Source organism: Rhizobium sp. BK619, from assembly GCF_014195245.1.
GTDB lineage: Bacteria > Pseudomonadota > Alphaproteobacteria > Rhizobiales > Rhizobiaceae > Rhizobium > Rhizobium acidisoli.
In genome coordinates, this window is sequence record NZ_JACIBH010000019.1 from 1 (window position 1) to 112,522 (window position 112,522).

A 112,522-nucleotide genomic window follows, 5' to 3' on the forward strand; every position below is an offset into this window, starting at 1 on the left:
GACGAGGCGGTGCTGAACTATATCGTCTCGCGCTACGGCGAATTCGTGCTGCTGAAGCCGCGGTTCAGCATGAAGACCGGCCTGCTCTGGGGCGCCCCGGCACTGCTGGTGCTCGCCGGCGGGCTCTCACTGCTGGTCTTTGCCCGCAGGCGCTCAGGCAAGCCGACGGGCAGCAAGCTGACGGCGGATGAGGGTGATAAACTCGCCCGACTTCTCGAATGAGCCCGTGCTGTTTGATGGAGATCAACGCGGAAGCCTCGACCTGACGCTATCTTCATCGGAATACACCCCGATGCGAGGCAGCGCCATGCAGGCAAAAGACATAATGACCACCAGCGTGGTTTCGATCCGCCCCACGGTCAGCGTGCGCCACGCGGTTTCCGTCATGATGCAGGCCAATGTCAGCGGACTTCCGGTCGTCGATGACGGTGGCCGCGTCTGCGGCATGCTCACGGAAGGCGACCTGTTATTGCGCAGGGAAATCCGCGCCACCACTCGGTCGTCTCGGGCAGGCGAGATCATTTCCGAGATCGACCTCGAGCGCTACATTTGCACCAATGGCTGGTCGGTCGCCGATGTCATGTCCCCGGACGTTATTGTGGCGACCCCTGACAGCGAGGTTTCCGACATCGCAGAAAGTCTCCAGGCGCACCGTATCAAGCGGTTGCCAATCGTCGAGGACGGGCGTCTAGTGGGAATTGTTAGTCGCAGGGACATTCTGGGCATCATCCTGGATGCGCCGACGACCGCGCTCCCGCGAGAAGACGAATCCGTCCGGATGGCCGTTCGTACGCGTCTGCGATCCGACCTGGGGCTGACGCCGCAGAAGGTCCAGGTCTCCGTCAAGGATGGACAGGTGACGCTGGATGGGCAGGTGGAATCGGAACTGAAGCGCAAAGCAATCCGGATCCTGGTGGAAAGCCTCGGGGCCGGTGGCTACCGAGATCGGTTGCGAGTGACCCCGCTCCCCAACACTGACTTAGGTTAGGGATCGAGCCTGGCGGACCTGCGGGTATCGAAGGACCACTTTGCAACGCCAGCGCATTGCCTGCAAATCTTATCGATTGCCGTAGCGGCACCTAAGGTTTCCGGCCGCCGGTCACCGTGGCTTGATTTTCGGCGCTTCGTGCATCTCGTCCCCAAACTGACCGTGCCACGACCACATGAATATCTCCTGCCGCTCGCGACAACAGAGGCGTGCGCCACAGGGATAGCTCACGGTGATTAGCTGTTCGGTGTCGCCGAGAGGTTGATCGTTGATGAGGCAGTGGGGGGCGGCCGGTTCAAAGGCAAGCGCTAAAGCAATGCCGGAGCGGGAGTAATCGACGAAGAACATCTTTCTGGCTTGCAGAAGCAGCCGACATACGCTGGCCTCCTGTCAGCGAGGAGGCTTGCCCGGCGTCGCGCCCTCGTGCCGGGCAAGCCTCTGCCAAGTCCCTCGCTTGACACGGGACACCCCCGACTCGCCAGAGGATCTTAGGGGAAGCCGTAGTTCGTCTCTTTGACCGGCGTCAAACACTTCGAACGCCTGTCGCGGAACCAATCTCATTTTGAGGCCACGGCGCCGGCGATGGCCGGGGCAATCTCGTTTGCGAGACTGCTCTCGTCGAGTGGACCCACGTGCTTGGCGACGATCCGGCCGGACGGGTCGATCACGAAGGTTTCGGGAACGCCGTAGACGCCCCAGTCTATGGAGTTCCGTCCATCACGATCGGTCCCAACCGCCGCGAACGGATTTCCATTGTCACGAAGGAAGGCCAATGATTGTTGCGGGTCGTCCTTGTAGTTGACGCCTACAAGCCTGACCCGCCTGTCTTGGGCAAGCTTCATCAAGATCGGGTGTTCCTGTCGACAGGGAATGCACCAGGAGGCGAATATATTCACGACGACCACGCTTCCTGCCAGACCGGTGTCGGTGAGGCCCGGCTTCCCGAGGCCGGCGAGCGGAGGAAGATTGACGGACGGATGCCGAAGTCCGATCAGCGCCGAAGGAAGCGCCGCCGGCGAATATCCTTCCGACGCTTCCCGGTACAGGGTGTTTCCAACGGCCAAGGCCAGTCCAAGGAAGACGAAGAGAGGGACGCCGGCGAGCGCGTAGCGCCGCATCTCATTCGCCTTCGCGACGCTGCCGTCGACGGACGGCTGAGATGGCCGCGAGCTGTCGGCGATAGCCTCGACCTGCAAACAGCACCTTCAGCGCCACTATCGTCATGACCGAAAACGTCAACGCATAGGCTGCGGTCACATAATATTCATGGTTCATCCCGGTGTTCCCTGTGAACTGCGGCCCTTGCCGCGAGCCTTTGGTAGGAGATCAGCTTCCTTCGCCAGATCTCGTTTCTGATCGACGCGACATAGAGGGTCGCAAACAGTGTGCCGAAGGCAAAACCCATGACCAGGAGCGGACACAGGAATTCGATATCCAACGCGGTTCCACCCAGTCTCAACACGCTGGCGGGCTGGTGAAGCGTGTTCCACCAGTCCACGGAAAACTTGATGATGGGAATGTTGACGAACCCGACGATGATCAACACGGCCGTGACGCGGGCGGCGCGGATGGGTTCATCGATCGACCGGTTGATTGCCTGGATGCCGAGATACATGATGAACAGGATGAACATGGATGTCAGCCGCGCATCCCATACCCACCAAGTCCCCCACATGGGCTTGCCCCAGATGGCCCCAGTCACCAGGGCCACGAATGTGAAGGCCGCTCCAAGCGGCGCCGCGACCCGTGCTGAGACGTCTGCCAAAGGGTGCTTCCAGACCAGGGAGCCGATCGCATTTGCCGTCATCATTGTGTAGCAGAGCATTGCCATCCAGGCTGCGGGCACATGCACGTACATTATCCGGACGGTCTCGCCTTGTTGATAATCGACGTCGGAAGAAAAGCTGAGATACAGGCCTGCTGCGAAGCTGATTGTTGTAAGGCACAGAAGGTAGGGAAACGCTCGCTCGGCGAGTTCCAAAAATCTCGCGGGTTGCGCGAGAGTGGCAGCAGCATCGGCCAAATGTGAAAGGGGGCTCATGCGCCGTTCTTAACGTTACGTGTCCATTCGACAATTGATGCGGATCAAATAACGGCGCGATATTTCGGGCGAGGAGAGAGGTTTCGGCCCGTAGGTGGGCCCCTGCATTTGGCTGGCGGATCGATTGGCAGCTATTTGACCAACGTCAAATACGGCTTCGACGGGTCGATGTATCGATGGCGGCAAATCAGGAGCACCTGCATGGATTTCGAAGCGTTTTTCAAAAACGAGTTGGACGGGCTTCATGCCGAGGGCCGTTACCGCGTTTTTGCCGATCTCGAGCGTCACCGCGGCAATTTTCCGCGCGCGACGCGCCATACCGCCGATGGCGAAAAGGAAGTCACGGTCTGGTGCTCCAACGACTATCTCGGCATGGGCCAGAACCCGAAGGTGATCGAGGCGATGAAAAACGCCATCGACCACTGTGGCGCGGGTGCGGGAGGCACCCGGAATATTTCTGGCACCAACCACTACCACGTCATGCTCGAGCGTGAGCTTGCCGATCTGCACGCCAAGGAATCAGCCCTGATCTTCACCTCGGGCTATGTGTCCAACTGGGCAGCGCTCGGCACGCTCGGCGCCAAGATCCCCGGCCTGATCATCTTCTCCGACGCGCTGAACCATGCCTCGATGATCGAAGGCATCCGTCATGCCAAGTGCGACAAGGTGATCTGGAAGCACAATGACGTCGCCGATCTCGAAGCCAAGCTTAAGGCCGCCGATCCGAAGGCGCCGAAGCTGATCGCTTTCGAAAGCGTCTATTCGATGGACGGCGATATCGCCCCGATCAAGGAGATCTGCGACCTCGCCGACAAATACGGCGCGATGACCTATCTCGACGAAGTGCATGCGGTCGGCATGTACGGCCCGCGCGGCGGCGGCATTGCCGAGCGCGAGGGGCTGATGGACCGGCTGACCGTCATCGAGGGTACGCTCGGCAAGGCTTTCGGGGTGATGGGCGGTTATATCGCCGCGTCTTCAGCGCTTTGCGATTTCATCCGTTCCTTTGCCTCCGGCTTCATCTTCACCACGGCGCTGCCGCCGGCGCTTGCCGCCGGTGCGGTTGCCTCGATCCAGCACCTGAAGGTCAGCCAGTTCGAGCGCGCCCGCCATCAGGACCGGGTGCGCAAGCTCCGGATGCTGCTCGATCAGAGCGGCATTCCGCATGTGCCCAATCCGAGCCATATCGTGCCGGTGCTGGTCGGCGATGCCGCCAAGTGCAAGTGGATCTCCGACCTGTTGCTCGACAATTGCGGCGTCTATGTCCAGCCGATCAACTATCCCACCGTGCCGAAGAAGACCGAGCGGCTGCGCATCACGCCGACGCCGCTGCATTCCGATGCCGATATCGCCCATCTGGTCGAGGCGCTGCATTCGCTCTGGTCGCGCTGCGCGCTGGCTAGGCATGTCGCCTGATCGGGCTTATCCGATGATTGCCGAAGCGGTCTTCGCGCAAACTGAATTATACCAGCCACGTAGGGGGAGATATTCAACAGGCAGCGCTGACGCACGCGCATTGAAAAGATTGTCATCCGCCTGGGAATTCGTGACGTCGTCCGTGGCTCACCCTATCGATATCGACTTTTGGGACGGCAGGCCCTCTTCCGGGTTGATTGGACGATCTCGATTGAATCGCGCCGCTCCGTAGCCTTGGTACCTTGCCGATCGTGGAGCCCAGGTCCTTCCATTTCCCGCATTGCCGCTCGTTATTGATCGCGATCAAAGACGAAATCAGCTTTGCAAGGGAGAAGGATACCATCAGGAACCAGGAGATAACGGCATTGATGATCGCCCAGCACGACCGCCAAACCGACACCCCATCGGCGCAAACGCTCGGTATCACGAACCCGGGGGAGAAAGCTCCGCGTTCCAGAAGAGCGATCGGGCCGCTATTCCGGCTATTGCCTACGCTGCGGTCGCATCGGAGGTTGGCGGTCCTCGCTGCGATTTCTTTGACAGCCGCCGCTCTTATCTCGCTTGCACTCCCGATTGCAATGCGGCGGATGATAGACAATGGCTTCAGCCGCACGGACGGCGACTTTATCAACCGTTACTTCCTCATGCTGATGGCGCTTGCCGTCGCGTTGGCCTTGGCGAGTGCTTGCCGCTACTACTTCGTCACGATACTGGGAGAGCGCGTCGTCAGCGACCTGCGTCAGGCGGTCTTTCGCAAGATCACTCGGATGCCTGCAAGTTTCTTCGACGCCAACAGGTCCGGTGAGATCGCATCGCGGCTGAGCGCGGATGCGGCCCAGATAAAAGCGGCCGTAAGCTTGACGGCCTCCGTCGCCTTGAGGAACTCGATACTCTGCATCGGCGCGCTCGCCATGATGTTTGTAACCAGCCCCGGTCTCTCGGCTATCGCCATCGGCGCGATCCCGCTGGTTGTCGCCCCGATGATCATCTTTGGCCGATCGGTGCGAAAGAAGTCCAGAGCGGCACAGGATAGGCTGGCCGACGCCTCCGCCTTTGCGAGCGAAATGATCGCCGGTGCCCGCACGGTACAGGCATTCAATTTCGAGGACGCTGCTTGCCGCAACTACGCAACCGACGTCGAGGTGTCATATCTCTCATCCGTCGCGGCCGCCCGCGCTCGCGCAACGCTTACCGCTGTCGCGATCGCCCTCGTGTCTGCAAGCGTCGTGGGCGTGCTTTGGATTGGTGCGCACAGTCTACTATCAGGGACCATCTCAGCCGGAAGCCTGAGCCAATTTCTCATCTACTCCATAATCGCAGCCGGATCTCTGGGCTCGCTTTCTGAGGTCTGGGGCGAACTGGCGCAGGCCGCAGGCGCAGCGGAACGCCTTTTCGAGCTGCTGGACGAGAAAAGCTGCGAGCGTAGCAATAGCTCATCGATCCCACCATGCAATGCCGTCAGGGGAGCTGTTGAAATCTCCAATTTGCATTTCCGCTATCCCGGCGCACCGGAGCAGGAGGTTCTGTCGGGCCTGTCTCTGAAAGTAGAGCCCGGTGAGACGGTTGCCATCGTCGGCCCCTCCGGTTCGGGAAAAAGCACGCTCTTTTCGCTGCTTCTTGGCTTCTATGAAAACTATGGCGGCAGCATTTCGGTCGATGGCCGGGACATCAAGGTTTCGGCGCACGAGGAATTGCGGAGGGCGATCTCGATCGTGCCGCAGGATGTCATGATGTTTGCGGCGCCGGTTTCCAAAAATATCGCACTTGGGCGCCCGGATGCCGATGCGGACGACGTCGTCACAGCGGCCAGAAGAGCATGTGCGCATCAGTTCATCTCTGCTCTTCCAAACGGCTACGACACGGTGGTGGGCGAGCGCGGAATGACGCTTTCCGGAGGGCAACGTCAGAGGATCGCGATAGCCCGGGCGGTGCTGAAGGACGCGCCGATCCTTCTGCTCGACGAAGCGACTGCAGCCCTTGATGCCGAGAACGAGGCTTTGGTGCAGGAAGGCCTTGAAGGTCTGATGGGCGATCGCACGACCATTGTCGTGGCACACCGACTTGCCACGGTCTTAAAGGCTGATCGCATTCTTGTCATGGATCACGGGAGGATCGTGGAGGAGGGGACGCACGCGTCTCTCATCCGCAAGGGCGGCCTCTACGCGAGGCTCGCCGAGCTGCAGTTCGAGCCGGCCCGGCCACCGGCACAGGATGCCGCATGATGGATGCTAACGCCAGCTACCCCGACCCTATCAAGATCGGCACGCGCGGCAGCCCGCTGGCGCTTGCCCAGGCCGCGGAGGTCGCCGCCCGCTTGGCGGCATGTCACGGCCTTCCACAAGCGCAGTTCGAGATAATCCCTTTGGTCACGAAGGGCGATCGCCTGCACGAAGCTCCGCTGCCCGATGTCGGAGTGAAGGGCCTGTTCACCTTGGAGCTGGAGGAACGTCTTCTCTCGGGCGAACTGGACCTTGCGGTGCACTCGGCTAAGGATGTGGCGACGGTGTTGCCCACCGGTCTGAGTCTGAGCGCCTTCCTTCCCAGGGAGGACGTCCGCGATGTCTTCATCTCGCGGAGCGGATACAAGCTTTGGGAGTTGCCTCCGGGCGCGATTGTCGGAACCTCTTCGATCAGGCGGCAGGCGTTGGTCTCAATGCATCGGCCGGATCTCGTCGTCGTGCCTTTCAGAGGCCTTGTGGGAACGCGTCTCCATAAGCTGGAGAGCGGCATCGTCGACGCGACGCTGCTGGCCATGGCTGGCCTGAATCGGCTGGGAATGTCTCATGCCGCTACGCAGCTCCTCGATCCGCGTGAGTTCCCGCCTGCCCCCGCCCAAGGGGCGATATGCATTGAAACTGCGGTCACAAACCGCGCCATCACGGGACTTGTCTCGGCGCTTAACGACCCGGCGACCGCTGACGCCGTGACAAGCGAGCGTGCATTCCTCCGGAGGCTGGACGGTTCCTGTCGAACGCCAATAGGCGCTCATGCCGTCTGTCATGGGAGCGAAATCGTGCTGCGCGGTATCATGATAGATCCGCGGGGGACGAACCCTAAGAAAGTCGTCGTGCGAGGCCGTCGAGGCGCCGCGCAAAAAGTCGGTGAAGAAGCCGCCGGCCTTATTCTTTCGGGGGTGTTTCGTGAACCTGCATCGGCGTAGGGCGACGATTATGCGGGCCTCCTGTACGCCGGACGTAGCTCGAAGAATGCGCTTGGACAAGCGGTACACGGTGGCCTTCACATATTTACAGTTTACTCCGCCTCTTGATCTCACGTCTTGAGCGCGCGTTTGAAAGTCCTGACAGCAAACCGACAGCTCGTGACTTCTATTGATCGGAGGTCGCCCGGACGGGTGTAGTCAAAGGATGAAAACCTCATGTTTAAACTGATCGCCGCTGTCGCAATCGTCGCCGCCACACCGATATTGGCGTTGGCTAGCCCAAGTTGCACCAAGGAGCCGAAATCAAAGTGGATGTCCGAAGACGCCATGAAGACCAAGATCGATAGTCTTGGCTACAAGGTGAAGACATTCGAAATCACCGGCAATTGTTATGAAATCTACGGCAAGGACAAGGATGGCAAGCGAGCCGAGGTCTATTTCAATCCGGTATCCGGTGATATTGTCCAGAAGGGCGACTGAGGATGACGGTGATCTCACCAAGGAAGGAGGGCGCATCGCCCTCCCACGCCGCTGCGAAAAGCGTCAAGGTCTGGGATCCGGTTGTCCGGGTATTCCACTGGACCGTCGTCGTTGCCTGCACCCTCAATCTTTTCATTTTGGAAGAGGGCAAATACTGGCATCGCATGACGGGCTATGTGGTGGCCGCTGCGATCGGCATTCGACTGATATGGGGTTTTGTGGGAACGAAGCACGCGCTCTTCAGCGACTTCTTTCCGACGCCACGTAAGGTCATCGATCAAATCCGGGGCATTGTCGGTCGGAACGAGAAGCGGCATCTCGGCCACAGTCCCCTGGCCTCTGCGATGATGCTGTTGCTGATCGCCCTTCTCATGGCAACTGTCACGACTGGTTGGATGACGACGCTGGATGCCTTCTGGGGCGAAAAGTGGTTGGAGCGATTGCACGGCACAATTGCCAACAGCATCATGGTGCTTGCTTTTATCCATGGTGGCGCTGCTATTTTGGAAAGCTGGCGGCATCGAGAAAATCTCGTCTGGTCGATGGTTACAGGTCGAAAGAAGGCATGAGAGTTCTGCTCATCGAGGACAGCGCGCGGCTTCGAGACCTCCTTTGCGAGGCGATCAGGGACGAAGGCTGGAAGATCGACGCCTTCGGGACAGCGCAGGAAGGCCGGCTTGCGCTCCGTGAGGGTGAGTACGATCTCCTGCTCCTCGATCTTGGTCTGCCTGACGAAGATGGCATCGACGTCTTGAAGTCTCTTCGGGTCGCTGGCATGCATGCACCGGTCCTTCTTTTGACGGCGCGTGGTGCGATTGACGAGCGGATAGTTGGGCTTGATGCAGGCGCGGACGACTACCTGGCCAAGCCGTTCCACAATGGCGAACTTGTGGCTCGGATACGCGCACTGATGCGCCGGGCTCCCCTTATTTCAATGCCAGTGCTGGAATATGCAGCAATTCAATTCGATGTCGCTTCACGACGGGTGATTTGCGCCGGCACCGAGATCGCACTTGCCCCTTCGGAGAAAGGATTGCTCGAGCTTCTGATGCGTAATGGTGGCAAGGTGGTCGCAAAATCAAGGATTGAGCATACCTTCTCGGAATTTGGCGCTGAAAGAAGTAGCAACGCTGTCGAGCTGGCGATCTCCCGCTTGCGCAAGAAGTTGGAAGGCCATGAGACCTGCTCATCGATCGAAACAATCAGAGGGGTTGGCTATATGATGCGCGAGGTACGCGATTGAGCCGATCCCGTCCGACGCTCGGAGCCATTTTGGCGCGCCGGATTGCCTTCTTCGCGATCCTGGCCATGCTGCTGCAGCTCGCCGTTGTCTTCTCGGACTACTACTGGAATGTAGGTGAGCTTTCTCGGCTGTTCGTCGAGCAGGAAACGGAGCGGCTCGCATCTGGGATCGTGGTCGATGGAGCCAGCGTTCGGTACCGAATTCCCGAAAGTGTGCAAGAGCGTTACAGTCAGGGTGGCGCCGGCTACGTGGCCCGTGTCCGTGACGCAAGCGGCGCTCTCCTGTTCGAATCTTGTGATGCCGCCTGCGAGGACCGCTTCCTCCCGGCAGATGTCAACCCCCCGGATTTCTGGTTGCGATCCCTGACGCCCGGCAAGCCGTTGTCGCTAGTCGGCGGCAGGGCATTTTTCATTGGAAGTCAGCGTTTTCTTGTCGACATCGCAACGATCAATGATCCTTCCGATGTCATGTCCGATGTCCTTTGGAACGAGGTGATGGAACACCTGATCGTGCCGATGAGCATTCTCCTGGTCCTCGTCCTCGGTGGAACCTTGTTGTCCGTCCGGCAGGCATTGCGTCCGGTGCGGGCCGCGGCAGAAGCGGCCGATCGGATCGAGCCAATGGATTCCCGTTCGCATCTGGATTTCGACGAAATGCCGCGAGAAATCGCCCACCTCGCCGTCGCGGTCAACCGCGCCTTCAAGCGGGTCGGTGAGTTAATGAAGTCGCAAAAGATTCTCACGTCTGGCATCGCCCATGAAATCCGAACACCGCTTGCGGCTTTGAAGCTGGAACTCGGGCATATCGACCACCCTCGTGCGAGGCAGGCGGAGGCCGACGTCGACGATCTCGTCCGTTTCGTCGGCCAGCTTACAGCCCTTGCACGGCTCGACAGCGTTGACCAAAGCATGTTCGAGGAGCTCGATCTCGTCGAGTTATCGTCATCGGTCGTGACGCAACTCGCCCCATGGGTCTACGAAAACAATCATTCGCTGGAGTTCGTGTGTCAGGTCCAAGCCGCTGGGCTGCAGGGTGCCCCCGCTCTGTTGAGAGACGCGCTGCGCAATTTAATCGAGAATGCGGTCCGCCACACTCCCCATCATTCTACTATAATCGTCCGTGTCGGTGACGGCACAATCACCGTGGAGGACCGGTATCCGCAAGGAATACCACAAGATGCCGCAAACGAGAGAAGTTCCGATAGCCTCGGGATCGGACTGAAGATTGTCGGACGTATTGCTGAGATACATCAAGGGTCACTGTCGAAAACAAGATCCAGGTCGGGACACATCTTTGAACTGAACCTTCGGTGAGGTTTGCGCGAAGCATTCGCCGACTTGCTCGTCGGACGAGCTACCCTCGCTAGTAAAGCCTGTTGCGCAAGGCTACGCCCATCAAATGGCCGCGGCCAATGATGGCCGCGCGATGGTCCGAGGACACTCCAATGCATGTCGCCCTGAAATGTGCAGCGGTTCCGGGATAGCGACTGCATCAAAACAAAGAGCTAAAGCGCGTCGCATGAATCAAGTTTGATGCGATGCGCTTTAGCGGGTCGAGATCCTTTGTCGAGAACGTTGCCGCGAGCTCCAATCAATGCGACAGGAATATCGGGGTCCTACCGTCTTCGATCATGCTGCGGGTCACGCCCCCGAAAAGCGTCTGTTGCCAGCGCGGGTGGTTGTACGCGCCCATGACGATCAAGTCTGCGTTCACGTCAATCGCATGCTGTCTGATGATCGCGTCGGCACTGCCTCCGCCGCTGGCCAATCGATCCACCTGCACCTTCACCCCGTGGCGGGCCAAAAAGGCTGCGATATCGGCGCCAGGTTCCTCTCCATTCACTCGCTCCCGTGATATCGGATCGACCATTGTTACGTAAACACAGTCTGCGGCTTTCAAAAGGTCGAGCGATTGCCGGGCGGCGCGAGAGGCTTCGTCGCTCGAGTCCCACGCCAGAAGGATCGATTTCGAGACCGAAGGGAGCGGGGACGTTCCACGGTTGATGATAACCGGCGTCGGCGTCCGGAACAGCGCGCCGGCTATGATGCGTTTTTGCAGGTCCTTGTCCTTCGCGGCCTGCCGGCCTACCAGCACGACATCGGCGTAGAGCGCACGCTCAGCGACGTCCTCCTGCGCAAAGGCAAACTCCGTATAGATGTCCTGGACGTCGTAGGACAGATCGGTGCGCGCCAGATAGGTGCGGATCTCCTCTGCGCTTTTCGCGAGGCCGTCGATTTCACGTTGCCGTTCCTCAAGCCAGACCACCGAAGCTGCGCCGTACGCTCCGTCCATTGGAGCCAGGCCGATGGAAATCACTGTCGCGCTGAGATGCGCGCCCGACGCGGCGCAAAAATCCACGGCAGCCTTCAGATCCTCATGGAAGTTGGTGGAACTCAGTATGCTCAATACTGTGCGAATGGCCATGGCGGTCACCTCTCTGATTGAATGGAGGGATGATATCGATGCCGAAAACGATGTCTTTGATCTTGGTCAAGAAGGGTCATCGTCCCAGAAGTGCCTGGCATCCTTCTGTGCTTGTTTGCGCAAGATCAAAGCCGCGGTCGCCAAGCGGTGGCAGAGTTGAAATCGCACCTCGGCGCCTTGATCAGACCTGAATGGGGCGGTTGACGCAATTTCCGCTGGCCCGGAGGTGAGGCCAGCGCATCCATAAGGCGACCTGTATGGACACCACGGCAACACGGACCACCCTACTTGATTTGAAGCGCGAGCTGACACGTCGCCTTGAAGCGATCAACGCTGACCTGTCGGCAGCACTCGATGCGGACAGCGGCGAGCGGGCTATGCAGGTCGAGAACGACGAAGTCCTTTGGGGGATGCGAAACGAGGGTGCTCAGCAGATCGCTGCGATCAACGCAGCGCTGGAACGGCTCGAAGACGGAACCTATGGAAGGTGCGCCCAATGCCATCTCCCCATAGCTCATGATCGTCTCTCCGCAGTTCCCTATACGCCGTTTTGCGCAGAATGCGCCCGATCCCATTAGTCGTTGATCGAAGCGCGCGCTCACAGGAGCTACGACCATGACCTTGTCTGCAGCCTTGCGAACCAGCGAGCGACCAGGATTCGGCGGGGTCCGGCGACAATTTCGGAGCGTTGGTTGGCGTGCAGCCTTCCTCGTCGCCGCGTGCCTGCTGACAATCGCTGCAGCGAGCGGTTTCCACATTGCCGGATATGTCGTTGCTTACAAGGTCGTACTCGTGGGCAGCACAGCCGCTGTCTTGCTTTCATTGCTCGTCGAGATCGCCGGAAAGCTGACGCGGCGTGACTTCGGTCTGGACCTGATCGCTGCGCTGGCTATGGCATCTTCGTTGTGGTTCGGGGAATACCTCGCGGGTGCAGTCGTCGGACTGATGTATTCAGGTGGTCAATTCCTGGAGGCCTACGCGCATCGGCGCGCCGACGAGGGAATGTCGGCGCTCCTGGCGCAGGTCCCGCGCACGGCGTTGCGGCTGGCCGGAGGCGGCCTTGATGAGATTCCCATCGAGGAGATCGACACTGACGACGTTCTCCTGATCCGAAAGGGCGACGTGGTCCCAGCCGATGGGATGCTGGTAGGCGAAATCGCAACCATCGACCAGGCTGTCCTCACCGGCGAGCCTTTTCCTGTCAATATCAAGACGGGCGAACGTATTTCGAGCGGCGCCACCAACGCCGGCGAGGCGTTTGAAATCCGTGTCCTGAGTCGTGCCGAGGATAGTGCCTACGCCGGAATTGTCAGGCTGGTTGAAGCATCGAAGCGCTCGAAGGCGAAGCTGATGCGCCTGGCCGACCGGTTTTCGATCTGGTTTCTTTTCGCCACGATCGTAGCCGCGGGCGCGTCCGCAGCACTTTCCGGAGACATGTCGCGCATCGTAGCCGTCCTGGTCGTCGCAACGCCCTGTCCCCTGATCCTGGCTGTTCCAGTCGCCCTTGCCGCTGGGACTTCAAAGGCCGCCAAGGAGGGAATTCTGGTCAAAGGTGCAGGTCCCCTGGAAGCTCTCGCCGGTGCCTCCGTTGCGGTTTTCGACAAGACCGGGACCATTACTGCTGGGCAGCCAAAGGTCGCACGGATTGACGGCCCCGAGAATCCCGAGAAGATTCTGAGGCTGGCCGCCTCGCTTGATCAAGCCTCAGCCCATGTGATCGGTCGGGCACTCGTAGAAGAAGCCCGAAGGCGTGGCTTGATCTTGAGCAGCCCGGCGAAGGTCACGGAGATTGCCGGCTCCGGGATATCGGGAACGGTGGAAGGTGTTCGTGTCAGTGTTGGAAGCGATACCTATTTCGACGAAGTCTTACCGGCCGGCGCAGAATCTCCCGGTGCCTTACGCGCGCAGGTGCTGATCGACGGCCGGCTGGCCGGCACAATTACGTTCGAAGATCGGCTTCGCGCTGACGCCGTCCAATTGGTCGAGCAGCTTCGGCGGTCGGGGTTTTCCCGACTTGTGCTTGCTTCCGGAGACGAGCTTTCGGTTGCGACCGCAATAGCTCGCCCGCTTGGCCTGGACGATGTGAAGGCAAGGCTCAGTCCGCAAGATAAAGTCGACGTCATCGAGACGGAGCGGGTCAACGGACGGGTATTGATGCTAGGGGACGGGGTGAACGATGCGCCGGCTCTGGCAGCGGCGGACGTCGGAATCGCTGTCGGCGTGACAAACCTTGCGGCCGCTGCGGAGGCGGCGGACATCGTCCTCGTCAGGGACGATCTCACCAGAATCGTGGAGGCGATACGAATTGCGCGCCGATCTCGCGAGATCGCCCTGCAGAGCGTATATTGGGGCGTCGGCCTTTCACTCGTCGCGATGGTTTTCGCGGGCGCCGGCTATCTGCCACCGGTCGGTGGGGCTCTTCTCCAGGAGGCGATCGACGTAGCGGTCATTCTGAACGCGCTTCGCGCCCTTTCCTAATGAGAGAGTAGAACCGGCAGCTCGCATTTCGCCAGCAGTTCGCGCGTCACCCCACCGAGGACAAACTCTCGAAAGCGCGAGTGGCCATACCCACCTGCGACCAGAATGTCAGCCTTCCGTTCCAATGCCGCCGATTGAATCGCCGCAGCAGTGGTCTCTCCCGCCGCCTGAATCGGCACGTCCTCGACCTCGAATCCCGCGTACTGCAGATATGAGATCAGATGCACGCGGCTGTTCTCGTCGGTGTGCTTGTCTTCGCCTGCCGAGATGACCTGCACCTTGCTGGCGTTTTCCATGAAGAGGCGGGCACAGCAGATGGCACGGGCCGCCGTCGCGCTGCCGTCCCAGGCTATGGCGACCGTGTCGACGCGACAGCAGGTTCGGGATGCGGGAAACAGCAGGAGTGGGCGGCCGCTTGCAAAGAGCAACGTCTCGGAAAGCCCGCGAGTAAGCTCGGAAGCTTCTACGAGCGACACATCATGAGTTTTCGACATCTCCGCGAAGGCGCCCAGAACGTTTGCTTCCAGTGAATCGAAGTCATGTATCCGCACACCCACTCCGCTTTCGCCGGCAGCGTCAGAGATATGATCCTTGAGCGAAGCTCCGCAGGTCCCACTGTACCGCTCAGCCTGCGCCCGCCAGGCATCAACATCGATCGCCGTTGGAAAGGGCTGCCGAACGGGCGGTATCCGCACTTGTGGGATGCTCGCGACGAGATCCGCGCCGTGCTGACGCGCCAGATCAATGGCATTGCCGATGATGGTGAACGAGCTTGGGTCCGGATAAGTCATTAAGGGAAGATGGAACTGCGGCTTCATTCTCGCCTCCTGAAGTTAGATCTCACCTTGATCATGCCGGTCGAGCGACCATTTGCATTGCGCTTGATCAAGGCGGCACTCCAAAATGGATATCATCGTGCCTTCAATCCAAATGACGGGTCGGCGATGACCACGCGGCGGGTGGGCTGAATCCGCGAGAGTGCTTGAAGCTCGACCTTTCGCATGATCGAACAGGGTTGTCAGGACAGGAGGTGTTGGATGCACTCGGCGGCGAGGGAAAAGGCCGACCGCTTCAGTCAGCCTAAGCGACACGCTTCGAAGTCGTGCTGGAGGCGCCGCCGTCGGCCCAAAGGTCTTGCTTCGAACTTCATCGCGCTGGCCGCACCCGATCTCGAGCAACTCAGCGCCCATCTCGGCCAAGGCTCGATCGGCGTGGATGCCCTGTCCGTCGTTCAGCGGCGGTGTCTTACGGCTTCCACGAAGAGCTTGAAGGCCGGGGAAGACACCCTGCTGGGGTAGTACAGGTGATAGGCGGGCAAGGGCGGCGTCCAGCTCTGGAGAACGGCGACAAGCCGACCCTCGGCCAGGTGTTTCTCCACCTGATCAAGGGGCATGTAGGCGAGCCCGCATCCGTCGAGCGCGGCATCGAGTATCAGATCGATCGTGTTGAAGACGAGTGGGCCGTCGACACGAACCCTGACCTCGCGACCGTCCTGAAGGAAGCGCCAGGCATTGAGGACCCCGCTGGTCGGGAGGCGAAGATTGATTGCTCGATGTTCGACGAGGTCTTCCGGGGTCGCCGGAGGTGCGTGCTGCTTGAAATACGCGGGTGATCCGACGATTGCCATCGGAACGTCGTCACTGATCCGGACGGCGATCATGTCCTTGGCCACCTGCACTCCGAGCCGGACCCCGGCATCGAACCGATCAGTGACGAGATCGACCAGGCCGTAGTCGATGATTATCTCGATGACGATGTCGGGATAATCTTTCAACAGCTTCGTCACCGCTGGTCGCAGGATGGTCCTCGCAGCATGCTCGACGGTCGTAATGCGGATGGTTCCCGCGGGCTTGTCACGGAACTCGCTAAGGTCGGCGACCACTTGATCAATGTCCTGCAGCATCGGCCTGAGCGTCTGGACAAGCCGCTCCCCGGCTTCGGTTGGGGCTACGCTGCGGGTGGTTCGCGCTAGGAGACGGACGCCCAGCTTCTCTTCGAGCCGCCGGACGATCCCGCTGAGTGCGGACTGCGAGATGCCGAGCTTGTTGGCCGCGCGGGTGTAATTGCGCTCTTCGGCCACAACGACGAACGCAGTCAGGTCGGCCATCTCTTCGCGGCGCATCTATCACCTTACTGATAAGTTCAAGCAGATCTCTGCCATAGAGTGATAGCCGCAACAGGCCTATTTTTCCAGTTATCCACTGAGAAGTGGATTTGCCCATCCGCAATCAGGAGAATGGAAATGGGAAAAATCAGCTTCACCAACACGAACAATCCGACGATCACCATGTCGGCAGTCATCAATTTCCCCGAAGGGTTCGATGAGGGCCGCAAGTACCCCGTCATCGTCGTCTCGCATCCCGGCGGCGGTGTGAAAGAGCAGACGGCTGGCACCTATGCCAGGAAGCTTACCGAAGGGGGCTTTGTCACCATCGCTTACGACGCCTCCTACCAGGGTGAGAGCGGCGGCGAACCCCGTCAGCTTGAAAACCCCCATGTCCGTACCGAGGACATCAGCGCTGTCATCGACTATCTCACGACGCTTCCTTACGTCGACCGGGACCGGATCGGCGCGATGGGGATATGCGCGGGGGCGGGCTACACCGCCAACGCTGCGATTCAGGATCGCCGCATCAAGGCTGTTGGTACCGTCAGCGCCGTCAACATCGGCTCGATGTTCCGCAACGGCTGGGAGAACACGGTCAAGGACGCCGATGCAGAACCCGTCCTGGCAATGGGAAGCGCTGCTCGCACCAAAGACGCTGGTGGCGGCAGCGCCGAGATCTTCCCGCTGGCACCGATGAAGGAGTCCGACGCTCCAAACGAGGAACTGCGGCAGGCCTGGGAATACTATCACACGCCGCGCGCCCAATGCACGACCTCGCCGGGCTACATGACGGCACGCAGCCTGTCCCAGATCATCGCATACGACGCGTATCACAAGGCCGAGGCCTTCCTCATGCAGCCGCTTCAGATCATTGCGGGAAGCGTCGCCGGCAGCAAATGGATGAGCGACGACCTCCTCGCTCGCGCTGCCAGCAAGGACAAGAAGCTCTACATCGTCGAAGGCTCCAACCACATGGATCTCTACGACGGGCAGAAATACGTCGATGAAGCCGTCTCGGTTCTGGAGCCGTTCTTCAAGACAAAGCTCACAGGCGGCCATGAGGCGCAGCAGGCAGCCGAGTAACCGACCCCGATGCCGATGGGGTTTCGGCCCCATTGAGGCTATCCGAAGGAGAGAACCATGGAATCCGTGAAGATCAGAAATGCCGACATGGCCTGGGACATCGCTGCCAACATCCAGTTCCCGCCGGGGTTCAGTGAGACCTTAAAATATCCGGCCGTCGTCTGCGTCCATCCATTCGGAAGCTGCAAGGAGCAGACTGCGGGAAACGTCTATGGCAAGGCGCTCGCCGAGCACGGCTTCATCGCCATCGCCTATGACGCAAGCTTCCAAGGCGAGTCCGGTGGCCAGCCGCGCGGGATCGAGGATCCAAACCAGCGCGTCGAGGACGTAAGCCGTGTCATCGACTATCTCGTCACCCTGCCTTATGTCGACGAGCAGCGGATCGGAGTGCTGGGCGTCTGCGGTGGTGGGGGCTACGCCATCAATGCCACTCTTACCGAGAAGCGCATCAAGGCTGTCGTGAGCATCACGGGCGTCAATATCGGGCGGCTGTTTCGTGAAGGATTCAGCAACTACGATCCGCTCGGTGCGCTGGAGGCAATGGGCAAGCAGCGCACCGCGGAAGCACGCGGCGGCGAGCTTCAGGTCAACGAGCTTCTTCCGCCTAGCCCCGATGCGGCGAAGGCCAGCGGAATGACGGAACGCGATATCTTCGAGGCAACGGACTACTACAAGACGGACCGCGGCCAGGAGCCTGGTGGTGCGGCCCGCATGCTCTTTTCCCATGCCCAGAAGACTCTCGCTTGGGATGCCTTCGCGTTCGCCGAAACGCTTCTCACGCAGCCTGTCATGGTCGTGATCGGTCAGAAAGTCGGGGCATTCGGGGCGTTCCGCGACGGAATGGAAATATATGGCCGGGCAACGGCGTCCGCGGATCGGCGGCTGATTTCACTGGAAGACTGGTCGCATTACGATCTCTACGACAAGACGGAACCCACCGGGTTGGCGCTGCAAGAACTCGTACCGTTCTTTAAGAAGCACCTGCCGGAGAAGGCGCCGGCACTCGGAAAGAGGCAACCGAGTGAATTCACGGGTCCGAGCAGATCGTAAGGAGGTAAGGTAATGAAACGGGTTTTCATCTTCGGAGCGGGCGGGCAGATCGCCCGCTGGGCGATAAAGCTGCTATCGGATGAGAACACCGTTGAGATAAGCCTCTTCCTGCGATCTGCCAGTAAACTTGATCATCCGGCACGCCGGCGATCTCGACCGTGCACGCGGTGCTCGACCGCAACGGTCTGGTCCAGCCGCAAACGACGACGCAACAGGGCGCAGGGAACACCACTCTCCCAACCTCGCCCACCCAACGACCTGTGGTGCGCCGATGGGTCGATACCCGAAATTCGAGAATGCTGAACAAAATTCGGGAGCACGCCAACAAGCAGAAATCGCATGAGCTTGATCTCTACTATGGAACTTCAGCATAGCGGATGATGCTCTGATTTTGCACGTTGGCGACCAATTCATCAGAACGAGACAAAAATCGGCGGAGCAAAGGTGAGGAATTTGAATCGTTGTATCCTAAGGTGAGATCAATTGTCGGAGGCACCCCCTCAAGTGCTCTGGCAACGACATTTGGCGTCAGCATATTTTGCGCATAAAGCGGAATAAGCGTTATTCCACCTGTAGACACGACGAGCGACATTGCTGATGGCAGGCCGTCACCTTCGTATTCTGCCTTGAGTGTGATCCCAACTTCCGACGCGTAATCTTGGATCACGGATTGCAATACGGGAGAAATTCTAGCCGAACTGACGTAAGTTTCGCGGGCAAGGTCCTGCGGCCGGATCTTTTTGCGCGACGTCAAGCGATGGTCCGCCGGCAGTACGGCGATCAGTGGCTCCTTCGCTAAAAACTGGAAGGACACACCAACACTCTGCGTCTCGGGGCGAAGGAAAGCGACGTCCAGCTTGCCTCGCATCAGTGCCAGAGCAAGGTCCGGGGAAGACTGACTGGACAGTATGATTTCAACCTCCGGCGCTTCCTCACGAATAATGCGCAATGCATGGGGTAGCCACACGACCTCTTGTCCTGCGAGAAAACCGATAGTGAATGACTGCTTTTGCGGCCGTTCCGCCCGCCTGGCCCCTTCCGCAGCCGCCTCGACTTGCAATAACGCCAGCCGCGCGTGATCAAGAAACACTTTGCCGGCGGCGGTGAGCGTCACGCCGCGTGGCTGCCGTTCCAGCAGTTTGACACCGATTTCGGTTTCCAGATCGCGAATTTGCCTGCTGAGTGAGGGCTGGGAAGTGTGTAGCCGCCGCTCGGCTGCGGTAAGGAAGCTTCCTTCCTCCGCAACAGCAACAAAATAGCGTAAATGCCTCAGTTCCATCGGGTCCTCGCTATACATTCAAGGCATAGCTCGAACGTACAAGGTATTTGTCCTTGATAAAGGGGGGATTTAGTCAACGTCGCAGTTTTGGGATATGATCGAACACGCCTCACCGGAGGTATTTCGCAATCAGCTGTATCCAAAAACGAATGTTCAACAGGGCAGATGGAGCGACACGATGCCTACAATTACTACGACGGACGGCGTAAACATCTTCTACAAGGACTGGGGCTCAGGCCAGCCAATCGTATTCAGCCACGGCTGGCCGCTGTCGGCGGACGACTGGGATGCCCAGATGACCTTCTTCCTTCGCCACGGCTACCGGGTGATCGCCCACGACCGGCGCGGCCACGGCCGGTCCGACCAGCCCGGCACCGGCAACGACATGAACCACTGGGTTGCCGACCTCGCGGCCCTGACCGAGCACCTCAACCTGCGCGACGCGATCCACATCGGCCACTCCACAGGTGGCGGTGAGGTGGCTCGCTATGTCGCCCGCCACCCGGAGCGCGTCGCGAAGGCAGTACTGGTCGCTTCCCTGACGCCGAACATGTACCGGAGCGAGGAAAACCCGTCCGGTCAGCCGCCGGAGTGGTTCGAAGCGATCCGCGCGGGCGTGCAGGGCAACCGGTCGCAGTTCTTCCGGTTCGTACCTGAGAACCCGTTCTATGGTTACAACCTCGACGGGGCCGAGTCTTCGGAGGCGATCATTGCGAACTGGTGGCGCCAGGGCATGGCCGGCGGTGCCCTGGCTCACTACGCGACTGTCGACTCTTGGCTGGAAGATTATACCGAAGACCTCAAGAAGATCACCGTGCCGGTGCTCGTGATGCATGGCGAGGCCGATCAAGTCGTCCCCTTTGCAAGTTCCGTTCCGCGTGCGGTCGACCTGCTCAAGAACGGGTCGCTGAAGACCTATCCGGGCTACCCCCATGGCATGCTGACCACACATGCAGATGTCCTTAACCCCGACCTGCTGTCGTTCATCAGGTCTTGACGACATCGACCGGACCGCGGCCTTCATCCAACGTCATCAGGACGATCTGTCACCCGGCAGTGCCGGGTGACACCTGTTGGTGTTGGTACGTGGAGCGTTGGCGGAGGGTGCTTCCGACCGTGGCAATTTGCTTGGTGCGTAGGGAAAGATGCAACTTGTCGCGTTTGAATTTTTCGTTGCGGTAGCTGATTACTCTACCGGCCGAGATGGCTGGGCGTCTCGGCTTCGACATCTAGGATTTAAGAGCGGGGGGCCGTCGATTTAATGTCGGAAATACTACCAGCTTCCGAAGTGCTCATTTAGGTTCGTTTTTCGGCTTCCGGCCTTTAGGTAAGTTCAGGCTGGCGTTGCTGTCGTCTTTGAGTTTTATGGCGCTTAGCTCGATGGCAGCTTTTGGGACACTGGCCATAGTGTCTTAAAGGCTGAAATGCGGGCGCAAAGCCGCCGCCATCTCTGCGGTGACCAGAATGGGACCGTGGAAAAATTGGCGCACCCGACAGGATTCGAACCTGTGACCTTTGGAATCGGAATCCAACACTCTATCCAGCTGAGCTACGGGTGCATGCCTGAGGCGGTTTGAATCGCCTGTCCGATGGGTGGTTCTTAGCCTAGCTTGCGGCCGGCTTCAATCGCGAAATTCTCAGAAATACCGATGCTTGCGGTTTGCAGGGTGTTTTTATTGGTCAGCCTGAGGATTGAACGAAAAACTCCGCCGGCCTTGCGGGCGGCGGAGCGGTTGTCTGGGGCAGGGCGCGCCTTACAGCGGTCAGATCTGCATGGCGCCGGGGCCGGGGATGGCCTTGGGCGGCACCTTGCCGAGGATGATCATGCCCAAGACTTCGTCCTTGGTTACATCCTCGGTGCGGGCGTGGCCCACCAGCTGGCCGTTCTTCATCACCGAGACCCGGTCGGCGAGGTCGAAGACGTCGTGGATGTCGTGGCTGATGAGGAAGATGCCGATGCCTTCCTTCTTCAACTGCTTGATCAGCTCGCCCACCTGCGCCGTCTCCTGCGGGCCGAGGGCCGCCGTCGGCTCGTCCATGATCAGGATGCGGGCGTTGAAGAGGATGGCGCGGGCGATCGCCACCGATTGCCGCTGGCCGCCGGAAAGCGCCTTCACCGGCTCCTTGAAGCGCTTGAAGTTGGGGTTGAGCCGCCCCATCACCTCGCGGGCCGAAGCTTCCATCGCCACGTCGTCGAGCGTGCCCCAGCGGGTCTTCAGCTCGCGGCCGAGATAGAGGTTGGCGGCGGCGTCGACATTGTCGGCGACAGCCAGCGTCTGGTAGATCGTCTCGATGCCGTATTTCTTGGCATCGCGCGGGTTGCGGATGTCGGCCGGCTCGCCATTGATCAGGATCTCGCCCGAGTCGCGCTTATAGGCGCCGGAGAGGATCTTGATCAGCGTCGATTTGCCGGCGCCGTTATGGCCGAGAAGAGCGACCACTTCGCCGGGGTAGAGATCGACCGAGGCATTGTCCACGGCATGGATGCCGCCGAAGGAGATCGAGATGTTTTTCAGTTCCACAAGGGGAGTGCGTTGATCAGCCATGTCTAGGGCTCCTCTCACTTGGCACGGGCGCGATAGACGGTGTCGAGCCAGACCGCCACGACGAGGACAGTGCCGACGACGACGCTCTGCAGCGGCGTGTCGACATGGGCGAGAACCATGCCGGATTGCAGCGATTGCATGACGAGCGCGCCGAGCATGGCGCCGGCAATCGTGCCGGTGCCGCCCGCCAGCGACGTCCCGCCGATGACGGCGGCGGCGATGGTGTAAAGCTCGTCGAGCGTGCCCTGCGAGTTGGTCGCGGCGTTGAGCCGGGCGGTGGAAATCGCCGCTGCAATGGCCGCAAGAACGCCCATCAGCGCGAAGATGCGCACCGTCACCCAGCGGGTCTTGATGCCGGCGAGCTCGGCCGCCTCGGGGTTGCCGCCGATTGCGAAGACATAGCGGCCGAAGCGCAGGCGGGTGGCGATGAAGGTCATGATGATGCCGACGACGATGGCGATCAGCACCGGCACGGCGATGCCGTAGGGAATATCCAGGCCGGTTTCGGGCCACGGGATGTTGTTGGTCTCGGCATATTTCTTGGCGATGTTGATCGGCCAGTAATAGCTGTTGGCGATCGAGACCGCGCCGAGGATCAGCACGCAGCTGAGGATCGCGAGGAAATATTCCGCCCAGATCGGTCGGCGCGGAAAGCCGAAGCGGCGGCGCTGCCGGCGTGAGCCGATAATGCTGGCGATGACGAACAGGCAGGCGACGATGCCGACGATCCAGCTCCAGGTGGCGCCGATCGAGCCCTCCGCGCCGCCGCCCATGATGCGGAAGGTCTGGTCCATGGGGGCAACCGTCTGGCCGCTGGTGACGAGCCAGGTCGCGCCGCGCCAGACCAGCAGGCCGCCGAGGGTGACGATGAAGGAGGGAACGTTCAGGAAGGCGATGATCATGCCCTGGAAGGCGCCGATCAGGAAGCCTGCCGCAATGCCGACCAGCAGCGTGATCGCCCAGGTGAAGGGGCTGTCGAAGCCGATATACTCAGGCAGGATTTTCGCCTGGGTCACGCCCATGATCATGCCGCAGAGGCCGAGCACGGATCCCACCGAAAGGTCGATGTTGCGAGTGACGATGATCAGCACCATGCCCGTCGTCATGATCGCGATATCGGTCGTCTGGACCGAGAGGTTCCAGAGATTGCGCGGGGTCAGAAACAGGCCGCCGGTGATGATGTGGAAACCGATCCAGATGATGATCAGCGCGCCGATCATGCCGAGCAGGCGCGTGTCGATCTCGGTCGCGCGGAAGAAGCGGGTCACCGGATTGGCTTCCGCCGTTCGCGGCCCGCTTGATGCTGTTGATTTTACCATTTCGGCCATGGGTTTGCCGTTCCCCCATTATGTTTGGACGGCTGCGCCGGCGTGCCCGAAACTCTGGGCGGCGTCATTCGTCTGTTCTTCAACTGACCATCGCGATGCTTCCGGAAACCGTGGCGTGGCGTCGCGACACCCTTCCGGCAGGGAATGCAGGTCCGCGATGGTGCGGCGAGGCGGAGAAAGCTCTGTGGTCGGAGTTCTCATCCGCATCCGGCGCCGCAACGGTCTTTCCGCTGCGGCGCCGGCAATTTCGTTCGAAGCTTGCTTACTTGCAGGCGGCGACCGTGCCGGCCTTGACGCCCTGGCAGGCTTCAGCCTTGGAGATCCAGCCGGCGTCGATGACGACGTTCAGATTGTCCTTGGTGATGGCCAGCGGCTTCAGGAAAACCGACTGCATTTCCACGCCCTTCGGGCCGCCCTTGAAAGCCTGGGCGCCGTCGATCTTGCTCATGTCCTTGCCGCCGGCGAGGTCGAGAGCGATTTCGGCTGCGCGCTTGCCGAGTTCGCGGCTGTCCTTCCAGACGGAAACCGTCTGCGTGCCGAGAGCGATGCGGTTCAGTGCCGCCTTGTCGCCGTCCTGGCCGGAAACCGGAACGGAGCCGGCGAGGCCCTGGGCGTCGAGCGCTGCGATCGCGCCGCCGGCCGTGCCGTCATTGGAGGCGACGACGGCGTCAACCTTGTTGTTGTTGGCGGTCAGGAACTGCTCCATGTTGCGCTGGGCGTTCTCCGGCAGCCAGCCGTCGGTATAAGCCTCGCCGACATTCTTGATCTTACCGGCGTCGATCGCGGCCTTCAGCACTTCCTGCTGGCCCGAGAACAGGAAGTCGGCGTTCGGGTCTGAGGATGAGCCCTTGATGAAGACGTAATTGCCTTCCGGCTTCGCCTTGAAGACGCCTTCGGCCTGCAGGCGGCCGACTTCCTTGTTGTCGAAGGTGATGTAGAAGGCAGCCGGATTTTCGATCAGGCGGTCGTAGCCGACGACCGGGATGCCTTCGGCAGCAGCCTTTTCGATCGCCGGGCCGATGGCGTCGGAATCCTGGGCGAGAATGATCAGCGCGTTGGCGCCCTGCGAGATCAGCGATTCGACGTCGGTCAGCTGCTTTGCGGCTGAGGACTGCGCGTCAGCGGAAATATACTTGGCGCCCTTGGCTTCGAGAGCCTTCTTGATGGCGGCTTCATCGGTCTTCCAGCGCTCTTCCTGGAAATTCGACCAGGAAACGCCGACGACGAGATCGGCAGCCATGGCCGCGGTATGCACGGAAACGAGAATGGCCGCGCCTGCCATCAATTTAAAAATAGACTTCATAATGTCCTCCCGAGTGAGTTGCGACCGGCCCAGCCCATGCTTCCTCCGGCCACCGCGAAAAGCTGTCGAGGGAAATTCGGATTATTTTCTCGACAGTCGAGAAATTTGATGTCAGAGATTTTTTCGGCTGTCAACACTGGGCCGTCAGCTTATTTTTCTTGCGGAACGGCGGCCGGCGATGCAGTGGAAGCGAGGGCGGAGAGAAGCATGATGCCGAAAAGTGTGAGCGGTTTTCTCATGATATCATGCTCTAACTTTTGAATTTTAGCGGGAAGGAGAGGGCGGCATTCATGCTGACCAAGTCGAGCACGGAGCTGGTCCGGCAGAGAAACAGCGTGCTCGTGCTGTCCGTGCTGCGCCGTCACGGCGCGCTCGCCCATACCGAAATATCGGATTTCACCGGCCTTTCCTCGGCCACCATCTCGGCGATCACAGCCGATCTGGAACGCGCCCATATCATCGAAAAATCCGAGCAGCAGGCGGCGAGCGGCCGCGGCCGGCCGCGCGTGCTCCTGCGCCAGCGCCGCGATTGCGGCTATCTCATCGTCGTCATCATCTCGTCCGATGCCGTGCAATATTCGCTGGTGGATTATGCCGGCAAGCTGATCGACCGCTTCAGCGAGGAGCGCTCGCATGATCCCGCAGGCGCCGCCCGCTTCGTTGAAGGCGTGCGTGCCGGTCTCTTCCGCATTCTCGAGCGCTCCAGAATTTCGCAGGAAAAAGTGCTGCTGATCTCGATCAGCAGTAAGGGCCTGGTCAACTCAACCGAGCCGGTCCTCGTCTGGTCGCCGATCTTCGGCAGCGATCAGATCGATTTCGAATCGGTGCTGCGGCCGGACTGGCAGGCCAAGGTCATCCTCGACAACGAAACGCTGCTGGTCGCAGCCGCCCTCGGCGCCCGCGAGGAGATCGTCAAGGGCGCCGATTTCCGCTCGCTCGCCGCTCTGTCGCTCGGCCACAGTATCGGCCTCGGCATCGTCAGGCGCGGCGGCCAGACCGGCCAGGAGATCTCGGCCCCCAATTTCGGCCACATGCTGCACATGGCCGGCGGCGGCCTCTGCCGCTGCGGCACCCGCGGCTGCATCGAAGCCTATGCCGGCTTCTACGCCATCCTGCGCAGCGCCTTCGAAGTGCCGCTCGACACCATCCCGGCCAAATTCGTCCCCGTCACCGAACTCGACAAGATCGCCGCCAAAGCCCGCCAGGGCCACCGCACCTCCACCATCGCCTTCCGCCAGGCAGGCCTGGCGCTCGGCAACGGCCTGTCGCGCATGCTCAGCCTCACCGAACGCATGCCCATCGCCATCACCGGCCCCGGCACCCGTTATTACGACCTGCTGCGCCAGGGCATCGAAGAGGGGCTCGGACAGTCGCACATCGTCCGCATGGAAGGCATGCCGGAAATCCGCGTGGTGGCGGACGAACCCATCCTCGTCTTCGAAGGCCATCTCAACCGGGCGCTCTCGGTGATCGACCAGGACATCGTGATCTCGGGGGGGCAGGGCGGGGATTAAAGCCCCCCAACCCCGGCCTACAGTGGCTTTCGGAAGAACACGACGCGCTGTGTCTCCTCAAATCCTAAAGCGGCATGGAGCGCATGGCTGGCCGAATTCTCAAGCGGCGCGTCAGAGCCAAACTCAACACAGCCAAGCGACTTCCCCCAATCGGCAACGGCATTGCAAAGCAGTCCTGCGATACCCTTTCGCCTGTCAACCGGCCTGATATAAATCCCTTCGAGGAATAGAACCGGCGAGCTGCTGCACCCATTCACATAATCATGCCGCAACGTGGCCTCAGCAAACCCGACAGCGTCATTCGCAGCATTTCGAGCGATGAACGCGACGGCTTCTGCATTTTGTGAAAAAAATGCCCGGCCCAACTCAGCTCGATGATCTTCAAGCGAGTGATGCGGCCATAGCGCAAGGCGAAGCCGCGCCCATGGCTCGACATCGTTTATAGTCGCAATCTCAATACTCGGTTCCATATTGCGGTTCCCTCCTGTCGACAAAATCCCATTTAAAGTGGTGAGTGCGCAGATGCTTCATGAAGATATTTCCAAACACCCATGCCACAAGGGGTTTCGGCAGTATCGACTTCGATTACACATTTCGGTTGGGGGCTGGGGTTGAGGGGTCTTTCACCTTTAGCCGGCTCGATCGGCTGCGGGCATGGATTCCAGGCTCAAGGCCTGGAATGACGGAGGGTGGGGTTGTGTTTGTGCCAAACAGGCTGTCGATATTTCGGATGGCGCGAGGTGCTTTCCCGTGTGTTATAGCGCCCGCCCGGTAACGTCTCATCCCCTGCGCCGACGGCGAGTTTGGCACAAACGCCACCCCCACCCTCCGTCATCCCAGGCCTCGAGCCTGGGATCCATGCCACGGCTGCCGGTGGATGCGGGTGGGTCCTCGGGTCAAGCCCGAGGACGACGGAGGGTGGGGTAGCATCCGGAGCAAGACAGCGAGGGGTGGCGGCACCAGGATGACAGGCCGCTCTCGGCCCCGCCTTCGACCAGGAACCGAACGCCTCATCCGCTGCGCCGACGGCGAGTTTGGCGCAAACGCAACCCCACCCTCCGTCATCCCAGGCCTCGAGCTTGGGACCCATGCCACAACTGCCGGTGGATGTGGGGTGGTCCTCGGTCAAGCCCGAGGAGGACGGAGGGTGGGGGTTGCATCCGGAGCAAGATAGCGAGGGGTGGCGGCACCAGGATGACAGACCGCTCGCGGCATCGCCTTCGACCAGGAACCGAACGCCTCATCCTTTGCGCCGACGGCGAGTTTGGCGCAAACGCAACCCCACCCTCCGTCATCCCAGGCCTCGAGCTTGGGACCCATGCCACAACTGCCGGTGGATGTGGGGTGGTCCTCGGGTCAAGCCCGAGGAGGACGGAGGATGGGGTAGCATCCGGAGCAAGACAGCGAGGGGTGGCGGCACCAGGATGACAGACCGCTCTCGGCCCCGCCTTCGACCAGAAACCGAACGCCTCATCCCCTGCGCCGACGGCGAGTTTGGCACAAACGCAACCCCCACTCTCTGTCATCCCAGGCCTCGAGCCTGGGATCCACGCCACGACTGCAATTGGATGCGGCGTAGGTCTTCGGCTCAAGCCCGAGGACGCCGGAGTGTGGGCAACCGCCGGCGATTCTGACGGTGAGCTCAGGTCGCGAGAAAGCAACCATCCGGACGGTTTTAGGAGAATGGCCGCGCCAAAGGCATCGGCGTCCGTCTTTCCTCTTCGGCGAGCATCCTGATCCAGTCGCGCAGCGATAGGGCAGCGGCAGGCAGCGCGCGGGTGCTGTTCCAGGTGAGGTAATAGGCCCCGGGGTCGGGAACCACCAGGTCGGTGAAGCGCACCAGATCCCCCTTTTCCACAAGGGGGCCGACCAGACGGTGCCATCCGACGACCAGCCCCTGGTCGGCCATAGCAGCCTGGAGCGCGACGCTGAACTTGCCGAAGCGTCTGCCGCTGGCGGCGTGATACGGCACCCCGCCGCGTGCCAGCACCTCTTCCCAGCCGGTCCAGCCGGGCTCGACCCACTCGACGTTCAACAGCGGCAGATCGGCAAGATCGGCCGCCGAGGCGCCGGCATGCTTTTCGGCAAACCCCGGACTGCAGACCGGATAGAGACAGTCGTCGAACAGGAATTCCGCCGTCTCATCGATCCATTTGCCCGATCCATAACGGATGCGCAGCTCCAGCTGCGATGGGCGGAAGGTCTTGAAGTTGTCGCCGATCAGGTGATCGACCGATATGTCGGTGAAGCGCCGCCAGAAATCCGGCATCCGGGGAATAAGCCACATCGTCCCGAACACGTCGCTGCAGGCAATCGTCACGTTGCGGGCGCTGTTTCCCTGCTTGATCGAATTGACGACTTCGGATGCCCTGGCGAAGCCGGTTGCCAGCGCCCGGTACAAATCCTCGGCCGGCGCGGTCAGCATCACGCCCTTGCCGGTGCGCAGGAAAAGAGCGACGCCGAGCTCCTGCTCGATCGACTTGATCTGCCGGCTGACGGCCCCTGTCGTGACGTTGAGCTCGGCTGCCGCCAAGGTGAAATTGCCGTGCCGGGCCGAGGCCTCGAAGGTGGCAAGCGCGGTCAGGGATGGCAGACCATAGAAGCGGCGAACCATTGATCTTCCCCCATCCATCCCCAGCGCCTGTCGGCGCGGCGTTGATATTTCCGCCATGATAATGCAGGTAAACCCGTTCGTCTTGAGTTTAACTCAATGCATGGCGGATTTTTATGTACCTTGTCTTCAAGGCCTCCCTGCCGCTTTCATAGGACCCATCGACAGCCTGTCGCGAGGAGAAGGCGCCTATCCGGCGCATTGGCAAGGCTGTTTTTCGAGGTCCCAAACAGACATGAACATCGAGACATCAAAGTCGAAACAGGCCTCGCAGAGGCTGCCGGAGCGGATGAAGGGCGTCCTCCTCACCGGCCATGGCGGTTTCGAGAAACTGGAATATCGCGAGGACATTCCGCTTCCCCGGCCGAAGGCCGGCGAGATGCTGATCCGCGTCGCTGCGGCCGGCGTCAACAACACCGATATCAACACCCGCATCGGCTGGTATTCCAAGGCGGTGACAACAGGCACGGAAAGCGGTGGGGCAACCGGCGTCCAGTCGGTACAGGATGCCGACGCCAGCTGGTCCGGCGTGCCGCTCGCCTTTCCGCGCATTCAGGGGGCCGATTGCTGCGGGCGTATCGCCGCGGTCGGGGAGGGTGTCGATCCCGGCCGGATCGGCGAGCGGGTGCTGGTGCGCAATATGCTGCGCTCCTATACCGATTATCGGCCCTTCGAGTGCTGGACCTTCGGCTCGGAATGCGATGGCGGCTTTGCCCAATATGCGGTGGCGCCGGCGCGCGAAACTTATCGGATCGATTGCGATTGGAGCGATGTCGAACTGGCGTCGCTGCCCTGCGCCTATTCCACCGCCGAGGGCATGCTGCACCGGGCGGCCGTCGGCGCCGGCGAGCACGTCCTGATCGCCGGCGCCTCCGGTGGCGTCGGCTCGGCGGCGATCCAGCTGGCGAAGCGCCGAGGCGCGATCGTCACGGCGATCTCAAGCCCGGACAAGGCTGCGCAATTGCTGGTGATCGGCGCCGACCGCATCCTCTCGCGCGGCGAGAGCATCGTCGCCAGGCTCGGCCACGAGTCGGTCGACGTCGTGCTCGATGTCGCCGCAGGCCCGTCTTTCGGCGAGCTGCTTGACGTCCTGAAAAGGGGCGGGCGATACGCCGTTGCCGGCGCCATCGCCGGGCCGATCGTCGAGCTCGACGTCAGAACCCTCTATCTCAAGGACCTGACCTTCTTCGGCTGCACCTTCCAGGAGGACGCCGTTTTCGAAAACCTCGTCTCCTATGTCGAGCGCGGCGAAATCAGGCCGCTCGTCGGCAAGAGCTACCCCTTGAGCGATATCGTCGAGGCGCAGCGCGATTTCCTGTCGAAGCGCATCGCCGGCAAGCTCGTCCTCGTGATCCCCGAATAGACGCCATTCCGGAATAAGAAGCACATGAGCGAACTCAAAATCGAAAAAATCGATGTCTTCCAGGTCGACCTGCCCTACCGGGGCGGCGTCTACCGGCTGTCGGGTGGACGGGAATATAGAAGCTTCGATGCGACGATCGTCAGGATCACCACGCAGAACGGCCTGGAAGGATGGGGCGAGAGCACGCCGTTCGGCTCGACCTATATCGCCTCTCACGCGCTCGGCGTGCGCGCCGGCATTGCGGAAATCGCGCCCAGCCTGATCGGGCTCGATCCTCGCCGCGTCGATCGCGTCAATGACGCCATGGACAATGCGCTGCTCGGACATCTGCACGCCAAGACCGCGCTCGATGTTGCCTGCTGGGATCTGTTCGGAAAATCGGTCGGCCTGCCGGTCTGCGAGTTGCTCGGCGGCCGCACCGATGTCCAGATGCCGGTGATCTCGTCGATCTATATGGGCGATCCGGACGATATGCGCCGGCGTGTCGCCGAGCATCGCCAGCTCGGTTACCTCGCCCATTCGGTCAAAATCGGCGACGAGCCGGCTGTCGATGCCGCCAGAATTGCCGCGTCGCTCGCCGACAAGCGGCCCGGCGAATTCTTCATCGTCGATGCCAATGGCGGCATGACGGTGGAGACCGCGCTTCGCATGCTGCGGCTCTTACCGGCCGGGCTCGATTTCGTGCTCGAGGCCCCTTGTGCGACCTGGCGCGAATGCATGTCGCTGCGCCGGCGCACGGATGTGCCGATCATCTTCGACGAATTGGCGACGGATGATGCGGCGATTGCCCAGCTTGTCAGTGACGACGCCGCCGAAGGCATCGGCCTGAAGATTTCCAAGAATGGCGGGCTGACCCGCGGTCGCCGTCATCGCGATATTTCGGTCGCTGCCGGCTACACCGTCAGCGTCCAGGAAACGGCGGGCTCGGACGTCGCCTTCGCGGCCATCGTGCATCTCGGCCAGACGGTGCCGGAAAAGAACCTGCGCTGCGTGCTCGAATGCCGGGACATCGTCAAGCTCAAGACCGCCGACGGCGATTTTACGGTGCGCAACGGCCGGGTCACCGCGCCCACAGCACCGGGCCTCGGGATCACACCGCGCCTCGAAGCGCTGGGCGATCCAGTGGCCTCTCACTTCTAAACAGGGATGCGGCGCCCTGTCTTATCAACGCCGTAAAAAGAGGGAACGAAATGAAAAAACTGCTTGCATCCACATGTCTGCTGGCCGGCCTTGCCGGCTTCGCATCGCTTTCTCATGCCGCTGAATGCGGCGACGTCGTGCTCGCCGTGCACAATGCGCAGAGCGCTGAACTGCTGACCTTCGTCGACAAGTTCATCCTCGAAAACGGTTACGGCTGCAATGTCGAGACCGTTCCCGGCGATACGGTGCCGACCACGACATCGATGGTGGAGAAGAGCGAGCCCGACGTCTCATCCGAAACCTGGGTCGACCTGCTGCCGGAGATCGTTCCGCGCGGCGTCCAGGAAGGCAAGATCGTCTTCGGCGCTCCGGCCCTTCCCGATGGCGGCATTCAGGGCTGGTGGATCCCGAAATATCTGGCCGACGCCCATCCCGAGATCAAGACCGTCGAGGATGCTCTTGCCCATCCTGACCTCTTTCCCGATCAGGAAGACCCGAGCAAGGGCGCGATCTTCAACGGCGCCGAAGGCTGGGGCGCGACCGTCGTCACGACACAGCTGTTCAAGGCGTACAAGGCTGCTGATAAGGGCTTCACCCTGATGAACCCAGGCTCGGCAGCCGGTCTCGATGGCGCGATCGCCAAGGCCTATGAGCGCAAGCAGGGCTTCATCACCTATTACTGGGCGCCGACGGCGCTGCTCGGCAAATATCAATTGGTGAAGCTCAAGCAGAATGGGTCGGCCGATCCCGTCGAATGGAAGCGCTGCATCACCAACCTTGCCTGCCCCGACCCGAAGGTCGCCGACTGGCCGGTCGACAAGGTGATGACCGTCGTCACCAAGAAATTTGCCGATCGCACCAGCCCCGAAGTCATGGCTTATTTCAACAAACGCGGCTGGAGCAACGACACCGTCGGCAAGATCATGGCGTGGGAAACGGAGAACCAGGGCACCGGCGAAGACGGCGCCAAGCATTTCCTCCAGCAAGACGAAAGCACCTGGTCGCAATGGGTCCCGGCCGATGTCGCCGAGAAAATCAAGGCCGCCCTTTAAAGAACGAGGAGAAGGCCGGCGAACAGCCCTTCATCCGGCTGCCGCCGCCTTCTTCCCGCCTGCGGGGAGAAGAGACATGCCGCGATCCCTCTGTTCGTTAGGCGTGTTGCTTCTCCCCGTCAGACCAAGGTCGAGCATGACGCCGCGTAGAGAACGGCCTTTGCCACAAACGCAAAATGGCCGGGCGAGTGCCCGGCCATCTCATTATAACTTCGAGCCGATGCGTCAGCCGATCTTGACCAGTTTGCCTTCCTTGACCGACTGCACCGCCGCATCGGCGAGCACCAGAGCCGCCAGGCCATCGGCGCCGGAAGGCGAGATCTTCGTGCCCTTTTCGATCGCGGCGATGAAGGCGGCGATTTCGTTGGCGTAGGCTTCGGTGTAGCGGGTCATGAAGAAATCATGCAGCGGCGGGCGGGTGTAGCCGTCGCCGTTGGCGACTTCGATTGAGACCGGACGCTGGTTTTCGGCCGCGGCCATGCCCTTGGCGCCGTGCACTTCGATGCGCTGGTCGTAGCCATAGGTGGCGCGGCGGGAGTTGGAGATGACGGCCTGCTTGCCGGATTTGGTCTGCAGGATCACCGAGACGCTGTCATAGTCGCCGGCTTCGCCAATCGCCTTGTCGACGAGGACGGCGGCGGTTGCCAGCACCGAAACCGGCTCTTCGCCGAGCAGGAAGCGGGCCATGTCGAAATCGTGGATCGTCATGTCGCGGAAGATGCCGCCCGAACGCTTGATGTAATCCACCGGCGGGGCGCCGGGGTCGCGCGAGGTGATCGTCACCATTTCGACATCGCCGATCTTGCCGTCGTCGATCACCTTGCGCACCGCCATGAAATGCGGGTCGAAGCGGCGGTTGAAGCCGACCATCAGCTTGGCGCCGGTCTCTTCCACCACCTTGATGCAGGCCTTGACGCGGGCAACGTCGAGATCAACAGGCTTTTCGCAGAAGATCGCCTTGCCGGCGCGGGCGAAGCGCTCGATCAGGTCGGCATGGGTATCGGTCGGCGTGCAGATGACGACGGCGTCGATATCCTTGGCTGCCTCGATCGCCTCGATGGTGCGGACTTCGCAGCCATAGGCCGAAGCAATGGCGTCGGCCGCCTGCGGAAAGGCGTCGGCCACCGCGACGAGCGTCGCATTGGCGTCGCCGCTGACGGCTTTCGCGTGAACCTTGCCGATGCGGCCGGCGCCGAGAAGACCAAATCTCACTGTCATAGCAACCTCCATTGAATTCGGAACAAATAAACCGAATTACCCAAAATCTGGAATTTTCATTCCATCTTCTCCACGCGGCGTCAAGCCCGCGGCTCTTTCACATTTGCAAGATTCCAACTAAAGACAAGCGCGACACATGCCTATGGCAGTGCGGCACATGCCATCGGCAGTGTGACATATTCGACGGCGGGGCACTGATGCAACTGATTGATCCGAACCATCCGGCATACCGGCGCCTTTGGGTGCGTGTCGCCATCGTTGCCGTCTGCTTCGGCTGGGCGGCGTTCGAGATTGTCGGCGGCGATCCCTTCTGGGCGGTGCTCTCGGCCGCGGCGGGCGCCTATTCCTTCTATATGCTGTTCTGGACATTCAATCCGCAGCCCGCGACGGTCGAGCCGGCGGCCGAGCCTGAGGCAGATGAAGACGAAGAGCCGGCGGAGACATCCACGGAAAAGCCCACCAAGCAGGCAGACCAAGACTAGTCAGCGGCCCAATCGCCGCAGCGCCTCGTCGATCAGCAGATTGGCCAGCATCATCCGTTTCGTCGCATTGTCGCGGAAGGGCAGGGCGACGCCGTCGGGATGATTGGCGCGGGCAAAGGCGCGGCGCTTCTCGCTGAGCGTCAGCGGCGTGTCGGCGGCCGAGATCGCCAGTTCGGCGGCAACCTCTTGCGGCGCTGTGCGGGTGAGATGGTCGGGCATGGCGGGCTCTGGTTCCGGCAAAGGCGCCGGTTTCTCGACGAACCCGGCGGCGGCGTCGAGATCCAGATTGTCGAAATAGGCCTCTCCGATCCGCTGCGAGGCGACCGAGACGCCCTCCATGACATCGAAAGCAAAGCCGGTGCCGAGGCCCGCCACACGGTGGCTGGCTGGCGCTTCGGCCTCCTCAGCCGTCTCGTCCTCGGCCTTCAGCCGCTCGAGCACTGATTGAAATACCGACTGTCCGAACAGCATCCCGCATCCTCAAGAGCATTCTGTTTCTTCGAAACACCCGACGTGCTCTAATTTTTTACGCAATTCCCGGACGCAAAAAGCGCTGCGCCCTTTGCTGGAATTGCTCCGGCGCGCATTAGAGATGGGCAAGATGGCGCCGGGCTTGCGGGCCGCGTCAGCCGGCCTGCTTCAGGCTCTCCTCCAGAATGATGTCATAGAGCAGCCTTGCGCTCGGCGGCAGCGCCCGTTCCCTGGCGGTGATCAGGCTGTAAGGCTTGACGTTGATGTCGAAATCGATCGGCAGCATGCGCACGTCGGAAGCCCTGGCGCTCTGGCTGGAGAGGAACTGGGCAACGTCGGTGGCGACAGGAGCGATCGCGTCGGTTCCGCAGACGATGGCGCAGGTTAAAAGCAGCGACGAGGTGTTGACGATATTTTCCGGCAGCGCCACGCCGCGCGACAGGAAAATATCCTCGATCGTCCGGCGCAGCAGCGTGCCCGGCGGCTGGAACACCCAGTCGTAATCCCGGATGTCGGAAAGGCTACTGGTCTTTTTCTTTTTCAGCAGCGGATGGCGGCTGCGCACGATCAGGCAGGCGCGCTCGATGCCGATCTCCGTCACCTCGAACAGGCGTGGGTTGAGATCGTCGGGAATGCGGCTGATGATGAAGTCGTGGCGGGCGGCGAGCAGCTCGCGGGCGAGCACGTTGCTGGTCTCCACCTGGATGTTGATCTCGATGCCGGGATAGGCCTTGCGCACCCGGTTGATCGCCGGCACGACGAGGCTCATGGCCGGCGCCGTCACCGCGCCGATGAAGACCGAGCCGCCCTTGCCGCTCTTCAGTTCGCCGATCTCGCGGCTTGCCTCGCGCAGTTCCAGGAGGATCTTTCGCGCACGTCTGGCAAGTGCTGCGCCGAAGGTCGTCAGCACCACGCCGCGGGCGACTCGTTCATAGAGCTGAGTCTTGGTGATCGATTCCATTTCGGACAGCATGCGCGATGCGGCGGGCTGTGAAATGTTCAGGACTTCCGCAGCTGCGGAAATCTGTCCGCTATCTTCGATTGCGACGATCATCCGCAGGTGATTCAGCTTAAGTCCTGCACGTAAAAGGTTGTCATTGCCGAAACTATCGCTGTGGATATCGACATGATCCATCGAAATGGGCTCTGAAACAATCGTCATGGTTGCAGCCTCCTCGCTGCGCTCCATCAAAAGTAATACTTTTTAACGATATACCAAAATTGTTATGCACTTTACCACTTATTCTATTTGACAGTTATAGGAATCCATACCAGTTTGCCGCCGTGTGCTGGTTGGCACTCAACACGTGTGAGATCGTGGAGGAGACCTACTTCGTTTCTCACCATCTGAAGTAACTATCCAATACGGAACCTGCCACAGTTTCGGGGCGGGCGATTTTTCGTCCGCTGCTCTATTAACAAGGGAGAGAGAAATGAAGTCCATTATCTCATTGATGGCTGCGGCTGCCTTCGGCGTCGCTTCGTTCGTTGCACCGGCAATGGCCGCCGACAAGGGCACCGTCGGCATTGCCATGCCGACCAAGGCTTCGGCCCGCTGGATCGACGACGGCAACAACATCGTCAAGCAGCTCCAGGCTGCCGGTTACGGCACGGACCTGCAGTATGGCGACGACGATATTCCGAACCAGCTTTCGCAGATCGAAAACATGGTCACCAAGGGTGCCAAGGTTCTGGTCATCGCTTCGATCGACGGCACGACGCTTTCCGACGTTCTGCAGAAGGCTCATGACGCCGGCATCAAGGTCATCGCTTATGACCGTCTGATCCGCGATTCGGGCAATGTCGATTACTACGCGACCTTCGACAACTTCCAGGTCGGCGTTCTGCAGGCTGGCTCCATCGTTGACGGCCTCGGCCTCAAGGATGGCAAGGGCCCGTTCAACATCGAACTCTTCGGCGGTTCGCCGGACGATAACAACGCCTTCTTCTTCTATGATGGCGCAATGTCCGTCCTGCAGCCCTACATCGACTCGGGCAAGCTCGTCGTGAAGTCCGGCCAGACCGGCATGGACAAGGTCGGCACCCTGCGTTGGGATCCGGCAACGGCCCAGGCCCGCATGGACAACCTGCTTTCGGCTAACTACACCGACGCCAAGGTCGACGCCGTTCTGTCGCCTTACGACGGTCTGTCGATCGGTATCATCTCCTCGCTGAAGGGCGTTGGTTACGGTACGGCTGCTCAGCCGCTGCCGATCGTCACCGGCCAGGACGCTGAAATCCCGTCGGTCAAGTCGATCATCGCTGGCGAACAGCATTCGACGATCTTCAAGGACACCCGCGAACTCGCCAAGGTCACTGTTGCCATGGTCGATGCCGTCATGTCCGGCAAGGAGCCTGAGGTCAACGACACCAAGACCTACGACAACGGCGTCAAGGTCGTTCCGTCCTACCTGCTGAAGCCGGTTGCCGTCGACAAGACCAACTACAAGCAGATCCTCGTCGACAGCGGTTACTACTCTGAAGACAAGCTGAAGTAAGACGTTAAGCAGGAGGCCGGAACCCGCGCTTGCGGGTTCCGGTCTTCGATTTTATGATCGCCAAGCCGCTTGGCGGCTCACGGCGCTGGAACTTTGACTATGGACAATACCATCCTCGAAATGCGGAGCATCACCAAGACGTTCCCGGGCGTCAAGGCGCTGGAGAACGTGAACCTCAAGGTTCGCAAGGGTGAAATTCACGCATTGGTCGGCGAAAACGGGGCCGGCAAATCGACCCTGATGAAGGTCCTCTCGGGCGTCTACCCCACCGGAAGTTATGACGGCGACATCGTCTATGAAGGCGAGACGCGCAACTTCAAGGTCCTGAAGGATTCCGAAGAAATCGGCATCGTCATTATCCACCAGGAACTGGCGCTGGTGCCGTTGCTGTCGATCGGCGAGAACATCTTCCTCGGCAACGAGAATGCCAAGAACGGCGTCATCAGCTGGGACGAGACGTTCAACCGCACCAAGCAGCTGCTCAAGAAGGTCGGCCTGTCGGAATCTCCGAACACTCTGGTAACCGACATCGGCGTCGGCAAGCAGCAGCTGGTCGAGATCGCCAAGGCGCTGTCGAAGAGCGTCAAGCTGCTCATCCTCGACGAGCCCACCGCCTCGCTCAACGAAAGCGATTCCGACGCGCTGCTGACGCTGCTGATGGAATTCCGCAAGCAGGGCATCACCTCGATCATCATTTCCCACAAGCTGAACGAAATCCGCAAGGTCGCCGACCAGATCACCGTGCTGCGCGACGGCATGACAGTCAAGACGCTCGACTGTCACGCGGACGAGATCAGCGAAGACATTATCATCCGCAACATGGTCGGCCGCGATCTCGAAGACCGCTATCCGCCGCGTTCGGTGCCGATCGGCGAAACCATTCTCGAAGTGAAGAACTGGAACGCCTATCACCAGCAGCACCGCGACCGCCAGGTCCTGCACGATATCAACGTCACCGTCCGCAAGGGCGAAGTCGTCGGCATCGCCGGTCTGATGGGGGCAGGGCGCACCGAATTCGCCATGAGCCTGTTCGGCAAATCCTATGGTCACAAGATTTCGGGCGATGTGCTGATGCATGGCAAGCCGGTCGATGTCAGCACCGTGCGCCGGGCGATCGACGCCGGTCTCGCCTATGTCACCGAAGACCGCAAGCAGCTCGGCCTCGTGCTCAACGACACGATCCTGCACAATACGACGCTCGTCAATCTGAAGGCGGTGTCGAATGCGTCGGTCATCGACAGCGTCAAGGAATCCAGGGTCGCGTCCGACTATCGCTCGAAGCTGCGCATCCGCTCTTCCAGCATCTTCCAGGAAACGGTCAATCTTTCCGGCGGCAACCAGCAGAAGGTGGTGCTGTCGAAGTGGCTGTTCTCCAATCCCGATGTTTTGATCCTCGACGAGCCGACGCGCGGCATCGATGTGGGTGCAAAATACGAAATCTATACTATCATCAATCAGCTCGCGGCTGACGGCAAAGCCGTTCTGATGATCTCGTCGGAAATGCCGGAACTTCTTGGCACCTGCGACCGCATCTACGTCATGAATGAAGGGCGTATCGTTGCGGAACTGCCGAAGGGAGAAGCGAGCCAGGAAACCATCATGCGCGCCATCATGCGCTCAGGAGAGAAGAAACAATGACGCCGATCAATCAACCCATCGCTGAGCAAGGGCGTGTCGTCTCGATCGGAGACTACGTTCGCGGCAACATCCGGGAATACGGCATGTTCATCGCGCTGATCGCGATCATGGTGTTCTTCCAGATTTCGACCGGCGGCGTTCTCTTCAGGCCGCTCAACCTGACCAACATCATTCTGCAGAACTCGTTCATCGTCATCATGGCGCTGGGCATGCTGCTGATCATCGTCGCCGGCCATATCGATCTTTCGGTCGGCTCCGTCGTCGGCTTCATCGGCGCCATTGCCGGCGTTATGACGGTGCAATGGCATGTCAACTATGTCGTCGCGGCCGTCGTCTGTCTGGCCATGGGCGCGCTTGTCGGCGGCATCCAGGGCTATTTCGTCGCCTATCACAAGATTCCGGCCTTCATCGTCACGCTGGCCGGCATGCTGGTCTTCCGCGGCCTGACGCTGTTCGTGATGACGGCTTCGGGAACCGGCACCAGCATCGGTCCTTTCCCGCCGGAGTTCCAGCTGATCAGCATCGGCTTCCTGCCGAACCTGTTCGATATGGGCGGCATCAACTCGACCTCGATCATTCTGACCGTGATTGGCGCCGTCACCCTCTTCTATATGGCATGGCGCAAGCGGCTGTCGAACGAGAAGCATGGCAATGACGTCGAGCCCATGGGTTTCTTCCTTGCCCAGAACATCATTGTCGCGGTCGCCATTCTGGGGCTCGGCCTGCAGCTGTCGATCTATCGCGGCTTCCCGAACGTGCTGGTCATCATGCTGGCCCTGGTCGCGGCCTACGCCTTCATCACCCGTCGCACCACCATCGGCCGCCGCATCTATGCCATGGGCGGCAATGAGAAGGCGACCAAGCTTTCCGGTATCAACACCGAGCGGCTGACCTTCCTGACCTTCGCCAATATGGGACTGCTCGCCGGTCTCGCCGGTCTGATCGTGGCGCTGCGCCTCAACTCGGCGACGGCCAAGGGCGGCTTCGGCCTCGAACTCGACGTCATCGCCGCCTGCTTCATCGGCGGCGCATCGGCCCAGGGCGGCGTCGGCAAGGTGACCGGTGCGGTCATCGGCGCGCTTATCATGGGCATCATGAACAACGGCATGTCGATCCACGGCCTCGGCACCGACTCGCAGCAGATGGTCAAGGGCGCGGTGCTTCTCGCTGCCGTGTTCTTCGACGTCTACAACAAGAACAAGGGCTGAGCGCTCAAGCGCAGCCCGGGCATTCGCAGTCATATGAATGATCAATTCCGGCTCCTGATGGAGCCGGACAGGCGGAGCTTTTTCCGAAAGTCTTCGCTGGAACGAGAAGGATCGAAGTCGTGCTTATTTCCCAGATCAAGGGTGCCAACGGAGAGATCGTCGTCGCCGTGCGCGAGCAGGGCGGCGCTGCAAGATCGGTGAAGAATGCCGGCAGCGTCTATGCGCTGGCGATGGAAGCCGCCGACGGCGGCAAGTCGCTTGCCGCGGTTATCGAGGCGCATGGTTACGGCGAAACCGTCGATCTTGAAAAGGTCTATGCGGAAGGCCGCTTCCTGCCGCCGATCACCCATCCGGACGCGGCCCACCTGCATCTGACCGGCACCGGTCTCACGCATCTCGGCTCCGCCGCCACCCGCGATTCCATGCACAAGAAGACCAGCGAGGCGGCCGAGGAAACGCTGACCGACTCGATGAAGATGTTCAAGATGGGTCTCGAGAACGGTAAGCCGAAGGCTGGCGAAAAGGGCGTCCAGCCCGAATGGTTCTACAAGGGCAACGGCTATGGTGCCGCCGCCCCCGGCGCGCCGCTGGTGTCGCCGTCTTTCGCGCTCGAGGGCGGCGAAGAGCCTGAAATGGCTGGCATTTACGTCATCGCCAAGGACGGCTCGCCGTTCCGCATCGGCTTTGCTTTGTCGAACGAGTTTTCGGACCACGTCACCGAGCGGATCAACTATCTCTATCTGGCCCACTCGAAACTGCGCCCGGCCGCCTATGGTCCGGAAATCCGCATCGGCGCCGCCCCGGACGATATCCGCGGCACCTCGCGCATCAAGCGCGGCGACAAGGTGATCTTCGAAAAGCCCTTCCTGTCGGGCGAGGCGAACATGTCGCACACTTTCGCCAATCTCGAATATCACCATTTCAAATACGGCATCTTCCGTGTTCCGGGCGATGTCCATGTCCATATGTTCGGCACGGCAACACTCTCCTTCGCCGACGGCATCAAGGCGGAAGAGGGCGATGTCTTCGAAATCGAAGTCGCCGAATTCGGCCTGCCGCTGCGCAATCCGCTGAAGGTGGCCGCCGAAGAAGAGATTGCCGTCAAGCAACTCTGATTTCTCATAAACGGTAAAGGAGGCTCATTCAGCCCATGACCATTTATCAAAACCTGATCGCCGGCGAATGGGTCGGCACCAACGCGACGAAGAACATCAACCCGTCCGATACCAACGAAGTCGTCGGCCTCTATGCCGACGGCAGCGCCGAAGACACCAAGAACGCCATCGCCGCCGCCAAAGCCGCTTTCCCGGCCTGGTCGCGCTCCGGCATCTGGGAACGCCACGTCATCTTGAAAAAGGCCGGCGACGAGATCATGGCGCGCAAGGACGAACTCGGCGCGCTGCTCGCCCGCGAAGAAGGCAAGACCCTGCCTGAGGCGACCGGCGAAGTGATCCGCGCCTCGCAGATCTTCGAATTCTTCGCAGGCGAAGCCTTGCGGCTGGCCGGCGAGGTCATCCCGTCGGTGCGCCCGAATATCGGTGTCGAGATCACCCGCGAGGGCCTCGGCGTCATCGGCATCATCACGCCCTGGAATTTCCCGATCGCCATCCCGGCCTGGAAGATCGCGCCGGCGCTTTGCTACGGCAACACCGTCGTCTTCAAGCCGGCCGAACTGGTGCCGGCCTGTTCCTGGGCGATCGTCGATATCCTCAACCGCGCCGGCCTGCCGAAGGGCGTGTTGAACCTCGTCATGGGCAAGGGCTCGGTCGTCGGCCAGGCCATGCTCGAAAGCCCTGACGTTCACGGCATCACCTTTACCGGCTCCACCGGCACCGGCCGGCGCGTCGCCGCCGCCTCGATCGAGCATAACCGCAAGTTCCAGCTGGAGATGGGCGGCAAGAACCCGATGGTCGTGCTTGACGACGCCGATCTTTCCGTTGCCGTCGAAGCCGCCGCCAATTCCGGCTTCTTCTCCACCGGCCAGCGCTGCACGGCATCGTCGCGGCTGATCGTCACCGAAGGCATCCACGACAAGTTCGTCGCGGCTCTCACCGACAAGCTGAAGACGCTGGTCGTCGACAATGCGCTGAAGGCCGGCACCCATATCGGTCCCGTCGTCGATGAGCGGCAATTGAAGACCGATACCGACTATATCGAGATCGGCAAGTCGGAAGGCGCCAAGCTTGCCTTCGGCGGCGAGGTCATTTCCCGCGAAACGCCCGGCTTCTACCTGCAACCGACGCTGTTTACCGAAGCGACCAACCAGATGCGCATTTCGCGCGAGGAGATCTTCGGACCTGTGGTCTCTGTGATCCAGGCGAAAGATTATGACGAGGCGCTTGCCATCGCCAACGACACGCCGTTCGGGCTTTCGGCCGGCATTGCCACGACCAGCCTGAAACATGCGACGCATTTCAAGCGCAATTCCGAGGCCGGCATGGTCATGGTCAACCTGCCGACGGCTGGCGTCGATTTCCACGTTCCCTTCGGCGGCCGCAAGGGCTCGTCCTACGGCCCGCGCGAGCAGGGCAAGTACGCCGCCGAATTCTACACAACCGTCAAGACCGCCTACACGCTGGCTTGAGACGAAGCGCGATAACCCTGATCGTACGAGGCGGTCAGGGGATATCCTGAAGGACAGAGACGATGAAGAAGAAAGCAGAATGGCCGCGCAAGCTGCGCTCGCAGGAATGGTACGGCGGCACCAGCCGCGACGTGATCTACCATCGCGGCTGGCTGAAGAACCAGGGCTATCCGCATGACCTGTTCGATGGCCGTCCGGTCATCGGCATCCTGAATACCTGGTCTGATATGACGCCGTGCAATGGCCATCTGCGCGAACTCGCCGAGAAGGTGAAGGCGGGTGTCTGGGAGGCCGGCGGCTTCCCGCTCGAGGTGCCGGTATTCTCGGCATCCGAAAACACTTTCCGCCCGACGGCGATGATGTATCGCAACCTCGCCGCACTCGCGGTGGAGGAAGCGATCCGCGGCCAGCCGATGGACGGCTGCGTGCTCTTGGTCGGCTGCGATAAGACCACGCCGTCGCTGCTCATGGGTGCTGCCTCCTGCGACCTGCCTTCGATCGTCGTCACCGGCGGGCCGATGCTGAACGGCTATTTCCGCGGTGAGCGTGTCGGTTCGGGCACGCATCTGTGGAAGTTCTCCGAAATGGTGAAGGCCGGCGAGATGACGCAGGCCGAATTCCTCGAGGCTGAGGCGTCGATGAGCCGTTCGTCGGGCACCTGCAACACCATGGGCACCGCCTCCACCATGGCCTCCATGGCCGAGGCGCTCGGCATGGCACTATCAGGCAATGCCGCGATCCCGGGCGTCGATTCCCGCCGCAAGGTCATGGCGCAGCTGACCGGCCGCCGGATCGTGCAGATGGTCAAGGATGACCTGAAGCCCTCCGAGATCATGACGAAACAGGCTTTCGAAAACGCCATCCGCACCAATGCGGCGATCGGCGGATCGACCAATGCCGTCATCCACCTGCTTGCGATTGCCGGCCGCGTCGGCATCGATCTATCGCTCGACGACTGGGACCGCTGCGGTCGCGACGTTCCCACAATCGTCAACCTGATGCCCTCGGGCAAGTACCTGATGGAAGAGTTCTTCTATGCCGGCGGCCTGCCGGTGGTGCTGAAGCGCCTCGGCGAGGCCGGCCTGCTGCATAAGGATGCGCTGACGGTCTCCGGCGAAACCGTCTGGGACGAGGTCAAGGAGGTCGTCAACTGGAACGAAGACGTCATCCTGCCGGCCGAAAAGGCGCTGACCTCTTCAGGCGGCATCGTCGTGCTGCGCGGCAATCTGGCGCCGAAGGGCGCGGTGCTGAAGCCTTCGGCCGCCTCTCCGCATCTGTTGGTACACAAGGGCAGGGCAGTCGTGTTCGAGGACATCGACGACTACAAGGCCAAGATCAACGACGACAATCTCGACATCGACGAAAACTGCATCATGGTCATGAAGAACTGCGGGCCGAAGGGGTACCCCGGCATGGCCGAAGTCGGCAACATGGGACTGCCGCCGAAGGTGCTGAAGAAGGGCATCCTCGACATGGTGCGCATTTCCGACGCCCGCATGTCCGGAACGGCCTACGGCACCGTCGTGCTGCATACCTCGCCGGAAGCGGCGGTCGGCGGCCCGCTCGCAGTCGTGAAAAACGGCGACATGATCGAGCTCGATGTGCCGAACCGTCGTCTGCATCTCGACATATCAGACGAGGAACTGGCGCGGCGGCTGGCCGAATGGCAGCCGAACCATGATCTGCCGACATCAGGCTATGCCTTCCTGCATCAGCAGCATGTCGAAGGGGCCGATACCGGCGCCGACCTCGACTTCCTCAAGGGATGTCGCGGAAACGCAGTCGGCAAGGACAGCCACTAACCGGGTGCAGCCGGAATTGATAGCTGATGAGGCGGGGCAAAACTCCGCCTCTTTCTGTTCGCCGGTTCCGTAGCGGATGATGGTGGCGCTCAGACGCTTAAGGCCGCTGTGCGCCGGAAAGCGGCAATGCAGGCGGGTCGAAATGAGCCGCTGCACGCAATGATTCTTGCGTAAGCCTGCTCGACCGGCGAGGCCTGTTACACGGCCGATCGGAGCAGAGCGCTTCGAAGACGTCGGAGACCGCGACGATACGTCCTTCGATGGGGATTGCGTCGCCGGACAGGCCCTTGGGATAGCCGGTTCCGTCCCATTTTTCATGATAACTTGCAGTTCCCTCGGGTGGAAGGGCTTGGCCAAAAATCCGTGGCGCCGGCCTCCAGCGCTTCCAGCTGAACCGACCGTTTTGCCTGCGACGTGAACCGCACCCGGCGCGCGATGAAACGCCCGCCGCGACGCTTCGATGGGGCGGATCAGAGGAAAATCGCTCTGACATCAGAGACGAAAGCGCCTGACAAAAACGGCCAGTCGAGGCGCTGGTGAAAAAACCAGCACGTTTCCAACCAGCACGGCGCAGAGCCCGAGAGCTGCCAATGGACCGAGCCGATAATTTTCGAAAAACATCGAAATCGTCAGGGCAACGATGGGAAAGAGGACGGTCATATAAGCGGCTTTGGCTGCTCCCAGCCGGTTAACGACGGTGAGGTAGGTGGTAAAGCCGATCACGGAGCCGAAAATCGCGAGATAAAGGAGAGAGCCGACATAGGACGCTGAAGGATCGAAGGTAAATTCGACGCCCCGAATGGCGGCGAATGTCGAGACGATCCCGGCACCATAGAGCATTCCATATGCATTTACCGAAGTGACCGACAGTCCGTGCTTCCTGTTGCGTACGGACACCAGGTTGCCGACCGAAAAGAACCATGTCCCGAGGAGGGCAAGCATCACGCCGATCACCACCTTGCGGTCGAATGCGGCGGCGGCAGCTTCGTTCCAGAAGAGGCAGACAATGCCGGCAACACCGAAGGCCGCGCCGAGAAGAATGCGCGCCGACGGCCTCTGACCAAATGCGACCATGCCATTGGCAAGATTGAAGATTGTCGCAGCCGAAAAGATCACCGAAACAATGCCGCTCGGCACCAAGGTTTCGGCGATATAGAAACAAAGAAAATTACAGGAAAAGAGACAGATCGACTGCAGGACCACATAGGGATGATGACGCAAGGGAATGGGCTGAAGCCTCTTCGCAATCTTCAGGCCTACGAATAATATCGCGCCGGCGAGGGCGAAGCGGTAGGCGATCGACGCTTCAATCGGAACGACGCCAAGCTGGTTCTTGATCGCGATCCAGGTGGTGCCCCAGATCAGCACGGTTAAAGCATAGCAGAGGCCGGTCATGGTCTTTCACTCCGTCAACGACAATGGGAGGATCGATACCGAGCCGAACAGCCAGGTCTATGCCGCAGACCGTGGAGGCATTGTATATTCTTGGGTTTTTGCCTCTCGTCCTATTGATCGGCTGCGCCGTCCCATTCAAACTCGTGAGACGAGGCCCCGATGGATCATGGAACAGCAACACCGTCTGATAGTTAAAGAAGCGCTCTCAAGATCCGGCGCATGCCTTCAGCGCTCCGGCTCGGTCGACCGGGGACTGTCGCTTGCGGAGTGGACCAACAGCGCAGGACAAGCGTTCTACGAGCGCCCCGATCACCACACGCTGAGCATCTATCTTGACGGCGGCGAGAGGGTCATTCGCGAGGATAAGCGGCTATCGGGCGGAGCACCGGGCAAGCTTTGCCTCTTTCCGGCCGAACACAAAAGCCAATGGCATATCGGCGGGCCGTTGAGGATGTTTCATCTTTACGTCGATCCCGAACTCCTCGCTTATGAAGCGCTGACGTCGTTCGACATCGACCCGAGACATATCGATCTGATGGATCTGACGTTCTGCGATGATCCGGCGATGGCGATGATTGTCCGGGGAGGGGTTTTGCCTCTGAACTGGCAGGAAAAGAGCGACCGTGTCGCCCTCGATGCGGTTTGCAGGCTTCTCATTCATCGCATCTTGAAATCGCACAATCGGCAGACGCGGCACGAGGCCGTGCGCGGAGGGCTTTCACCCTCGGTGCGTCGCCGTACTGCTGATTACATCGACGCCAATCTCGACCAGGCGCTGACGCTTGATCGGCTGGCACGGGAAGCCGGCTTGAGCACCTTTCATTTTGCCAAGATGTTTCGCGTCAGCTTCGCCATGCCTCCGCATCGCTACGTGGCGGCGCGGCGGATCGAGCAGGCAGAAAGGCTCGTTCGCAACCGCGAAAACAGCCTTGCAGCCGTTGCCTCCGCCTGCGGCTTCGGTTCACAAAGCCATTTTTCCAAGGCTTTCAAAGCCACCACCGGCGTACCGCCAGGGGAGTGGCGAAGCCTGTCGTGAAAGCCGCCGGCCATTGCCCTAAAGCGCGTCGCGATCTTTCAGATTCGCTCCTTGCGCTTTAGGTCTTTGTTTTTACGCATGTCGTTATCGCGAAACCGCTGCACACTTTTGCGCGACATGCTTTATCGGATTACTCCACGCGATCGGTGCTGTCGTTCCGACGTGTGGAACTGGAGCCTCTGCCGACAGCGCAGACCTTCACGCCAGAAACAAGCCGGCGGCGCCCGCAAGCGTCGCTATGCCGGTGGTGATCGCCAGTCGAACCGCATAACCGATGCTTCCCGCCGTTGCCGCAAGACCGGTTTTCGCCAGAAGATTGGCGAAGGCGGCGACCGCTATCGCATGCGCGGCCGCGTCCGCAGGCACGGTCTGCGACGACAGCTTGGCGATGGAGAGGGTTATCGCATCGAGATCGCCGAGCCCTGTGATGAAAGCGACCGCGACGAGCGACTGGGTTCCAAAGACTGCCAAAGTCGCCCGCGTCACGATGGTCACGACGGCAAGCAGAAGCGCAAAGCGGATGACGACCATCACCTCCAGCGGATTTCGCGGTGAAAAATCGGAACCGCCATCGGAGCGCCGCGTCAATCCGGCGAGGCCGCCGCCCACGGCAAGGATCGCGGCAGCCGGGCCGAGCGATGCGGCAAGCTCCTTCAGCATATCAGGGGCGATGACGCCGCAGATCAAAAGCACCCGGCTGAGGGATACGGCTCCCGCCAGCATCGCTCCGGCCGAAAGCAGCGGCGAGAGGGCGGGCGTCTGCGTCGACTGGCGGGCGAAGGAAAGCGTCAGCGCCGTCGACGAGACGATACCGCCGCAGGTCCCGGTCAGCAATATTCCGGCCTTGGCGTCGCTGAGCCTGATCATGACGTAACCAGCGAATGAAACCGCACCGATCAGGATGGTCATCATCCAAAGCTCGAAAGGGTTGATCGTCTGCCAGGGATCGACCGCCTCGTCGGGAAGAATCGGAAGAATGACGACCGTCATCGTCAGCAGAATCAGCGCGGCCCGTAATTCGAGCCAGGTCAGTTTCCGGAGGAATCCATGCAGCGGCTCCCGCGCCGCCAGAAGCGCGGTGATCGCGACGGCACTCGCGGCAGTCGCCGTCATATCCGCAACGACGGCGCCGAAGCCGAGCGCAAAGACCGTTATCGCGGCGATGGTGCCGGTCGCGCTGTAATCTTTTTCCCGTGCTGCCTGCATGCCGCTGAAGATGAGCACCGTGATACAGAAGAACACGAAGATGGCCGTCGGCAGGGTCGGTGCTGTGATCGGCTGCAGAAAACCGCAAAAACCGCCGAGGAAGCTCGACAGGCCATAGGTGCGTATGCCCGCCACTCTCTTGCCCGGCGCAGCTTCGCGTTCGCGCCATCCGCGCTCGATCCCGACGAGGATGCCGATCGCAAGCGCCAGGCTGAGACGTTGGAACGCGTCCGTCATCACCAATGAAGTCATCATCCGAAGATCCAGACATTGTCGGCCAGCCCGCCTTGGCGGGAACTTCTGCCCAATATGCCACGACGACGGTGCATTCCGCTCTGCTTGTTTCTGAAATCCAACCATGGCCATGCGGCCCGGTCATTGCGACGGATCAAAGTTTGCGTGCTCTCGATGAGAACCGGGATGCTTCTCGTTGAGCCATGTCCGTGCGCGACACAGGACAGGTGTTAGCGTGGCGGATATCGGGCTCGATGGGCCGTCCGAATTCCGCATCGACTGGCGGGGTGACGCGTTGGTGAAACGGCGCGGCCATATCAGCCCTGGAAGACCGTCGAAATCCAGTGTGCGCATGCAAGGGAGCCCAGATTTGGATCTCCCTCCGTCGAGCGGCTGATGCCGCTCAGCTTTGGCTCTGGCTTTGCATCTGGCCGCCGTCCTCGACTTTCACGGTCACCGACAGCGTTTCACCCGGCGTGCCGATGCGCATGCCGGAAATCGGCGCGGCGTCGCGGTAGCAGAGGCCGGAGGCGACGCGGACATAACGCGCATCCGGGCAGATTTCGTTGGCGGGATCGAAACCGACCCAGCCGAGGCCTGGAATATGGGCTTCGGCCCAGGCATGGGTCGCCGCCTGTTCGACCTTTTCTTCCATCATCAGATAACCCGAGATATAACGCGCCGGCACCTGCAGGGAGCGGGCGGCGGCAATGAAGATGTGGGCATGGTCCTGGCAGACGCCGCTCTTTTTTTCCAGCGCCTGTTCGGCCGTCGTTGTGGTGTTGCTGGTGCCGGGCTTGTAGTCGACCGTCTGGTGGATTGCTTCCATCAGCGCATGCATGCGGGCAAGCTCGTTATCGCCGGTGACGTCCTTGATCAGCTCCCTGACAAGCTTGCCGCACTTGGTCAGCGGCGTCTCGCGCAGGAAGAGCCAAAGCGGACAGAAGCCGGTATGCGGGCCGGTGACGCCGTTATTATCAGCCGTTTCGACCTCGCCTTCGGCGAAGATGCGTGTCACGTGCTGCGCGCCTTCCAGCGAGACCAGATTGACGTGATTGCCGTACTGATCGTCATATTCCACCTCGGGCTTGGCGCCCTCGACGTTCAGCGACCAGCCGAGCACCTTCTGCGCGGCTGTTGTCGGCGGCGTCAGCCTGAGGCGCTGGAGCGAGAACTGCGCCGGTTCGTCGTAGCGATATTCGGTGAGGTGGCTGATTTTCAGTCTCATGTTCTGATCCGCTTAAACGTAGAACCGGTAGCCGTTGGAAATCTCGGCGCCGAGCTGGTTGTTGCGCGAGACGAAATCCTCCAGGAACTCATGCAGGCCCTGATCCATGATATCGCGGATCGCCCGCGTCTGCAGCGTGGTGCGGATCGCATCGGCCGTATCGTGGGCAGGCAGCCGCTCCTCGTAATCCTGGGCGAGATAGCCGAGATTGCTGACGATCTTCTCGTAACAATAGGCGAGCGAACGCGGCATCTGGACGTTCAGCGTCAGGAAGTCGGCGATGTTCATGGCGCGATATTCGCCGTCATAGGCCCAGCTATAGGCGCGGTGGGCGGAGACGGAGCGCAGGATCGATTCCCACTGGACATTGTCGAGCGAGGAGCCGACGGCCGAGACCGAGGGCAGCAGCACGTAATATTTCACGTCGAGGATACGGCTGGTATTGTCGGCCCGCTCGATGAAGGTGCCGATGCGGGCGAAATTATAGAGTTCGTTGCGCAGCGTCGAGCCATGGAAGGCGCCGCGGATGAGGCCGGCGCGGCGCTTGATGGCGTCGATGACTTCAGGCATTTCGGCCGGCTTGACGCGCTTTTCGAGCAGCGACTTCAGGTCGATCCAGCATTCGTTGGTCGCTTCCCAGGTCTCTCGCGTCAGCGCGGTGCGCACCATGCGGGCATTGTTGCGGCCGGACTCGATGCAGGACATGACGCTCGACGGGTTGGCCCGATCGCGCAGGAGATAGTCGATTGCATCGGCATTAGTCAGCTTCGTGTGGCCCTCGTCATAGGCTTCGCGAACGCCGGCACTTTGCAGTACGCCATCCCAGTTGTCGTCGCCGGCGCTGCTGCGGGTCAGCGACATGCGCAGCCCGGCATCGACCAGGCGGGCAATATTTTCGGCGCGCTCGATGTATCGGAACATCCAGTAGAGGCCGTTTGCGGTTCTTCCGAGCATCAGTCCTCCAATACCCAGGTGTCTTTGGTGCCGCCGCCCTGGCTGGAATTGACCACCAGCGAGCCCTGCTTCAACGCCACGCGGGTGAGCCCGCCCGGAATGATTTGAACCTTGTCCGACACGAGCACATAGGGACGCAGGTCGACATGGCGCGGCGCGATGCCCTTGTTGACGAGGATCGGCACGGTGGAGAGCGACAGTGTCGGCTGGGCGATATAATTGTTCGGCTTGGCCTTCAGCTTCTCGGCAAAATCGGCGCGCTCCTTCTTCGATGCCGTCGGTCCCACAAGCATCCCGTAGCCGCCGGAGCCGTGCACTTCCTTGACGACCAATTCCTCGAGGTGCTCCAGCACGTATTTCAGGCTCGATGCTTCCGAACAGCGCCAGGTCGGCACGTTTTCGAGCAGCGCCTTGCTGCCGGTGTAGAATTCGACGATCTCCGGCATATAGGAGTAGATTGCCTTGTCGTCGCAGATGCCGGTGCCCGGTGCGTTGGCAATGGTAATATTGCCGGAGCGGTAGACATCCATGATGCCGGGAATGCCAAGGGCGGAATCGGCCCGGAAGGTCAGCGGATCGAGGAAGTCGTCGTCGACGCGGCGGTAGAGCACGTCGATCGCCTCGTAACCGCGGGTCGTGCGCATCTTCACCTTGCCGTCGATGACGCGCAGATCCGAACCCTCGACCAGTTCGACGCCCATCATGTCGGCGAGGAAGGAATGCTCGTAATAGGCCGAATTGTAGATGCCGGGGGTCAGCACCGCGACGCGCGGCTTGCCGCTGCAGCCGGGAGGGGCGAGCGAAGCAAGGCTCTGGCGCAAGAGATAGGGATAGTCTTCGACGCGCTGAACCTTGTTCTCATGGAAGAGTTCCGGGAACATCTGCATCATGGTTTCCCGGTTTTCCAGCATGTAGCTGACACCGGAAGGCGTGCGGGCATTATCCTCCAGCACGTAGAACTGATCCTCGCCGGTGCGCACGATGTCGGTGCCGACGATATGGGTGTAGACGCCGCCGGGCGGGCGGAAGCCGATCATCTCTGGGATGAAGGTGACGTTGTTCTCGATCAGCTCGCGCGGGACGCGGCCGGCGCGGATGATCTCCTGCTTGTGGTAGATATCGTCGAGAAAGGCGTTGAGCGCGATCACCCGCTGCTCGATGCCCTGGGCGAGCTTGCGCCATTCGCGGGCGGAGATGATCCGGGGAATGATGTCGAAGGGGATGAGCTTTTCGGAACTATCGGCATGGCCGTAGACCGCGAAAGTGATGCCGGTCTTCCGGAAGATGTTTTCCGCATCGCGGGATTTGGCAATCAGATGCGACCGGTCTTGGCTGTTGTACCACTCAAAATATTTTTCATAAGGCGGGCGAGGACTTTCGTCCCCAGTAATCATTTCATCAAATGCCAAAGGTGCGTGCTCCCCTTTTTTGTTCATTTGAATACAACGCAAATTGCAATGCAAGAACCATGCGCAGTTCGAGGAAAAGATTTTGCGTTGCGGGAAACAGGGGGAATCCGGGCGGTGGAAGCGAGGTGGCGATTGTCGTTCGCCGGAGACTGCTGAAAATATGAGCAGCTGATTGTTTTTCGTTCGGCGGGTATGTTGCGTACAGCCTTCCCGCTTGCTCCCTCATCAAGTTAGTTTGGCCGAGGTGCCGGCATTGTTTGGTTCCGTTGGTGGATGGCATTCCAGAATCGGCTGTGAATAGCAATTTGTGCCCACCCTCCCTCCGTCATGCTCGGCCTTGAGCCACTGCTGTCCGGTTTAAATTTAATGGACATGGTGCACGGTGTTGATTCTACTCGTATTCGAGCGTTTCGCGACGATCTCGGACACGAAAGAGGAGCAACACCGTGCGGCATGACAATAGCGTCTTTCATGATCTGCTGAAGCGGATTCCGTGGGCGGTCTTCGAAAGACTTGTGGATGAGCATCAGGCCGACAAGCATGTTCGGCGGCTGTCGACGAAGAGCCAGTTGATCGCCCTGCTTTACGGCCAGCTTGCCGGTGCCGTCAGCCTGCGTGAGATCGTCGGCTCCCTGGAAAGCCATAGCGCCCGCCTTTACCATCTCGGCGCTCGTCCGGTGTCGCGCTCGACGTTCGCCGATGCTAACGGCCTGCGTCCGAGCACGGTTTTTGCCGAGTTGTTCGCGCAGATGGTGGCCCGCGCCGGGCGCGGCCTCAAGCGGGCCATCGGCGAGGCGGTCTATCTGATCGACGGCAGCAGTCTGCCACTTTCGGGGGCGGGATCGCAGTGGGCCCGCTTTTCCGATCAGGCCTGCGGCGCCAAGATGCACGTCGTCTACGATGCCAATGCCGGCCGATCTATGCGGCCGTCACCCCGGCCAATGTCAATGACATCACCGCGGCCAAGGAGATGCCGATCGAGGCGGGCGCCACCTATGTCTTCGATCTCGGCTATTACGACTTCGGCTGGTGGGCGAAGCTCAATGCCGCCGGCTGCCGCATCGTCAGCCGCCTCAAATCCCACACGAAACTGACGGTGAGCGCCGAGCAGGCGGCAAATGCGGATGCCGGCATCCTGTTCGACCGCATCGGCCTGTTGCCGCAGCGCCAGGCCAAGAGCCGCCGCAACCCGATGAATCGGCCGGTGCGCGAGATCGGCGTGCGGATCGAAACCGGCAAGGTGCTGCGCATCTTCTCCAACGATCTTACCGCCCCGGCCGAGGAGATCGCCGCGCTTTACAAGCGCCGCTGGGCGATCGAGCTGTTCTTCCGCTGGGTCAAACAGACGCTGAAGATCCGCCATTTCCTCGGCAATAGCGAAAATGCCGTGCGCATCCAGGTCGCTGTCGCCCTGATCGCTTATCTGCTGCTGCAGATGGCAAAGGCCGACCAGAGCGTCGTCATAAGCCCGCTGGCCTTCGCCCGCCTGGTGCGCACCAACCTGATGCACCGCAAAAGGATCGACCGCCTCCTAAAACCACGCCACAGCCCTCCCGGAAATCCCGGCCAGATGAGCCTCCAATGGTGACAAAAATTAAACCGGACAGCACTGGCCTTGAGCCGAGCATCCACACTGCATCCACCGGCGTCGTGGGATGGATCCTCGGCTCAAGGCCGAGGATGACGGAGATTGGGGTTGGCTTTCCAGCCAAACTCCCTCGGAAGCACGCGGCGTTTCAGATGCTTCGTCAAGTAGGAGAGTCATTCACCGCGCGGACGCGCGGTGGCTGGATTCCCGTGACGAGCACAGGAAAGAGGGAGGGTGGGGAGGCGTCCGCGATTCTTTGCTGCGGCGGTATGGTGTGAAGCTGTCGATAGGCTTATCCATCGAATTAGAGTATCGTCGGCCAGCCCTGTCGTTTTCACCATCAGCGAAATTTCAAATAAGCATCAACGCTTCGCCTTTGACTGTGGCCGCCCGGTGCGGTTATCAGCGGGCGAACCTTATTTCCGAGCAGCCTCATGTCCCTCGACCGCTTCGCCCCCGCTGTTTTCGTCCTGCTCTGGTCCACGGGCTGGGTGGTGGCGAAATATGCTTCGCTGCATTCCGAGCCCTTCACCTTTCTTTCGATACGTTACGGGCTGTCGGCTTTGGCGTTCCTCGCCTTTTGCCTGGTGACCAAAGCGCAATGGCCGAAAAGCCGGGCGACGGCGTTGCGCGCCGTCTATTCCGGTTTCTTCCTGCATGGGTTTTATCTCGCCGGTCTGTGGTGGGCGATCGCCAACGGCGTGCCGGCCGGCATATCGGGGATCATCGCGGCGCTGCAGCCGCTGTTGACGGCGATGGCGGCTCCCTTTCTGGTTGGCGAGCGGTTGCAGCAGACGCAGAAGCTCGGCCTTGCCTTCGGCTTCATCGGCATTGCCATCGCCATTTCGCCGAAGCTGCTCGATCCGGCGACAGCTGATCTTACCCATGCCGCCCTGCCGCTGGCGATCAACCTCATCGCCATGGGGTCGGTCACCTACGGTACGCTCTATCAGAAGAAACACCTGCAATCCGGCGACCTCAGGTCCATCGCGACGCTGCAATATGTCGGGGCGCTGATGCTCACCCTGCCGCTTTCGCTGATCTTCGAGCACCAGCATTTCGACGGCACCGCGCCGGCCTATGCCGCGCTCGTCTGGTCGGTCTTCGGCCTGTCGATGGGCGGCGTCGGGCTGCTGCTTTATCTGATCCGCCGGGGGCAGGTCTCCCGCGCCGCCTCGCTGATCTATCTGATGCCGCCGGCCGTCGCGCTCGAGGCCTTCATCGCCTTTGGGGAGCCGCTGACCCTGCCGTTGATTTTGGGCACGGCGATCGTGGTAACGGGTGTCTACATGACAAACCGCAGGGTCGTTCAGCAGGTGCCCGCGAGCGTATAGGCCGCCGGCCGCGCCAAGGCCGGCCGCCCGGACGAGCGTCCCTTCGTAGACGCAATCGGCGACGGCTACCGGTGCCGCTAAGAAAGTTTTCTTTCCCGACGACATTCCACTCTTGCCGCTAGTCACCGAACCCCGGACGGAACGCATTGGAGGTCGCCGGCGATTGACGGTGACCTGTTATCCAGAGCATCTTCAGTTCGACTGTGCGTGATCCGCAGGCAGAAAGCAACGATCAGTTGCGGGGCTGCAGCAACGCCAAGGCAATCGTCGACGCAGCCAGGAGCGCCGTCACAGTCAATGGTCCCACGGCGCCGTAGTGGTCGACGATATAGCCGCCAAAAACCGCGCCGATACTGATGGCCACCTGAAAAGAGACGACCATCAGGCTACCCGCCGCCTCCAGAGCGTCGGGGGCTGCGCGGGAAAGATTGGTCGGCAGCACGACCGGCGCCATTCCGAAGGCAAAGCCCCAAAGTGCGACGAGGGCGAACGCAATGCCGGTATGGGCGCCCCAAAGCACCAGAGCGAGCGCTGCAACCGTCATCAGCGCGGCGGTGACGGCGAGTGCCAGCCGGATACTGGCATCGGCCATTCGGCCACCGGCAACATTGCCGATCACCGAGGCGATGCCAAATCCGAGCAGTGCCAGGGCGATTGATCGGGTATCAAGCAGTGTTACTTGTTCGAGGAAAGGACGCACATAAACAGATCCGGCAAAATGCCCGGTCATCAACAAAAGGATGGCAAGCATTCCCAGTTGAATACCGCCCCGTCGTGTCAGCCGGAAAACATCAGCGATACTGTTGCTTGTGCTTGCAGGGAGCGTCGGCAAGCTGAGCAGTTGCAGCAGCATGGCAAGCGCGGCAAGCCCGGCTGTCATCGCCATGGCGCTGCGCCATCCCAGCCAATCGCTGATCAAAGCACCCATTGATGGTGCAGCTATCGTGGCGAGCGAAACGCCGAGCGTGACGATAGCCATGCCCCGACCTGTCGCATTGGCGCCGACCAGCCTCGCCACGACGGCTACTGAAAGCGCCCAAAAGCCACTAAGCGCGATGCCCAACCCGGCCCGGCCCAACAACAACAGCCAAAAATCAGTCGCCAATGATGCCAGAATATTGGAGCCGATCGCCAGTGCACTGAGGCTGACCAGCACGGTTTTGCGGTTCAGTCGGCCGATGAGGACGTTGCTCAACAAGGCCGCCACGGCGCCGACAGAAGCGGTGGCGGTGACGACTTGTCCGGCCGTTCCCTCGGAAATGCCGAGATCGCGCGCCATCGGCGTCAACAGGCCCGCCGGCAGGAACTCAGCGGACACCAGCGCAAAGCTGGTGGCTGCCATCGAAACAACGGCAAACCAGGTCGCCGTGTTCCACGCGGATGGTTCATCCGTCTCCGGGCCAATTGCGACCCCGTCGAACTGTGATGTTGAGTCCGTCATTGAAATATCTCCTATGTTCGGAGATTTGATAGACGAAGTTTTCAGGATGATATGTGTCTTAAAATCCGAAATCTATATCCATTCGTCCGGAACTTGTGCGGCGCACAATCCCCGGTGAAACGTTGGTGACGCGTTTGAAGGCGCGCGCGAAAGACGCCTCGGACTCATAGCCCAGCCGGGAAGCAACTTCCGCGATCGACATGCCGCTTTGACCCAACAAATCGCGGGCAAGCTGCATACGCAGACGGACGAGGTAATGTGCCGCGCCTTCACCCAAGATAGCGCTGAAGCGCTCGGCGAAGATCGAGCGCGACTGGCCAGCCACACCAGCGAGGCTTTCGAGGGTCCAGTTATGGCCGGGGTCCCGGTGCATGGCCGCCAATACACGACCGATATGAGGATCCCGGATGGCGGCGAGCCAGCCGGTGGTCGAAGCTCCGCTGCAATTGACCCAGCAGCGGATAAGCCGCGCCGCGAGCAAGTCCGCCATTCGCGATAGCACGGTCGCGCTTCCCATTTGGGGCTGTGTCGCTTCCGCCGACATGGCGGCCAGAAGGGGGCCAACGATCGGGTCATTGCCGGCCACATCGCAGCCCTTGATGATTGGCGGCATCAGAGCGATCAAGGGGTGAAGCGCATGCGCGCCCAAAGCCATGGAGCCGCAGAAGAGGGTGCTATTCGCCCCCATTCCCTCCCGCACGACATCGCAGACATTGCTTCCCACTCTTGTTATCTGACAGCCTTTAAGTGAATCTCCTTCAACATCCGGCGCGCTGGCCAACCGATGTGCGATGCCTTGAGGCAGCAGAACCAGATCGCCATCATTCAACTCCTGCCATCCTTCGACTTCGGTATGGATCCAGCACGGACCTTGGCTGACGAAGTGGAAACGAAGCAGCTGTTGTTGCGGAAAGGCGATGCTCCATGGATGCCTGAGCTCGCAGCGGCCATAGTTGACCCCGCTCAAGCGAAAGTCTTGCAGGACTTCGCTCAGGGCATCCATTGGGATAGTTGACGGCGACAACGGCCGGGACGGATGGTCAAGCATTTAGCCAATTTAGGTCTCAAGCGTCCGGCATTCAAGGGGATGTGCCTGCCTCGATGTGCGGGCGAAGGACCGGCTGGGGCCCAGGACCGCCGTTGTGATTGCCACCACAAAGAGAAAAGGCCGGAGCACCTGTCAGATGCTCCGGCCTCCCAACGTATAAGACCGGAGATATTCGGCCTTTCCTTTAAATCAATCGATGCTCAGGCGCGTTCGCGACGCTGGCCGCCGCCATTGCGGGAGCCGGAGCCGCCGCGGCGGTTGCCGCCATTGCCCTCGCGGCGCGGTTCGCCGCCCTGGGCCTGCTGCGGGCCGCGGTCTTCGCCGTGCTTGCGGGCCGGGCGGCCGTGGGCGTGGCGGTTATTGCCGCGGTGATGACCGCTCGGCTCGCCATTGGCATGATGGCTATTTGGGCCGCCATGGGCAGGACGCTGCGGCTTTGCCGAGGGGCGGAAATCCGAGGTCGAAACCAGATCGTTGTCGGGGCCGAGGTTGGGGGTGGCTTCGCCGCGGCGCTGGCCGCGGAAATCCTCGTTGCGGCTCGTGCGTTCGGGACGCGGACGGCGCTCGCGGCGCTCCTCGCCACCGGCGCGGACTTCACTGCCTTCGCCTTCACGGCGCGGGCGGCGTTCCTGGCGGCTGCCGCGATGCTCCGAGCGGTTCTGGTCGCCACGGCCTTCGCCGCGACCCTGGCCGCCACCGCGATTGCGGTTGTTGCCATTGCCGTTGCCGCGGCGCGGGCCGGCGCTGCTGATATTGGCCGGTGCTTCGCCGCTTGCGACTGCGATGTCGATGCCCATCAGGCGCTCAATATCACGCAGCAGCTTGGCTTCGTCGGGGGCGCAGAAGGCGATCGCGATGCCGTCGCGGCCGGCGCGCGCCGTGCGGCCGATGCGATGGACATAGGCGTCGGGCACTTCGGGCAGGTCGTAATTGTAGACATGGCTGACGGCCGGGATGTCGATGCCGCGGGCGGCAACGTCGGTGGCGATCAGCGTCTTGATGCTGCCATCGCGGAACGCCTTCAGCGCCCGCTCGCGCTGGCCCTGGCTCTTGTTGCCATGGATCGAGGCGACGGAATAGCCGATGTTTTCGAGATGCTTCATCAGCTTCTCCGCACCATGCTTGGTGCGCAGGAAGACGATGGCGCGGCCATCGGGGTTTTCGGTCAGCGACTTGCGCAGCAGTTCCGTCTTGTCGTTCTTGCCGGCGACGAAATGGACATATTGCTCGACCTTGTCGGCAGCCTTGCCGGGAGGTGTGACTTCGACCTTGACCGGATCGACGAGGTAGTCGCCGGCGAGATCGGCGATTGCCTTCGGCATGGTGGCCGAGAAAAGCATGGTCTGGCGCTTCTTCGGCACCATCTTGGCAATCTTGCGCAGATCGTGGACGAAGCCGAGGTCGAGCATCTGGTCGGCTTCATCAAGCACGAGATAGCGGACCGTGGTCAGCGAGATGGCGCGGCGATTGATGAGGTCAAGCAGGCGGCCGGGCGTTGCGACCAGGACATCGGTGCCCTTTTCGAGCTGAAGCTGCTGCTTGTTGATCGAAACGCCGCCGACGACGACGTTGATGCGCAGATGCGACTTGCGGATGAACTTCTTCAGGCTCTCGGCGATCTGGTTCACCAGTTCGCGGGTCGGCGCCAGGATCAGCGTCCGCGTCGTGCGGTTGTCGGGGCGGCGCTCGTCGGCAAGCAATTTTTCGATGAGCGGCAGGCCGAAGGCGGCGGTCTTGCCGGTGCCGGTCTGGGCAAGGCCGATCAGGTCGCGGCCTTCGAGGAGGAGAGGGATGGCCTGTTCCTGGATCGGCGTCGGCGTTTCGATGCCGAGCTGGAACAAGGTGGCGACGATCGGCTTGGAGACACCAAGCGATTCAAAATTAGTCAAGGCAAAACCTTTCGGGGCGCCACAACGACTATCGCCGGAACGCACCATGCGATCCGGTTTCATTCTGGCGTCAAGAACCCCGCGTGAAGTGGGAACTTGTGAGTTGGAAAAAGCTTTCCAGCGCTTCAGGCCGCGGATGGGAGTGCGGCCTCTATCGAAATGCGCTTTTGTCCCTTCTTCCTGCGTCCGTATTTTCTAGCAGGGGCACGCTCACGCGGCGGCCGGAAGGGTGAAAGCTGGGCTGCATTTGGGCTAGTTCGCGCGGAAAGTCAAGTGCAGTGCACAAGAAAGCCTCCGGTGGAACTTAGTCGGGCATGACGAGCAAGAAGCTTTGCGATGCGCTTTCCCAGCCGTTGACGAGGATGGCGATGCGGTGCTGGCCGGGGTAATAGCGCCGCGTGGTGATCGGCCGCATGGCGTGACGGCGCTCGATCGCGTGGCTTTGCCCGGGCGCGAGCATGATCGTCTTGCATTTGAAGACCTTGGGAGAGAGCGAGCCGTCGGCCTTCACGTGATGGATGGCGTAGTCGATCATCAGCGATTGCGTGGTCTCGCCGGCATTCATGACGCGGATTTCGAAATCCAGTCCTTCGCCGAATGTGACCTCGCCGTTCACGAGGCGCAGTTCACATGTCAGCGCGGTCGCCGCGCCGAAGCCGAAATTGGCGAGCGCTTGCGCATGACCGTTCTTCAAGAGCGTGCGCGAGGCATGTTTCAGCAGACGGCGCCGTTCGGGCGACGCCGTCTCGATATGGCCGGCGATGAAGGCGGCGACCAGATCCGGGTGATCCTTGGCGATGTCGTTGAGACTGTTGGCGACGGAGCGGCGGACATAATCTTCCGGGTCATCGACCAATGCAGTCAGAATCGGCAGGATCGGTGCGGGGTCTTTCACAAGTTGCGGCAGGCGCATGGCCCAGGGCAGGCGCGGCCGCGTTCCCTCGCTTGCCAGCCGGCGCACATGCTGATCGGGATCGGCAACCCAGCGGGAGATGATGGCGAGCGCGCGTTGCTGGTCGCGATGGATGAAGGGGCGGATGCCGTATTCGGCGGTGAAATGCGGCGTCAACGCCTTCAAGAGATCGAGGCCGAGATCGAAATGATCGGGGCCGCGGGCCGCGATGAACTGGTTCACCGGCAACAGCATCCAGCCGGAAAGCCCCGGCCTGCCTGAGACGGGCAGGCTCGCCTTCAGGATGGCGGCTGCCTTCATAAAATCATCGGGAAGCGTGGCAAACAGCGCGTCGCGGATCAGCGCCGAGCGTTCCATCAGCTCCAGCGTCCCGAGGCCATCGGTTGCCAGCGCCACGAAACGACTCCTGTCGAAGGCGGGCGCATTGGCAGCGATGCGATCGGCCATGTCGCTGACCAGCGCCTCATGCAGCAGGTTCTTGAGCGGTTCCGGCATGCTGATCCTCCCTCTGTGGGAGGATTGGACCGGCGCCGCCGGGAGGTCAAGCGGCGCCGGATGCGGTTTCATCTATTCCGGGCAGACTTTGACGCGGTAGGGGTCGCCCCAATCGTCGCGCCGCCATTCGAGGTGGCAATAGGACGGCCGGTAATAGGTCCGGTAGACCGGATAGGGGCGATAAGCGGGATAGGCCGGGTAGGCATAAGCGGGGTAAGCGGGGCGGGCGGCCTCGGACAGCAGGGCGCCGCCGACGACGCCGGCGGCAAGGCCGCCCCAGAAGGCATCGCGTGGACGGGCATCGGCGGTGGTGGCGGTGGCGAGTGAGGCGCCGGCAAGGGTCAGCGCGATCAGGCCCGTCGCCATGGTCTTATGAAGAACGGACATGCTATTTTCCTTGATCTAGACTGGCTTCCATAAAGCCGTGTTCAGACTCGGCCCCGATCGCGGCGGTGCGATGGCCGTGCAAGCGTCTCCCGCATTAAATTTTCGTCATGATTTCAACGAATGCCGGCGCGGCGAGGGAATGAGCGGGCGGTGAAGATAGCAAGTCCGGGTGCCAATGCGCGGCGGCTTGGCTTGATGAGCCGACTTGTAAAAATACGCTGCTGAAATTTATGGTTAAAACCTTGTTAAAAGCCTTGGCGTTATAATCTTTGTAGTTGATATTTCATTCATTGCGGGAGCGACAATTTCTTGAAATCAGCCGGGGACATACTGGAATTGGCTTGCCGCCGGATCGCCGATCTGGACACCCCGGCCTATGTCAAGAACAGCGAACTGCGCTATGTCGCGGTCAACGAGGCCTATGCCGATTTCCTCGGCCGCGAGATTTCCGATTTCATCGGCAGGCGCAGCCGCGAGCTTTTCGACCGTCCCGAGGAAGAGGAGCGCGAGGATAGGGAACGCCGCGCGCTGGTGTTCGGCACCGAGGAAAACGCCATCTGTTTCGATGCTGCCGGCCTCGGCCACGAGCGCATCCAGATCGAAAGTTTTTCACCGTCGCCGGAGCGGGCCTATGTGCTCGGCATTTTCGAAGTGCGCGAAGCGCCGCGGCGCGCGGTGAACGATAGAGGGGCTGCCGGCGACCCTGGCGCTGCAGCGGATTTTGCCCGAGTGCGCGAGGCGCTGGAAAAGCTCGACCATCCGATCGGCATCTTTGCTGAGGACGGGCGCCCGCTGGTCGTCAACGCCGCCTACCGCACCGGAGCAAAGCCGGCTGCTCGCAGCGATACGCGCTGGCACGAGAGCGTCAACGAAGGCGATCTGTTGCGCACCATCATGGAGGACCTGCCGGTCGCGGTTTTCGTGCGCGACGACAAACATCGCCTCGTCTATGCCAACCAATATTACGAGACCTTCGGTGGCTACGACCGCTCTCAGGTGCTGGGGATGACCGAGCACGAAATGTTCGGGCCGGAGGAGGGAGAGGCGATCTACCAGGAAAACCGCCTGGCGCTGGAAGACGGCCTGTCGAAGGAAATCGAAAGCCAGATGCCGGGTAGGGATGGCCGCATTCATCCGCTGATCTCGCGGGTCAACCGCGTCGTGACGGCGGATGGGCGCACCTATGTCGTCGGCTCCTTTTCCGATATCGCGCCGCTCAAGGAGCGGGAGAAGGCACTGATCGAGGCGAAGAAGCAGGAAGAAGCGCTGCATCGGGATATCGAGAACATCCTGCGCTCGCTGCCGATCGGCGTGCTGATTCTCGATAACGACCACCGGATTCTCTCCGCCAACGACGAATTTTACAGCATCTGGGAGCTGCCGCTCGACGATCCTTTCGACGGCCGTCATTTCGTCGACGTCATCCGCCGCAACAACGAGCTCGGCCGCTACGACGGCACGCAGACCGCGGAAGAGATCTACGCCTTCCGCAAGCACCTGTTCGAGACCGATGAGCCGGAGCCGATCGAGCTCGGCTGGGCGGGCGGAAAATCCGTCATTTTCGACAGCCGCCGCATCTCCAACGACCGCATCCTGCTCACCTATGCCGATATTTCCGCGGTGCGCGAGCGGGAAAAGGAAATCCATGAGACCCGCGCCGCGCTGGAGCGGGTCGGCGAAATGATGCGCGATGCCACGCATGCGATGTCGCAGGGTCTTGCCATCGTCCAGGACGGCATCATCAAGATGTCCAACGAGGCGATGGCCGCTATCCTGCAGATTCCGCCCGCCTATATCGAGGCCGGGCAGGGCTGGCTCGGCATGTTCGAATTCTGTGCGGCGCGCGGCGATTTCCACGACGCGGCGGATGAGATCCTGCAGGGCTGGCGCGCCAATATCGCCGCCAGGCAGCCGATTTCCACCGTCTTCCATGTCGGCGGCGAGCGCTGGGTGAACATGGATGCGATGGTCAGCGAGGGACAGCATTGGGTGGCGCTCTTTACCGACGTCACCGAGCTGAAGAGCCGTGAGGAGGAACTGCGCCATCTCTTGTCGCGCGCCGAAGCTGCGGACCGCGCCAAATCCGAATTCCTCGCCAATATGAGCCACGAAATCCGCACGCCGATGAACGGCGTGCTTGGGATGGCGGAACTGCTTGCCAAGACCAATCTCGACACGCGCCAGAAGACCTTCGTCGACATCATCGTCAAATCGGGCAATGCGCTGCTGACGATCATCAACGACATCCTCGATTTCTCGAAGATCGATGCCGGGCAGATGAAACTGCGCAGAGCCGCCTTCGACATCACCGAAGCGGTGGAGGATGTGGCCACACTGCTCTCCTCGCATGCAGCCGAGAAGAATATCGAACTGCTGGTGCGCGCCGCACCCGATCTGCCGGCCGCCGTGATCGGCGATGCCGGGCGCTTCCGGCAGATCGTCACCAATCTCGTCGGCAATGCCGTCAAGTTCACCGAGCGCGGCCATGTCTTCGTCGATGTCGGCTTCGAGATGGCCGGGGGCGGCGAGATCATGGCGAGCATCCGCATCGAGGATACCGGTATCGGCATCCCGGCCGAAAAGCTCGAATCGGTCTTCGACAAGTTCTCGCAGGTCGATGCTTCCTCGACCCGGCGGCATGAGGGAACGGGCCTCGGGCTTGCGATCACCGCCGGCCTTGTCGATCTCTTCGGCGGCTATCTCAATGTCGAGAGCGAATGGGGCAAGGGCTCGGTCTTCACCGTCAACCTGCCGTTTGCGGTGGCGGCCGCCCGGCTCGAGCCGAAACCGCTACCGATCAATGTGCAAGGTGCGCGCATCCTTGTCGTCGACGACAATGACGTGAACCGGCGCATCCTGACCGAGCAGCTGTCGCTCTGGGGCTTCGACGGCGTGGCCGCCGAGGGCGGCGGCACCGGTCTGGCGATCTTGGAGGCGGCGGCCGATCTCGGCATCACCGTCGATGCCGTCGTGCTCGACTATCACATGCCCGACATGAACGGCGCCGACGTCGCGCGCCGGCTGCGCGCCGACCGCCGCTTCGTCGAGCTGCCGATCATCTTCCTGACATCGATGGATATTTCGGGCACGGAAAAGGAATTCGCGGCGCTGAACGGCCACGCGCATCTGATGAAGCCGGCGCGCGCCAATGTGCTGCGCAATACGGTCGTCGAAGTGGTGCGCGCCAGCCGCGTCAAGCAGGCTTCAGAGGCCGAGATCGCCCGGCTGCAGGCGGAAGCGGCCGCACCTGTGCCGGCGCCGGCGCCCGTGCCGCAGCGGACGGCCGAATTCGTCGATGTGCTCGTCGCCGAGGACAACGAGGTCAACCAGATCGTCTTTACGCAGATCCTGCAGGGAACCGGCCTTTCCTTCCTCGTCGTCGACAATGGCGAAGAGGCGGTCGCCGCCTGGGAGCGGCATGCGCCGCGCATCATCATGATGGACGTGTCGATGCCCGTCATGAACGGCCATCAGGCGACCCAGACGATCCGCGAACGGGAAAAGGGGCAGGGCCACCGGGTGCCGATCATCGGCGTCACTGCCCATGCGCTCGAAAGCGATCGCGAGCTCTGCCTCGATGCCGGCATGGACGACTATATGTCGAAGCCGATCAGCCCGGAACTGCTGGAAGAGAAAATCCGGCAGTGGCTCCGCAAGGACGATCGGCAACCGGAGCGTACGAGCTACTGATCTCAATGGGAAAACAGGATGTTCTCGAAATCCTGAGCGCTGTTCAAGATATGCAGGACCTCGATGCGATCCTTGCAGACCCGATAAAAGATCAAATAGTTGCGGTAAGGACGGCGGCGGACGCCGGTGTGTTCGTATCGCGGAACCAACGAAAAACCGTTCGGCGTTTCTGCCAGACGTTTGCATCGTTCCACCAGTTCATGAATAAAGCTTACCGCCCGCTGCGGATTGTCCATTGCGATATAATCGCCAATACGTTCGAGATCTGCCTCCGCCTGATCGGTAATGAGACAATCACGAACGGCTGTCATATTTGGCGGTAAGGCGGGCGGCGACATCGGCGATGGGTTTGAGGCGACCCGCTTCCGCGTCAGCGATCCCCTGGGCAATTGCCAGGTCGAGCGCCACCAGCCTTTTTTCCCGTTCCTCAACAAGCCGGACACCTTCCCGCAGAACTTCGCTGCGGGAATTGTAACGCCCCGATTTCACAAGTTCGTTCACATAGTTTTCGAGCTGCTGACCAAGATTCGCGCTGCTTGCCATATCCGCTCCTTTTGGGGAATTATGGCACGAACAGATAACTGTTAGCAATAAGGATCAATGGCAACAAACCTTACCGGCCGGGCGCCCTGATGCCGCAGAGCATTTCGCGTTTGCCGGCGAAGCCCTGGCGGCGTTCGACCGCAAAACCTGCCGCGATGAGATTGCGGCGGACGAAACCGGCCGCCGCATAGGTGGCGAAGGTGCCGCCGGGCGTGGTCTTTTCGTGGACGCGCCGCATCAACTCTTCAGACCACATGTCGCCGTTGCGCGACGGGGCGAAGCCATCGAGATACCAGGCGTCGAAGCCGGGCTTTGCGGCTGCGACGCCGTCGAGCGCTGCGCCGCAGACGACGCTGAGCCTCGTCTGGTCGTCGAGGTCGAACGAGACGGTACCATCAGGCGTTTGCGGCCAGGCCGCCGTCAGCGCCTGGCGTTCGGCATCGATCTCCGGCCAATGCGAGAGCGCCCGGCCGATCTCCTCGCCGCGCATCGGGTGGAGTTCGAAGGAGATGAAATGTAACTGTTGGCCGCGCATGCGGTGAAGCTTCCACTGCCGCCAGGTCTCGGCGAAGTTCAGGCCGGTGCCGAAGCCGAGCTCGCCGATCAAAAATTCCTGCCGCCCGTCCCAGCGCTCCGGCAGGCCGTTGCCGGCGAGGAAGACATGGCCGCACTCCAGCCGTCCATCGGTCTGGCAATAAAAATGATCGCCAAAGGCGGTGGAATAAGGCATATCGCCGTCGCGCCATTCAAGCGGCTGCGGCGCGCCCGCGCCAATCTGATCGGGGTTCACGTCTGTCATGGAAAAAGCCGATAATCCTCGGCCGGTCTCAGGTCAATCATCCTGCGAATTGCTGGTCGTCGGCGGCGGCATCATGGGTCTCTGGGCGGCCGTCCATGCCGAGCGTCGCGGCGTCGACACGATCATCGCCGACGCCGGCAGGTTGGGCGCAGGTGCAAGCGGCGGCCTGCTCGGCGCGCTGATGCCGCATATGCCGGATCGGTGGTCCGACAAGAAGCAATTCCAATTCGATGCGCTGGTGTCGCTCGAAGCCGAGATCGCCACGCTCGAAGCGGCGACCGGGCTTTCGGCCGGTTATTGCCGGTCGGGACGGCTGATCCCGCTGCCGAAGCCGCATCTCGAAAAAATCGCGCGCCGCCATTGTGAGGACGCCGAACGCCATTGGCTGGCTGGCGAGCGCCGCTTCCACTGGCATGTGCTCGACGGCCCGCCGGTCGGCGGCTGGATCGAGGCCTCTGCCGGCGAGAGCGGCTTCGTGCACGACACGCTCGCCGCCCGCGTTGCGCCCCGCTCGCTGATCGCGGTCCTCGTCGCCTTGCTGCGGCGGGCCGAACATGTGCGCATCCTCGAGCATGCAACGGTTGCCGGCCTTGATCCGGATCGCGGCACGGCCGCCATAGGTGGCGAGAATATTGCTTTTAATCGCTGCATCCTGGCTGCCGGCCATCAGTCCTTTCCGTTGCTGCAGAGCCTCACGCCGGGGTTGAAACAGCCGCTCGGCCAGCCGGTCAAGGGGCAGGCGGCGCTGTTGAAAGCCGAGATCGACCCGGGGCTGCCGACGATCTTCCTCGACGGGCTCTATATCGTCGCGCATGAGGGTGGCCATGCGGCGATCGGCAGCACCAGCGAGAACCGTTTCGACGATCCGACTTCGACCGATGCCCAGCTCGACGCATTGATCGAAACGGCGCGGGAGATCGTGCCGATCCTTGGCGATGCGCCCGTTGTCGAACGCTGGGCCGGGCTTCGCCCCAAGGCGATCGATCGCGATCCTATGATCGGCCGCCATCCCGATCACCCGCGCCTGATCGCGCTGACCGGCGGCTTCAAGGTCAGCTTCGGTCTCGCGCACCGTCTGGCGGAGGCGGCGATATGTATTGCAGGCGATACAGACTGTGGATTTTTGCTGCCGGAAAGCTTCGCGATATCAGGCCATATCGCAGCCGCTTCACGTTAAACGTGAATTCGCCGCCGCTTCGTTTCGTTATTCTGTCATGCAAATCACCTATCTGCTTGCGCATCGACAGCGCCTGAAATCACCGGCGCTCCTTTTCCTGATGGAGGAAGTCGCATGCGCTATGCCATTTGCTTCACGCCTGCGGCGAGCGACCCGCTATCGCTCATGGCCGCCCATTGGCTTGGCCGAAACGTGTTTTCAGGTGAGATGCTGGAACCTCCGGCCGTTCGTGGCCTCGGCATTCATGAAATTGCCTTTCATACGGCGGTGCCGCGGCGCTATGGGTTTCACGGCCTTTTGAAGGCGCCGTTCCACCTGTGTCCGGAGCTGTCCGAATCGCAACTCCTGCGCGACCTCATGCGTTTTTCCGGGACTGTCCTTCCCTTCCAGATTCCGCGGCTCGAAGTCGCCCGGCTCGGCAATTTCTACAGCCTGCTGCCGAGTGTTCCGTGCGAGCAGATCCAATATCTGGCTTCGGCGATCGTGCAGGAATTCGACCGTTTCCGCGCGCCGCTGAGCGAAGCCGACATCGAGCGCAGCGATCCGGACGGGCTGTCGGCGGCGCAGTTTGCCAACCTGCATCGCTGGGGCAATCCCTACGTGATGGAAGAGTTCCGCTTCCATATGCCGGTGACAGGGCCGGTCAACGCGATCGACATGCCGCGCATCGAGCCGGCGCTGCGGACGATTTTCGAGCCCGTGCTCAGCGACCCGGTCGTGGTTTCGAACGTGGCGCTGATGATCGAAGAGGGCACCGGCGGTCCTTTCCGGGTTCATTCTCTGCACCCGATGGGCAAGGTCAGCGCGCGCAAGATCGCCTGACATGAGATAAGCTAACGTATTGCGTAGAAAGGATAAAAATCCGCTGCGCAGTTTCCGTCTCGACATTCCGGCTGCGGATGCTACCGTTCTTCGTCTTTTCAGAAGGTGATTTGATGGTATCCGAGACTTATCCGCGCAATCTCGTCGGCTACGGGCGTCAAACGCCCGATCCGAAATGGCCTGAAGAGGCACGCGTCGCCGTGCAGTTCGTCATCAATTACGAGGAGGGCGGCGAAAGCTCGATCCTCGACGGCGATCCGGCGTCCGAAAATCTGCTGTCGGAGATCGTCGGCGCGGCCGCCTGGCCGGGGCAGCGCAATCTCAATATGGAATCGATCTACGAATATGGTTCGCGCGCCGGTTTCTGGCGGCTCTGGCGAATGTTCACCGATCTCAAGGTGCAGGCGACCGTCTACGGCGTGACGCTGGCGATGGCCCGCAACCCCGAGGCCGTTGCGGCGATGAAGGAAGCCGGCTGGGAAATCGCCAGCCACGGTTACCGCTGGCTGGAATATAAGGATTTTCCGGAAGATCTCGAACGCAAGCACATCCTCGAAGCCGTGCGCCTGCACACCGAGCTGACCGGCGAGCGGCCCTACGGCATGTATCAGGGCAAACCCTCGGACAATACGCTGCGGCTGGTGCAGGAGGAGGGCGGTTTTCTCTATTCCTCCGATTCCTATGCCGACGACCTGCCTTTCTGGGTCAAGGGCGTCGACGGCAAACCTTTCCTGATCATTCCCTATACGCTCGAAACCAACGACATGCGTTTTGCCACACCACAGGGTTTCAATACCGGCGATCAGTTCTTCACCTACCTCAAGGATGCCTTCGATACGCTCTATGAGGAAGGCAAGGCGGGCAGCCCGAAGATGATGTCGGTCGGCCTGCATTGCCGTCTCGTCGGGCGCCCCGGCCGGGCGGCAGCGCTGAAGCGCTTCATCGAATATGTGCTGAAGCACGACAAGGTGTGGATTCCGCGCCGCATCGAGATTGCCGAGCACTGGCGCAAGCACCATCAGCCGGACGCGATCTGATGCTGTCGCGCGAGGATTTCGTTTCCCGCTTCGGCGGCGTCTTCGAACATTCGCCTTTCATCGCCGAGCGCGCCTATGATGCCGGCAGCGTGACCGAGCCGCTGACGGCATCAGGTGTGCATGTTGCGCTTGCGGCGGTCTTCCGCGCGGCAAGCCGGGAGGAACGTCTCGGCGTGCTTCGAGCCCATCCCGACCTTGCCGGGCGTCTTGCCATATCCGGCGAACTCACCGAGGACAGCCGCAAGGAGCAGTCCGGCGCCGGTCTCGACCGGCTGAGCCCTGCCGAGCACGCCCGCTTCACCGAACTCAATTCGGCCTATGTCGAAAAATATGGCTTTCCCTTCATCATCGCCGTCAAAGGACTCGGCAAGGAGGATATTCTGGAAGCTTTTGAAACACGGATCGGCAACGGCCGGGACGAAGAATTTTCGACCGCAACTGCGCAGGTCGAAAAGATCGCGCTGCTGCGTCTGACCTCGATGCTGCCGGAGGCGGAATGAAGGAGAGGCGTGCCATCGACTATCTCAATGACATGCAAAAGGCAGCATCCGAAGCGCTGTCCTTCATCGGCGGAATGGATGAGGCGGCTTTCGCCGAGGACCAGCTCACGTTCAAGGCCGTGGCCTTCTGCCACTTCACCATCGGTGCCGCGGCATCCCGTCTGCTGGTGACGCATCCGGAATTTGCCACCGAGCATCCCGGCCTGCCGTGGACGAAGATCTGCGGCACGGGCAATCGCATCCTCGACGATGTCTTCGATCTCGATCCCTCCGACATATGGGAAGCGACCTATCGGACGCTGCCCGAGCTTCTTCGCGAGATCGATGCCGTCCGTAACTGGCATGCCCAAGGTGAGTGAAGCCATGCCTGAATTTCTCGACATTCGCCCGCTCACCAGCGCCGCCTTCGCTCCCTTCGGCGAGATCATCGAAGCCGATCCGGCCTCGATGCGGCTCATCAATGGCGGCACGACCGAACGGTTTCATGCGCTCGCCGCAGCGGAGGCGGCGGGCGAGGGCGCGCGCGTCATCATCAATCTCTTTCGCGGCCAGCCGCGCAGCTTCCCCTATGATGTCGATATGATGGAGCGCCATCCTTTCGGCAGCCAGAGTTTCTCGCCGGTTTCCGGGCGGCCTTTTCTCGTCGTCGTCTCCGAGGACGAGAGTGGACGCCCGGGCAGGCCGCAGGTGTTTCTGGCACGTGGGGACCAGGGCGTGAACTACCGCCGCAACGTCTGGCATCATCCGCTGATGGCGCTTGGTGAGGTCTCCGATTTCCTGGTTGTCGACCGCGACGGGCCAGGCAACAATCTGGAGGAATTCTTCTTCGAAACCCCCTACATCATCAAAGAGCCAGCCCTATGACCGGTCTGACCACACATGTTCTCGATACCGCCCTCGGCAAGCCGGCCGAACGGCTGAGGATCGATCTTTTCCAGCTCGACGGCGAGATCCGCAGACATCTGAAGACGGTCGAGACCAATGCCGACGGCCGGGTTGACGGCGGCCCCATCCTTGCGGGCGAAAATTTCCGGGCCGGCACCTATGAACTGGTCTTCCACGCCGGCGATTATCTGAGGGCCTGCGGCACGCCGTTGCCGCACCCGGCCTTCCTCGATCTCGTGCCGATCCGCTTCGGCATTGCCGATATCACGGCGCATTACCATGTGCCGCTGCTGATCTCACCCTATGGTTATTCCACCTATCGAGGCAGTTAGGGATGCGTTTTGCCGCGATCGCCGACATTCACGGCAACCATCCGGCGCTCGAGGCGGTGCTTGCGAATATTCGCGCTGAAGGCATCGAGGAGATCGTCAATCTCGGCGATTTCTTCAGCGGCCCGCTGGAGGCCGGCCGGACGGCGGACCTGCTGGTGCCGCTCGGCCTGACCTCGGTCCGCGGCAATCACGACCGCTATCTGATCGAGCAGGATCCGGCCTCGATGCACGCTTCGGATGCTGCGGCCTATCAGCAATTGACGCCATCCCATCTCGACTGGCTGCGCAGCCTGCCATTCGATACCATCTATCGCGGCGAGGCCTATCTCTGCCATGCGACGCCGAGGAACGACAATCTCTATTGGCTGGAATCGGTCTCGCCCGAAGGTTTAGTCTTCCTGAAGCCGATCGAAGCGATCGAGGCGCTGGCCGAGGGCATCGGCCTGCCGCTGATCCTCTGCGGCCACAGCCACATTCCCCGCGCCGTCCGCCTTTCCGACGGCCGCCTGATCGTCAATCCCGGCAGCGTCGGCTGCCCCGCCTATGACGACGTGCTGCCTTATTACCATAAGGTCGAAGCCGGCCACCCGCTGGCGAGCTACGCTATTCTGGAAAAGACGACGGCCGGATGGATATGGCAGTTTCGAACCGTCGCCTACGACCATATGGCGATGTCGGCACTGGCCGATGAAAGGGGCCGTGCCGACTGGGCGAGTGCACTGGCGGCGGGTTGGGTGAGATAGCCCAGACCCGCCAGCCCTTCGATCAATCCTTCGTCGGCGCCGACGGGGCGATCGGCTTTGCCGGGGCTGCGGCCGGTGCCGGCGTCGCCGGAGGTGCTGCGGGTATTGCCGGCTTTACCGGAGCCGCAACCGGTTTTGCGGGTTTTGCGCCATCGAGATTTCCAAGGAGAGACGAGATGGCATTGTCGCCTTCGAAGCCGGCCTCCTTCAGCAATCTGTCGAGGATCGGCTTGTTGGCCTGATAGGAGAGGAGCTGGCCGGCCAGGCCCTCGCCGAGACCGATGCCGCTGTCGCCATTCCCGCCGTTTCCGCGGCCGAGCATGCCGCCAGTATCGAAGATCCTGATATCGGAGATCTTCTCGATGGGCTTGACCGCCTCGGCAAGCGCCTCGGGAATGATGCGGATACGCTCGCGGGTGATCTCGAACTCGATGATGGTCTGGCTCAGCTTGTTGCGGGCTTCGTTGAGCAAGGCCTCGCTTTCCGCCGCTGCCTTGCCGGTTTCGAGAACACCCTTGGCCTTGATGATCGCCGCATCCGCTTCGGCGTTCGCCAGCGTCTTGATCGCTTCGGCCTGGTCGATCGCCGCCTGCTTCTCGGCCTCGGCGCCGACAGTGACGGCGGTCGCTTCGGTTTCGGCTTTCTTGCGCGCGTCGATCACGGCAATCTGTTTTTCGCGCTCGGCAATTTCGATCGCCTTGGCGGTGCCGACCTTTTCCTCTGCCGCGATTGCCAGCGCCCGGGCGGCTTCGGCCGTGGCCTTCGCCTCGGATTCCTCGCGGCTCTTATTGGCGACGGCGATCGCGCTTTCCTGGGCGACGATCTGAAGGTCGCGCTTGGCTTCGGTTTCGCGTTGCTGGACGGCGCGGGCCGCGTCGATGTTGGCGCTTTCGCGGGCCTGCTTGGCGGCTGCCTCGCGTTCGGCGATCGCCTGTTCGGAGGCGATGCGGGCTTCTTCCTCGGCGCGTTTTGCCGCCTGCTCCTGCTGGGCGGTTTCGGCGCGCGTCGCCGCGGATTTGTTGGCGATGTCGCGTTCCTGGCTGAGTTCGGCCTCGCGCTTGGTCCGCTCGATGGTCAGCGACTGCTGGCGGGCCTCCAGATCTTTCTGGGCGATGGCGACTTCGGTATCGCGAACGATCTCGTTTCGCTCCTTCTTGCGACCCTCGGTGATGCGGGTCAATGCTGCAAGACCTTGCGCATCGAAGAAGTTGTTGGCGTTGAAGTGCTTGATGTCGGTCTGGTCGAGGCGTGTCAGGGACACGGATTCGAGCTCGAGGCCGTTCGACTGGAGATCGGCGCCGACGGCTTCCTGCACGGCCTTGACGAAGTCCATGCGCTGTTCCTGCAGCGCGTCGAGATTCATCGTCGCGGCCACCGAGCGAAGGCCATCCACGAATTTTGCTTCGATCAGGATACGAAGCGCCTCGGCATCATTGGTGCGGTTGCCGAGTGTCTGGGCGGCAAGCGCAATCGAGGAGGCATCGGGTTTGACACGGACGTAGAACTCGGCGCCGATATCGACGCGCATGCGGTCCTTGGTGATCAGCGCGTCGCCTTCGCCGCGGCGGACTTCCAGCCGCAGCGTCTTCAGGTTCACCCTGGCCGTGGAATGGAAGATCGGCAAGACGACCGAACCGCCGTCGAGCACGACTTTCTGGCCACCGAGGCCGGTGCGCACATAGGCTTCGTCACGGCTGGAGCGTGTGTACAGGGAGGCGAGGACAAAACCGATGCCGAAGATCAGAACGATTGCAATGCCGGCCGGTAGAAGAATGTCATACATCATGACTGCTCCGTGAAAGATTGATTGTCCGATCCGGTGGGGTCCACCAGGGCGGGAATGGCGATAAACACATCGGCATTGCGATCGACGAGGAGAACCTGCGTGCCGATCCCGAGAGGCTGCTGATCCTTGGCGGCTCTGGCTCTCAGCACATGCCAGTTTCCATGCTGGTCCTTGACGCGGACGCGTCCCGGCAGTCCCTGATCGAGCGGGCCGAGGGACACTTCGGCCGTCCGGCCGACGAGGGTGTCGAGATCGACCGCATAGGTCTCGTCGTGCGGCACGATCCGCGCCACGGTTCTGCTCGATGCCCTGACCATGGGGAAGGTGATCAAGAGAGCGGGAATGACGGCGATGACGGAGGGCAGCGGCGCCCAGAAGGTATTGGCGACGGCCTGGACGGCAAAGCCGGCAATGGCGAAGAAGCCGAGCGTCAGCATCAGCAGAATGAGCAGGGGCACGCCGCCGAGATTGAGCCAGGAGAGATAGCCAGCAATGCCGTCATGGCCATGGAAATCCGGTTTGCCGAGAAGTTCCGTGATCGAAAAACCCATGACGGTCGCCAGCATTTCGATCGCCGTCAGGCCCGCAAGCACGGCGGCGGCAATGGCAAAGGGAGCACATTCGGGCGCGAAGAAAAGTCCCATCGGCGTTACCGGTTATCCGTCTTGAAGCGTGCGAGGCGTGCCTCGATCGCCTGTTCGCGGTGCAACCGGTCGAGTTCGTCCAATTCGGAACTATTTCTATGCTCGGCTGATGGCACGCCGGTCAGCCGCGAGACCGCCGCGGCGGCGCGGGCGGCACCTGCGCCGGGCGTCGGTCTGTTGTGGCCGACTGCTGCCTCTTCGGGATGCTTGGCGATGCTGCGCTTGAAATCGGCAAGGCGGGCGTCGGCCTCGCGGCGGGTGGCGAGCACGGCCTGCAGGGCTTTCTGGCCTTCGTCCAACTGCTCCCGGGCATCGGCCAGCGCCTTGTCGAGCGCTGCGATCTGGGATTCGAGATCGATCTGACGGGCGACGCCGGCTTTTGCGAGATCATCCCGTCCAGAGGAGACGGCAAGGCGGATCTTCGCGTCGAGCGCGTCCATGTCTTCGACGATTTCGTCCTTGCGGCTCTGGATGCGGTATTCCTCGGCGCGCGCCTTGCCGAGGTCGGTGCGGGCTTCCTCGGCGGCCGCATCGATTTCGCGGATCGCCTGTTCGATGACGGCGATCTTGTTGACGCCTTCCGCTTTGTCGATCGCTGCATTGGCGATGCCCGCGATCAGGCGACCCATGCGTGAAAGAATGCCTTCATTCGTCATGTTTTCCTCCATCCGAGCGGAATTCGGCGTGACGCCGATGTTAATCTCGTAGCGATCTTGGTCCGCTACAAGGTATGCGGGAAAAATACTCTCCCATCCCTTGGAATAACCCGCGACATCGAAAGGCACGGCAACACGTCCGTGCACCGTAGCGATCGTGAGATCCGAGGGCCCCTTGATGGCGAAGAGCTTGTCGTCGAGCGGCAGTTGCAGTGGGTCGGGGATGGCGCCCCGATTGGCGGCGAAATCACGAAGGCCGAGTGTGACCAGCCGCGCCGGCAGGCCCGTCTGCTCGCGGACGGTTTCGTAAGCAAGATCATGCAGCACGACGAGATTGGCGCCGGCCTTGTCGTCGATGAGTTCGGTCAGGATGTCGGTCATCCTGCGATAGGCGGCAATGGTGTCATCAAGCGCCTGCCGGGCCTGATCGTCAGGCGCAAGCATGTAGCGCAATAGCGACGGATGCGATGTCTTGCCCGTGGGTGCCATGGATAAAACATAAAGCACCGCTTTTGTGCTTTCAAGAGGAGGCGCAAAAAATACAACCTTTGTTTAACGTATCGTTAGACGGCGGGAGGCGTCGGGCGATGCGCTTAGTCAGCAAGTTGCAAGAAGCAGCGTTTGAGACATTCCGGTGCTGATGGAAGATCCGGCAGCAGATCGGCTCCGCTCCCTATCGGCCGGCCGTGTGCGCCTCGCGGATACCGGCGCTGATACGGTTGATGATGGTCCATATGAGAAGGAGAGCCACCACCGCCCAAAGCCACGAAGTCCATGCTGCAAACGCACCACCCATCGCGACAAAGATGCCGAGCGCGCCAAAAAGCACTGCGCGGTCGCTCTTGCCCAGCGGCCCGTCGTAACGCCGGCTTGCCCCGACCGTTTGACCTAAAACACCGGCAAATTCCGTCAGCACCGAAAGGAAGATGACGGCCACTGCCGGCACCAAGCCGTTCGGATCGATGAGCGCAAATGGCAAATACAGGGCGACATCCGACACGACATCACCGATCTCGTTCAGATAGGCGCCTAAAATGCTCTTCTGCCCATGTTCGCGCGCAAGCATGCCGTCAATGGCGTTGAGGCCCATGCGCAGGAGAAACCACACAGGCACCAGCAGGAACCAATGCGGAAGCGGAGCAACGCTCAGAAAGAAGCCGAGTGCAACCGAGACGGCGGCGGCAACTGAAGTCACCTGATTGGCGGTGACGCCTCGCGCAGCAAGGGAGCGCACCAGCGGGCGAAGAATATTCTGAAACCGGGACTTCAATTGATAAACAGACATGCGGCCTCAATGGAATTTCGTGGCATCGGATAAAGCTATTCCGGCTCCGGCGGTGCAGATCGTACTTGTGGGGAAGTCCATACTTCATAGCGGTTATCGCATAGGACTTACATTTGCGACTAGACTTTTGCAATGAATGCAAATCACTGTTCCGCTAATGGTTGCAACTCATCCATCGATCAGAATTGGAGAAGACCGTGCTGCAAACTGCCGATAGTGGGCTAACGTCATCGACGGCCAGACCAATGCATGAATCCGAATTTGTCTCGCATGATGGCACACGGCTCTTTTATCGGATGTGGCCTGCGACGGGTGCTGCACCGAAGGGCGTAATTATCCTTCTCCATCGCGGCCACGAGCATAGCGGCCGCGTCGCCCATCTCGCCACCGAGCTCGGCCTCGATGATTTTGCCTTCTACGCCTGGGACGCGCGCGGCCACGGGCGTTCACCGGGGGAGCGCGGCTATTCGCCATCCTTTGCCGCCTCGGCTCATGATCTCGATTGCTTCGTCCGCCATGTCAGCGAGACAAGCGGTACTGCCGTCGACGACATTGCTGTCATTGCGCAGAGCGTCGGCGCGGTTCTCGCCACCACCTGGGTGCACGATTATGCGCCGCCGATCCGTGCGCTTGTGCTGGCCTCGCCGGCCTTCAGCGTCAAGCTCTACGTGCCTTTTGCCAAAGAGGGCATTGCGCTCTGGGAAAGGCTCAAGGGGACATTCTTCGTCAATTCCTATGTCAAGGCGAGGTTTCTGACACATGATCCCGAGCGCATCGCCTCGTACGAATCCGACCCTTTGATCACCCGGCCGATTGCCTCCAACATCCTGTTGCAGCTCTATGAGGCGGCAGCCCGCGTCGTCGGCGACGCCCGCGCCATCACCGTTCCGACCCAACTGCTGATCTCCGGCAGCGACTGGGTGGTGCGACACGCGCCGCAGCACCGATTTTACGAAAACCTCGGCAGCCGGATCAAGGAGCGGCATGTGCTTGCCGGCTTCTACCATGACACACTTGGCGAAAAGGACCGCGCGATTGCCTTGGCCGAGATCCGCCGTTTTATCGATGCGCGTTTCGCCGAGCCCCGCGCGCCTGCCGACCTTCGCACCGCCCATATCCAGGGCTATACAAAGGATGAGGCGGACCGGCTCGGGAGCCCACTGGACGCCGCATCCCCACGCGGTATCTACTGGGCACTCAGCCGCCTCAACATCAGGCTCGGGGCACTGGTGTCCGAAGGCATAAAGACCGGGGTCAAGACCGGTTTTGATTCCGGCTCGACGCTCGATTACGTTTACGAGAACAAGCCGCGGGGGCTCGGTCCCGGCGGACGGTTGATCGACAGGGTGTTCCTCGAGGCGATCGGCTGGCGCGGCATCAGGCAGCGCAAGCTGCACTTGCAGGAGCTGATCGACCGCGCGCTGCAGCGCCTGAAAGCAGCCGGCCGCAGTACCCATATGCTCGATATAGCCGCCGGGCACGGCCGTTATGTCCTTGATGCGATCGAGGCGGCCGCCGTGCGTCCCGACAGTGCGCGGTTGCAGGATTATTCCCCCATAAACGTCGATGCCGGCCGCAACAGCATCGCCGCGCGGGGACTGGGTGATTTCGTGAGCTTCCGCCAGCAGGATGCCTTTGACGGCGAGGGGCTGGCTTCAATCACGCCGGCTCCGGATCTCGCAATCGTCTCCGGCCTGTATGAATTGTTTTCCGACAATGCGATGATCGCCGCTTCGCTCGATGGGATTGCCCGCGCGATGCAGCCCGGCGGGCTGCTTATCTACACCAACCAGCCATGGCATCCGCAACTGGAGATGATCGCCCGTGCTCTGACCTCCCACCGCGGCGGCCAGGCGTGGGTGATGCGGCGGCGGACGCAAGAAGAAATGGACCAGCTGATCGCGGCAGCCGGTTTCCGCAAGATCGAACAGCGCATCGACCAGTGGGGCATTTTCACCGTCTCGCTGGCGGAGAGAGTGTGAGGGCAAAGCCGTTGGGGCAGGCACGTTCAACTCTTTCTGAGGCAGCGCCGGTCCTGAGGCGGGCAGCGCTCTGGCTCGTCTTCCTGGCGCCATTCTTCTATCTGACCTATGGCGGCGCCAATTGGGTGGCGTCGCAACGCGCTCATGTGCCGAACATCGCCTTCGCATGGGAAAGCGCCATTCCATTCCTGGCGTGGACGATCATTCCCTATTGGTCGATCAATCTGTTCTACGCACTCTGCCTGTTCATCAACACGACGCCGCGCGATGTGGATAGGCTCGCGAGGCGTTATCTGACGATCCAGCTAATAGCCGTTGCCTGCTTTGTCGCGTTTCCGCTCGAAGCAACCTTCGTGCGGCCGGCCACGAGCGGCCTGCCGGGTTTCATGTTCGCCGTCCTCGGTGGCTTCGATAAGCCGTTCAACCAGGCGCCGTCGCTGCATATCGCGCTGCTGGTGGTGATCTGGGACCATCTGCGCGGCCGGCTGCCGCGGAAGGGGCGGCTTCTCTGGCACTTCTGGTGCTTCCTGATCGGCGCCTCCGTGATGACGACGTGGCAGCATCAGGTCATGGACATACCGACCGGCATACTGCTCGGTCTGTTTGCCGCCTGGCTTTTCCCGCGCGATGCCGGTTCGCCTCTTGCGAATTTTGCTTTGAGCGGCGATCCGAAGTCGCGCCGTCTTGGCGTCTACTATCTGTGCGGTGCCCTCGCATTCCTCGGCCTTGCAGTGCTCTGCACGCCTCTATCGGCCGCAGCGCTTCTGTTGCTGTGGCCGGCCGTTGCGCTGGCGATCGTCGCAGTCGGATATTTCGGCGCCGGTCCGCAGATATTCCTGAAACGCAGCGATGGCCGGGCCGCGTTTGCCAGCCGCTGGCTACTGGCGCCCTACCGGCTCGGCGCTGTCATCAACGTTTGGCTCTGGACCCGAAAAATGCCGGCATCCGTGGCGATCGCCGATGGTGTCCATCTTGGTCGTTTTCCGCGTCGCCACGAGGCCAACCGTTTTGCCACGGTGATCGACATTACCGGCGAACTTCAGCGGCCGAGCGGGACGCTCGCGGGCTGGTCCAGCTTTCCAACCCTTGATCTGACCGGTCTCGACAAGATCCAGACCCGAGCTGCGGCGAACCTTATCGAGGTTGCGCGCCAGCGGGGACCGGTCCTCGTCTGCTGTGCGTTGGGCTTCCAGCGGAGCGCCGGCGTCATCGTGCGCTGGCTGCTCATCAGCCGACGTTGCGACAATCCAGCCGAAGCGCTGCGGCTGATCGAACGGGCGGGGTGGCGTATTTATCTGCCCGTGGAAAGTCTCCATGCCGTGGCGGAGGGCTTGCAATGACGCAGTGGAATAGCACGGCCTCGGCGGCCGCGCGAAATCTCGGCCGCAATGCGATCTTCTGCGGGCTGACAGCGTTGTTGCCACTGGTTGTCGGCCCGATCACCGCGGGATATCGAGGTTTCGCTCCAACGCTCGGCTGGCTCTTGATGCTCGTTTTCTGCGGGATTGTCCTTGCGCTAGCGATCCACCTCCTCTTCGATGCGCTGTTATTTCGCCTCGCGTCGAGCCACGAGACAGAGGCCGCCGGCCTTGCCGCCATTGACGACCTCTTGTCCCGGATGCAGCTTCGCAAGCCTGACGGGACGCCGCGTGGCCTCGAGAAGCGGATTGCCGGATCGCGCCGCATCGTCTGGCAGCAGCGTTTTGCGCTCGCCATCTATCTCGTGATTTTCGCGATCCTTCAGCTCAATGCGACCGATGGGCAGCCGCTCTGCTGAGCGGCTTCTCAAGGGGTCACTGCCGTCCAGCGATGATCGACGAGTTCACGTCGTTGATATCGCGCTTGCCGCAGAGCGCCATGGTAATGTCCATCTCCTTGCGGATGATGCCGAGCGCCAGCGTCACACCCTCCTTGCCCATGGCGCCGAGGCCATAAAGGAAGGGGCGGCCGATATAGGTGCCTTTGGCGCCGAGGGCCACGGCCTTCAAGACGTCCTGTCCGGAGCGGATGCCGCCGTCGAGATGGACTTCGATGCGGTCGCCGACGGCGTCGACGATCGCAGGCAGCATGCTGATCGAGGAAGGGGCGCCGTCAAGCTGGCGGCCGCCGTGATTGGAGACGACGATCGCATCGGCGCCGGTGTCGGCGGCTGCTTTCGCGTCCTCCGGATCGAGCACGCCCTTGATGATCAGCGGGCCGCCCCATTGCTCCTTGATCCAGGCGACATCGGCCCAGGAGAGCCGGGGGTCGAACTGCTCGTGCGTCCATGCGGCGAGCGAGGTGATATTGGTGACATTTTTCGCGTGGCCGATGATGTTGCCGAAGGTGCGGCGCTTGGTCTTCAGCATATCCAGGCACCAGAAGGGCCGGGTCGCCATCTGCCAGATGTGCTTCGGGGTGAACCTCGGCGGTGCCGACAGGCCGTTGCGCAGGTCCTTGTGGCGCTGGCCGAGGATCTGCAGATCGGCCGTCAGCACCAGCGCCGAGCATTTGGCGGCCTTGGCGCGGTTGATCAGCCCAAGGACGAAATCCTTGTCCCTCATCACGTAGAGCTGGAACCAGAAGGGACGCGTCGTCACCGAAGCGACATCCTCGATCGAGCAGATGCTCATCGTCGACAGTGTGAAGGGAACGCCGAACTCCTCGGCGGCGCGCGCCGCCAGCATCTCGCCATCGGCGTGCTGCATGCCGGTCAGGCCGGTCGGCGCCAGGGCCACCGGCATCGACACATTCTGGCCGATCATGGTCGTTTCCAGCGTGCGGTTGGTCATGTCGACCATCACCCGCTGGCGCAGCTTGATGCCGCTGAAATCACTCTCGTTTGCCGCGTAGGTCGACTCCGTCCAAGCGCCCGAATCCGCATAGTCGAAAAACATCTTCGGCACACGGCGCTGCGCGAGCTTCTTCAGATCGGCGATGGTGAGCGGAGTGGCCATGAATTGAACCTTCACATCTGAATGCGGCTATCCGGCGTAACATGGAATTCGCGGGGAGCGTTACGGGAAATTCGAAGATCCATGCCGGGCGCTAATGGCGGACGGTTGATCATTCCTCCCAGGCGATATCGCGGAGATCGCTCGCTCCGTCGATGATACGTATGATACGAACATCATCGCTTTCGCAGGAGTAAAGCACGAGCCATCTTTCGACCGCCAGCACCCGGGCATCCCACGCGATTTCCGGTCGCTTCGGACCCATTTGCGGGTGTCGTCCCAAAGAGGAAATGCGCTGTTCGATGCGGTCGATGATGGTATCCGCCATCGTCTGGCCGCTGCTGCCGGCGATCCACAGCCAAATGTCCAGCATGTCCGAGCGGGCTCGGCTCGAATAAGAAACTGCGGCCATCAATCAGGTTCTGGATGCGGCAAACCGCCGGCGCCCTTCGGCCTTCACGGTATCCATGTCCAGAGGGCCGAAATCTCCGCTTTGCATTCCATCGTGCCATGCATTGCGCAGACGTTCGACCTCGCGGGCTTTTGCGCTATCGCGCTCTTCAAGCAGCCGCAGAGCTTCGCTCACGACGTCGCTCGAAGAGCTGTAACCGCCGGAATCAATCTTTTTCTTGATGTAGCTCGCCAGTTCATCGGGCAACGAAACGGTCAGATCCATAGACTATCTCCTTGGAGAACTATGGGAAGATCGGCGGATTTTTGCAAGTTCGCTAAAGGTTCTTTTTCAAGGCGACACCCGCCACATAGGTTTCGGCGATTGCCCTGTCGTCGCCCATCGTCTGCAGCAGGAAGAGTTCTTCGGGCAGCGTCTTCACCGCTTCCATCTTCAGCGCCATGGCCGGGGTTGCCGCCGCGTCGAGGACGACGAGATCGGCCTCGGTGCCGGGTTCCAGTGTGCCGATCCGGTCGGCCAGCGACAAGGCCTCGGCGTTGCCGCGCGTCATCAGGTAATAACTTTCCAGCGGGTTCAGCCGTTCGCCGAGCAATTGCTGGATCTTGTAGGCCTCGTCCATCGTCCTCAGCATCGAATAGCTGGAGCCGCCGCCGATATCTGTGGCGACGCCGATGCGGACGGGCTTTTCGCGCCGCGCCAGCGCCTTCAGCGGAAACAGGCCGGAGCCGAGGAAGAGGTTCGAGGTCGGGCAATGGACGGCGACGGCGCCCGTCTCGCTCATCACATCGGCTTCGCGCTCGGACAGGTGAATGGCGTGGCCGAACAGGCTTTTCGGCCCCAGCAGGCCGTAACGGGCGTAGATGTCGGTATAGTCGGTCGCCTCGGGATAGAGTTCGCAGGTGAATTTGATTTCGTCGTGGTTTTCCGAAAGATGCGTCTGGATATGCAGGTCGGGAAATTCGCGGGCAAGCGCCGATGTCGCTTCCATCTGCGCCGGCGTCGAGGTGATGGCGAAGCGCGGGGTGATGGCGACGTGGTTGCGGCCCTTGCCGTGCCAATCCGCTATCACCTGGCGGGTCTCGTCATAGCCCATCTCCGGCGTGTCGAGCAGGCCCTGCGGGGCGTTGCGGTCCATCATCACCTTGCCGCCGACCATGCGCATGTTGCGCTTCATCGCCTCGGCGAAGAAGGCGTCGGCCGAGGTCTTGTGCACGGAGCAATAGGCGACCGCTGTCGTCGTGCCGTGGCGGATCAGTTCGTCGTAGAAATGCGTGGCGATCCTTTCAGCATGCGCGCTTTCGACGAAACGGCATTCCTCTGGAAAGGTATAGGTGTTCAGCCATTCGAGCAGATTGGCGGCATAGGAGGCGATCACCTGCATCTGCGGAAAATGCAAATGCATGTCGATGAAGCCAGGCATGATCAGATGCGGGCGATGGTCGATCTCGGCAGTGCCTTCGGCGGCTTTCGCCTTGACGTCGGCATAGGAGCCGACTGCTGCGATCAGCCCGTCCTCGATCAGCAGGCCGCCATCCTCCTCGTAGAGATAACTCTGGCTGTCGGTCAGACTCAGCGGCGCGCGATGAAAAGAAAGCAGGCGGCCGCGCAGGAGTGTCGTCGTCATTGTTTCTTGCCTTCGACTGCGCTTTCAAACCAGGCGACGAGCAGCTTGCGTTCGTCCGGCGTGATATCGGTGATGTTGCCGGGCGGCATGGCATGGCTGCGGCCCGCCTGTATATAGATCTCGCGGGCATGGGCGGCGATTTCCGCGTCGTTTTCGAGCATCACGCCCTTCGGCGGCCGCACGATGCCCTCATAGGCCGGTTCAGCCGCATGGCACATGGAACAGCGGGTCGAGATCAGCTGTTTGACGGCGGGGAAATGCGGATCGCCGGCAAATTGCTGGAAGGCGGGCGCGACGGCTGCCGCATCCGTTTCCCCGGTCAGCAGTTTCGGCACCGTCGAAAGCCACATGATCAGGATGAAGAGGACGAGGGTGACGATCCAGGTCCAGGTCGGCCGGCCTTTCCTGGCATGCGTGGTGTTGAACCAGTGACGGATGGTGACGCCCATCAGGAAGACGAGTGCCGCGATCACCCAGTTGAACGCCGTGCCGAAAGCCAGCGGATAATGGTTCGACAGCATGAAGAAGATGACGGGCAGCGTCAGGTAGTTATTGTGCAGCGAACGCTGCTTGGCGATCTGCCCGTATTTCGGATCGGGCGTGCGGCCGGCGATGAGATCGGCAACGACGATCTTCTGGTTCGGGATGATGATCATGAAGACGTTGGCCGACATGATCGTCGCGGTGAAGGCCCCGAGATGCAGGAAGGCGGCGCGGCCGGTGAAAAGCTGCGTATAACCCCAGGCCATGAAGACGAGCACGACATAGAGCACGGCCATCAACCCCCAGGTGTTCCGGCCGAGCGGGGATTTGCACAGCAGATCGTAGACGATCCAGCCGAAGGCCAATGACGCCAAGGAGATGAGGATCGCCACCGGCGGGCTGATATCGAGCACGTGCCGATCGATGAGGAAGAGGTCGGCGCCGCCGTAATAGACGATGCAGAGCATCAGGAACCCGGAAATCCAGGTGAAATAGCTCTCATATTTGAACCAGGTCAGGTGCTCCGGCATTTGCGCGGGCGCCACCAGATATTTCTGGATATGATAGAAGCCGCCGCCATGGACCTGCCATTCCTCGCCATAGGCGCCGGGCGGCAGATGCGGGCGTTTCACCAGTCCGAGATCGAGCGCGATGAAATAGAAGGACGATCCGATCCAGGCGATCGCGGTGACGACATGGAACCAGCGCGCCGCGAAAGCGAACCATTCCCATGCTATGGCATATTCATACATCGAGTTCCCCTATCATCCTCCGACTCGTGACATTGCGGAAATTTTGACGGGGAGGGAAGAGGAGATTGAAAGATGGCGCCCGCAAAGCGGCCGGTGCGGCCAAAGGAGCAATGGAATGATCACCGCGCTCTACAGCGATCAGCTCATCGCCGAAAACGCGCCGATGGACCGGCGGCTTGCCGCGCTCATTCTGTCGCGCGGCAACCGCATCGGCTATATCGCCTCGGCTCCGGAGCCGCAGCGGGCGTTCTTCGACGAGAAACGGCAGTACTATGCGCAATACGGGCTTTCTCTCGATCTATTCGTCGATCTCGACGCGCTTGCCGGCGACGAGGAGATCGGCCGGCTGTTTTCCTGCAGCGCCATTCATCTCACAGGCGGCCACACCGGCGATTTTCTGAGACGGCTGCGCCAAAGCGGCATGCTGGAAAAACTGCGCGCATGGGCGCTTGATGACGGCATAGTCGTCGGCACCAGCGCCGGGGCGATTTTGATGACGCCGACGATCGCCGCCGACGCGCTCTTTGAGGGCGGTTCGCCGGATGCGGTACGGGATGGCGCGGCTCTCGATCTCATGCCCTTCGAGTTCTTTCCGCATCTGAACGACGATCCCGGCTATCTCCCCGCGCTGCTGCGCTACAGCAAGACCACGGCAAATCCCATTCTCGCGTGCCGGGACGGTGAGGGTCTCATCCTCGGCAATGGGCTCGTCGAAATCTTCGGCGCTCCGCTGATGATTGCCGGCGGTTTTGTCGAAGCAGCGGATCGCGGCCGCATCGCCGATCTGCTGTCCCGTGCCTAAAAGCTGCCGAGAATGCTGTGCATTATCTCCGCCTTATACTCGATCTGCTAATATAGTGGATCTTGAACGATGACGACTCGATTGCAGTTATGTTTAAGGCCGCCGGAATAATTAAGAAAAGTTAGATCATCGGCGGCGCATTCATCAACGGAGAAGATGCCCATGCGCAGCATTCTGACGTGTGTGATGATTGCGTATGCGTCGCTGGCGACGGCTCACGACGCACCGTCGGGGTGGAGTTATGACCCCTATTGTTGCAACGGCGACAGTCATAATGGCGACTGCCAGATGATCCCTTCGAAGAGCGTGGCGGTGACGCCGGGCGGATATCGTGTCACGCTGCTGCCGGGCGACCACCGGCTGGTCACGCATGCCCACGTCTTCCTGCTGCCGATGACGAAGGCGATGCAATCCGGCGACAATGACTATCATCTCTGTCTATTCCCGAACGAGGACACGCCGCGCTGCTTCTATGCGCCGGAGATGGGATACTGAGGCCACGGCGATGCCTGGCTCTAAAGCGCGTCGCAGCAAACTTGATTCATGCGACGCGCTTTAGCTTTTTGTTTTGATGCATGTCGTTGCGGCAAAAGCGCTTCGCGCTTTGCCTGGGAAACCGCTGCACACTTCCGGGCGACATGCATTAATTCCCGGCTGCCTTCATCTCGTCGAGGATCCAGTTGCGGAAAGCTTTGATCTTCGGCACGTTGCGACGGTTTTCAGGATAGACGAGCCAATAGGCCTTGCCGTCGCTGCGGGTCAATTCGAAAGGTTGATACAGCCGGCCGAGGGCGATCTCGGCCGCGTAGAAGGCCGGATGGAGGATGGCAACGCCATGGCCGGCTATCGCCGCATCGGCTTCGACCGCCTGGGAGCCGAGCTGGTTGCGCGGGCGGCGATCGAGATCGGTGTCGGTAACGCCGGCTGCCTCGAACCATTGTTTCCACCAGATGTCGCCGGCGTCGAAGAGATCGAACTTCAGAAGATCGCGCGGCTCCTTGATGCCGCCGGCTGATTCCGCCAGCTTCGGGCTGAGCATCGGGGTAAACTCCAGCCCCATCAACCGGTGCAGGGTCAGACCCGGCCAGTTGCCGTCGCCCCAGCGGATACCGACATCGATCTGTTCACGGGTAAAATCGATGATGTCGGAACTCGCCTGAAAGCGCACCGCAATCGCCGGATGCTTCAAGTGGAAGGAACCGAGGCGCGGCGCCAGCCATTTCGAGGCGAACGTATGGGTCGAACTGATGGCGAGCGTGCCCTCGACGCTGTCACGCGCCGTCGCCATCGCGTCGTGCAGCATGGCGAAGGCTTCAGTCACCTTCGGCGCCAGCCGCTCGCCGGTCTCGGTCAAGGCGATCTGACGGGGACGGCGCAGGAAGAGCGGCTCGCCGACATTCTCCTCCAGCAGCTTGATCTGGTAGCTGACGGCCGTCTGCGTCATGCCGAGTTCATCACCCGCCTTGGTGAAACTTCCGAGCCGGGCCGCGGCTTCGAAGACGCGCAGCGCATTCAGCGGGAATTGTTTCGACAGTTTCATGGATAAGTTCTCTTGATGCAGGCAGACGGTCGTTCGATTGGAATTGCAGCATTTTCGGCGGCAAACTGCAACTCATACCATCAATCTATCGAGGTGATGTCATGGATTGCTCCACGATCGAAGGGAACCGGCCGCAACAGAGCATCGGTGCTTTCCGGCGTCTTGCCGGCTGGCTGGCGGGCAGCGCCAACCGTTTCTGCCGTCTGCCCCGGCTTGACCTTTCCGTCATGCCTGACCGCGTCAAGCGCGATCTCGGTTTCCTCGACGGGCGGGACCCTTACTACGAAGACGAGCGCATGCGGTAGGCTGAAAGCGCCGTCAGGATTTCGGCGGCGCTCAAGGCGGCGATCACTTCGGGGCGCTTGTCCCTGACCGCCGAGCCGCCGATCGGCAGCGTCAGCCGCTCCATCCAGCCGTGCTCTCCGCCGCCTTCGCGGGAAAGCCAGCTTGCGAAGGTGGCGCGTTTGGTCGCCGAGCCGATCATGCCGGTATAGGCAAGGTCGTTCCTTGCCAGCGCCTCGCGGGCGATGAGAAAGTCCAGCGCGTGGTCGTGGGTCAGGATGACGACTGCGCCGCCGGGAGCAATATCCTTCACGAGAGCTTCCGGCATCGGCACGAGCCGGGTCTTCATCTCCGCCGGCAGATTGGTCAGTTCCTCCTGCCTGGTTTCGACGACCGTCACCGACAGCGGCAGCGGCGCCAGTGCCGCCGCCAACGCCCGCCCGACATGGCCGGCGCCGAAGAGAAGCACCTCGGGCAGACGCTCAATCTCGCCGGCAAGCGTGGCTTCGACTTCGTCTCTCACCGCCTCTGTCAGGCGGCGAAACCGCAGCTGCGTGCGCCCACCGCAGCACTGGCCGATCTCGGGGCCGAGCGGAATATCCATGGTGGGCGTGCCCCCCGTTTCCGCCAGCATCTCCCGGGCATTCCGGATGGCCATGAACTCGAACTGCCCGCCGCCGATCGTGCCCCACAGCGCGGTTTGCGAGACCAGCATGAAGGCGCCGGCTTCACGCGGGGTGGAGCCTTGCGTGCCGGTGATGTCGATGAGGATGCTGTCGGGGTGGGTGGTGAGGAAGGTTTGGAGGTCGGTCATGGGGAGATGGCCGATGGGCGCGTGCGTGGGATACCCCCCTCTGTCCCGCCGGACATCTCCCCCACAAGGGGGGAGATTGGATGGGGTTGACGGCTTCGCCAAACAACTAAAGCGCTGCTACTCCAACGCAGATGGGGAGCGATCATCCAGCCTTTTACCGATCTCCCCCCTTGTGGGGGAGATGTCCGGCAGGACAGAGGGGGGTAACATTGACTCCGCCAGTCCTGCTCATGCAACAAACCAGCCGGACCCATCCTACACCCGCTTCATCCGCTCCACCGCCATCAGCACCCGTTCCGGCGTGGCCGGGGCGTCGAGCCTGGGGCAGACTTTGTAATCCGCCACGCTGGCCACCGCCATCGACAGTGCTTCCAGCACCGAGATCGCCAGCATGAAGGGTGGCTCGCCGACGGCCTTGGAGCGGCCGATGGTGGCTTCCGTGTTTTCCGACCATTCGGCGAGGCGCACGTTGAAGATCTTCGGGCGGTCGGAGGCGAGCGGGATTTTGTAGGTGGATGGTGCGTGGGTGCGCAGCCGCCCCTTGTCATCCCACCAGAGCTCTTCCGTCGTCAGCCAGCCCATGCCTTGGACGAAGGCGCCCTCGACCTGGCCGAGGTCGATTGCCGGGTTGAGCGAGCGGCCGACATCGTGGAGGATGTCGGTGCGGTCGACCAGATATTCACCGGTCAGCGTATCGATCGAAACCTCTGTGCAGCCGGCGCCATAGGCGAAATAATAGAAGGGCGTGCCGCGGCCGGCCTTGCGGTCCCAGTGGATCTTCGGCGTCTTGTAGAAGCCGGCGGCGGACAGCTGGACGCGGGCGAAATAAGCCTGCTTGATGAAATCGGGGAAGGAGATCTCGCTCTCGCCGACCCGCACGCGGTTCGGCAGGAAGACGACCTCGGAGGGCGCCACATCCCATTTTTTGGCGGCAAAGGCTATTAGCCGTTCCTTGATCTGGCGGGCGGCGTCATAGGCTGCCATGCCGTTCAGATCCGAGCCGGAGGAGGCGGCGGTGGCCGAGGTGTTCGGCACCTTGGCCGTCGTCGTCGCGGTGATCTTCACCCTAGAGATATCGACCTGAAAACTGTCGGCCAGCACCTGCGCCACCTTGGTATAAAGGCCCTGGCCCATTTCGGTGCCGCCATGGTTCAGATGGATCGAGCCGTCCTGATAGATGTGGACGAGGGCTCCGGCCTGGTTGAAGGCTGTCATGGTGAAGGAGATGCCGAATTTCACCGGCGTCAGGGCGATGCCTTTTCTGACATAACGGCTGTCGCGGTTGAAGCCGATGATGGCGTTGCGGCGCGCCCGGTATTCGGCGGTTTCCTCCAGCTCCTCGACGATACGGGCGATGATATTGTCCTCGACCTCCTGATGATAGGGCGTCAGCGTGCGCCCGGAGCCCGGCTGGCCGTAGAAATTCAGCTTTCGGATATCGAGCGGGTCCTTGCCGAGGGCATAGGCGATCTCCTCGATGACACGTTCGGCGCCGAGCATGCCCTGCGGCCCACCGAAGCCGCGGAAGGCGGTGTTGGAGACGGTGTGCGTCTTCAGCGGTTTCGACTGCAGATGCACATGCGGATAGAAATAGCTGGAATCGGCATGGAAAAGCGCGCGGTCGGTCACCGGTCCGGAGAGATCCGAGGAGAAGCCGCAGCGCGCCGCGTAAGTCGCATCGAGCGCGTGGATGCGGCCTTCGGCATCGAAGCCCACCTCGTAGTCGACCAGGAAATCATGGCGCTTGCCGGTGGCGCTCATATCCTCGTCGCGGTCCGGGCGGAATTTAATGGCGCGGCCGAGCTTCTTGGCGGCGATCGCCGCAAGGGCTGCGAACTGGTTGCCTTGCGTTTCCTTGCCGCCGAAGCCGCCGCCCATGCGGCGCACGTTGACGGTGACGGCGTTGGAGGGGATATCGAGCACGTGGCCGACAATGTGCTGGATCTCGCTCGGATGCTGCGTCGAGGACCAGACGGTGACCTCGTCGTCCTCGCCGGGGATCGCCATGGCGATATGGCCTTCGAGATAGAAATGCTCCTGCCCGCCGATGCGCATCTGGCCCTTCAGACGCATGGCGGCATTCGGCATTTCCGTTTCCGGCTCGCCGCGCTGCAGCGTCATCGGGGTGATGACCAGCGGGCCTCCATTGGCGAGCGCGCCGTCGATATCGTGCCAGTGCGGCAGGTCGCGATAATCGATCTTCGCCAGCCGCGCCCCGCGCCGCGCCGCGTCGCGCGTTTCGGCGATGACGGCAAAGATCGGCTGACCGTGGAACTGAACCAAAGTTTCGGCGAGCAGCGGCTCATCATGGCTGCCGTTGGAACTGGTGTCGTTGACGCCGGGCACATCCTTGCCGGTGAAGACCCAGACGACGCCGGGATAGGCGGCGACCTCGGAAAGATCGATGCTGATGATCTCGGCATGCGCCCGGTCGGAGAGGCCGAGCGCGCCGTGCAGCAGGCCGGCAGGTTCGGGAATATCGTCGATATAATCGGCGCTTCCGGTGACATGTTTATGCGCTGAGTCATGGCGGAGCGAACCGTGCACGGCGCCGGAGATGACGACCTTGGGGTTTTCGAAGGTGGACTTGTCCATTAGCTGAGCCCTCCGCGAAGGGAGTTAGGGAATGCGGCTACTCCGCACTCCCTCATTCCTGTGCTTGTCACAGGAATCCAGCCACCGCGCGTCGGCGCGGTGAATGACGCTCTGCGGCCGTTAAAAGGGTCTTCCGCGCCCAAGGACTTGGGCGCACTGGATTCCTGTGACGAGCACAGGAATGAGGGAGAGGAGGAGACCGCGGCTGTTCCCATCAAAGCTTGCATTCCAGGTGTGCTGATCAGTGTGTCCATCACGCCACCTCCTCAAACCGCTTCAGCTCCGCCGGCGCGCCCACCGTTTCCAGGTAGAACCGCGTCAGCAGGTTTTTCGCCGTCAGCTGGCGGTATTCCGCCGTGGCGCGCCAGTCGGTCAGCGGCTGGTAGTCGGCGTCGAAGGCGGGGCGGGCGGCTTCGATCGTTGCCTCCGTCCATGGTTTGCCGATCAGTTCGGCCTCGACCGTCCGGGCGCGTTTCGGCGTCGCGGCCATGCCGCCGAAGGCGATGCGGATGTCGGTGACCACTTCGGCTTCATCGAACGTCAGCAGGAAGGCGCCGAGCACGGCGGTGATGTCCTCGTCGCGGCGCTTGGTGATCTTGTAGGCGGCAAAGCGGCTGGTTGGCTTGGGATAGGGCACGAAGACGCTTTCGACGAATTCGCCGGGCCTGCGATCCTGTTTGCCATAGGCGATGAAGAAATCCTCGAGCGGCATTTTGCGCTGACCTTCCAGTGAGCGCAGCGTCAGTGTCGCGCCCAGCGCGATCAATGGTGGGGGGCTGTCGCCGATCGGCGAGCCGTTGGCGATATTGCCGCCGATCGTGCCCATGTTGCGCACCTGCTCGCCGCCAATGCGGTCGATCAGCCGCCCGAGTGCCGGGATTTTTCTGGCGATCGCTTCGAAGGCCCTGCTGTAGCTGACGCCGGCGCCGATGCTGACGCCGTCCTCGGCTTCTACGACTGACTGCAGTTCGCTCAAATGATTGATGAAAACGACCGGGCTCAGCCGGCGCATCTGCTTCGTCACCCAGAGACCGACATCGGTGGAGCCGGCGATGACGGTCGCGTCGGGCTCCTCAGCGAGGACTTCCGCCAGTGCCTGCAGCGAAGCCGGCACGATCAGCCGGTCTTCACCGTTGGCAATCCGGATGGTGCCGCTCGCCTGCATGGCCCAGAGCCGCGCGATGATTTCGGAGCGCGTGCGCTCCAGCGGGTCGAAGAGCGCGCTCGGCCGCGTCAGGCTCACCTGCTCGGCGGCCTTGACGATCGGCTCGTAGCCCGTGCAGCGACAGAGATTGCCTTGCAGCGCTTTTTCGATCTCGCGGCGGCCGGGTTTTTCCTTCGTCAGCCACAGGCCGTAGAGCGACATGACGAAGCCCGGGGTGCAGAAGCCGCATTGCGATCCATGGCAATCGACCAGCGCCTGCTGCACCGGATGCAGCGCGCCGTCCCGGCCGGCAAGATGTTCGACCGTCACCACATGGGTGGCGTGCAGCGAGCCCATGAAGCGAATGCAGGCATTGACGGATTCATAGGCGAGCTTGCCGTCGGCGAGCCGCCCGACGAGCACGGTGCAGGCGCCGCAATCGCCTTCCGCGCATCCCTCCTTGGTGCCGGTCAGCCGCCGCCTTAGCCGCAGAAAATCGAGAAGCGTCTCGGTCGGCCCAACATCGGTGAGCGCGATATTCTCGCCGTTCAGGATGAAGCGGATGCTGTCGTTCATGATATTCCCGGTTGTTTTTTCCAAATGGTTAAGCCGCCGTCCAGCCACCGTCAATCGAGATGTGCGTTCCGGTCACCTGCCGGGCGGCGTCGCTGGCGAGGTAAAGCGACAGTGCGCCGATCTCCTCGGCCTTGACGAATTCACGGGTCGGCTGCGCCTTGAGGATGACCTCGCTCTTTACCTGTTCCTCGGTCATGCCGCGGGCCCTGGCGGTATCGGGGATCTGCTTCTCGACGAGCGGCGTCAGCACATAGCCCGGGCAGATGGCGTTCACCGTCACGCCGAATTCGGCAAGCTCCAGCGCCGCCGTCTTCGTGAGGCCTAATATACCATGTTTTGCCGCGACATAGGCGGATTTGAAGGGGGAGGCGACGAGCCCATGCGCCGAGGCGATGTTGATGATGCGGCCATGCTTCTTCGCTTTCATCAGCGGGATGGCGGCGCGCATGGTGTGAAAGGAACTCGACAGATTGATGGCGATGATCTGGTCCCATTTTTCGATCGGGAAATCCTCGATCTTCTCGACATGCTGAATGCCGGCATTGTTGACCAGGACATCGACGGTGCCGAAACTCTTTGCGGCCGTTTCGATCAGGTCGGCGATCTCGGCGGGCTTCGTCATGTCGGCCGGATGATAGATCGCCCGGCCTTTCGACACTGATTCAAGCCGCTCGACGATCGCCTTGATTTCATCGGCATTTCCGAAGCCGTTGATGACGACGTTGTCGCCGGTTTCGGCAAAGGCCGTGGCGATCGCAAGGCCGATGCCGCTGGTGGAGCCGGTGACGACGACTGATCTGCTCATATTTTTCTCCTGACAGGCCGATGCTGCGTTGCAACGTTGCTGGGGAGGTTATGCCCAAAGCCGGCAGGCTGGCAATTCCGCTTTATTCGCTTTTCTCACTCGCATCCGTGTCCTATTGATTTGTCACGATAATCATATGCTTGAGGAGGATTTCATGGGTGGATATGTTCTGGCGATCGATCAAGGAACGACGTCGACGCGGGCGATCGTCTTCGATGGCGACATGCACGTCGCCGGCAAGGGCCAGAAGGAATTCACCCAGATCTATCCTCGCTCCGGCTGGGTCGAGCACGATCCCGAGGAAATCTGGGATTCGGTCGTCTTCACTGTCCACATGGCGCTGAGCGATGCCGGCGTTACGGCCAAGGATATTGCAGCACTGGGGATCACCAACCAGCGCGAGACGGTCGTCGTCTGGGAGCGGGAGACGGGCCGGCCGATCCAGAATGCCATCGTCTGGCAGGACCGGCGCACCGCAAGCTATTGCGATAATCTGAAACGGCAGGATCTCGAGCGGCTGTTCACCAAGAAGACCGGCCTGCTCCTCGATCCCTATTTTTCCGGCACGAAGCTTTCCTGGATGCTCGCCAACGTGAAGGGCGCCAGGGCGCGCGCCGCGAGGGGCGATCTCTGCTTCGGCACGATCGACACCTTCCTGATCTGGCGGCTGACGGGCGGCAAGAGCTTCGTCACCGACGCCACCAATGCCTCGCGCACGCTGATGTACAATATTGGTGAAAACGCCTGGGATGAGGATCTGCTCGATATTCTGCGCGTGCCCGCCGCCATGCTGCCTGAGGTGAAGGATTGCGCCGCCGATTTCGGCACGGTCGATCCAGAGATTTTCGGCGCTGCGATCCCGATCCTCGGGGTCGCCGGCGACCAGCAGGCGGCGACCATCGGCCAGGCGTGTTTCCAGCCGGGCATGCTGAAATCGACCTACGGCACCGGCTGTTTCGCGCTGCTCAATACCGGCGCCGACATGGTGCGCTCGAAAAACCGGCTGCTGACCACTATCGCCTATCGCCTGAACGGCGAGACGACCTATGCGCTCGAGGGGTCGATCTTCATCGCCGGTGCCGCCGTGCAATGGCTGCGCGACGGGCTCGGCGTCATCGGCACCGCCGCCGAAACCAATGCGCTGGCCGAGAGGGCCGATCCGACCCAGGAGGTCTATCTCGTGCCCGCCTTCACCGGCCTCGGCGCGCCGCATTGGGATGCCAAGGCGCGCGGCGCGATCTTCGGGCTGACACGCAATAGCGGCCCGGCGGAACTGTCCCGGGCGGCGCTCGAAGCCGTCTGCTACCAGACCCGCGATTTGCTCGACGCCATGCAGAAGGACTGGAAGAACGGCGGCGATGACACGGTGCTGCGCGTCGACGGTGGCATGGTCGCGTCGGACTGGACGATGCAGCGCCTGGCCGACCTGCTCGACGCCCCGGTCGACCGGCCGATGATCCTGGAGACGACGGCGCTGGGCGCTGCCTGGCTCGCCGGCAGCCGGGCAGGGGTATGGCCTGACAGGGACGGTTTTTCGGCGACATGGAAGCGGGACCGGCGGTTCGAGCCCGACATGGACGAGAAGGTGCGCGGCGCCAAGCTCAAGGGCTGGAAGAGCGCGGTCAGGCGGACGCTGAGCGAGGGGTGAGGAACGCGCTATAGGCTCTGGGCGTCTTCAGTTGCCGCGCTCCGCAAGATCACGAATCCCATCCAGAATTTTTTGATGCGGCCTGTCGGTTAAGCGGCTACTCCTTCGTCATTCGGAAAGAGGAGTGAGCGATGCTTTATGCAATCCTTTGTTACGCCCATGAGGAAACTGTCTTCGCCTGGACCAAGGAGGAAGAGTCTGCCGTCATGGAGAAGCTTTACGCCGTGCAGGAGCCGCTTGCCCAATCCGGCAAGCTCGGCCCCGTCGGCCGGCTGATGCCGACGACGGCTGCGACCACCGTGCGCAAGGGCAAGGACGAGCCTTTGGTCATCGACGGGCCTTTTGCGGAAACGAAAGAGGCGCTTCTCGGCTTCTACGTGGTCGACTTCGAAACGCTCGACGAGGCGGTCGACTTTTCGAAACAGCTTTCGTCGGTCAATCCGGGTTCCACCTCTTACGAAATTCGGCCGTTCTACGTCTTCAGGCCGGGAGAAGCTTCATCATGACAGACCTTGCCTGGATCGACCTCGCACTTGCCTCGGCACGCCCGAAGGCGCTCGGCGCGCTGCTGCGCTATTTCCGCAATCTCGATACCGCGGAAGAGGCGTTTCAGGAGGCATGCCTGAGGGCGATCCGGACATGGCCGGAAAAAGGGCCGCCGCGCGATCCCACCGCCTGGCTCATCTTTGTCGGCCGAAACAGCGGGATCGACGCGGTGCGCAAGCGGTCAAAGCTTCAGGCCCTGCCGGATGAGGACATCATTTCCGATACCGAGGACGCCGAAAGCGATATTGCCGAGCGGCTGGACGATTCCCACTATCGCGACGACATCCTGCGGCTTCTCTTCATCTGCTGCCACCCCGATCTGCCGGCGACCCAGCAGATCGCGCTGGCGCTGCGCATCGTTTCCGGCCTTTCGGTTACGCAGATTGCCAGTGCCTTCCTGGTGTCCGAAAGCGCCATGGAGCAACGCATCACCCGGGCCAAGGCGCGCGTCGCCAAGGCCGGCGTGCCATTCGAGACGCCGAGCCCCGAGGAAAGGGCCGAGCGTCTTACGAGCGTCAGCACGATGATCTATCTCGTCTTCAACGAGGGCTACAGCCAGGCCGATCCCAGGCATGAGGCGGCCGCTTTCAGCGACGAGGCGATCCGGCTGGCGCGGCTGATGCTGCACCTCTTTCCGTCCGAACCGGAGTTGATGGGGCTGCTGGCGCTGATGCTTCTGCAGATCTCGCGCCGGCCGGCGCGCTTCAGCGCCGAAGATGAGATCGTGCTGCTCGAAGATCAGGACCGCTCGCTGTGGAACCAGCCTTTCATCAACGAGGCCCTGGCGCTGCTCGACAAGGCGCTGCGACACCGCCGGCCCGGGCCGTATCAGCTTCAGGCGGCCATTGCCGCCATCCATTCCCGGGCGAAGCGCGCCGAAGACACCGACTGGGTGGAAATCGATCTGCTCTATCGCGCGCTGGAGCGGGTTCAGCCTTCGCCCGTCGTGACGCTTAATCGCGCGGTCGTGGTTTCCAAGCTGCACGGGCCGCAGGAGGCGCTCGATCTGATCGATCCGCTCGGTGAGAAGCTCGGCGGCTATTTCTACTATCACGGCCTGCGGGGCGGGCTGCTGAAGCAGCTTGGCTTGACCCGCCAGGCGCGCGAAGCCTTCGACCGCGCGATCGCGCTTGCCCATTCAGCGGCGGAAGCAGCCCATATCCGCCGGCAGATCGACAAGATGCAGGCAGAGGCGGCCCAACCGATCGCGAAATAATCAAGAAAAAATAGGCGCTTTGTCGGAACGGCGAAGTTTGACACGTCCTTGTAACAGCCTGACAGAAACAGGGTTATTCAAATGGAGAGATGTTGAAATGACCACCAGCACCCAACATGAACTCGTCCTCGTTCGCGAATTCGACGCTCCGCGTGAGAAGATCTACAAGGCATGGACCGATCCCGATCTGCTGAAGCAGTGGTTCGTTCCGAGCCCCTGGGGTGTTGCCGAAGCGACGCTCGACGTCCGTCCCGGCGGTTCCAGCGTCGTCGTCATGCAGGATCCCGAGGGCAATCGCTATCCGAACCGCGGCGTCTACCTGGAGATCGTCGAGAACGAGAAGATCGTCTTCACCGACGCCTATACGAGCGCCTGGGTGCCAGCCGAAAAACCTTTCTTCACCGGCGTCATCCTGCTCGAAGACCTCGGCAACGGCAGGACGAAATATACCGCCAAGGCGCTGCACTGGCGCGCTGAAGACAAGGAAACGCACGAGAAGATGGGCTTCCATGAAGGATGGGGCAAGGCCGCAGATCAGCTGGCGGAATTGCTGGCGAGGGCGCCGTCCTGACGCTTCATGTGCGAGTTGAGGCAGCTTGGAAGATGATTCCGCCGGTGCCTCGAAGTCATTGAATTCAGATTCGAATTGATAGTTCGGTCGGCGCCAATGGACGGAGGACCAAAGACATCCCGTTGTTATCGAAATTCTCGAACATTCTGTTCCAGAGTTTGTATTTGCGCTCGGTCTCGGCGATCCTTATCTCCGGGCGGAATTCAACAGGATGCCGACGATGGAACTGGGTCTTTATACGTTTGCGGATGTCAATCCCACTCCCTCCCGCAGCAAGGGAGTGGAAGGGGCCGAACGGCTGAAGCATCTGATCGAGGAGATCGAGCTTGCCGATCAGGTGGGGCTCGACGTCTTCGGGCTCGGCGAACATCATCGGCCGGATTATGCGGCGTCGGCGCCTGCCGTCGCGCTGGCGGCGGCGGCCGTCAAGACGAAAAACATCCGGCTGACCAGCGCGGTCACTGTGCTTTCCTCCGATGATCCGGTGCGCGTGTTCCAGCAGTTTTCGACGCTCGACCTGATTTCGAACGGCCGGGCTGAGATCATGGCGGGGCGCGGCTCCTTCATCGAGTCCTTCCCGCTGTTCGGTTACAATCTCGAGGATTACGACCAGCTCTTCGAGGAAAAGCTCGATCTGCTTTTGGCGTTGCGCGATGGCGAGACGGTCGAGTGGAGCGGCGAGCTTCGCGCGCCGATCCGCGGGCGCGGCGTCTATCCCAGACCGCTGCAGGATCCGCTGCCGCTGTGGATCGCCGTCGGCGGCACGCCGCAATCGGTGGCGCGCGCCGGTGCGCTCGGCCTGCCGGTGGCGCTGGCAATCATCGGCGGCGAGCCGCGCCGTTTCGCGCCGCTCTTCGATCTTTACCGGGAGGCGGCGCGGCGCGCCGGCCAGGATCAGGCCAAGCTGAAAACCAGCATCAATGTCCACGGCTTCATCGCCGAGACGACGGAGGCCGCCGCCGAACAGTTTTACGGGCCGCAGGCCGAAGTGATGAACCGCATCGGCCGCGAGCGCGGCTGGGGGCCGACGAGCCGGACGCAGTTCGACATGTCGCGCGGACCGAACGGTGCGCTCTTCGTTGGGGATCCCGAGGTGGTGGCCGAAAAGATCATCGCCCATCACGCACTCTTCAAGAACGACCGCTTCCTGCTGCAGATGGCGATAGGCCTGATGCCGCATGATCAGATCATGCGCGGCATCGAGCTCTACGGGACGAAAGTCGCGCCGATCGTCAGAAAGGCATTGACTGAAAGCGGCGAAGGGGCGAAAGCCACGGCCTAACCAAGGCGGCTGCGGTCGCCCCTGCGCAAAGCCGGAACAGACGAATGGTTATCGCAAATGACGACGAACTGACAAAACTCAAGGAGATCGGCCGGATCTGCGCCAACGCCATCCAGGTGATGGCGGCGGCGATGGAGCCCGGCATGACGACGCTGGAGCTCGACCGGATCGGCCGCAAGGTGCTCGAAGATTCGGGCGCGCGCTCGGCGCCGGAGTTCTGCTACCAGTTTCCGGGGGCGACCTGCATCAGTATCAATGAGGAAATCGCCCACGGCATTCCCGGGCCGCGCGTCATCCACGCCGGCGACCTTATCAACATCGACGTTTCGGCCGAGAAGGACGGCTTCTTCGCCGATACCGGCGCTTCCTTCGCGATGCCGCCGGTCAAGCCGAAGATCGACAAGCTCTGCCGCGACGGCAAGCGGGCGCTCTGGGTCGGGCTTAACCAGGTGAAATCGGGCGAGCCGCTGGCAAAGATCGGCACCGCTGTCGGCGCCTTCGCGCAGAAGAACCGCTATACGCTGGTCGCCAATCTGGCGAGCCACGGCGTCGGCCGCTCGCTCCACGAGGAGCCGGCCGAACTCTCGACCTGGCCGGACCCTTCGGAAAAACGCGTCATGACGGATGGGCTCGTCTTTACTGTCGAGCCTTTCCTGTCGCTCGGCGCGACCTGGGCGGAAGGCGGCGACGATGCATGGACGCTCTATGCCGATCCGAAGGCGCCGACCGTGCAGTATGAACACACGGTTGTGGCAACGCGTAACGGGCCGGTGATACTGACTTTACCGGACGGGCGGGCGTAGGGCAGCGCCATTAGGGAAGCGCCGCGCCCTTCGAGGATACCCGATGGTTACCGTGATCTGCCGGCGTCTCGACGGCGCATCGTCGGGGACGGTCACTTCTCCTCCCTCATTCCTGTGCTCGTCACAGGAATCCAGCCACCGCGCGTCGGCGCGGTGAATGACTCCATAAGCAGTTGAAGACAGTCTCACGCGCCCAGGGACCTGGGCGCACTGGATTCCTGTGACGAGCACAGGAATGAGGGCGGAGAGGTTTAGTGCACTTGCAACCCACCGAACTCGGCGCCAACCTTCTTCCTCACCCCCGCGTTTCCGGCCTGCCGCCCTGCAGGATTTCCGTCGCCGCACGTTCCAATATGCCGGCGATGCGGGCGCCCTCGGGCTTCGACCAGGGATAACGCATCCGAAGGGCCGAGCGCAGCAGCAAGCGGGCGGCGCGGATATCGCCGCCGTCCTGCATGAAATCGCCGTCATCACCCTCGTCGGCGCCGTGTCGGTCGGTTTCGAAGACGCGCTTCACATAGGCCATCTTCTCGCCGATGCGTTCCAGCTTGGCGAGCGTGTGCAGGATCATGTCGCGGTTTTCCTCGACGCGGCGGCGGCCGGCCTCGGTGATGCTGTAGAGTTTCTTGGTACCCTCGTTCTCCACCTCGGCAAGACCGGTTTCTTCGAGATAGGTGAGCGCCGGGTAGATAACGCCGGGGCTCGGCACGTAGAAGCCGCCGGAGCGTTCCTCCAGCAACTTTATCAATTCATAGCCGTGGCGGGGTTGCTCAGCGAGCAGCGCCAGAATGACGAGCTGCAGATCGCCGGCCGCAAATTTGCGGCCCATGCGGAAAGCGTCGCCGAACATGCCGCCCTTAAAACCTCTCATGACTTTTCCTTTCATCGTTGGATGTATCGTTGGCTATGTCGTAAAACATATATCGTAAGATAATTGCTTTTAAGGGAGGCGAGGAATTTTTCATGTTTCCGGAAATTGATCGACCGATCAGAATTACTTGATTGTCGTGCAGGTGCTGCGGCGCGATAAGCGCTGCATGCTCGAGCGCATCCGTCATTCCCCGCCGAATCTCGTATCCACTGCCGCCGCCGGCGCCGTTGCGATGGCGGCGGCCATGGGCTTCGGGCGTTTCTCCTACACGCCGATCCTGCCCGGCATGATGAGCGGCGTGCCGCTTTCGGCGGCGGATGCAGGTTTTATCGCTTCGGCGAATTTCGTCGGTTATCTCGTCGGCGCCGTGCTTGCCGCCTATGGCTGGGCGGCGGGGCGCGAGCGGCTGGTGGCGCTGCTGGCACTGCTGGCCACCGCAATCCTGCTCGCCGCCATGGCCGCCACAAATTCCGTCGCAGTCTTTGCCGTCATTCGCTTTCTGGCCGGCCTCGCCAGCGCTTTTGCGATGGTCTTCACCTCATCGATCGTGCTCAGCCACGGGGCTGCCGCCGGCAACGACCATGTGCAGGCAGCGCATTTCGGCGGGCCGGGGGCGGGGATCGCGCTGTCCTCGATCATGGTGTTTCTCATCGGCCTCGGCTTTCACGGCGGCCCGGAAAGCTGGCGCGCCGACTGGATTGGCGGCGCGCTCTACTGCGCGGCGAGCCTCGTCGTGGTCTTTCTGCTCTTGCCGTCGGCGCCGGCGCAATCGGCGCGCACGGGCAAGGAGCCGGCCCTCGTCTGGAGCCGACCGATGGTGCTGATCACGCTGTCCTACGGCCTGTTCGGCTTCGGCTATGTGATCACCGCGACCTTTCTCGTCACGATCGCCCGCCTGTCCGCCACGGGTGCCTTCGTCGAATTTCTCTGCTGGTTCATCGCCGGCCTGACGTCGGCGGTGGCGCTGTTTGCCTGGAAGCCGCTGGTCAGGCCGCTCGGGCTCGGCGGCGTCTATGTCGCAGCACTTCTGGTCGAAGCCGCCGGCGTGCTCGCAACCGTCATGCTGCCGCACTCTGCCGCACCGCTGATCGGCGGCGCGCTGTTCGGGGCGACCTTCCTCGCGATCACCGCTTACGGGCTGCAGATCGGCCGCAAGCTTTCCCCGGAGAGCCCGCGGCGGATCCTGGCGATGATGACGGCCGCCTTCGGTGTCGGCCAGATCGTCGGGCCTGTCGTTGCCGGCTGGATTGCCGAACGCTCGGGCAGTTTCACCTTTCCGACGGTAATTGCCGCAGCCGCGCTCATCGCCTGCGCGGGGCTGGTGATGCCGGTGATCAAGAAAATCGCTTAACCCGTTACATCTGCGTAACAATCGGCTGAACCCATTGCTGCTTCCTTCGAACTGCCTTAGTTTCCGGCAAAATCAGTGTTCCATGACACTCCCGAGACTCACAGTTCAGGAAAGCAAAGCTCCCCGTGTTTCATTCCTTTTTTCCCCAGCCGAAGGCGTTCTTTACCTCGCTCGTGGTTTGGACGCTGATTTCGATCGCCGGCTGGTATCTCTTCGCCGGTCATCTCGGTGTATCGCTCGGCTATGGGCCTGTTCCGGAAGAACAGCAACCTATCGACCTGTCGTTCTTCCTGCTGCCCGAAAATCTTTGGTTCTACGGCTATTTCTTCCTTACGGCGGTGATTTTCTGTGGCGCATGGCATCTGAAGGCGGTGCATCATCCCTGGAAGTTGTGGTCGATCTGGGGGTCGGCGCTGATCATCTTCGTCACCTATTTCGGCGTCCAGATCAGCGTCGTGATCAACAACTGGCGCCGGCCATTCGGCGACCTGCTGCAGAACGCATTGTCGAAGCAGCCGGGCATTTCCGTCGACAATTTTTATAGCTTGATGTGGGTCTTCTGTCAGATCGCGTTCCTCAGCATGTTCGTGTCGATCATGACCGACTTTTTCACCAGCCACTACATCTTCCGCTGGCGCACGGCGATGAACAATTTCTACATGTCGAAGTGGGAAAAGCTGCGCCATATCGAAGGCGCCTCGCAGCGCGTTCAGGAAGACACGATGCGCTTTTCGAGCACGCTCGAAGGTCTTGGCATCAGCCTCATCAACTCGGTGATGACGCTCGTGGTATTCCTTCCGATCCTTCTGGCGCTGTCGCATTATGTGACGGAACTACCGTTCATTGGGCCGGTGGCGAATTCGCTCTTCTGGCTGGCGCTCTTCTGGTCGGCGTTCGGCACGGTTTTGCTGGCGGTCGCGGGCGTCAAGCTGCCGGGCCTGAACTTCCGTAACCAGCGCGTCGAAGCGGCCTATCGCAAGGAGTTGGTCTATGGCGAGGACCATGCGGAACGGGCTCAGCCGCTGACGGTCACCGAACTCTTCGGCAACGTTCGCCGCAACTATTACCGCATGTATTTCCACTACATGTATTTCAATGTCGCCCGCTATTTCTACATCCAGGCCGACGCACTCTTCGTGGTCTTCATGCTGGTGCCGACGATCGTGGCGGGCACTATCACCTACGGTATCTTCCAGCAGATCTCGACAGCCTTCGGGCAGGTCAGCAACTCGTTCCAGTATCTGGTCAATTCCTGGACAACGATCATCGAGCTGCTCTCTATCCACAAGCGCCTCAAGGCCTTCGAGGCAGCAATTGACGATGAGCCGCTGCCGGATATCGACCAGCGTTATCTGGAGCGTGATGCGGGTGTCGTGCACGCCGACGGTTGATGAGTGGGGCTGCCTGGATGGGGAAGGGTACGCGGGCATTCCATGACGGCATGCCGTGTGGCCCCCTCATCCGCCCTACGGGCACCTTCTCCCCGCTGGGGAGAAGAGGGAGTTGAGACGCCGCTGCTTGTCTCTTCTCCCCAGCGGGGAGAGGTGGCGGTAGCCGGATGAGGGGGCCGCTCGGTTCGACGTTTCGCTTTAAAAACTATCCCGTCATAGCCCCGACGTCTGCTGCAATCTTCCGCGCGCCTCGATCATCGGGATCGCTTCCGAATAGCTGACGCAGGCGACATCGGCTCGATGGCAGACGTCGCTGACCAGACGGTCGAGGGCGCGCCAGTAGGCGCCGCCGTTCATCTCGACGAAGTGGAAGCCGAGCTGGAGGGGGATTCGGCTTCCGGCATATTGCTTGTCAAAAGCCTCTTTGAAGGCTGAATAGGCGCGCTGCTCGAAGGCTGAACTGTCTGCGGTATCTTCCTCGCCTTTGGAGTGGCGTACGAAGAGATTGTAGTCCATGCCGATGATCGGTTTTTCGCTTGGGCCTTCAGGGATCAGCGGCAGGCCGAAGCGGATGATGCCGTCCTCCTCGACAGGCATGGCCGGGCCTTTGGTGACGAGGCTCGCGTCATAGCTGAAGCCCGCCTTCTTTTCGGCGGCAATCATGTCGGCGCCCGCGGTCGCGGAAAGGTAGGGGGCGCGGAAACCCTTGATGCCGTGATCGGCGAGATCCTGCCAGCCGGCCGGCTCGTCCAGACCGACGCCTTTCCAGGCATTTTTCAGGGTTGCGTGGAAGGTGGCGTATTCGGCCGACCAGTCGGCCTCGCTCCACTCGCGGCCATCGAAATGGCCGCAGGCGTGGCTCGATATGTCGTGACCTTCGAGATGGGCGTGCCAGATATTGCCGAGGCGTTCGCGGATCTCGTCGCCGCTCTGGGCGAAGCCGACATTGGATTTTCCGCGTTTCTGGTGCGGCGCCTGGTAGGCCTTCTTCGCCGCCTCGTTCATCAGGAAGGTGCAGGATAGGAAATAGGTGAAATGGGCGCCGTTCTTTGCGGCCATCTCGCGGCTTTTCAGCCAGAGCGCATTGTCGTGGGCGCCGTCGAACGAGATGATGACCAGCTGTTTCGGCCGGTCGGCCGCCTCTGCCGTGACAGGCAGAAGGAAGGAGGCAGCCAGACAGGCGGAGAGGAGAGGACGAGACATGGGCACCGCGACAATTTGTTCGCGGTTTCCCTCCGATAGAATTGCGGCGAAGCTGCGGTCTCAACTGGTATTTTTTCCCGCCAGCCGCTAAGCCATGACAAACGGCACGGAAGGGATCCGCCATGGCATTGCTTATCGTCGGCATTATACTTTTCCTCGGGGTGCATCTGGTGCGGGTGGTCGCCCCCGGCTTTCGCGCCTCGATGATCGCAAGCCTCGGCGAGAAGGGCTGGCGGGCGGCTTATTCGATCGCCAGTCTTGCGACGCTGATTCTGTTGATCTACGGATTTGGCCAAGCCCGCCAGGTGACCGGCATACTCTACAATCCGCCGGTCTGGATGGCGCATATCACCATTACCCTGATGCTGATCGCGATGATCTGTCTGGTCGCCTCGCTGCTGCCGGCGGGGCATATTGCGACCAAGGCCAAACATCCGATGGTGCTGTCGGTGAAGATCTGGGCGCTGGCGCATCTGCTCGCCAATGGCGAGACCTCGTCGGTGCTGCTGTTTGCGGCCTTTCTCGCCTGGGGCGTCATCCTGCGCATTTCGCTGAAACGGCGGCAGCGGGCGGGCGAGATCGTGCTCCGGCCGTTCGTGTCGGCCAAATACGATCTCTATGCGATCGTCATCGGCATCGTCGTCTGGGCGCTGATCATCTGGAAGCTGCACGAATGGTTGATCGGCGTTTCGCCGCTTGTGATGTAACGAATCTTTCATATCCCCCTTACAACTGCGGCAAAATGGGGTAGAAGGCCCGGCAATATGCATCTTGCATAGTGTTGGGTATTTCCGCGGCCGGAGACGAGAATGGCATTCAACGACGACAGCTTCATCCGTGAAGTCAATGAGGAATTGCGGTCCGACCAGATGAAGGGTGTCTGGCGCCGCTTCGGCCGCTATATCATCGTCGTCGCCATCCTGATCGTCGTCGGCACTGCCGGCAAGGTTCTCTATGAATATTGGGACGATACCCGCTCCTCTGGCGCCGGCGATCAGTTCCTGGCGGCAATGAAGCTTGCCGACGAGAACAAGAACGATGAAGCGCTGGCCGCGCTCGATAAGCTCGAAAAGGAAGGCCATGGTGCCTATCCGGTGCTGGCGCGCATGCGGGCCGCGACCGTTCAGGCGCAGAAGGGCGACGCTGCCGCGGCGATTGCTGCCTTCAACGAGATCGGCAAGGATAATGGCGTTCCGGCCGCCGTGCGCGACGCCGCCAAAATGCGGGCCGGCTGGCTGCTGATCGAAAACGGCTCCTACGAACAGGTTTCGGCCGCGATCGAGGAAATGGCCGTGCCGGGCAACGCCTTCCGCCATTCGGCGCGCGAAGCGCTCGGCCTTGCTTCCTATAAGGCCGGCAACATGGCGCAGGCGCGGCAATGGTTCCAGTCAATCGTCGACGATACCGACAGCCCGCGCAATGTTACCAATCGCGCTCATATGATGCTTGATCTCATTACCGCATCCGGCAAGGCGCCCGCCGCGCAGGGCTGAGTTTTAAGGAAAAAGAATGAGTTTCACGGTCGCGATCGTCGGTCGTCCGAATGTCGGCAAGTCGACGCTTTTCAACCGCCTGGTGGGAAAGAAGCTGGCGCTTGTCGACGACACGCCAGGCGTGACTCGCGACCGCCGGCCGGGCGATGCGCGGCTGATGGGCCTGACCTTTACCATTATCGACACGGCCGGTCTGGAAGAGGCCGATGAGGAAAGCCTGCAGGGCCGGATGCGCGCCCAGACGGAAGCGGCAATCGACGAGGCCGATCTTTCGCTTTTCGTCGTCGATGCCAAGAACGGGCTGACGCCCGTCGACACGGCTCTTGCAGAAATGCTGCGTCGGCGCGGCAAGCCGGTGGTGCTGGTCGCCAATAAATCCGAAGCACGCGGCTCCGACAGCGGCTTCTACGACGCCTATACGCTCGGGCTTGGCGAGCCGACGCCGATCTCGGCCGAACACGGCGAGGGCATGCTCGATCTGCGCGACGCGATCGTCGAGGCGATCGGCAAGGACCGGGCCTATGCCAAGGAGGATGTCGCCGTCACCAACGTCGATATTTCCGAGGCCGCGAGTGAAGGCGAAGACGAGGACGAAGAGCCCGTCTATGACGACACCAAGCCGCTCAGGGTGGCGATCGTCGGCCGGCCGAATGCCGGCAAGTCTACGCTGATCAACCGTTTCCTCGGCGAGGACCGGCTTTTGACCGGGCCGGAGGCAGGCATCACCCGCGATTCCATTTCGGTCGAATGGGATTGGCGCGGCCGCACCATCAAAATGTTCGATACCGCAGGCATGCGCCGCAAGGCGCGGGTGACCGAGAAGCTGGAGAAGCTTTCCGTCGCCGACGCGCTGCGCGCCATCCGTTTTGCCGAAACCGTCGTCATCGTCTTCGATGCGACGATCCCTTTCGAGAAGCAGGATCTGCAGATCGTCGATCTCGTGCTGCGCGAAGGCCGCGCGGCCGTGCTCGCCTTCAACAAGTGGGACATGATCGAAGACCGGCAGGCGGTGCTTGCCGATCTTCGCGAAAAGACCGACCGGCTGCTGCCGCAGGCGCGCGGCATCCGCGCTGTGCCGATCTCCGGCCAGACCGGCTGGGGCCTCGACAAGCTGATGCAGTCGATCATCGACACGGACAGGGTCTGGAACAAGCGCATTTCGACGGCAAAGCTTAATCGCTGGCTGGAAACGCAGCAGATCCAGCACCCGCCACCGGCCGTTTCCGGCCGCCGGATCAAGCTGAAATATATGACGCAGGTGAAGGCCCGTCCGCCGGCCTTCATGATCTCCTGCACCCGTTCGGATGCCCTGCCGGAATCCTATACGCGCTATCTGATCAACGGCTTGCGCGCCGATTTCGACATGCCGAGCGTGCCGATCCGTATTCATTTCCGTTCGGCCGAGAATCCGTTCGAGGGTAAGAAGAGGCGGACGTAGAGGCTGGGACGCGGGGTCGGCGCCTTGTGCGGATATCGATCCGTGCCTAAGGCACCCCCCTCTGCCCTGCCGGGCATCTCCCCCAAGGAGGTAGATCGACTCGCGGATGGTATCTCCCCAAACAATTGATGTTGGAGCGAGCGGGTCCGCCCAGCCGATCTCCCCACCTGTGGGGGAGATGCCCGGCAGGGCAGAGGGGGCTCAGGCACGACCATCTCCGTCGTCTTGAACCTAAGCAGCGCTCTTGTCCAGCGCTTCGCGCAACGCCACGATCTGGAACCGGGAGAGATCCGCCGCATCGCAGCCGTTCGCGTCACGTCGATGCGCTACGACGGCACGATCCACGACTTTGTGCCGTTGAACGCCATCGCCGAAACACTGCTGCGCATAGCGCGATCGCCATCGCGAACGACACGCTTTGCATAATAGGGAGATCAGTCTGCGGAGGGGAGAGGCCCGGCGGTTTCGCCGGGCTTTCTGCTTCTTGGCAGCGATTTGGCAAACTGCCAGGCCTTTTTCCATTTTGGCGTAATGACGCCGTTGGCGGCGCGGATATTGTTGATGAACTGCAGTGTCGCCGCTTCCCAGGAATATTGCATGGCAAGCTCACGCGCCTTGGTGCGCGAGGCGGAGAGGGCGGCAAGGCAGGCGGCCTGAAGGTTCTGGTCGAGCGCGCCAACCTCGCTGTCTTCGCCGAGAATATCGAGCGGGCCGGTGACCGGATAGGCGGCAACCGGCACACCCGATGCCAGCGCTTCAAGGATGGTGTTGCCGAACGTGTCGGTGAGTGACGGAAAGACGAAGACGTCGGCCTGGGCATAGGCTTTGGCCAGTTCCTCGCCGAACTTCACACCGGTAAAGTGCACATCGGGATAGCGCTGCTCCAGCTCGGCGCGCGCCGGGCCGTCGCCCACGACGACCTTCGAACCGGGCAGGTCGAGATCGAGAAAGGCCGGCAGGTTCTTTTCCAGCGCCACGCGGCCGACCGTCATAAAGATCGGGCGGGAAAGGCCGAATGGCTTTTCCTCAAGCGGCATGGGATGGAATTGCGTGGCGTCGATGCCCCGGGTCCAGGGCATCAGGTTCTTGATGCCGCGTGCCGAAAGCTCGCGAGCTAGACTCGGGGTGGCGACCATGCAGCCGGCGCCGCCATTATGGAACCAGCGTACGAAGGCATAAAGCCAGCTTTGCGGAATCGGCAGGCGGGCGGAAACATATTCGGGGAAGCGCGTGTGATAGCTGGTGGAGAAGGGCATGCCCTTGCGCAGGCACCAGCGGCGGGCGGTCAACCCCAGTGGCCCTTCCGTGGCGATATGCACATAGGAGGGATTGTGTTTTTCGATCTCACGGGCGATGCGGCGGTAGTTGGCGATCGACAGGCGGATCTCGGGATAGGTCGGGCAGGGGATGCTGTTGAAGCGCTCCGGCGTCACCATCGAAACAGCCACGCCCATCTTGGCCAGCTCGCGATTGGTGTTCTCGATCGAGCGCACAACGCCGTTGACCTGCGGATGCCAGGCGTCGGTGATGATCACCAACCGTTCGGGCAGGTTGCCGGCGGCTGCGGCATTGGCCCAGCTCTCGCTGTGATGAGTGTTTGCCGGACGTTGCAGCATGTCACGATTTCCATCCGCGTTGCATCGATATGCCAACGCTCAACCCCAAAGCGGGGTTCCGGAACGGCGATTCCCGCTTGCCTATTTTGAGGCATGACCATGATGGAAATATTACAGCCGCATGCCAGCGTTTGCAGGCCTTTCAGCGGCCCGATCCCCGCGAATATGTCAGCGGCCGATCGCGGTTTTCATGCGGAAAGAAGGACGGCGCCGGTCGTGGACCGGCGCCGTTTGGGAGGTTAAGCGGCAGCGGAAGCCGAGCTTGCAGTCGGAACTTCCGAAATCGTCTTCAGAACCTGCGAAGCGATCTGGTAGGGGCAGCCCTGTGAGTTCGGGCGGCGATCTTCCAGATAGCCCTTGTAGTCGTTCTTGACGAAGGAGTGCGGGACGCGGATCGAGGCGCCACGGTCGGCAACGCCGTAGGAGAACTTGTTCCACGGTGCCGTTTCGTGCTTGCCGGTCAGGCGCTTGTCGTTGTCAGGACCGTAGACTTCGATGTGGTCCATCAGGTTCTTTTCGAACTGCGCCATCAGCGCTTCGAAATAGGCCTTGCCGCCGACTTCGCGCATGTACTTGGTCGAGAAGTTGCAATGCATGCCCGAGCCGTTCCAGTCGGTGTCGCCGAGCGGCTTGCAGTGATACTCGATGTCGATGCCGTATTTTTCGGTCAGGCGCTGCAGCAGGTAGCGTGCCATCCAGATCTGGTCGGCGGCTTTCTTGGAGCCCTTGCCGAAAATCTGGAATTCCCACTGGCCCTTGGCCACTTCGGCATTGATACCTTCGTGGTTGATGCCGGCAGCCAGGCAGAGGTCGAGATGCTCTTCGACGATTTCGCGGGCGACGTCGCCGACGTTCGAATAACCGACGCCGGTGTAGTAGGGGCCTTGCGGAGCCGGATAACCCTGCTCAGGGAAGCCGAGCGGACGACCGTTCTGATAGAAGAAATATTCCTGCTCGAAGCCGAACCAGGCGTCTTCGTCGTCGAGGATGGTGGCGCGGGCGTTGCTCGGGTGCGGCGTGACGCCATCGGGCATCATGACTTCGCACATCACGAGCGCGCCATTGGTGCGGGCCGGGTCGGGATAGATGGCGACCGGCTTCAGCACGCAATCGGAGCTGCGGCCTTCGGCCTGCATGGTCGACGAACCGTCAAAGCCCCAGAGCGGAAGCTGTTCCAGCGTCGGGAATACGTCGAATTCCTTGATCTGCGTCTTGCCACGCAGGTTCGGTACCGGAGTGTACCCATCGAGCCAAATATACTCGAGCTTATATTTTGTCATCGTGACTCTCTCAATGCTACGAAGGTGAGCAAATCCGGAGACGATCTCGGCGCGCAAGCGCACCCAACCGCCAGGGGATGCACCTCTAAAAGCACGTAGCGTGCCAGTTCGGCCGCCGGGACAAGAAAAATCGCAAATCAGCTGGTCGAGATGCATTTTTCTTTTGTCAAATCCACCCCGTTTTGACGGGGAAGGCCGTATCATCAGCACGAAACCGGTTTTCCCCTTCGGAACCGGATGAAAATTTCGGCGTTAGCCCGGAGTGATGAAGTGTTGAACAAATAGGCGGGCGCTGTCGGCATAGACAGCATATCGATCAATCATAATGTAGAGATGCATATAATTTGTGCAATTTGCATAAACTATGTGCATCGTGTTATGGTCGCGGCCTTGAATGTCGATGCGCCGAACTGAATGGAGGCGATCTCATGCCCACCGGTTTCCATCGTGAATCCGCAACGGTCTATCAGTTTCCCGTCAAGCCGCCGCGGGCCGCCAGCCGGTTCGAACGCGCCCGGCTGATGGAACGCGAGGCCGCCGATATTTGCGACGCGGCACTCGACAGTTGCTGGTACCATGACGAGGCGGTTCGCGAGACCGATCGGCCGACGAAGTCCTGAGGTCCTACCCATTTAACGGGTCGGAAGGCCGAGAAGGCAGGAAACGCCTCGTACGTGGCATTCGTACCGAATTTTTATGCGCGGGCTTAGCCGCCGTCCAATCCGAGTTTTTCCTTTGCCACCAATGCGCCGTGTTCGCTGACGACACGGGCTGCGACGCCTGCGGCGAAGCGGGCGGCGGCGGTTGCATCCGCTGTTTCCAGATAGTGCGCAAGGAAGGCGCCGTTGAAGCTGTCGCCGGCGCTGGTGGTATCGACCACTTGCTCGACCTTCTTGGCCGGAACGAAGCTCTCCTCGCCGGCGAAATTCAGCCTGACCCCGTCCGCGCCGTTCTTCACGACGATATGGACAGCGCCCAGCGCGCGATAGCGGTGGACCGTCGCTTCAATGGAATCGTCACCGAAATGGGCGGCTTCGTCGTCGAAGCTCGGCATGACGAGGACGGAGGAGCGTGCGCCCTCGCTGATCGTCGCGTGCATGATGTCATAGCTCGACCACAGGCGAGGGCGGATGTTCGGGTCGAACACGACCAGCTTGCCGGCGGCCTTGGCACGGCGGATCTCGGCGAGCAGCGTTGCGGCGTCCTCCTGCGGCAGGATGGCAAGGGTGATGCCGGAGAAATAGACGAGGTCAGCGCTCTCCACCGCCTCGCGCAGGCTGTCGGGATCGGCGGCCAGGCTGCGGGCAGCTGAGCTGTCGCGCCAGTAGCTGAAGGAGCGTTCGCCGTTCTTCAGGTTGATCATGTAAAGGCCGGGCGTCTTGCCCCTGATGCGGCGGATGAGGCTCGTGCCGATGCCCGCCTTGTCGATGAAGGCCACCATCTCATCCGACATGGCGTCGTCGCCAAGCGCCGTGAAATAATCGACCGACCAGTCGGGGCCAAGGCAGGCGCGGGCATACCAGGCGGTGTTGAACGTATCGCCGGCGAAACCTTTGCGCAGCAGGCCGTCGCCTGCCTGCGAGAGTTCCACCATGCATTCACCGATCGATAGAAACCGTCTGCTCACCTTGTCCTCCCGGCACTGCTCTTCATCGCTGATACGCGGAGCCAGACGGAGTGACAAGCGTTGATATCGTGGATGCCGATATCGCAGGAGGTAAAAGCCCGCCTTCGCGAACGAGGCGAAGGCGGGCGCCGGCGCAGGCTGCTTATTCGTGGATGGTGTAGCTGCCCATCTGGCAGAGATCCTGCGTATCTTCGGTGGTCGCGAGGTTTGAGCCTTCCTCGAACTCGAAGCGCATATCGTATTTGCAGACGGTGCGGCCATCGGCGATGGTGATGTCGATGCTTTCGCCCGGATCGAGAACGTCTTCGCCGAAGACGTCTTCCTCCCAGTTGGCGACACCCGTCGGCGAGCTGTAGAAGCGCGTCAGGACGGAGTCAGTGCCGTTGGTGAGCTTGAACTTCAGATCTTCGGCCTGTGCCGAAATGGCGGAGGCAGCGATGATCGCAGATGCAACTGCGATCAATCCCGATAGTCTCGATTTCATATATGCGTTCCCCTAACCCGTGATTGGGCGGGAAAGCGTTAGCATGCGCTCAGATAAATCTTTCTTATCGGGGACTTTAGAACCCAAAATAAGTCCGTTTTTCCAGGCGCTTCATCCTGATATTGCGTCGCCGCTCATGGCCTGTCCATATGATAGCAGGCTGCCTTCTGGCCGGGACGGACCTCCTCGGTCGGCGGCATTTCGGTGCGACAGATATCGGTCGCCTTCCAGCAGCGCGGCGAGAAGACGCAGCCTTTCGGCGGGTTGAGTGGCGAGGGCGGATCGCCCTGCAGGCGGATGCGGGTGCGAAGGCGCGCGAGCTTCGGATCCGGGATCGGTGCTGCGGAAAAGAGCGCCTGCGTATAGGGATGGGCCGGATGGTCGAAGACGGTGGCGCAGTCGCCGGCTTCCACCACCCTGCCGAGATAAAGCACCAGCACATCGTCGGAGATCAGGCGGACGACGGAAAGGTCGTGGCTGATGAAGATCAGCGTCAGGCCGAATTCCTTGCGCAGTTTACGCAGAAGCGTAATCACCTGACCCTGGATCGAGACGTCGAGTGCCGAAACCGGCTCGTCGCAGATGATCAGCTTCGGTTTGGTGACGACGGCGCGGGCAATGCCGATACGCTGGGCCTGGCCGCCGGAGAATTCGTGGGGGTAGCGGTTGATCATCTCCGGCACCAGCCCGACGGCGGTCATAATTTCGCGGACACGTTCGGTGCGCTCGGCCTTCGAAAGCTTCGGCTCGAAAACGGTGAGCGGTTCGGCGATGATGTCTCCAACGGTCATGCGCGGGTCAAGCGAGGCGATCGGATCCTGGAAGATGATCTGCATGTCGCGGCGGGCTGCGCGCATTTCCTCTTCCGAGAGGTCGAGAAGATTGCGGCCCTGCCAGAGGATGCGGCCCTTCTGCGATTTCAAGAGCCGCAGGATGGAGCGGCCGAGCGTCGACTTGCCGCAGCCGGATTCGCCGACGACGCCGAGGGTCCGACC

General features: G+C 61.4%; 105 protein-coding genes, 1 tRNA gene and 2 pseudogenes (1 of these 108 cut by a window edge). 56 read left to right on the plus strand and 52 right to left on the minus strand.

The genetic code is table 11. The annotated features are described in order from the left end of the window. A partial coding sequence (locus tag FHX14_RS30235; protein WP_184380679.1) for a cytochrome c-type biogenesis protein occupies positions 1-222 on the plus strand: 222 nt, incomplete at its 5' end. Positions 223-307: 85 nt separating this feature from the next. Next, complete coding sequence (locus FHX14_RS30240) at positions 308-988, plus strand: CBS domain-containing protein (protein WP_003592795.1); 681 nt, start codon at positions 308-310, stop codon at positions 986-988. Positions 989-1,099: 111 nt separating this feature from the next. On the opposite strand, the gene FHX14_RS30245 is transcribed toward FHX14_RS30240, so the two are convergent. The 4 genes from FHX14_RS30245 to FHX14_RS30260 form a co-directional block, all read right to left on the minus strand. Further along, positions 1,100-1,336 (minus strand): hypothetical protein, encoded by a 237-nt coding sequence (locus tag FHX14_RS30245; protein WP_184380681.1) that lies wholly within the window; start codon positions 1,334-1,336, stop codon positions 1,100-1,102. A gap of 209 nt (positions 1,337-1,545) precedes the next feature. Next, the gene (locus FHX14_RS30250) at positions 1,546-2,106 is read right to left on the minus strand and encodes a DsbE family thiol:disulfide interchange protein (RefSeq protein ID WP_184380683.1); all 561 of its coding nucleotides are present in this window, start codon (positions 2,104-2,106) and stop codon (positions 1,546-1,548) included. A gap of 1 nt (position 2,107) precedes the next feature. Beyond that, complete coding sequence (locus FHX14_RS30255) at positions 2,108-2,263, minus strand: heme exporter protein CcmD (RefSeq protein WP_003592797.1); 156 nt, start codon at positions 2,261-2,263, stop codon at positions 2,108-2,110. Beyond that, the gene (locus tag FHX14_RS30260; protein WP_184380685.1) at positions 2,253-3,029 is read right to left on the minus strand and encodes a heme ABC transporter permease; all 777 of its coding nucleotides are present in this window, start codon (positions 3,027-3,029) and stop codon (positions 2,253-2,255) included. Before FHX14_RS30260 ends, FHX14_RS30255 begins: the two co-directional genes overlap by 11 nt. Before the next feature lie 201 nt (positions 3,030-3,230). On the opposite strand from FHX14_RS30260, the gene hemA reads away from it, so the two are divergent. From hemA to FHX14_RS30295, 7 genes are all read left to right on the plus strand, one after another. Next, positions 3,231-4,445, plus strand: coding sequence for a 5-aminolevulinate synthase (gene hemA, locus FHX14_RS30265; protein WP_179612115.1), 1,215 nt, complete (start codon positions 3,231-3,233; stop codon positions 4,443-4,445). Positions 4,446-4,813: 368 nt separating this feature from the next. Beyond that, on the plus strand, positions 4,814-6,667 hold the full coding sequence (locus tag FHX14_RS30270) for an ABC transporter transmembrane domain-containing protein (RefSeq protein ID WP_210301181.1): 1,854 nt from the start codon (positions 4,814-4,816) through the stop codon (positions 6,665-6,667). Continuing rightward, positions 6,664-7,605, plus strand: a complete 942-nt coding sequence (hemC, locus tag FHX14_RS30275; RefSeq protein WP_184380687.1) for a hydroxymethylbilane synthase — start codon at positions 6,664-6,666, stop codon at positions 7,603-7,605. Before FHX14_RS30270 ends, hemC begins: the two co-directional genes overlap by 4 nt. A 216-nt stretch (positions 7,606-7,821) precedes the next feature. Further along, positions 7,822-8,085, plus strand: a complete 264-nt coding sequence (locus FHX14_RS30280) for a PepSY domain-containing protein (RefSeq protein WP_184380689.1) — start codon at positions 7,822-7,824, stop codon at positions 8,083-8,085. Positions 8,086-8,087: 2 nt separating this feature from the next. Then, entirely contained in the window at positions 8,088-8,654 is a 567-nt protein-coding gene (locus FHX14_RS30285; protein WP_184380691.1) for a cytochrome b/b6 domain-containing protein, read from the plus strand. Further along, positions 8,651-9,328: a response regulator transcription factor gene (locus FHX14_RS30290; protein ID WP_184380693.1), complete on the plus strand. Its 678-nt coding sequence runs from the start codon at positions 8,651-8,653 to the stop codon at positions 9,326-9,328. The genes FHX14_RS30285 and FHX14_RS30290 overlap by 4 nt, the downstream gene beginning before the upstream one ends. Then, positions 9,325-10,641 (plus strand): ATP-binding protein, encoded by a 1,317-nt coding sequence (locus FHX14_RS30295; RefSeq protein WP_184380695.1) that lies wholly within the window; start codon positions 9,325-9,327, stop codon positions 10,639-10,641. The genes FHX14_RS30290 and FHX14_RS30295 overlap by 4 nt, the downstream gene beginning before the upstream one ends. 277 nt (positions 10,642-10,918) lie before the next feature. On the opposite strand, the gene FHX14_RS30300 is transcribed toward FHX14_RS30295, so the two are convergent. Then, positions 10,919-11,752, minus strand: coding sequence for a universal stress protein (locus FHX14_RS30300; protein WP_184380697.1), 834 nt, complete (start codon positions 11,750-11,752; stop codon positions 10,919-10,921). A 257-nt stretch (positions 11,753-12,009) separates the two neighbouring features. Here FHX14_RS30300 and FHX14_RS30305 point away from each other — a divergent pair, with 257 nt between their 5' ends. Further along, on the plus strand, positions 12,010-12,330 hold the full coding sequence (locus FHX14_RS30305) for a TraR/DksA C4-type zinc finger protein (RefSeq protein ID WP_003592815.1): 321 nt from the start codon (positions 12,010-12,012) through the stop codon (positions 12,328-12,330). Positions 12,331-12,367: 37 nt separating this feature from the next. Next, positions 12,368-14,230 carry a heavy metal translocating P-type ATPase gene (locus FHX14_RS30310; RefSeq protein ID WP_184380699.1) on the plus strand — a complete coding sequence of 621 codons (1,863 nt, stop codon included), beginning with the start codon at positions 12,368-12,370 and terminating at the stop codon, positions 14,228-14,230. Here FHX14_RS30310 and FHX14_RS30315 read toward each other — a convergent pair. Together FHX14_RS30315 and FHX14_RS30320 are read right to left on the minus strand one after the other, a co-directional pair. Next, positions 14,227-15,048: a universal stress protein gene (locus FHX14_RS30315; RefSeq protein WP_003592819.1), complete on the minus strand. Its 822-nt coding sequence runs from the start codon at positions 15,046-15,048 to the stop codon at positions 14,227-14,229. The genes FHX14_RS30310 and FHX14_RS30315 overlap by 4 nt on opposite strands. A 413-nt stretch (positions 15,049-15,461) precedes the next feature. Then, complete coding sequence (locus tag FHX14_RS30320) at positions 15,462-16,352, minus strand: LysR family transcriptional regulator (protein ID WP_184380701.1); 891 nt, start codon at positions 16,350-16,352, stop codon at positions 15,462-15,464. A gap of 120 nt (positions 16,353-16,472) precedes the next feature. Between FHX14_RS30320 and FHX14_RS30325 the strand changes: the two genes are divergently transcribed. The 3 genes and pseudogenes from FHX14_RS30325 to FHX14_RS33245 form a co-directional block, all read left to right on the plus strand. Further along, the gene (locus FHX14_RS30325) at positions 16,473-17,420 is read left to right on the plus strand and encodes an alpha/beta hydrolase (protein ID WP_003592825.1); all 948 of its coding nucleotides are present in this window, start codon (positions 16,473-16,475) and stop codon (positions 17,418-17,420) included. Positions 17,421-17,477: 57 nt separating this feature from the next. Continuing rightward, positions 17,478-18,470, plus strand: coding sequence for an alpha/beta hydrolase (locus FHX14_RS30330; protein WP_184380703.1), 993 nt, complete (start codon positions 17,478-17,480; stop codon positions 18,468-18,470). Positions 18,471-18,610: 140 nt separating this feature from the next. After that, positions 18,611-18,743: pseudogene (locus FHX14_RS33245) on the plus strand (integrase); the annotation flags it as partial. A gap of 82 nt (positions 18,744-18,825) precedes the next feature. On the opposite strand, the gene FHX14_RS30335 reads toward FHX14_RS33245, so the two are convergent. Then, positions 18,826-19,749 (minus strand): LysR family transcriptional regulator, encoded by a 924-nt coding sequence (locus FHX14_RS30335; protein WP_184380705.1) that lies wholly within the window; start codon positions 19,747-19,749, stop codon positions 18,826-18,828. Positions 19,750-19,927: 178 nt separating this feature from the next. Here FHX14_RS30335 and FHX14_RS30340 point away from each other — a divergent pair, with 178 nt between their 5' ends. Next, positions 19,928-20,746 (plus strand): alpha/beta hydrolase, encoded by an 819-nt coding sequence (locus FHX14_RS30340; protein ID WP_184380707.1) that lies wholly within the window; start codon positions 19,928-19,930, stop codon positions 20,744-20,746. Positions 20,747-21,231: 485 nt separating this feature from the next. Here the strand turns inward: FHX14_RS30340 and FHX14_RS30345 are convergent. The 4 genes from FHX14_RS30345 to xylF form a co-directional block, all read right to left on the minus strand. Further along, positions 21,232-21,308, minus strand: a tRNA-Arg gene (locus FHX14_RS30345). Positions 21,309-21,512: 204 nt separating this feature from the next. Then, entirely contained in the window at positions 21,513-22,295 is a 783-nt protein-coding gene (locus FHX14_RS30350; RefSeq protein WP_003592835.1) for an ATP-binding cassette domain-containing protein, read from the minus strand. 14 nt (positions 22,296-22,309) lie between these two features. Beyond that, the gene (locus FHX14_RS30355) at positions 22,310-23,623 is read right to left on the minus strand and encodes a sugar ABC transporter permease (protein ID WP_184380709.1); all 1,314 of its coding nucleotides are present in this window, start codon (positions 23,621-23,623) and stop codon (positions 22,310-22,312) included. Positions 23,624-23,885: 262 nt separating this feature from the next. Continuing rightward, complete coding sequence (gene xylF / locus FHX14_RS30360) at positions 23,886-24,926, minus strand: D-xylose ABC transporter substrate-binding protein (RefSeq protein WP_003592837.1); 1,041 nt, start codon at positions 24,924-24,926, stop codon at positions 23,886-23,888. 290 nt (positions 24,927-25,216) lie between these two features. Here xylF and FHX14_RS30365 point away from each other — a divergent pair, with 290 nt between their 5' ends. Continuing rightward, positions 25,217-26,440 (plus strand): ROK family protein, encoded by a 1,224-nt coding sequence (locus tag FHX14_RS30365; protein ID WP_184380712.1) that lies wholly within the window; start codon positions 25,217-25,219, stop codon positions 26,438-26,440. Positions 26,441-26,457: 17 nt separating this feature from the next. Here the strand turns inward: FHX14_RS30365 and aac(6') are convergent, their stop codons facing one another. Beyond that, positions 26,458-26,910, minus strand: coding sequence for an aminoglycoside 6'-N-acetyltransferase (gene aac(6') / locus FHX14_RS30370; RefSeq protein ID WP_184380714.1), 453 nt, complete (start codon positions 26,908-26,910; stop codon positions 26,458-26,460). Positions 26,911-28,115: 1,205 nt separating this feature from the next. Then, positions 28,116-29,054, minus strand: coding sequence for a LysR substrate-binding domain-containing protein (locus tag FHX14_RS30375; protein WP_003592840.1), 939 nt, complete (start codon positions 29,052-29,054; stop codon positions 28,116-28,118). 232 nt (positions 29,055-29,286) lie between these two features. Between FHX14_RS30375 and FHX14_RS30380 the strand changes: the two genes are divergently transcribed. From FHX14_RS30380 to FHX14_RS30390, 3 genes are read left to right on the plus strand one after another with little or no spacing between them, the layout of a single operon-like run. Then, on the plus strand, positions 29,287-30,414 hold the full coding sequence (locus FHX14_RS30380; protein ID WP_184380716.1) for an alcohol dehydrogenase family protein: 1,128 nt from the start codon (positions 29,287-29,289) through the stop codon (positions 30,412-30,414). A gap of 24 nt (positions 30,415-30,438) precedes the next feature. After that, positions 30,439-31,554, plus strand: a complete 1,116-nt coding sequence (locus FHX14_RS30385) for a mandelate racemase/muconate lactonizing enzyme family protein (protein WP_184380718.1) — start codon at positions 30,439-30,441, stop codon at positions 31,552-31,554. Between the two features lie 50 nt (positions 31,555-31,604). Beyond that, a complete protein-coding gene (locus FHX14_RS30390) occupies positions 31,605-32,606 on the plus strand; it encodes a glycine betaine ABC transporter substrate-binding protein (protein ID WP_184380720.1) in 1,002 nt (333 codons plus the stop codon). Positions 32,607-32,831: 225 nt separating this feature from the next. Here the strand turns inward: FHX14_RS30390 and iolG are convergent, their stop codons facing one another. Further along, positions 32,832-33,824, minus strand: a complete 993-nt coding sequence (iolG, locus tag FHX14_RS30395; protein WP_179611785.1) for an inositol 2-dehydrogenase — start codon at positions 33,822-33,824, stop codon at positions 32,832-32,834. A gap of 197 nt (positions 33,825-34,021) precedes the next feature. Between iolG and FHX14_RS30400 the strand changes: the two genes are divergently transcribed. Continuing rightward, the gene (locus tag FHX14_RS30400) at positions 34,022-34,306 is read left to right on the plus strand and encodes a hypothetical protein (RefSeq protein WP_184380722.1); all 285 of its coding nucleotides are present in this window, start codon (positions 34,022-34,024) and stop codon (positions 34,304-34,306) included. Here the strand turns inward: FHX14_RS30400 and FHX14_RS30405 are convergent, their stop codons facing one another. After that, a complete protein-coding gene (locus FHX14_RS30405; protein WP_179611783.1) occupies positions 34,307-34,777 on the minus strand; it encodes a hypothetical protein in 471 nt (156 codons plus the stop codon). Positions 34,778-34,931: 154 nt separating this feature from the next. Next, a complete protein-coding gene (locus tag FHX14_RS30410) occupies positions 34,932-35,939 on the minus strand; it encodes a LysR family transcriptional regulator (protein WP_184380724.1) in 1,008 nt (335 codons plus the stop codon). 271 nt (positions 35,940-36,210) lie between these two features. Between FHX14_RS30410 and chvE the strand changes: the two genes are divergently transcribed. From chvE to araD, 6 genes are all read left to right on the plus strand, one after another. Beyond that, entirely contained in the window at positions 36,211-37,275 is a 1,065-nt protein-coding gene (gene chvE / locus FHX14_RS30415; RefSeq protein WP_003592850.1) for a multiple monosaccharide ABC transporter substrate-binding protein, read from the plus strand. Between the two features lie 99 nt (positions 37,276-37,374). Then, complete coding sequence (gene mmsA / locus FHX14_RS30420; RefSeq protein ID WP_184380726.1) at positions 37,375-38,913, plus strand: multiple monosaccharide ABC transporter ATP-binding protein; 1,539 nt, start codon at positions 37,375-37,377, stop codon at positions 38,911-38,913. After that, entirely contained in the window at positions 38,910-40,121 is a 1,212-nt protein-coding gene (mmsB, locus tag FHX14_RS30425) for a multiple monosaccharide ABC transporter permease (RefSeq protein WP_184380728.1), read from the plus strand. The genes mmsA and mmsB overlap by 4 nt, the downstream gene beginning before the upstream one ends. 119 nt (positions 40,122-40,240) lie before the next feature. After that, a complete protein-coding gene (gene araD1 / locus FHX14_RS30430; protein WP_184380730.1) occupies positions 40,241-41,236 on the plus strand; it encodes an AraD1 family protein in 996 nt (331 codons plus the stop codon). Between the two features lie 35 nt (positions 41,237-41,271). Continuing rightward, on the plus strand, positions 41,272-42,705 hold the full coding sequence (locus FHX14_RS30435) for an aldehyde dehydrogenase family protein (RefSeq protein ID WP_184380733.1): 1,434 nt from the start codon (positions 41,272-41,274) through the stop codon (positions 42,703-42,705). Positions 42,706-42,767: 62 nt separating this feature from the next. Continuing rightward, a complete protein-coding gene (gene araD, locus FHX14_RS30440) occupies positions 42,768-44,507 on the plus strand; it encodes an L-arabinonate dehydratase (RefSeq protein ID WP_054182804.1) in 1,740 nt (579 codons plus the stop codon). 97 nt (positions 44,508-44,604) lie between these two features. Here araD and FHX14_RS33495 read toward each other — a convergent pair whose 3' ends face one another. Both FHX14_RS33495 and FHX14_RS30450 read right to left on the minus strand, forming a co-directional pair. Further along, on the minus strand, positions 44,605-45,000 hold the full coding sequence (locus tag FHX14_RS33495; protein ID WP_184380736.1) for an HD domain-containing phosphohydrolase: 396 nt from the start codon (positions 44,998-45,000) through the stop codon (positions 44,605-44,607). Further along, the gene (locus FHX14_RS30450; RefSeq protein ID WP_184380738.1) at positions 45,000-45,902 is read right to left on the minus strand and encodes a DMT family transporter; all 903 of its coding nucleotides are present in this window, start codon (positions 45,900-45,902) and stop codon (positions 45,000-45,002) included. The genes FHX14_RS33495 and FHX14_RS30450 overlap by 1 nt, the downstream gene beginning before the upstream one ends. On the opposite strand from FHX14_RS30450, the gene FHX14_RS30455 reads away from it, so the two are divergent. Continuing rightward, the gene (locus tag FHX14_RS30455; protein WP_246713502.1) at positions 45,901-46,938 is read left to right on the plus strand and encodes an AraC family transcriptional regulator; all 1,038 of its coding nucleotides are present in this window, start codon (positions 45,901-45,903) and stop codon (positions 46,936-46,938) included. The two genes, FHX14_RS30450 and FHX14_RS30455, sit on opposite strands and share 2 nt — an antisense overlap. Positions 46,939-47,136: 198 nt before the next feature. Here FHX14_RS30455 and FHX14_RS30460 read toward each other — a convergent pair whose 3' ends face one another. The 4 genes from FHX14_RS30460 to FHX14_RS30475 form a co-directional block, all read right to left on the minus strand. Further along, entirely contained in the window at positions 47,137-48,399 is a 1,263-nt protein-coding gene (locus tag FHX14_RS30460; protein WP_184380740.1) for a DUF4010 domain-containing protein, read from the minus strand. Positions 48,400-48,781: 382 nt separating this feature from the next. Next, positions 48,782-49,606, minus strand: coding sequence for a transglutaminase family protein (locus FHX14_RS30465; protein ID WP_184380742.1), 825 nt, complete (start codon positions 49,604-49,606; stop codon positions 48,782-48,784). Positions 49,607-49,618: 12 nt separating this feature from the next. Then, positions 49,619-50,560, minus strand: a complete 942-nt coding sequence (locus FHX14_RS30470) for an alpha-E domain-containing protein (protein WP_003592872.1) — start codon at positions 50,558-50,560, stop codon at positions 49,619-49,621. Beyond that, on the minus strand, positions 50,560-51,969 hold the full coding sequence (locus FHX14_RS30475; RefSeq protein WP_003592875.1) for a circularly permuted type 2 ATP-grasp protein: 1,410 nt from the start codon (positions 51,967-51,969) through the stop codon (positions 50,560-50,562). The genes FHX14_RS30470 and FHX14_RS30475 overlap by 1 nt, the downstream gene beginning before the upstream one ends. Before the next feature lie 446 nt (positions 51,970-52,415). Here FHX14_RS30475 and FHX14_RS30485 point away from each other — a divergent pair. Both FHX14_RS30485 and FHX14_RS30490 read left to right on the plus strand, forming a co-directional pair. Then, positions 52,416-53,557 (plus strand): annotated as a pseudogene (locus tag FHX14_RS30485) (IS4 family transposase). A gap of 434 nt (positions 53,558-53,991) precedes the next feature. Beyond that, a complete protein-coding gene (locus FHX14_RS30490; RefSeq protein ID WP_003592877.1) occupies positions 53,992-54,891 on the plus strand; it encodes a DMT family transporter in 900 nt (299 codons plus the stop codon). Between the two features lie 232 nt (positions 54,892-55,123). Here the strand turns inward: FHX14_RS30490 and FHX14_RS30495 are convergent, their stop codons facing one another. The 5 genes from FHX14_RS30495 to FHX14_RS30515 form a co-directional block, all read right to left on the minus strand. Continuing rightward, complete coding sequence (locus FHX14_RS30495; RefSeq protein ID WP_184380744.1) at positions 55,124-56,332, minus strand: MFS transporter; 1,209 nt, start codon at positions 56,330-56,332, stop codon at positions 55,124-55,126. Positions 56,333-56,390: 58 nt separating this feature from the next. Next, entirely contained in the window at positions 56,391-57,380 is a 990-nt protein-coding gene (locus FHX14_RS30500; RefSeq protein WP_003592879.1) for an AraC family transcriptional regulator, read from the minus strand. Positions 57,381-57,580: 200 nt separating this feature from the next. Next, positions 57,581-59,317 (minus strand): DEAD/DEAH box helicase, encoded by a 1,737-nt coding sequence (locus tag FHX14_RS30505; RefSeq protein WP_184380831.1) that lies wholly within the window; start codon positions 59,315-59,317, stop codon positions 57,581-57,583. A 256-nt stretch (positions 59,318-59,573) separates the two neighbouring features. Further along, positions 59,574-60,677, minus strand: a complete 1,104-nt coding sequence (locus FHX14_RS30510; RefSeq protein WP_184380746.1) for a DNA alkylation repair protein — start codon at positions 60,675-60,677, stop codon at positions 59,574-59,576. Between the two features lie 72 nt (positions 60,678-60,749). Beyond that, positions 60,750-61,064, minus strand: coding sequence for a hypothetical protein (locus FHX14_RS30515; protein WP_184380748.1), 315 nt, complete (start codon positions 61,062-61,064; stop codon positions 60,750-60,752). A 309-nt stretch (positions 61,065-61,373) separates the two neighbouring features. Here FHX14_RS30515 and FHX14_RS30520 point away from each other — a divergent pair, with 309 nt between their 5' ends. Beyond that, positions 61,374-64,754, plus strand: coding sequence for a response regulator (locus FHX14_RS30520; RefSeq protein WP_184380751.1), 3,381 nt, complete (start codon positions 61,374-61,376; stop codon positions 64,752-64,754). A 2-nt stretch (positions 64,755-64,756) separates the two neighbouring features. Here FHX14_RS30520 and FHX14_RS30525 read toward each other — a convergent pair whose 3' ends face one another. The 3 genes from FHX14_RS30525 to mnmD form a co-directional block, all read right to left on the minus strand. Beyond that, positions 64,757-65,065, minus strand: coding sequence for a type II toxin-antitoxin system RelE/ParE family toxin (locus FHX14_RS30525; protein ID WP_184380753.1), 309 nt, complete (start codon positions 65,063-65,065; stop codon positions 64,757-64,759). Beyond that, positions 65,049-65,297 (minus strand): type II toxin-antitoxin system ParD family antitoxin, encoded by a 249-nt coding sequence (locus tag FHX14_RS30530; protein WP_184380755.1) that lies wholly within the window; start codon positions 65,295-65,297, stop codon positions 65,049-65,051. The genes FHX14_RS30525 and FHX14_RS30530 overlap by 17 nt, the downstream gene beginning before the upstream one ends. A gap of 70 nt (positions 65,298-65,367) precedes the next feature. Next, positions 65,368-66,096, minus strand: a complete 729-nt coding sequence (gene mnmD, locus FHX14_RS30535) for a tRNA (5-methylaminomethyl-2-thiouridine)(34)-methyltransferase MnmD (RefSeq protein ID WP_184380757.1) — start codon at positions 66,094-66,096, stop codon at positions 65,368-65,370. Here mnmD and FHX14_RS30540 point away from each other — a divergent pair. From FHX14_RS30540 to FHX14_RS30575, 8 genes are all read left to right on the plus strand, one after another. Then, on the plus strand, positions 66,095-67,273 hold the full coding sequence (locus tag FHX14_RS30540) for an FAD-binding oxidoreductase (RefSeq protein ID WP_184380760.1): 1,179 nt from the start codon (positions 66,095-66,097) through the stop codon (positions 67,271-67,273). The genes mnmD and FHX14_RS30540 overlap by 2 nt on opposite strands. Positions 67,274-67,387: 114 nt before the next feature. After that, entirely contained in the window at positions 67,388-68,095 is a 708-nt protein-coding gene (locus FHX14_RS30545) for a DUF1045 domain-containing protein (RefSeq protein ID WP_184380762.1), read from the plus strand. A gap of 113 nt (positions 68,096-68,208) precedes the next feature. Then, entirely contained in the window at positions 68,209-69,132 is a 924-nt protein-coding gene (gene puuE / locus FHX14_RS30550; protein WP_184380764.1) for an allantoinase PuuE, read from the plus strand. Beyond that, positions 69,132-69,632 (plus strand): 2-oxo-4-hydroxy-4-carboxy-5-ureidoimidazoline decarboxylase, encoded by a 501-nt coding sequence (uraD, locus tag FHX14_RS30555; protein ID WP_184380766.1) that lies wholly within the window; start codon positions 69,132-69,134, stop codon positions 69,630-69,632. The genes puuE and uraD overlap by 1 nt, the downstream gene beginning before the upstream one ends. Beyond that, positions 69,629-69,991: a HepT-like ribonuclease domain-containing protein gene (locus FHX14_RS30560; RefSeq protein WP_003592892.1), complete on the plus strand. Its 363-nt coding sequence runs from the start codon at positions 69,629-69,631 to the stop codon at positions 69,989-69,991. The genes uraD and FHX14_RS30560 overlap by 4 nt, the downstream gene beginning before the upstream one ends. A gap of 4 nt (positions 69,992-69,995) precedes the next feature. Continuing rightward, positions 69,996-70,496 (plus strand): ureidoglycolate lyase, encoded by a 501-nt coding sequence (locus tag FHX14_RS30565; RefSeq protein ID WP_246713503.1) that lies wholly within the window; start codon positions 69,996-69,998, stop codon positions 70,494-70,496. Then, positions 70,493-70,849: a hydroxyisourate hydrolase gene (gene uraH / locus FHX14_RS30570; protein ID WP_183695713.1), complete on the plus strand. Its 357-nt coding sequence runs from the start codon at positions 70,493-70,495 to the stop codon at positions 70,847-70,849. Before FHX14_RS30565 ends, uraH begins: the two co-directional genes overlap by 4 nt. Before the next feature lie 2 nt (positions 70,850-70,851). Further along, entirely contained in the window at positions 70,852-71,592 is a 741-nt protein-coding gene (locus FHX14_RS30575) for a metallophosphoesterase family protein (RefSeq protein WP_184380770.1), read from the plus strand. A 22-nt stretch (positions 71,593-71,614) separates the two neighbouring features. On the opposite strand, the gene FHX14_RS30580 is transcribed toward FHX14_RS30575, so the two are convergent. The 4 genes from FHX14_RS30580 to FHX14_RS30595 form a co-directional block, all read right to left on the minus strand. Continuing rightward, positions 71,615-73,378 (minus strand): flotillin domain-containing protein, encoded by a 1,764-nt coding sequence (locus FHX14_RS30580; protein ID WP_183695707.1) that lies wholly within the window; start codon positions 73,376-73,378, stop codon positions 71,615-71,617. Beyond that, positions 73,375-74,022 carry an OB-fold-containig protein gene (locus FHX14_RS30585; protein ID WP_184380772.1) on the minus strand — a complete coding sequence of 216 codons (648 nt, stop codon included), beginning with the start codon at positions 74,020-74,022 and terminating at the stop codon, positions 73,375-73,377. Before FHX14_RS30585 ends, FHX14_RS30580 begins: the two co-directional genes overlap by 4 nt. 5 nt (positions 74,023-74,027) lie before the next feature. Further along, positions 74,028-75,167, minus strand: a complete 1,140-nt coding sequence (locus FHX14_RS30590) for a PspA/IM30 family protein (protein WP_184380774.1) — start codon at positions 75,165-75,167, stop codon at positions 74,028-74,030. A 184-nt stretch (positions 75,168-75,351) separates the two neighbouring features. Continuing rightward, the gene (locus tag FHX14_RS30595; protein WP_184380776.1) at positions 75,352-75,963 is read right to left on the minus strand and encodes a CDP-alcohol phosphatidyltransferase family protein; all 612 of its coding nucleotides are present in this window, start codon (positions 75,961-75,963) and stop codon (positions 75,352-75,354) included. A gap of 197 nt (positions 75,964-76,160) precedes the next feature. Between FHX14_RS30595 and FHX14_RS30600 the strand changes: the two genes are divergently transcribed. Genes FHX14_RS30600 through FHX14_RS30610 form a run of 3 tightly spaced genes read left to right on the plus strand, consistent with a single transcriptional unit; the run spans position 76,161 to position 79,722 of the window. Further along, positions 76,161-77,945: a bifunctional alpha/beta hydrolase/class I SAM-dependent methyltransferase gene (locus FHX14_RS30600; protein ID WP_184380778.1), complete on the plus strand. Its 1,785-nt coding sequence runs from the start codon at positions 76,161-76,163 to the stop codon at positions 77,943-77,945. Between the two features lie 11 nt (positions 77,946-77,956). Further along, the gene (locus tag FHX14_RS30605) at positions 77,957-79,285 is read left to right on the plus strand and encodes a phosphatase PAP2/dual specificity phosphatase family protein (RefSeq protein ID WP_184380833.1); all 1,329 of its coding nucleotides are present in this window, start codon (positions 77,957-77,959) and stop codon (positions 79,283-79,285) included. After that, complete coding sequence (locus FHX14_RS30610; protein ID WP_184380780.1) at positions 79,282-79,722, plus strand: hypothetical protein; 441 nt, start codon at positions 79,282-79,284, stop codon at positions 79,720-79,722. Before FHX14_RS30605 ends, FHX14_RS30610 begins: the two co-directional genes overlap by 4 nt. 16 nt (positions 79,723-79,738) lie before the next feature. Here the strand turns inward: FHX14_RS30610 and FHX14_RS30615 are convergent, their stop codons facing one another. The 5 genes from FHX14_RS30615 to puuD all read right to left on the minus strand — a co-directional run bounded on the left by FHX14_RS30615 (position 79,739) and on the right by puuD (position 84,149). Further along, positions 79,739-80,881 carry an alpha-hydroxy acid oxidase gene (locus FHX14_RS30615; RefSeq protein WP_184380782.1) on the minus strand — a complete coding sequence of 381 codons (1,143 nt, stop codon included), beginning with the start codon at positions 80,879-80,881 and terminating at the stop codon, positions 79,739-79,741. A 109-nt stretch (positions 80,882-80,990) separates the two neighbouring features. Continuing rightward, complete coding sequence (locus FHX14_RS30620; RefSeq protein ID WP_184380835.1) at positions 80,991-81,290, minus strand: type II toxin-antitoxin system RelE/ParE family toxin; 300 nt, start codon at positions 81,288-81,290, stop codon at positions 80,991-80,993. Positions 81,291-81,293: 3 nt separating this feature from the next. Next, positions 81,294-81,554, minus strand: a complete 261-nt coding sequence (locus FHX14_RS30625; protein ID WP_183695682.1) for a type II toxin-antitoxin system ParD family antitoxin — start codon at positions 81,552-81,554, stop codon at positions 81,294-81,296. A gap of 52 nt (positions 81,555-81,606) precedes the next feature. Next, a complete protein-coding gene (gene guaD / locus FHX14_RS30630; RefSeq protein ID WP_184380785.1) occupies positions 81,607-82,914 on the minus strand; it encodes a guanine deaminase in 1,308 nt (435 codons plus the stop codon). Then, positions 82,911-84,149, minus strand: a complete 1,239-nt coding sequence (gene puuD, locus FHX14_RS30635; RefSeq protein ID WP_184380787.1) for a urate hydroxylase PuuD — start codon at positions 84,147-84,149, stop codon at positions 82,911-82,913. The genes guaD and puuD overlap by 4 nt, the downstream gene beginning before the upstream one ends. 115 nt (positions 84,150-84,264) lie before the next feature. On the opposite strand from puuD, the gene FHX14_RS30640 reads away from it, so the two are divergent. Both FHX14_RS30640 and FHX14_RS30645 read left to right on the plus strand, forming a co-directional pair. Continuing rightward, on the plus strand, positions 84,265-84,951 hold the full coding sequence (locus FHX14_RS30640) for a Type 1 glutamine amidotransferase-like domain-containing protein (protein WP_184380789.1): 687 nt from the start codon (positions 84,265-84,267) through the stop codon (positions 84,949-84,951). Between the two features lie 162 nt (positions 84,952-85,113). Further along, positions 85,114-85,446, plus strand: coding sequence for a hypothetical protein (locus tag FHX14_RS30645; RefSeq protein WP_003565666.1), 333 nt, complete (start codon positions 85,114-85,116; stop codon positions 85,444-85,446). Between the two features lie 148 nt (positions 85,447-85,594). On the opposite strand, the gene gcvA is transcribed toward FHX14_RS30645, so the two are convergent. Continuing rightward, complete coding sequence (gene gcvA / locus FHX14_RS30650; protein WP_184380791.1) at positions 85,595-86,491, minus strand: transcriptional regulator GcvA; 897 nt, start codon at positions 86,489-86,491, stop codon at positions 85,595-85,597. A gap of 101 nt (positions 86,492-86,592) precedes the next feature. On the opposite strand from gcvA, the gene FHX14_RS30655 reads away from it, so the two are divergent. Further along, on the plus strand, positions 86,593-86,796 hold the full coding sequence (locus FHX14_RS30655; protein WP_184380793.1) for a hypothetical protein: 204 nt from the start codon (positions 86,593-86,595) through the stop codon (positions 86,794-86,796). Here FHX14_RS30655 and xdhC read toward each other — a convergent pair. From xdhC to FHX14_RS30675, 4 genes are all read right to left on the minus strand, one after another. After that, on the minus strand, positions 86,772-87,587 hold the full coding sequence (gene xdhC / locus FHX14_RS30660; protein WP_184380795.1) for a xanthine dehydrogenase accessory protein XdhC: 816 nt from the start codon (positions 87,585-87,587) through the stop codon (positions 86,772-86,774). The genes FHX14_RS30655 and xdhC overlap by 25 nt on opposite strands. Before the next feature lie 255 nt (positions 87,588-87,842). Then, positions 87,843-90,182 carry a xanthine dehydrogenase molybdopterin binding subunit gene (gene xdhB / locus FHX14_RS30665; protein WP_184380797.1) on the minus strand — a complete coding sequence of 780 codons (2,340 nt, stop codon included), beginning with the start codon at positions 90,180-90,182 and terminating at the stop codon, positions 87,843-87,845. A gap of 253 nt (positions 90,183-90,435) precedes the next feature. Continuing rightward, positions 90,436-91,902, minus strand: coding sequence for a xanthine dehydrogenase small subunit (xdhA, locus tag FHX14_RS30670; protein ID WP_184380800.1), 1,467 nt, complete (start codon positions 91,900-91,902; stop codon positions 90,436-90,438). Positions 91,903-91,930: 28 nt separating this feature from the next. Then, on the minus strand, positions 91,931-92,707 hold the full coding sequence (locus FHX14_RS30675; protein WP_183695655.1) for a 3-hydroxybutyrate dehydrogenase: 777 nt from the start codon (positions 92,705-92,707) through the stop codon (positions 91,931-91,933). A gap of 154 nt (positions 92,708-92,861) precedes the next feature. Between FHX14_RS30675 and glpK the strand changes: the two genes are divergently transcribed. The 6 genes from glpK (at position 92,862) to map (ending at position 98,773) form a co-directional block, all read left to right on the plus strand. Further along, positions 92,862-94,355, plus strand: a complete 1,494-nt coding sequence (gene glpK, locus FHX14_RS30680) for a glycerol kinase GlpK (RefSeq protein WP_184380802.1) — start codon at positions 92,862-92,864, stop codon at positions 94,353-94,355. Positions 94,356-94,486: 131 nt separating this feature from the next. Then, the gene (locus tag FHX14_RS30685) at positions 94,487-94,861 is read left to right on the plus strand and encodes a YciI family protein (RefSeq protein ID WP_184380804.1); all 375 of its coding nucleotides are present in this window, start codon (positions 94,487-94,489) and stop codon (positions 94,859-94,861) included. Continuing rightward, on the plus strand, positions 94,858-96,117 hold the full coding sequence (locus tag FHX14_RS30690) for an RNA polymerase sigma factor (protein ID WP_184380806.1): 1,260 nt from the start codon (positions 94,858-94,860) through the stop codon (positions 96,115-96,117). Before FHX14_RS30685 ends, FHX14_RS30690 begins: the two co-directional genes overlap by 4 nt. Positions 96,118-96,214: 97 nt before the next feature. Then, positions 96,215-96,688 carry an SRPBCC family protein gene (locus FHX14_RS30695; protein WP_184380808.1) on the plus strand — a complete coding sequence of 158 codons (474 nt, stop codon included), beginning with the start codon at positions 96,215-96,217 and terminating at the stop codon, positions 96,686-96,688. A 220-nt stretch (positions 96,689-96,908) separates the two neighbouring features. Further along, complete coding sequence (locus tag FHX14_RS30700; protein WP_184380810.1) at positions 96,909-97,970, plus strand: LLM class flavin-dependent oxidoreductase; 1,062 nt, start codon at positions 96,909-96,911, stop codon at positions 97,968-97,970. A 44-nt stretch (positions 97,971-98,014) separates the two neighbouring features. Beyond that, positions 98,015-98,773, plus strand: coding sequence for a type I methionyl aminopeptidase (gene map, locus FHX14_RS30705; RefSeq protein WP_179611743.1), 759 nt, complete (start codon positions 98,015-98,017; stop codon positions 98,771-98,773). Between the two features lie 295 nt (positions 98,774-99,068). Here map and FHX14_RS30710 read toward each other — a convergent pair whose 3' ends face one another. Further along, positions 99,069-99,644 carry a PadR family transcriptional regulator gene (locus tag FHX14_RS30710; protein ID WP_179611742.1) on the minus strand — a complete coding sequence of 192 codons (576 nt, stop codon included), beginning with the start codon at positions 99,642-99,644 and terminating at the stop codon, positions 99,069-99,071. A gap of 166 nt (positions 99,645-99,810) precedes the next feature. On the opposite strand from FHX14_RS30710, the gene FHX14_RS30715 reads away from it, so the two are divergent. Together FHX14_RS30715 and sbmA are read left to right on the plus strand one after the other, a co-directional pair. Then, positions 99,811-100,995: a YbfB/YjiJ family MFS transporter gene (locus FHX14_RS30715; protein WP_184380838.1), complete on the plus strand. Its 1,185-nt coding sequence runs from the start codon at positions 99,811-99,813 to the stop codon at positions 100,993-100,995. 125 nt (positions 100,996-101,120) lie between these two features. Then, the gene (sbmA, locus tag FHX14_RS30720; protein ID WP_179611741.1) at positions 101,121-102,386 is read left to right on the plus strand and encodes a peptide antibiotic transporter SbmA; all 1,266 of its coding nucleotides are present in this window, start codon (positions 101,121-101,123) and stop codon (positions 102,384-102,386) included. Between the two features lie 213 nt (positions 102,387-102,599). Here the strand turns inward: sbmA and FHX14_RS30725 are convergent, their stop codons facing one another. Next, the gene (locus FHX14_RS30725) at positions 102,600-103,589 is read right to left on the minus strand and encodes a hypothetical protein (RefSeq protein WP_003592950.1); all 990 of its coding nucleotides are present in this window, start codon (positions 103,587-103,589) and stop codon (positions 102,600-102,602) included. 122 nt (positions 103,590-103,711) lie between these two features. On the opposite strand from FHX14_RS30725, the gene FHX14_RS30730 reads away from it, so the two are divergent. From FHX14_RS30730 to der, 3 genes are all read left to right on the plus strand, one after another. Further along, a complete protein-coding gene (locus FHX14_RS30730; RefSeq protein ID WP_003592952.1) occupies positions 103,712-104,296 on the plus strand; it encodes an NnrU family protein in 585 nt (194 codons plus the stop codon). Positions 104,297-104,398: 102 nt separating this feature from the next. Beyond that, a complete protein-coding gene (locus FHX14_RS30735; RefSeq protein WP_003592953.1) occupies positions 104,399-105,082 on the plus strand; it encodes a tetratricopeptide repeat protein in 684 nt (227 codons plus the stop codon). A gap of 16 nt (positions 105,083-105,098) precedes the next feature. Then, positions 105,099-106,520, plus strand: coding sequence for a ribosome biogenesis GTPase Der (der, locus tag FHX14_RS30740; protein ID WP_184380812.1), 1,422 nt, complete (start codon positions 105,099-105,101; stop codon positions 106,518-106,520). A gap of 434 nt (positions 106,521-106,954) precedes the next feature. Here der and FHX14_RS30745 read toward each other — a convergent pair whose 3' ends face one another. Together FHX14_RS30745 and FHX14_RS30750 are read right to left on the minus strand one after the other, a co-directional pair. Then, positions 106,955-108,136 carry a glycosyltransferase family 1 protein gene (locus FHX14_RS30745; RefSeq protein ID WP_184380814.1) on the minus strand — a complete coding sequence of 394 codons (1,182 nt, stop codon included), beginning with the start codon at positions 108,134-108,136 and terminating at the stop codon, positions 106,955-106,957. A gap of 239 nt (positions 108,137-108,375) precedes the next feature. After that, complete coding sequence (locus FHX14_RS30750; protein WP_012558550.1) at positions 108,376-109,416, minus strand: glutamine synthetase beta-grasp domain-containing protein; 1,041 nt, start codon at positions 109,414-109,416, stop codon at positions 108,376-108,378. Between the two features lie 428 nt (positions 109,417-109,844). Between FHX14_RS30750 and gstI the strand changes: the two genes are divergently transcribed. Continuing rightward, positions 109,845-110,036: a glutamine synthetase translation inhibitor GstI gene (gene gstI / locus FHX14_RS30755; protein WP_003592961.1), complete on the plus strand. Its 192-nt coding sequence runs from the start codon at positions 109,845-109,847 to the stop codon at positions 110,034-110,036. A gap of 86 nt (positions 110,037-110,122) precedes the next feature. On the opposite strand, the gene FHX14_RS30760 is transcribed toward gstI, so the two are convergent. The 3 genes from FHX14_RS30760 to FHX14_RS30770 form a co-directional block, all read right to left on the minus strand. Continuing rightward, on the minus strand, positions 110,123-111,043 hold the full coding sequence (locus tag FHX14_RS30760; RefSeq protein WP_184380816.1) for a sugar kinase: 921 nt from the start codon (positions 111,041-111,043) through the stop codon (positions 110,123-110,125). Positions 111,044-111,185: 142 nt separating this feature from the next. After that, a complete protein-coding gene (locus FHX14_RS30765; protein WP_003592964.1) occupies positions 111,186-111,527 on the minus strand; it encodes a hypothetical protein in 342 nt (113 codons plus the stop codon). A gap of 134 nt (positions 111,528-111,661) precedes the next feature. Beyond that, positions 111,662-112,522, minus strand: partial view of an oligopeptide/dipeptide ABC transporter ATP-binding protein gene (locus tag FHX14_RS30770; protein ID WP_012558549.1) — the 3' portion only. The gene runs 126 nt beyond the window's last position; the window shows 861 of its 987 coding nt (coding positions 127-987); the start codon falls outside the window, past its right edge — the gene reads right to left on this strand; it ends in the stop codon at positions 111,662-111,664.

What these genes read in the sequence shown, in the direction of transcription:
- uraH (WP_183695713.1), top strand. Translation starts at nt 70,493, where the DNA reads ATGACCGGTCTGACCACACATGTTCTCGATACCGCCCTCGGCAAGCCG.
- FHX14_RS30450 (WP_184380738.1), bottom strand. Translation starts at nt 45,902, where the DNA reads ATGACCGGCCTCTGCTATGCTTTAACCGTGCTGATCTGGGGCACCACC.
- gstI (WP_003592961.1), top strand. Translation starts at nt 109,845, where the DNA reads ATGCCCACCGGTTTCCATCGTGAATCCGCAACGGTCTATCAGTTTCCC.
- xdhC (WP_184380795.1), bottom strand. Translation starts at nt 87,587, where the DNA reads ATGACCGACCTCCAAACCTTCCTCACCACCCACCCCGACAGCATCCTC.
- FHX14_RS30470 (WP_003592872.1), bottom strand. Translation starts at nt 50,560, where the DNA reads ATGCTCGGAAGAACCGCAAACGGCCTCTACTGGATGTTCCGATACATC.
- FHX14_RS30355 (WP_184380709.1), bottom strand. Translation starts at nt 23,623, where the DNA reads ATGGCCGAAATGGTAAAATCAACAGCATCAAGCGGGCCGCGAACGGCG.
- FHX14_RS30690 (WP_184380806.1), top strand. Translation starts at nt 94,858, where the DNA reads ATGACAGACCTTGCCTGGATCGACCTCGCACTTGCCTCGGCACGCCCG.
- FHX14_RS33495 (WP_184380736.1), bottom strand. Translation starts at nt 45,000, where the DNA reads ATGTCAGAGCGATTTTCCTCTGATCCGCCCCATCGAAGCGTCGCGGCG.
- FHX14_RS30530 (WP_184380755.1), bottom strand. Translation starts at nt 65,297, where the DNA reads ATGGCAAGCAGCGCGAATCTTGGTCAGCAGCTCGAAAACTATGTGAAC.
- FHX14_RS30315 (WP_003592819.1), bottom strand. Translation starts at nt 15,048, where the DNA reads ATGAAGCCGCAGTTCCATCTTCCCTTAATGACTTATCCGGACCCAAGC.
- FHX14_RS30545 (WP_184380762.1), top strand. Translation starts at nt 67,388, where the DNA reads ATGCGCTATGCCATTTGCTTCACGCCTGCGGCGAGCGACCCGCTATCG.
- FHX14_RS30575 (WP_184380770.1), top strand. Translation starts at nt 70,852, where the DNA reads ATGCGTTTTGCCGCGATCGCCGACATTCACGGCAACCATCCGGCGCTC.
- mmsA (WP_184380726.1), top strand. Translation starts at nt 37,375, where the DNA reads ATGGACAATACCATCCTCGAAATGCGGAGCATCACCAAGACGTTCCCG.
- FHX14_RS30340 (WP_184380707.1), top strand. Translation starts at nt 19,928, where the DNA reads ATGCCTACAATTACTACGACGGACGGCGTAAACATCTTCTACAAGGAC.
- FHX14_RS30405 (WP_179611783.1), bottom strand. Translation starts at nt 34,777, where the DNA reads ATGCTGTTCGGACAGTCGGTATTTCAATCAGTGCTCGAGCGGCTGAAG.
- araD (WP_054182804.1), top strand. Translation starts at nt 42,768, where the DNA reads ATGAAGAAGAAAGCAGAATGGCCGCGCAAGCTGCGCTCGCAGGAATGG.
- FHX14_RS30725 (WP_003592950.1), bottom strand. Translation starts at nt 103,589, where the DNA reads ATGTCTCGTCCTCTCCTCTCCGCCTGTCTGGCTGCCTCCTTCCTTCTG.
- FHX14_RS30640 (WP_184380789.1), top strand. Translation starts at nt 84,265, where the DNA reads ATGATCACCGCGCTCTACAGCGATCAGCTCATCGCCGAAAACGCGCCG.
- FHX14_RS30245 (WP_184380681.1), bottom strand. Translation starts at nt 1,336, where the DNA reads ATGTTCTTCGTCGATTACTCCCGCTCCGGCATTGCTTTAGCGCTTGCC.
- puuE (WP_184380764.1), top strand. Translation starts at nt 68,209, where the DNA reads ATGGTATCCGAGACTTATCCGCGCAATCTCGTCGGCTACGGGCGTCAA.
- FHX14_RS30290 (WP_184380693.1), top strand. Translation starts at nt 8,651, where the DNA reads ATGAGAGTTCTGCTCATCGAGGACAGCGCGCGGCTTCGAGACCTCCTT.
- FHX14_RS30465 (WP_184380742.1), bottom strand. Translation starts at nt 49,606, where the DNA reads ATGAGACTGAAAATCAGCCACCTCACCGAATATCGCTACGACGAACCG.
- FHX14_RS30685 (WP_184380804.1), top strand. Translation starts at nt 94,487, where the DNA reads ATGCTTTATGCAATCCTTTGTTACGCCCATGAGGAAACTGTCTTCGCC.
- xylF (WP_003592837.1), bottom strand. Translation starts at nt 24,926, where the DNA reads ATGAAGTCTATTTTTAAATTGATGGCAGGCGCGGCCATTCTCGTTTCC.
- glpK (WP_184380802.1), top strand. Translation starts at nt 92,862, where the DNA reads ATGGGTGGATATGTTCTGGCGATCGATCAAGGAACGACGTCGACGCGG.
- FHX14_RS30375 (WP_003592840.1), bottom strand. Translation starts at nt 29,054, where the DNA reads ATGGTTCGCCGCTTCTATGGTCTGCCATCCCTGACCGCGCTTGCCACC.
- FHX14_RS30675 (WP_183695655.1), bottom strand. Translation starts at nt 92,707, where the DNA reads ATGAGCAGATCAGTCGTCGTCACCGGCTCCACCAGCGGCATCGGCCTT.
- iolG (WP_179611785.1), bottom strand. Translation starts at nt 33,824, where the DNA reads ATGACAGTGAGATTTGGTCTTCTCGGCGCCGGCCGCATCGGCAAGGTT.
- FHX14_RS30390 (WP_184380720.1), top strand. Translation starts at nt 31,605, where the DNA reads ATGAAAAAACTGCTTGCATCCACATGTCTGCTGGCCGGCCTTGCCGGC.
- FHX14_RS30595 (WP_184380776.1), bottom strand. Translation starts at nt 75,963, where the DNA reads ATGTCTGTTTATCAATTGAAGTCCCGGTTTCAGAATATTCTTCGCCCG.
- FHX14_RS30260 (WP_184380685.1), bottom strand. Translation starts at nt 3,029, where the DNA reads ATGAGCCCCCTTTCACATTTGGCCGATGCTGCTGCCACTCTCGCGCAA.
- mmsB (WP_184380728.1), top strand. Translation starts at nt 38,910, where the DNA reads ATGACGCCGATCAATCAACCCATCGCTGAGCAAGGGCGTGTCGTCTCG.
- FHX14_RS30325 (WP_003592825.1), top strand. Translation starts at nt 16,473, where the DNA reads ATGGGAAAAATCAGCTTCACCAACACGAACAATCCGACGATCACCATG.
- FHX14_RS30585 (WP_184380772.1), bottom strand. Translation starts at nt 74,022, where the DNA reads ATGGGACTTTTCTTCGCGCCCGAATGTGCTCCCTTTGCCATTGCCGCC.
- FHX14_RS30515 (WP_184380748.1), bottom strand. Translation starts at nt 61,064, where the DNA reads ATGTCCGTTCTTCATAAGACCATGGCGACGGGCCTGATCGCGCTGACC.
- FHX14_RS30300 (WP_184380697.1), bottom strand. Translation starts at nt 11,752, where the DNA reads ATGGCCATTCGCACAGTATTGAGCATACTGAGTTCCACCAACTTCCAT.
- FHX14_RS30285 (WP_184380691.1), top strand. Translation starts at nt 8,088, where the DNA reads ATGACGGTGATCTCACCAAGGAAGGAGGGCGCATCGCCCTCCCACGCC.
- hemA (WP_179612115.1), top strand. Translation starts at nt 3,231, where the DNA reads ATGGATTTCGAAGCGTTTTTCAAAAACGAGTTGGACGGGCTTCATGCC.
- FHX14_RS30255 (WP_003592797.1), bottom strand. Translation starts at nt 2,263, where the DNA reads ATGAACCATGAATATTATGTGACCGCAGCCTATGCGTTGACGTTTTCG.
- FHX14_RS30615 (WP_184380782.1), bottom strand. Translation starts at nt 80,881, where the DNA reads ATGGCCACTCCGCTCACCATCGCCGATCTGAAGAAGCTCGCGCAGCGC.
- FHX14_RS30460 (WP_184380740.1), bottom strand. Translation starts at nt 48,399, where the DNA reads ATGATGACTTCATTGGTGATGACGGACGCGTTCCAACGTCTCAGCCTG.
- FHX14_RS30495 (WP_184380744.1), bottom strand. Translation starts at nt 56,332, where the DNA reads ATGACGGACTCAACATCACAGTTCGACGGGGTCGCAATTGGCCCGGAG.
- FHX14_RS30505 (WP_184380831.1), bottom strand. Translation starts at nt 59,317, where the DNA reads ATGGTGCGTTCCGGCGATAGTCGTTGTGGCGCCCCGAAAGGTTTTGCC.
- gcvA (WP_184380791.1), bottom strand. Translation starts at nt 86,491, where the DNA reads ATGAAACTGTCGAAACAATTCCCGCTGAATGCGCTGCGCGTCTTCGAA.
- FHX14_RS30385 (WP_184380718.1), top strand. Translation starts at nt 30,439, where the DNA reads ATGAGCGAACTCAAAATCGAAAAAATCGATGTCTTCCAGGTCGACCTG.
- FHX14_RS30365 (WP_184380712.1), top strand. Translation starts at nt 25,217, where the DNA reads ATGCTGACCAAGTCGAGCACGGAGCTGGTCCGGCAGAGAAACAGCGTG.
- puuD (WP_184380787.1), bottom strand. Translation starts at nt 84,149, where the DNA reads ATGTATGAATATGCCATAGCATGGGAATGGTTCGCTTTCGCGGCGCGC.
- FHX14_RS30335 (WP_184380705.1), bottom strand. Translation starts at nt 19,749, where the DNA reads ATGGAACTGAGGCATTTACGCTATTTTGTTGCTGTTGCGGAGGAAGGA.
- FHX14_RS30510 (WP_184380746.1), bottom strand. Translation starts at nt 60,677, where the DNA reads ATGCCGGAACCGCTCAAGAACCTGCTGCATGAGGCGCTGGTCAGCGAC.
- FHX14_RS30730 (WP_003592952.1), top strand. Translation starts at nt 103,712, where the DNA reads ATGGCATTGCTTATCGTCGGCATTATACTTTTCCTCGGGGTGCATCTG.
- FHX14_RS30490 (WP_003592877.1), top strand. Translation starts at nt 53,992, where the DNA reads ATGTCCCTCGACCGCTTCGCCCCCGCTGTTTTCGTCCTGCTCTGGTCC.
- FHX14_RS30305 (WP_003592815.1), top strand. Translation starts at nt 12,010, where the DNA reads ATGGACACCACGGCAACACGGACCACCCTACTTGATTTGAAGCGCGAG.
- xdhA (WP_184380800.1), bottom strand. Translation starts at nt 91,902, where the DNA reads ATGAACGACAGCATCCGCTTCATCCTGAACGGCGAGAATATCGCGCTC.
- FHX14_RS30540 (WP_184380760.1), top strand. Translation starts at nt 66,095, where the DNA reads ATGGAAAAAGCCGATAATCCTCGGCCGGTCTCAGGTCAATCATCCTGC.
- FHX14_RS30435 (WP_184380733.1), top strand. Translation starts at nt 41,272, where the DNA reads ATGACCATTTATCAAAACCTGATCGCCGGCGAATGGGTCGGCACCAAC.
- FHX14_RS30735 (WP_003592953.1), top strand. Translation starts at nt 104,399, where the DNA reads ATGGCATTCAACGACGACAGCTTCATCCGTGAAGTCAATGAGGAATTG.
- FHX14_RS30270 (WP_210301181.1), top strand. Translation starts at nt 4,814, where the DNA reads ATGATCGCCCAGCACGACCGCCAAACCGACACCCCATCGGCGCAAACG.
- FHX14_RS30565 (WP_246713503.1), top strand. Translation starts at nt 69,996, where the DNA reads ATGCCTGAATTTCTCGACATTCGCCCGCTCACCAGCGCCGCCTTCGCT.
- FHX14_RS30745 (WP_184380814.1), bottom strand. Translation starts at nt 108,136, where the DNA reads ATGCTGCAACGTCCGGCAAACACTCATCACAGCGAGAGCTGGGCCAAT.
- guaD (WP_184380785.1), bottom strand. Translation starts at nt 82,914, where the DNA reads ATGACGACGACACTCCTGCGCGGCCGCCTGCTTTCTTTTCATCGCGCG.
- FHX14_RS30695 (WP_184380808.1), top strand. Translation starts at nt 96,215, where the DNA reads ATGACCACCAGCACCCAACATGAACTCGTCCTCGTTCGCGAATTCGAC.
- FHX14_RS30410 (WP_184380724.1), bottom strand. Translation starts at nt 35,939, where the DNA reads ATGACGATTGTTTCAGAGCCCATTTCGATGGATCATGTCGATATCCAC.
- FHX14_RS30250 (WP_184380683.1), bottom strand. Translation starts at nt 2,106, where the DNA reads ATGCGGCGCTACGCGCTCGCCGGCGTCCCTCTCTTCGTCTTCCTTGGA.
- der (WP_184380812.1), top strand. Translation starts at nt 105,099, where the DNA reads ATGAGTTTCACGGTCGCGATCGTCGGTCGTCCGAATGTCGGCAAGTCG.
- FHX14_RS30580 (WP_183695707.1), bottom strand. Translation starts at nt 73,378, where the DNA reads ATGATGTATGACATTCTTCTACCGGCCGGCATTGCAATCGTTCTGATC.
- FHX14_RS30655 (WP_184380793.1), top strand. Translation starts at nt 86,593, where the DNA reads ATGGATTGCTCCACGATCGAAGGGAACCGGCCGCAACAGAGCATCGGT.
- FHX14_RS30455 (WP_246713502.1), top strand. Translation starts at nt 45,901, where the DNA reads ATGGTCTTTCACTCCGTCAACGACAATGGGAGGATCGATACCGAGCCG.
- FHX14_RS30765 (WP_003592964.1), bottom strand. Translation starts at nt 111,527, where the DNA reads ATGAAATCGAGACTATCGGGATTGATCGCAGTTGCATCTGCGATCATC.
- FHX14_RS30350 (WP_003592835.1), bottom strand. Translation starts at nt 22,295, where the DNA reads ATGGCTGATCAACGCACTCCCCTTGTGGAACTGAAAAACATCTCGATC.
- FHX14_RS30590 (WP_184380774.1), bottom strand. Translation starts at nt 75,167, where the DNA reads ATGGCACCCACGGGCAAGACATCGCATCCGTCGCTATTGCGCTACATG.
- FHX14_RS30625 (WP_183695682.1), bottom strand. Translation starts at nt 81,554, where the DNA reads ATGGATCTGACCGTTTCGTTGCCCGATGAACTGGCGAGCTACATCAAG.
- chvE (WP_003592850.1), top strand. Translation starts at nt 36,211, where the DNA reads ATGAAGTCCATTATCTCATTGATGGCTGCGGCTGCCTTCGGCGTCGCT.
- FHX14_RS30750 (WP_012558550.1), bottom strand. Translation starts at nt 109,416, where the DNA reads ATGACAAAATATAAGCTCGAGTATATTTGGCTCGATGGGTACACTCCG.
- hemC (WP_184380687.1), top strand. Translation starts at nt 6,664, where the DNA reads ATGATGGATGCTAACGCCAGCTACCCCGACCCTATCAAGATCGGCACG.
- FHX14_RS30620 (WP_184380835.1), bottom strand. Translation starts at nt 81,290, where the DNA reads ATGGCCGCAGTTTCTTATTCGAGCCGAGCCCGCTCGGACATGCTGGAC.
- mnmD (WP_184380757.1), bottom strand. Translation starts at nt 66,096, where the DNA reads ATGACAGACGTGAACCCCGATCAGATTGGCGCGGGCGCGCCGCAGCCG.
- uraD (WP_184380766.1), top strand. Translation starts at nt 69,132, where the DNA reads ATGCTGTCGCGCGAGGATTTCGTTTCCCGCTTCGGCGGCGTCTTCGAA.
- FHX14_RS30525 (WP_184380753.1), bottom strand. Translation starts at nt 65,065, where the DNA reads ATGACAGCCGTTCGTGATTGTCTCATTACCGATCAGGCGGAGGCAGAT.
- FHX14_RS30310 (WP_184380699.1), top strand. Translation starts at nt 12,368, where the DNA reads ATGACCTTGTCTGCAGCCTTGCGAACCAGCGAGCGACCAGGATTCGGC.
- FHX14_RS30280 (WP_184380689.1), top strand. Translation starts at nt 7,822, where the DNA reads ATGTTTAAACTGATCGCCGCTGTCGCAATCGTCGCCGCCACACCGATA.
- FHX14_RS30380 (WP_184380716.1), top strand. Translation starts at nt 29,287, where the DNA reads ATGAACATCGAGACATCAAAGTCGAAACAGGCCTCGCAGAGGCTGCCG.
- FHX14_RS30560 (WP_003592892.1), top strand. Translation starts at nt 69,629, where the DNA reads ATGAAGGAGAGGCGTGCCATCGACTATCTCAATGACATGCAAAAGGCA.
- xdhB (WP_184380797.1), bottom strand. Translation starts at nt 90,182, where the DNA reads ATGGACAAGTCCACCTTCGAAAACCCCAAGGTCGTCATCTCCGGCGCC.
- FHX14_RS30710 (WP_179611742.1), bottom strand. Translation starts at nt 99,644, where the DNA reads ATGAGAGGTTTTAAGGGCGGCATGTTCGGCGACGCTTTCCGCATGGGC.
- FHX14_RS30240 (WP_003592795.1), top strand. Translation starts at nt 308, where the DNA reads ATGCAGGCAAAAGACATAATGACCACCAGCGTGGTTTCGATCCGCCCC.
- FHX14_RS30700 (WP_184380810.1), top strand. Translation starts at nt 96,909, where the DNA reads ATGGAACTGGGTCTTTATACGTTTGCGGATGTCAATCCCACTCCCTCC.
- FHX14_RS30400 (WP_184380722.1), top strand. Translation starts at nt 34,022, where the DNA reads ATGCAACTGATTGATCCGAACCATCCGGCATACCGGCGCCTTTGGGTG.
- FHX14_RS30610 (WP_184380780.1), top strand. Translation starts at nt 79,282, where the DNA reads ATGACGCAGTGGAATAGCACGGCCTCGGCGGCCGCGCGAAATCTCGGC.
- FHX14_RS30645 (WP_003565666.1), top strand. Translation starts at nt 85,114, where the DNA reads ATGCGCAGCATTCTGACGTGTGTGATGATTGCGTATGCGTCGCTGGCG.
- FHX14_RS30330 (WP_184380703.1), top strand. Translation starts at nt 17,478, where the DNA reads ATGGAATCCGTGAAGATCAGAAATGCCGACATGGCCTGGGACATCGCT.
- FHX14_RS30500 (WP_003592879.1), bottom strand. Translation starts at nt 57,380, where the DNA reads ATGCTTGACCATCCGTCCCGGCCGTTGTCGCCGTCAACTATCCCAATG.
- FHX14_RS30715 (WP_184380838.1), top strand. Translation starts at nt 99,811, where the DNA reads ATGCTCGAGCGCATCCGTCATTCCCCGCCGAATCTCGTATCCACTGCC.
- map (WP_179611743.1), top strand. Translation starts at nt 98,015, where the DNA reads ATGGTTATCGCAAATGACGACGAACTGACAAAACTCAAGGAGATCGGC.
- FHX14_RS30320 (WP_184380701.1), bottom strand. Translation starts at nt 16,352, where the DNA reads ATGCGCCGCGAAGAGATGGCCGACCTGACTGCGTTCGTCGTTGTGGCC.